The organism is uncultured Streptomyces sp., from assembly GCF_947488945.1.
In the GTDB taxonomy this organism is placed as follows: Bacteria; Actinomycetota; Actinomycetes; order Streptomycetales; family Streptomycetaceae; genus Streptomyces.
The window spans coordinates 173,015-286,878 of the sequence record NZ_CANLBS010000008.1 but is presented as its reverse complement, the minus strand read 5'-3'; the positions used below and the strand labels follow the sequence as shown (position 1 = coordinate 286,878).

Here is a 113,864-nt window from a genome sequence, read left to right as displayed (position 1 = left end):
CGGCGGAACGGCCCAGCTGATCGCCACCGTCGAGGTGGTGGTCACCCCCCGCACCGGCGCGGCGGGCACCGAACGCAAACGGTTCGACGCCACCCTGCAACGCACAGGCGACGGCTGGAAGGTCAAGGCGCTCACCGCCGTGCCGGTCGGAGCCGCGACATGAGCGACGGCGGCGCGGCGGACGAGGGACGTACGGAACGGGGAGGGGGAGCGACCACGGTGAGCATCAGCAGCCCGGCCGGCACCGAGCCCGGCGCACAGGCCGCCCCGCAGGAAACGCCGGAAACGCCGGAGGCACCGGAGGCACCGGAGGCACCGGAGGCCGAGACCGCCGAGGACGCCCCGGACGGCGGTGGCCGCCGCAGGGCCCGTCGGTCGCGGGTCGGGGCGGTCGTCCTGGTCCTCGCGCTGCTGGCCGGCGGCGCCGCCCTGTACGCGCAGGGCCGCGCGCTGCGCGACACCCCCGCCACCGCCAACCTCGCCCTCACCGACGTCGCCGGCACCGCCAAGGTCACCGGTGACGTCAGCAGCGCCCTCGGCCAGGTCTTCTCCTACGACCCGGAGACCACCGCCGACACCAAGGGCGCCGCCCGCCGCCTCCTCGCGGGCGACGCGCTGAAGCAGTACGCGGCCCTCTTCGGCCAGGTGGAGAAGCAGGCCGCCGACCAGCGGCTGACCCTCACCACCCGCGTCGTACGCGCCGGAGTCACCCGGCTCACCGACGACAGCGCCCACCTCCTGGTCTTCCTCGACCAGGTCTACGAACGCGCGGGCAAGGCGGCCACCACGGCGGCCGCCCAGCTCTCCGTCACCGCCGAGAAGCGGGACGGGATCTGGGTGATCGTCGACATCACGTCCCGTTAGCACCGGCAGCACGGCAGCACGGCAGCACGGCAGCACGGCCGCACCGCACCCCGTACGACGGCAGGGAGAGAGACCGATGGCACGCAGGACGAAGAACCCGCTGGTGATGGCCGCCGTCGCCCTGACGCTGCTGGCGGCCCTCGCCGCGGGCTGGGGCGGCTGGTCCTGGTACGGGGCGTCCCACGACGAGTCCGCCTCCTACGCCCTGGCCCGCGACGAGGCGCTGGCCGCCGGCGAACAGGCCGTGCAGAACATGAACACCCTCGACCACCGGAAGCTGGACGAGGGGCTGGACTCGTGGGAGGACTCCACCACCGGCGACCTCCATCAGCAACTGGTCGACGGCCGGGACGAGTTCGAGAAGCAGATCGGCACCGCGAAGACCAGCACCACCGCCACCGTCCTCTCCGGAGCGGTGACCGAGCTCGACGAACGCGCCGGACAGGCAGGCGTGATGGTGGCGTTGCGGATCACCGTGACGGCCCCCGAAGGCGAACCGGCAGTGAAGGAGAGCAGGTTGCTCGGCCGGCTCACCCGCACCGACGCGGGGTGGAAGCTCAGCGCCCTCGGTCAGGCACCGGTCGGCCGAGCCGCCGGCTGACCCGGACCCACCCGCCCCGCAACGCCCCGCCGCAGAGAGGAACCGTCCATGTCGACCACCCGCCACCTGGTCAACCGCAGGCGCCGGCTGGCCACCGCCGCCACCGAGCGCCCCGCCGCCCCACCGCGCGGCACCGGCACGGCCACCGTGGACCCCGATCGCGTACCGGCCCCCGAAGCCGACGCGCCGGCCGACGCGAAGACCCGGACCGGAGCCGGAAAGCCCGGTGCCGGAGAGGCCGGAACCGGTGCCGCGACGCAGGAGGACGCGCGGGAGCAGGCCGGGCAGGAGGAGGCCGAAGGGGAGACGCCCGTACCCCGCGCGCGCCGGCTGCCGCGCCCGCGGGTCACCCTGCCCGTCGTGCTCTGCGCGCTGACCGTCCTGCTCGGCGCTTTCGCCGCCTGGTCGGCCGCCTCCGCCGCCTCCCTGCGCGACGAACCCTCCCGGCAGAACACCGCGCTCACCGACATCGCCCGCACCAGCGAGGTGAAGGGCCAGATCACCCAGGCCGTCGGAGCCGTCTTCTCCTACGACTACGCCTCCACCGCCAAGGCGGACCGCGCCGCCTCGACGTATCTCACCGGCAAGGCGGTCCAGCAGCACCAGGACATGCTCGCCGAGGTACGCGCCCAGGCGCCGAAGCAGAAGCTCGTCCTTACCACCACGGTCACCGAGAGCGCGGTGGAGGTGCTCGACGGGGACCGGGCCAGACTGCTGATCTTCGCCGACCAGAGCAACACCCGTACCGGCGCGAAGGAGGAGACCACGTACGCGGCCGCGATGTTCGCCGTCGACGCGGTGCGCCGGGGAGACACCTGGAAGATCGCCGCCATCGACACCTTCACCCGGTGACACGGGACGGGAGGAACACATGAGGTTCAACGGCACGTTCCGGCGCGGACTCATCGGCTCGGCGACGGCGATGGCCGCCATGGCGGCGCTCACCGCGTCCCAGGCGCCCGACTTCGTCGCCGTCGCCCACGAGGACACCGGCAGCGCGAAGAAGTCCGTCCCCGACGACGTGGTGTGGACCGAGGTCCCCAACGACGACGTCTACCACACCGAACTCCCGCCCCTGGAGTCCCCGGAGCCCCCGGCGTCCCCGAAATCCGGGCCGGCGGCGGGCGAGCGGCGGAGCCCGGCGGTGCGCCAGGTGTGGGCCGAGGCGGGCATCCCGGCCACCGTGCTCGCCGCCTACCGCAAGGCGGAGGCGTCCCTCGCCGCGAGCGACCCCGGCTGCCGGCTGCCCTGGCACCTGCTCGCCGCGATAGGCAAGGTGGAGTCCGGGCACGCGTCCGGAGGCCGGGTCGACGCGGCCGGCACCGCGCTCACCCCGATCCTCGGACCGGCCCTGAACGGCGCGGGCTTCGCCCACATCTCCGACACCGACGGCGGCGCCTGGGACGGCGACCGCACCTACGACCGGGCCGTCGGGCCGATGCAGTTCATCCCGTCGACCTGGGCGCACTGGGGCCGCGACGGGAACGGCGACGGCCGCGCCGACCCGAACAACGTCTTCGACGCGACCCTCGCCGCCGGCCACTACCTCTGCGCGGGCTCCCGGAACCTCTCGGTCTCCGCGGACCTGGACCGGGCGATCCTCAGCTACAACCACTCGGACGTCTACCTGGCGACCGTACGGTCCTGGCTGGAGTTCTACCGCAAGGGCGTGCACCCGGTCACCGACGGCAAGGGCGTCGTGCCCCGGAGCCCCGGCGCCGGCGGTCCCGCCGAGCCGAAGGCCCCGGTCGGCGGACCCGGCAGCCCGTCCGGCGGCGGCGGTGGCATCGTCATCGGCCCGCAGCCCACCCGCCCGCCGTCCGCCTCCCCGTCGCCCTCCGCCCCCGGCACCCCGGAGCCGAGCACGGACCCGGGCACGGACCCGGGCACGGACCCGGGCACCACCCCCGACCCCTCGGAGAGCCCGAGCACCACCCCGACCCCCGACCCCACCGACACGGGCACGCCCACCCCCGGCCCCACCGACACCCCGACCCCCGACCCGACCGACACCGCCACGCCCGACCCCACCGCGACCCCCGACCCCACCTGCCCGGCGAGCCCCGAACCCACCGGCGCCACCGCCCCCGGCGAGGAGCCCGCCCCCGGCACGCCCGACTGCGCCGGCCCGACCGGGGCGCCCACCGCCGCACCGTCGCAGACCACCGACGGTCCGGCCCCCGCCGACACCGCCGCCCCGTCGGCGGGCTGAGGCGGCCGGGTCCGTCAGCCGCCGGACAGCACCTCGGACAGGTCGTATCCGACCACCTCCTCGAGCTGCGCGTAGGTGCAGGTCGAGGGGGTGCGGTCGGGGCGCCACCGGCGGAACTGGGTGGTGTGCCGGAACCGGTCGCCCTCCATGTGGTCGTACGCCACCTCGCAGACCCGCTCCGTCCGCAGCGGCACCCACGACAGGTCCTTCTTGCCGGACCACCGGCTGGGAGCGCCGGGCAGCCGGGCCCCCTCGTGTGCGGTGGCGTCCGCCCACGCCGCCCACGGGTGGTCCTCGGGGGCGGTCCGCAGCGGCGCCAGCTCCTCGACCAGTTCCGCGCGCCTCTTCATCGGGAACGCCGCGCACACCCCGACGTGCTGGAGCACGCCCGCGTCGTCGTACAGCCCCAGCAGCAGCGAGCCGACCACCGGTCCGCTCTTGTGCGGCCGGTACCCGGCGACCACGCAGTCCGCGGTCCGCTCGTGCTTGATCTTGTACATGGCGCGGGCGTCCGGCCGGTACGGCAGGTCCAGCGGCTTGGCCACGATCCCGTCGAGACCCGCCCCCTCGTACCGCTCGAACCACTGCCCGGCCAGCGCCCGGTCCGTGGTGGCGGGAGCCAGGTGCACCGGCGGCTCCACCCCCGCCAGCGCCTCCTCCAGCCGGGCCCGCCGCTCGGCCTGGCGCACCGCCAGCAGCGACTCGTCGCCGAGGGCCAGCAGGTCGAAGGCCACCAGTGACGCCGGCGTCCGCTCCGCCAGGGTCCGCACCCGGGACGCGGCGGGGTGGATGCGCTCGCTCAGCCGGTCGAAGTCGAGCCGTCCGCCGTGCGCCACCACGATCTCCCCGTCCACCACGCAGCGCTCCGGCAGCCGCTCCCGGAACGCCTCGACCAGCTCGGGGAAGTACCGGGTCAGCGGCTTGCCGGTCCGGCTGCCGATGACCACCTCGTCGCCGTCCCGGTGCACGATCGCCCGGAAGCCGTCCCACTTCGCCTCGTAGCTCATCCCCGGCGGGATGGCGGAGACCGACGTGGCGAGCATCGGCTTCACGGGGGGCATCACGGGCAGATCCATGCGGCCGATTCTGCGGCCCCGCCCCGTCCGCGTCATCCGATATGCGGCATTGGTGCACCCCGCCTACGGTGGCCGACATGGGTGCTGCGGTGGAACTGGACGTGGAGGGGCGGGCGGTCCGGCTGTCCAACCCCGACAAGGTGTACTTCCCCGAGAAGGGTTACACCAAGAGGGACGTGGCCGAGTACTTCCGGGCCGTCGGCGACGGCATCACGCGGGCGCTGCGCGACCGCCCCACCACCCTCCAGCGGTTCGTGGACGGCGTGGACGGCGAGTTCTTCTACCAGAAGCGCGCCCCGAAGAACCTCCCCGACTGGATTCCCACCGCCACGATCGCCTTCCCCAGCGGCCGGTCCGCCGACGAGATCTGCCCCCAGGGCCCCGCCGCGGTGCTGTGGGCCGCCAACCTCGGCACCCTCACCTTCCACCCCTGGCCGGTCCGCCGTCCCGACACCGAGCACCCCGACGAACTGCGCATCGACCTCGACCCGCAGCCCGGAACCGACTACGCGGACGCGGTGGCCGCCGCCCACCAACTGCGCACCGTCCTCGACGAACACGGGCTGCGCGGCTGGCCGAAGACCTCCGGCGGGCGCGGCATCCACGTCTTCGTCCCGCTGGTGCCCGAGTGGACCTTCACCGAGGTCCGCCGCTCCGTCATCGCGGCCGGCCGGGAGCTGGAGCGGCGCATGCCGGACCGGGTGACCACCGCCTGGTGGAAGGAGGAGCGCGGCAGCCGCATCTTCGTCGACTACAACCAGACGGCCCGCGACCGCACCATCGCCTCCGCCTACTCGGTCCGCCCCTTCCCGCACGCCCCGGTCTCCGCCCCGCTGCGCTGGGAGGAGATCGACGACGCGGTGCCGCGCGACTTCGACATCCGCACGATGCCGGCGCGGTACGCGGAACGGGGCGACGTGCACGCCGACATGGACGAGCACGCCTTCCGCCTCGACTCGCTGCTCGAACTCGCCGACCGCGACGAGCGGGACCGCGCGCTCCAGGACATGCCCTATCCGCCGGAGTACCCGAAGATGCCCGGCGAACCGAAGCGGGTCCAGCCCAGCAGGGCCCGGCACGACGAGAAGCGGGACGGCGACGGATCATGAGCGACGACGGCGGCGCACGCGAGGACCCCCGGCCCGACGGCACGGCACCCGACGGCGCGGCATCCGACGGCGCGGCCCGTACCGGCGCCGCCCACGGCTCGCACGCCAGGCCCCGGACGGGACGCGACCGGTGGGAGGAGTTCAAGAAGTCGCCGTTCCTGCCCGCCACCGTCCTCGTCTTCATCCTCGCCGCGGCGGCCGGGATGTTCGCCGGTTCGTACACCTACACCATGGCCAACCCGACCCCGCGCCACGTGCCGGCCGCGCTGATCGGCGAGGCCCAGTCGCCGCGCGGCGCCGCGTTCGTGGCCGGCATGGAGAAGGCGCTCGACGCCTCCCTGGTGCTGCACACGTACGACACCGAGGCCGGCGCCCGCGGCGCCATGGCGGACCAGCGGGTCTTCACCGCGATCCGGGCCGGGAACGACCGCACCACCGTCCTCGTGGCCGGCGCCGCCGGGGCGTCCGTCGCCCAGCTCATCGAGGAGTCCGCCGCGGCCGTGGGCAAGCAGCTCGGGATGGCGGTCACGGTGACCGACATCAATCCGCTGCAGGAGGGCGACCCCCGGGGGCTCGCGCTCTTCTACATCTCGCTCGCCGCCGTCATCATCGGCTTCGTCGGCGCGATCCAGCTCAGCGTGCACGCCCGCGCCCTGAACCCGCTGGAGCGGATCGCGTACACCGCCGCCTACGCGCTGCTCGGCGGATTCGTCATCGCGGCGGTGGTGGACTGGCTGCTCGGCGCGCTCCACCTGCCCTCGTTCACCCAGTCCTGGATGATCCTCGCCTTCACCATGTTCACCTCCGGCATGGTCTTCACCATGTTCAACACCCTGATGGGCCGCTGGGCGATGCTCCCCACCTGGGGCGTGATGGTCCTGCTCGGCAACCCGTCCTCCGGCGGTGCGGTCTCCTGGCCGCTGCTGCCGTCGGTGCTCGGCCACATCGGGCGGTGGCTGCCGCCGGGCGCGTCGGTCAACGCGCAGCACACCGCCGTCTACTACCAGGGCCACCAGTTCGTCTTCCCGTACCTGGTGATGGCGGGCTGGGCGCTGGTGTCCTGCGCGGTCTTCTGGATCTGGCGCCACCGGCACCCGGGAGGCCGCGCCCGCGTGCCGGAGCACGCGGCCGCGGCCGGTTAGGACGGATCCCGGCGGCGCCCGCCGGTCACAGCTCCTGGATCCGGATGTCGCGGTACGAGATCACGTCCGTGGTGCTGTGGACCTGAAGGCCGATGTACCCGGCGGCGTACCGCCGGCCGTCGGTCCCCGGGTCGCCCGCGCGCGGCGGCTCGAAGAGCTGACCGCCGTTGTTCTCGAACTCGTTGATCAGCACCCCGTTGCGGAAGACCGAGTAGTGCTGGCCGACCACCCGGATCTCGTAGTCGTTCCAGGTGCCCTTGGGCGTGACGCCCGCGCCGCCGAGGCCGACGCGGTCGAAGCCGTAGAGCGAACCGGTCTTGTACATGTCGCCGTCCGGCCGGTCGTTGATCTGGATCTCGTGGCCGTAGTCGATGGCGACCCACTCAGGACGCGGCTCCTCCGGGTTGTCGTGGACGCCCGGGAAGCGGACGAAGACCCCGCCGTTGGCGTTCCCGGCGCCGGGGGCGTCGTCGCGCCACTGGAGCTTGAGCGAGAAGTCGCCGTACTGGCGGGCCGGGAACCACAGCATCCCCATGCCGTCGACCGTCGTGGAGCTGGTGATCGCCCCGTCCTCGGCGAGTGCGAACCGGCCGCCGCCCACCTGCTCCCACCGGGCGAACGACTCCTCGGTGCCGTCGAACAGCTTGGTGTAGCCGTCCACCTGGCCCGGAGTGCCGATGCCGGACTGCCTGGCGGCCCGGTAGATCTTCTTCCGCTCGCGGGTGTCGATCACACCGTCCGTGAGCAGCGTGTCGAGGACCGCGTCCACGTGCTTGAGGAAGAGCGCGTGCGAGGCCCAGTCCTTCTCGTCCTCGATCAGCTCGTTGACCGTGCACCGGTTGCCGGTGATCCGGTTGGGCACACCGGTGTCGACGGTCCCGACGAAGACGGTCAGCCGGACGTCGTACTCCGCGCAGTTCGGGGCCGGGACGCCGCCGCTGCGGGCCACGGTGAACGACACCAGGACCGCCTCGGAGGTGTTGCCGGCCCGGTCCGTCGCCCGGTGCGCCAGCGTGTGACGGCCGACCCGGTCGACGATCACGGTGCCTTCGTAGGCGAGGTACGGACCGCCGTCGAGCGAGTACTCCACCTTCGCCACGCCCGAGTCGTCGTCGGTCGCGGTGAGCGTGACCCTGGCGCTGGTGAGGTAGGCGCCGTCGGAGTTCTTGTCGCCCGCCACCTTCGCCGTGGTCACCGGGGCCGTGGTGTCCTCCTCGACGGGCTCGACGACGGTGAAGTCGACGGACTTCCCGGCCGCCGCGTTGCCGGCCTTGTCGGTGGCCCGGTAGCGGACGGTGTGCCCGCCCGGTTCGTGGACCATGACCGGCGCGGTGTACGGCTGCCAGGGGCCGTCGGCGCCCAGCGCGTACTCGATGGTGTTGACGCCCGAACCGGTGTCGGACGCGGTCACGGTGACCGTCGCCGTCCCGAGGTACCCGCCCGAGGCGTCCTGCTCGCCCGAGACCGTGGCGGAGGTCTCCGGCGCGGTGGTGTCGTCGGTCGGCGGCGCGGCGACGGTGAAGTCGACGGATTTCTCGGCCGCCGTGTTGCCGGCCTTGTCGGTGGCCCGGTAGCGGACGGTGTGCCCGCCGACCTCACTCACCACGACCGGGGCGCCGTACGGCTGCCAGGCGCCGTCCGCGCCGAGCGCGTACTCGACGGTGCCGACGCCGGAGCCGGCGTCCGTCGCCGTCACGGTCACCGTCGCCTGGCCGACGTACGCGCCGTCGGCGTTCTTGTCGCCGTCCACCGCCGCCGAGGTCTCCGGCGCGGCGGTGTCCTCGCCGCCGCCGTCCTCGGTGACGGTGAGGACGCCCGTCATCTGCCCGTGGCCGGGGATCGTGCAGTGGTAGGCGTACGTGCCCGGGGACAGCACCACCTCGACACTGTGCCTGCCGCCCTCGCTGTCCGAGGGGTTGGCCAGGATGTTCACCGCGACGTCGCTGTTGTGCCCGGGGTCGGAGACGCTGAACGTCAGGGTGTGCGGCATCCCCGTGGTGTTGCCGGTCGCCGCGCTGTTCTCGAAGACGAGGGTGGCCGGTCCGGCCACCGCCGTGGTGGGGGCCGACAGGTAGTGGTCGATGGGATCGCCGGCCGTCCAGGTCAGCACCTGGTCGGCCGCCGCCCGCGCCCGGTCGCCGGCGCGCCCCCAGGCCGAGCCGGCGGTCGCCGTCAGCCCGACGACCATCAGGAGCGAACCGAGCAGGGCGAGCCACAGGTGCGGCGGCGACTGCCTTCGTACGAGGACGGGTTGTCTCACTGGGACGCCGCCTTCCTGGCGAGGTCGGCGGCGGCCGGGGTCGGACCGCCGCCCTTGTACGTCACGCGCCACAGCGCGGACGCGGAGTCGGAGGTGAAGAAGCCGCGCCCGTAGTCGAGGACGTACAGCGAACCGTCCGGCGCGAACTTCCAGTCCATGAGGTTGCGGATGCCGCCGGCGCCGACCGGGATGATCTCCTTCAACGACTCGGCGTGGGTGGGCAGTCCGCCCGTGCCGACGGTCTTCGGGTCGGTCAGCACCGCGTGCCGCGGCTGGTCGCCGTCGTAGAAGTCGCCGACGAACCACTTGCCGTCCCAGTACTCCGGCCACTTCTGCGCGCTCGGGTTCGCCGCGTCGTAGCGGTAGACCGGGCCGTTCATGGTGGCCTGGCCGCCGCCCTTGAGCCACGGCAGGCGCAGGGTCTGTTCGGCCTGGACGTAGCTCGGCACGCCGTTGGCGTCGCGCGGGTAGTCGACGCCGCCGCCCTGCGGGGAGTACCAGATGGTGTTGGAGGTGACCGGCGGCAGGTTGACCAGGCCGTCGTTGTTGGGCGACTCGTTCTTCGGGTGGTCGCAGTCGTACCAGCCGAGCGGCTTGGCCGGATCGGGCAGATTGCGGTCCCGGTAGGGCTGCTTGTTGCCCATGCAGTACGGCCAGCCGTGGTTGCCGGCCCGGGTGATCGCGGCGAACGTGTCGTACTTGGCGGGCCCCCAGGTGGTGCTGGGCTCACCGGCGTCCGGTCCGACCCAGCCCGCGTAGAGGGTGTCGGTGGCCGGATCGACCGCGATCCGGGCCGGGTTGCGCACGCCCATCACGTAGATCTCGCCGCGCGTCTTGCCGCCGCCCTCGTCCGGCTCGTCGCCGGTGAAGAGGTTGCCCGCCGGCAGGGTGTACGTGCCGTCGTCCTCCGGGTGGATGCGCAGGATCTTGCCGTTGAGGTTGTTGGTGTTGCCCGCGGTGCGGCGGGCGTCCGCGAAGGACAGCCCCTTGTAGGCGGGCTGCGGGTTGTTGCCGGAGTAACCGTCGCTGAAACCGGAGGAGTTGTTGTCCCCGGTGGCGATGTACAGGTTGCCCCGGGAGTCCCAGGCCATCCCGCCGCCGGCGTGGCAGCAGCTGTGGATCTGGACCGGCCAGCTCAGCAGCACCTTCTCCGACGCGGTGTCCAGCCTGTTGGTGGCGAGGTCCAGGGTGAAGCGGGAGACCTGGCGGATCGCGGTCCGCCGGTCCCGGTCGATCTTCGCGTGCGGGGTGTAGTGCAGGTACACCCAGCCGTTCCGCTCGAACTCCGGGTCCAGCTCGATGCCGAGCAGCCCCTCCTCGACCTTGACCAGTTCCTCGCCGCCGCCCTTGTTGCCGAAGACGGAGAGCGCGCCGGCGAGGGTGACCTCCTTGGTCGCGGGGTCGTAGACGTGGATCTGGCCCACGCCCTTGCCGACGTCCGGATCGGCCCAGTCGGTGACCACGGGGGCGCTGCCGTCGGCGCCGCCCCGGCCGATGTAGAGCACCCGCCCGTCCGGGGCGGCGACCAGGCCGTGCGGCTCACCGATCTGGTCGTTCCGGCCCGGCTGGTTGGGCCGGGTCACCCGTTCCGCCGTGTAGTTCGAGGTGATGGTCGCCGAGCAGTCGGCCCGGGAGAGCCGGGTCGTCCAGGCGAGGGCGCCCCGCAGGTGGTCGCGGAAGTCGGTCTCCGCGTACGAGTCGGCGGTGCCGCCCATGGCGGTGTAGAACGAACGGCCGCCGTCGTAGTCCCGGCACCAGGAGACCGGGTGGTCCCAGCCGTTGGCGTTCGCCCCCGGCCGGTAGGTGAGTTCGCGCACCCGCGCCACGGTGTGCACGTCGCCGGACGGATTGGTCTTCCAGTTCAGCCACTTGTCGGGCCGCTTCCACTCCAGCGGCAGGTTCCTGGTGGCCGGATGCACGCGGTCGCCGACCTCGACGGTAGCCCGCTGGACGGCGGTCGGGCCGTTCGCTGCGGGCCGGGCGCCGACGAGCCCGGTGAACCAGTCGGAGTACGGCTCGGTGCGCGCCGCGTCGTGGATGCCGAGGAATCCGCCGCCCGCCTCCATGTACGCCTCCAGCCCGGCCTCCTGCTCCGGGTCGAGCACGTCGCCGCCTCCGGTCAGGAAGACCACGGCGTTGAAGGTGCCGAGCCGTTTCTGGGTGAAGACCGCCGGGTCGTCGGTGGCGACGGTCCTGAACCGGCCGGCCTCCGGGCCGCTGAGTCCGATCTTCTCGATCGCGGCGATACCGGCGTTCACCGTGGGGGGTTCCTCGCCGGCCGATCCGTGGAAGACCAGCACCTTCACCTCGGCGCCGCCCGGCGGTGAGGGTAGGGACAACGTTGTCGGAGCGCCGGAGGGGCCGGGGGAGGACTGGGCGCTCGCGGTGTTCCCCGCGAGCAGCGAGGCGGCGAGCGCGCCGCTCGCCACGATCGCCGCGAGACCGCGCCGGGATCTGGACCGTTCATGTGGTGTGTGCTGCATGGGGGTCACCCACCTCTGTGTGGTCACTGCAACAGCGCCCGAAGCTAGACCTCTTTCGACGGCACGCCAAGGTCTATGACAGGAACAGAACAAACTTTGTCCTGAGTGTGGATAAACGGGTCGCCCTTGGTTACCGTGTGGGCCGTCCGGGTGGCCACGCGCGCCCCGTCCGCCCCGGCGGAACCGGCGGCGACGCCACCAGTCATCCTCTTGTCCGCGACCTCGGGAGCCCGACATGGATCGAAGGACGTTCAACCGGCGCATGCTCATCGGCGGAGCCACGGCGGCCACCGCCGGGGTCACCTCGCTGTCGCTCGGCGCCGTGGAAGCCGGCTCGGCGGAGAACCCGCTGCCCACGGCCCCCGCCGGCGGCACGGTCCGCCACCTCACCCTTTACGCCGAGAAGCTGGCGAACGATCAGATCGGCTACGGCTTCGAGAAGGGCAAGGCCACGGTCCCCGGCCCGCTCATCGAACTCACCGAGGGCGACACGCTCCACATCGAGTTCGAGAACACGACGGACGTCGACGTCAGCCTCCACGTCCACGGCGTCGACTACGACGTGGCCAACGACGGCACCCGCCTCAACAGGAGTCACGTCGAGCCCGGCGGCACCCGCACCTACACCTGGCGCACCCACGCGCCCGGCCGCCGCAAGGACGGCAGTTGGCGGCCGGGCAGCGCGGGCTACTGGCACTACCACGACCACGTCGTCGGCACCGACCACGGCACCGGCGGCATCCGCAAGGGCCTCTACGGCCCGCTGGTGGTCCGTCGCGAGGGCGACATCCTCCCGGACAAGACGATCACGATCGTCTTCAACGACATGACCATCAACAACAAGGCCGCCAAGGACAGCCCGAACTTCGAGGCCACGGTGGGCGACCGGGTCGAGGTCGTCATGATCACGCACGGCGAGTACTACCACACGTTCCACATCCACGGTCACCGCTGGGCGGACAACCGCACCGGCCTGCTCACCGGCCCCGACGATCCCAGCCGCGTCATCGACACCAAGATCTGCGGCCCCGCCGACTCCTTCGGCTTCCAGGTGGTCGCCGGCGAACACGTGGGCGCGGGGGCGTGGATGTACCACTGCCACGTCCAGAGCCACTCGGACATGGGCATGGCCGGTCTCTTCCTGGTGGCCAAACCGGACGGCACCGTACCGGGCTACGAACCCCACCACCCGGCGGCGGACACGATGGGCACCGCGAAGGGCGGCGCGGACGCGAAGGCCGGGGCGGGGGCGGGACACGCGCACTGAGCGCGGGGGCGATCACGTGGGGCTTTCCCCGCAGCGGCTTCGGCTTCCGCCCGGCTCGTGGACGCGCCGCGGCGCCGCGCTCTCACTCCAGCGGTGCGGGTGCTCCGCCCGTCAGGCGGAGCTGCTCCTCCTCCACGATGCGGCGGGCCAGGGCGGCGTCGGAGACGTCGAGCGCCTCCGGGGACGCCTCGGCGACCTCGCTGCGGCGGGCGTAGGCGTCGAAGAGGCGTTCCTTGCGGGCGAGGAGGGCCAGCATCCGTTCGTCGACGCTGTCGGCGGTCAGCAGCCGGTGGACCTGGACCGTCCGTATCTGCCCCATCCGGTGCGCGCGGGCCACCGCCTGGTGTTCCAGGGTGGGCTTGATCTGCGGCTCGCACAGGACGACCACGGAGGCGGCCTGCATGTTGAGGCCGGTGCCGCCCGCCTGGATCTGGCTCAGCAGCACCGCGTGGCCCCGGGCGGCGGCGAACTCGTCGACCATCAGCTGGCGGCGCGCGGCCGACACGTCCCCGGCCAGCGGTCCCGCCACGTCCTCGCCGAGCGCCTTGCGGACGGTGGCCAGCACGTCGCGGAAGTACGAGAACACCACGACCTTGTGGCCGTTGGCGGCGGCCTCGGCGACGAGTTCGCGCAGCCGGGCCAGATTGGCGGACACCTCGGGCCTCGCGTACGCGGCGCGGCGCATCCGCATGAAGTGGCCGCCGGCGACCGCCTCGCCGTATGCCTCCCGGTCGCCCTCGCTGAACTCCACCCACTCGTCCACCCGTACCAGCGGCGGGAGTTCGCTCAGTACGTCCTCCTGGTTGCGCCGCAGGTAGACGGGCGACACCGCGCGGCGGAAGGCCGCGGAACCGGCCGCCGCGCGCGTGACGTCGAGCGACGGCGCCAGGTCCGGGCGCAGCAGGGCGACCAGGCTGCGGAACTCCGCCACCCGGTTCTCCATCGGCGTCCCGGTCAGCAGCAGGACGTGGTCCGCCCGCTCCGCCCAGCCGGCCACCGCCCGGGACCTGCGGGCCGCCGGGTTCTTCACGAAGTGCGCCTCGTCCACGACCAGCATCCCGGGCCGCTCCGGTACCTCCGCCGCCTCCGGAAGACCGGTCAGCGCGTCGAACGTGGTCAGCGCGACCCCGCCCGACCCGCGCCACTCGGCGAACGCCTCCCGGCGGTCCGGTCCGTGCACCGGGACGACGCTCAGCGTGGAACGGGAGCGGATCTCACGCGTCCAGTTGATCAGTACGCTCGCCGGGCAGACCACCAGGAAGTGGGTCCCGCCGCGCGCCGCGAGGTGGGCGAGCGCGGCGACGGCCTGCACGGTCTTGCCGAGCCCCATCTCGTCCCCGAGCACCACCCGCCGCTGGGCGAGGGCGAACCGGGCCCCGAAGGACTGGTAGCCGCGCAGCGACACCCGCAGCAGGGAGTCGTCCAGCCGGAGCCCCCGCACCCGGTCGGCGACGGAGGCGGGCAGGAACCCCTCGGCGGCGTCCCGGTCCGGGCCGGTGCCGGAGAGGTCCGCCAGCAGCACGTAGTACTCGGTGGAGCGCAGCTCGAAGTCGACCCAGGCCGCGGCCGGTGTCCCGGGCGCCCGGAGCAGGTCGACGGACGCCTGCGCGAACGCCCCGGCCAACCCGCGCTCCTCGGCCGCCGTCAGGGCGGTCCGTACGGCGGCCACCGCCCCGTTCGCCCGTGCGCGGGCCTCCCGGCCCAGGAACAGGGCGGGCAGTCGCCGCCGCAGCGGGGCCGCGTCCGCGAGCGGACCCTCCAGCGCGGTGACCAGGCCCAGCGCCGCGTCCCGTGCGCGGACCGCCTCCGGCCCCGCCGCGACCAACCGGTGCAGGGCCACGACGAGCGCCGTGAACGCGGCGTCGGGGGGCTCCGGCCCGTCGACGGTGAGCCGCACCGAGACGGTGTCGCGCACCGCGTGGGCGATCCGCCCGGCCGCCGCCAGCGCCTGGTCGGCGGTCTGCGCGCCGACACCGGGCAGCGCGCGCAGCGCGTACCGGCCGGTGGCGTGCACCTGGCCGACGGTGGTCAGCCCGCCCTGTTCGACGGCCGTCACCCGGAGCCTGCCCTCGGTGACGTCCTTGAGGCGGCCGACCGGGATCGTCGCCAGTTCCTCGGCGACCAGTGCGTCGAGCATCGGATCGAGGACGGCGCGCACGGCGTCCACGGCCCGCCGGTGGTCGGCCCGGACCGCCCGTGCCGCCGCCAGCAGTTGGTCCGCCCGGTCGAGCGCCGACCGCGCGGCACGCGTTCCGCCGTCACCGGCCGCGGCCCGCCCCATGGGATCTCCTCCTCGCTGTCCCGCCGTCCTGTGCCGCACGCCTGCACGGCCGCGCGCCCGGAGGTGCCCGGCGCGCGGTACCTCCGCGCGCCGTCCGGGTGCGGTCCGCGGCCGGCCCCCGGGGGCGCGTTCCGTGCGGCGTCCATGCTCCCACGCGGGGCGCGGCAGGACGCCCGGTCTCCGCGGAGGCGCCGGTGCCCGGCGGCCCGCCGGCACGTTCCGGCCCGGCGGGGGCGCCGGCTTCCGGGACGACCGGCTCGCGGTCCGTGCGGCGGACGCGGAGGAGACGGCCTCCTTCGCCGGAGCCACCCGGCCGCCCCACGGATGTGGGGACGCATCGGCGGCGGCGCGCACGCCCGGCGGTGGTCGCACGGCCGTGCCGGGGCCGCGCGGCCTGCGGCCGTCGGCGGGCGGTGCGAGACTCGACGGGAGGCACTTTTCCGCCAGTACGACGAGTCTCGCGGGGCGCCGTGGGCCTGCCCCGCCGAAGGAGCGCGCCATGCTCGACCCGACTTTCGTTCCGGGCGCACCGAACTGGATCGACCTCGGCACCCCCGACCTCGACGGGGCCACCGCCTTCTACCGGGAGGTCTTCGGCTGGGACCTGGTGCCCGGCGGACCGGAGACCGGCGGCTACGGGATGTACACGCTGGACGGCAGAACGGTGGCCGGGGTCATGACCGTCACCGAGGAACAGGCCGGGCCGTCCTGGTCGGTCTACTTCCAGACACCCGACGTGGACGCCACGGCCAAGGCGGTCTCCTCGGCGGGCGGCAACGTGCCCTTCCCGCCGATGGACGTGCTGGACTACGGCCGCATGGGCGGCTTCACCGACCCGGCCGGCACCTACTTCGGCACCTGGCAGCCCGGCACCAACACCGGTCTCGGCGTGACCCAGCTCCCCGGCTCGTTCATCTGGTGCGAGCTGTACGTCCCCGACACGGGCGCGGCGAAGACGTTCTACCAGGCGGTCTTCGGCTGGGAGACCGAGGACTCGGCCTTCCCCGGCGGCAGTTACACGATGGTCCGTCCGGCGGGGACCGCGGCCGACGGCGACGACGCCTACTTCGGCGGGCTGGTCGGCCTCGACGAGGTCAAGAGCGAGGCGGCCGCCGGGCCGCACTGGCTGCCGTACTTCCACGCGGACGACGTCGACAGGGTCCTCGGCGACGCGGTCCGGCTCGGCGGGACCGTGACGCTCGGCCCGATGGAGGTCGACGAGGTCGGCACCATGGCCAACGTCACCGACCCGTACGGGGCGTCCTTCGCCGTGATCAAGCCGGCGCCCATGGGAGAGGGCTGATCCGGTCCGGTTCCGCGGCGGCGGCGCGCGGACGCGGACGGTCCGCGCCGTCCGGCGGGTCGCGTTGACGGCGCGTTGAGTGGACGTTTATCACCGGGCGGCAGGCTGCTCGCATGCTGATGAACACCCCGGCGCCCGAAGGCGCCCTCGCCTGGCAGGAGTCGGCGCTGTGCGCGCAGGCCGGCCCCGAGTTCTTCTTTCCCGCCCCCGGCAGTTCGACCCGCGAGGCCAAGCAGCTCTGCTTCGCCTGCGACGAGCGGCTCGCCTGCCTGGACTACGCCCTCGCCAACGACGAACGCTTCGGCGTGTGGGGCGGGTTGTCGGAGAAGGAGCGGGAACGCCTGCGCAGAGTCGGTGGCCGGGACGCCTGAGCGCCGCCCCGATCCGCGCCCCCTGTCCGGGGCACGGGATCCTCGGCCCCGTCGCGTGTCCCGCGCGTCGGCTCAGGACGCGATGCTGAACGTCTCCCCGTAGACCCGCCACGTCAACGGCGGCTCCAGGTCCAGGTTTCCGTCCTCCAGGAAGACCCGCTGCGCGGTGTCGATCCGGGAGGTGTCGCGCTCGACCTTGCGGGCGAGGATGGCGGCCCGGTCCGCGTCGAGGAAGGCGTCCAGGAACGCCGTCTCGTCGCCGCCCTCGGCCGGGGTGTCCGCCTCGGCGAGCGCGGCGTCCCGGATGCCGTAGAAACTCCGGGCGCCGGTCCCCGCGCCGTGCAGCACCATCGCGTCGTAGTAGACGTACTGGCCGAGGGTGCCGAGTCCGTCGAGCTTGGCGAGGCGCACCGCGGGCTCGAAGTAGAGGCGGTCGCGGGTCTCGTCCTGCGCGGTGCGGAAGGTCGCGTCCTCGGCGGCCCGCCGCCAGGCCGAGGTGAATCCGGGATCGAGCCCCTCGTGGGAGCCGCTGCCGTCCACGGCGCGCAGCGCCGGCAGGTAGGGGGCGAGCGGATTGTCCGGGTGGTCGGCGGTGTACGCCTCGACGAGTTGCAGCATGTCGTTGGTGCCCGAGCAGAAGCCGACGATCCCGGCGGTGTAGCCGTTGCCGTCGCCGGTGTCCTCGATGGCGCCGTACCGGCTGCGCCAGTCCAGCGTGGAGCTGTCCGCGCTCGACACCAGCCGGGCCGCGCGCTCCTTCGCCGCCGGATCGGCCAGCCCGGCGGGCAGCGAGGCGATCTGCTCGTCCTCCGCCTGCCGGTCGGCCCCGTCCGCGCCGTCGTCCTCCGCGGCCGTCTCCGTCTCCGTACCCGCCTCCGAGGCCGAACCCGGGACCAGGGCCGGCTTTTCGGACTCCTCGCCGATGCCGAACAGCACGGAGACGGCGATGGCCACCGGGGCGCCGAAGAGGACGAGACGTGTCACAGGCTTCACCCGGCACAGCCTACGATCCGTAAATCTCTGGGGTGCGCCCGGCCCGCACGGCACAATCGCTGCCATGACCGACGACCGGCCCCTCGTCCTCACCTGCGCCCTGCTCGACGACCTCGACCCGCTGCCGTATCCGGAGCGGACACGCCTTCTGGCCTCCCGGGCCCGGCGGTTCGCCGAGGACGGGGTGCTGCAGGGCGTGCTGGAGGAGCTGGAGGACGGCGAGCCGTACGAACGGGGGCTCGCGGTCGTCGCGGCGGCGGTGGCGCGCGACCGGGACTGGATCGCCGCCCGCCTCGCCGACCCCGACCCCTACGTCCGCGGGCAGGCACTGCGGCACGCCGACAGCCTCGGAGTGCCGGACTCCGCTTACGAACAGGCGCTGGTGGACGCCCCCGCCGCCGTCCGCGCCCACGTGCTGCGCGCCGTCGTCGGCGGCCGCCGGACCGGCCTCGCCGACCGGCTGATCGAGCCGCTGCGCGCGACCTGGGGAGACGTGGAGGCGGCCCGGCTGCTGCCCGGCTGCTCCCCGGAGACCGTACGCCGCCTGCTGCCCGGCCTGTTCGCCTCCGCCGCGTGCTGGTCCTCGCTCGGCCGGCGCCACCCCGGTCCCTATCTCGACGAGGCCGAACGCCAGTTGGCCGCCCTGCCCGGCAGCCGCCACGACCAGTGGTGGCAGGGACACGGCCACGACCGCGGGGTCGCGGCCGCCGCCCCGTACCTCCCGCACCGGGTGCTCGACCTGTTGGAACGCCACCGTCCGAGCCGGCTGCCCGGCGCGCTGCTCTCCCGGCTCGGCCCGCTCGTCACCGCCGATCCCGGCCGCTTCCTCGGGCTGTTCCTCGGCCCGGACCGCCTGCCGTTCCCCCGGCACGGCATCCTCGGCGCCGGCCTGTCGCGCCGCCTCGCCCGGACGGCTCCGGCCGACCGCCTCACCGCGCTCGGCCACGCCGTACGGGACGACTCTGCCACCCTCGCGGGCCTGCTCCGGGCCCTGCCGCCCGCGCGCCGCGCCGCGTTCCACGCCGAGGTGACCGGCGACGCCGGGCGGACCCGTCCCGAGCACGTCGACACCGCGCTCCTCGACGCCCTGCCCCGGTCCGCCGTCGCCGCCGTGGCCCGGACCGCGGCCGACCGCGCCCGGTCCGCCGGCGCGCCGGAGAACACCGTGCTGCTCGCCGAGTCCTACCTGCCGCCCGACGAGGTGGCCGAACGGCTGCGCGCCGCCACCCGCAGGCCCGCTGCCGACGACCGCGCGCTGGGCTGGCAGGCGCTCGTCGGCAACGCCGCCCGCTCCGGACGCGCCGACGCGGTCGCCTCGGTGCTGGACGCCCTGCTCGCCCTGCGCAACGAGCAGGACCCGGTCCGCTCCGCCGCCCTGCGTGCCCTGCGCGCCACCCCGCCCGGCCTCTTCACGGACGCCTGCGCACCGTTGCTGGACCGGATCGCCACCGACGCCGTGGAGGCCCGCGACTCCTCCGCCGCGACCCGCTCCGCGCTGGAGGCGCTGGCCGTCGCGGTCCTGCGCGCCCACGCCGTCACGGGCCGGCGCGAGCTGGTGAGCTGGTCGCTGAGGGTGCTGGTGCGGATCTCCGGCTCCGTCGGGCGGGTGGGGCTCGGCCGACTCGACCGCACCCTGCGCCGGGGACAGGAACACCAGGTGTTCGAGGCGCTGCGGACCTGGATGGAGGCGGGGGCCGAGAAATCCGACTACGGACTCGCCCTGTCCCTCGCCCGTTCCGTGGGCCGCCGCGCGTCGGCCATGCCCGAACTCCAGGAACTCCTCCACCAGGCGGTGCACTACGGCGACGCGGCGCACGCCCGGCCCGCGGTCGAACTCTGGCTGGAGCCGCGCGCGCACCGTGACGAGCGGGTCGCTCTGGTGCTGGACCGGGACCGGTCGGCCGCCGCGCTGCCCGCCGTGTGGCACGTCCTCGCCACCCGCCGCACCGACCTGCTGGACGGCTTCCTCGGCAGGCCGCTGCCGCTGGGCCGGTTCGTGACCCGCCCCGGCGAACGCACTCCGGCCCCGGGCCACGACGCCGTGCGCTGGCTGCCCCGCCAGCACCGGGCGGCGCTCGACGGGCTGGCGGACGCGGCGGCCGACGAACGGCTGCCGACGCACGCCCGCGTCGCGGCGGTCGCCGGTCTCGCGGCGCTGCCGGGCATCGGGGCGGGGGCCCTGCGGCGCTGGAGCCGGGCGACCGGCACCGAGCTCGCGGAGGCTGCGCTCGCCGCGCTGGCCCGGACGGACCGCCCGGCCGACGTCCTGCCGGATCTGCTGGCGCACACCGGCGACGACCGCGCCCGGGTGGCGGTGTACGCGTTCTCCCGCGCCTCCCGCCACGTACCGCCGTCGAAGCTGGCGACCGTGCTGGCGGAACGGCTGGCACCCGGCACCGGCAAGGTGACCAGCCGCAAGGAGATGGTGCGGCTCGCGGCCGTCCGGCTGCCCGCCGCGCGGGCCGCCGCCCTGCTCGCCGGGGCCTACACCGCCGAGGGCCAGCACCGGGACGTGCGCGCCGCCTGCGTGGCGTTCGCCGTGGAACTGCCGGGAGAGGAACGCGCCTGGGAGATCCTCGCCGACGCCGCCGCCGGTGAACCCGTGCTGCGGGCGGCCGTCCTGCGCGCCCACCCGGTGCAGCTCGCGGAGGTCCACCGGCCCCGGTTCGCCCGGCTGGTGCGGGAGGTCGGAGCCACCGACGACCCGGAGACCGCCCGCGAGGCGTTCCCCGCGCTCGCCCAGTGGGCGCCGTGGGACCCGGAGGGCGTCGAGGTGCTGGTGGCCGCCGTCACCGACCTGGACCGGCGCGGTACGTGGCGGCAGGCGGCCGGCGCCCTCGCCTCCGCCGCGTTCACCGGACCGGCCGCCGCCGGGGCGCTGCACCGTACGCTCCGCACCCTCGCCGCCACCGACACCGCGGACGACGCCGGAGCGGAGCGGGACCGGCCCGCCCGGCAGCGGTTCGCGGCCCTGGCCGCGCTGCTGCACCGTCACTTCGCGGTGCGCGGCGGCCGGGGCGGGGCGCCGGACCGGCAGGTGGTGACCGGGGCGGCGGAAGTGGCCGCCGGGTACCGGGACCTCGTCCCGCACGCCGTCGCGCTGCTGCTGGCCGCGGTGGACCTGGACGGCGACCCCGACGACACGCACGCGGAGCTGGTCCGGCTGGCGGCGCTGCACGAGCGCCGGCCGGCGCTCGCCGGGGCCACCGCGGGCGGGCTGGGCCGGCGGGTCGACGCGGCGCACCGGGCCGGCGGGGCCGCGCCCGGACCGCTGCTCACGGTCGCGGCCCGGCTCACCGCCGACGGTTCGGTGGTTCAGGGCCTGTTCGGCGCCGCGCTGACCGTGGCCTGCGGCCGGCGGGCGGGCTGGCCGGGGGAGTGGCGCACCCAGCTCAGGATGGTGCGTCACCACGCCGAACCGGACGTGCGGGACGCGGGTCACGCGGTGGCCACGGCAACGGAGTGACACCGGACCCGGTCGCGTGCGAGGCCACGGCGACGGAGTGACACCGACCCCGGTCGCGTGCGAGGCGACGGCGACGGGGTGACACCGGCCCCGGTCGCGTGCGAGGGCGACGGCGACGGCGACGGAGTGACACCGAACCCGGTCGCGTGCGAGGGCGACGGGCCGATACCGGCCCCGGTCGCGTGCGAGAACCGTCGCTTCGGAGTGACACCGGCCCGGAGCGCGTGCACGAGAACCGGCGCGGCGTGGGCGAGGGCCGGCCTCGCCGTGTCCGCGGGACCACCGCGGCGAGGACCGGGGGCCGGACACGCCGCCGCCCGCCGGTGGACCGGCGGGCGGCGGCGTTCGTCCGGGGGCGGTGCGGGGGTCAGCGGCCCCGGGCGGCCATGCGGACGCGCCGCGCGGCCAGCTTCTCGTCGAACTTCGACGCCTCGCCGTCCAGACCGCCCATGAACAGGCCCAGTTCCTCCTGCGCCTTCAGCCCCTCCGGGCCCAGCCCGTCGATGTCGAGGACCTTGAGGTAGCGCAGCACCGGCTGGATCACGTCGTCGTGGTGGATGCGCAGGTTGTAGATCTCGCCGATCGCCATCTGCGCGGCGGCCCGCTCGAAGCCGGGCATGCCGTGGCCGGGCATCCGGAAGTTGACCACCACGTCCCGCACCGCCTGCATCGTGAGGTCGGGGGCGAGCTCGAAGGCAGCGCCCAGCAGGTTGCGGTAGAAGACCATGTGCAGGTTCTCGTCGGTCGCGATCCGCGCCAGCATCCGGTCGCAGACCGGGTCGCCCGACTGGTGGCCGGTGTTGCGGTGCGACACCCGGGTGGCCAGCTCCTGGAACGCGACGTACGCCACGGAGTGCAGCATCGAGTGGCGGTTGTCGGACTCGAACCCCTCCGCCATGTGCGCCATCCGGAACTGCTCCAGCTTGTCCGGGTCGACGGCGCGCGAGGTGAGCAGGTAGTCGCGCATCACGATGCCGTGGCGGCCCTCCTCGGCGGTCCAGCGGTGCACCCAGGTGCCCCACGCGCCGTCGCGGCCGAACAGGCTGGCGATCTCGTGGTGGTAACTGGGCAGGTTGTCCTCGGTGAGGAGGTTGACGACCAGCGCGATCTTGCCGATGTCGGTCACCTTGGACTGGTCGGGCGCCCACGCCTCGCCGTCCTCGAAGATCCCGGTGAAGTTCCGGCCGTCGGAGAAGGGCACGTACTCGTGCGGCATCCAGTCCTTGGCGACCTTGAGATGCCGGTTGAGTTCCTTCTCCACCACCTCTTCCAGCGCATAGAGCAACTGGGCGTCGGTCCATGCTTGCGAACGGCCGAGGCTGGGGGAGGTGATCGTCACGGGTGCTCCTGGGGACGGGAGAATTACCTACGGATACGTAGGTTACGTGTCCGTAGGTTAAGCGAGGGTAAGCCCTCCGCCAACCCGCCTTCCCCTCTCCGGCGGCCTCACCCGTCTCGGCGGACGGTCACGGCCCGGCGGGACGGCCCCGGCGCGCGCGGGAGCGCGCCGCGGGGCGGTGGGCGGGGGCACGGGGCGCACATCGTACGGGAGCGGGCACGGCGTGCGCCGCCGGGAGCGGGGCGGGCGGGCCCCGCGGGTCAGCAGGCTCCGCCCAGCAGTTCGGTGAGGCTGCGGTCCAGGTCGAGGAACCGGTGCTCCTCGCCCTCCGGCACCAGGTTCTGGGCGCGCCCGAGGAAGTGCCGCAGTTCCGAGGTGCGGACGTGGACCATGGCCACGCCCTCGTGCGCGTGGAACTCCAGCACGGTCCGGTCGAAGCCGAACGGCCGCACCCGTACGTCCCCGAGACCGGCCGGCCCGTCCAGGCCCCGGGCGAGCAGTTCCCGGGAGAACTCCCAGGCCACCTCGGTGCCTTCGAGCGTGGCACGGGCCGGGAACGCGATCCGGACGGCGAAGGGATCGCCGCGGTCGTAACTCAGGGTGGCGGGAAGGGTTTCCATCCGCGGAGCGGATGCGACCATGCGGGCCTGCACGGACTGCTCGATGACACTGGACAAGACCTGGCTCCCTCTCACGGCTGGATGAACGGCTCCCGGCACTGGAGTAGACGCCGGAACCCCGCGATCCGTGCACTGACCGAAGGCGTGAGCTGCGTCACCGGACGGAGCCCCCCTCTCCGCCTCGTCTGCCCAGGAACCGGCGGCGCACCCCGGTCGGCGTGCGCGACGACCGGCGGGAGGCAGGGCCGCACCCCGGTTCACCTGCGCGGTCCTCCGCCGGGGCGGTGATCCGCCGCCGCCGGCCCGCGTGCCGGGGGCCCGGCGGGCGGCGCGGGCCCGCGGCGGGAGTCCGCCACCCGCCACCGCCGCCCCGGCGTGTCGCGGCCGACGGACGGCGGCCGTCCGGTCCCGGCCGTCGCCTAGACTGACCCGCCGTGCCGACCTTCCCGCTGCCCGCCGACGCCGAGGAGGCGCGGGCCGTCCAGGACCGGTTGCGCTCCCGGGTGGTCGTGGCGGATTCCGGCCCGCAGCCCGGTACCGGCCGGGCGACCGGCGTGGACGTGGCCTACGACGACGCGCGCGACCTCGTGGTGGCGGCGGCCGTCGTGCTCGACGCCGCCACCCTCGACGTGGTGGAGGAGGCCACGGCGACCGGCCGGGTCACCTTCCCGTACGTCCCCGGTCTGCTGGCCTTCCGCGAACTGCCCACCGTGCTCGCCGCGCTGGAGTCGCTCACCGTCGACCCGGGGCTGGTGGTGTGCGACGGCTACGGCCTGGCCCACCCGCGCCGCTTCGGTCTCGCGAGCCATCTCGGGGTGCTCACCGGTCTGCCCGCCATCGGCGTGGCGAAGAACCCGTTCACCTTCTCCTACGAGCAGCCGGGGCCCCGGCGCGGCGACGGCGCCCCGCTGCTCGACGGGGCGGAGGAGGTCGGGCGCGCGCTGCGCACCAGGGACGGCACCAAGCCCGTCTTCGTCTCCGTCGGCCACCGGGTCACGCTCGACACCGCCTGCGCGCACACGCTGGGCCTGGCCCGCGGGTTCCGGCAGCCGGAGACCACCCGCAGGGCCGACGCGCTGTGCCGACGGGCCCTGCGGGAAGCGAGGGGCTGACGGCGCCCGGTCCGCACCCCGCCGCCCCGCACCGCCCCGTCCGTGCCGGTCCGCCGGGCTACCGCTCGGCCGCGACCCGGAACCGCATGCCGGAAGCGCGCAGCCGCTCCAGCAGGGCGTCGCCCATCGCCACCGCCGTGGTGACCTGGCCCGCGGTGTCCGGCAGATCGTCCAGCGCGAGGCAGAGCGCCGACTCCCCGAGCATCCGGGCCGTCTCGTCGTACCCCGGATCGCCGCCCGAGACCTCGGTGTACACCCGCCGTCCGCCGCCCTCGCCGACGAACCTGACGGTGAACCAGCTCCGTTCCCTGCGCCGCTCGTCCGGACCCCGGCCGGGCTGGTAGCGCCCCGTCAGCCAGTCGCGCACCGGCGGCAGCTGGGCCGCGCCGACCAGTGCCCCGGCCGCGAGGGTCCCGCCGACCGCCACCGGCAGGTGCTTCACCGAGGCGAAGTGCCGGTAGCGGAAGTCGGGGCCGTAACGCTCCAGCGCCCGCGCCGACCGCTCCACCACGCGGGGGTCCACGGTCGGCAGCGGCAGCGCCCAGGTGCCCGTCGCCGCGCTGAAGTGCGGTGCGCCCGGCGCGGACCGAGCCCGCCGCCCGGCGGGCTCCGACTCGTGGCGGCGCCGCTGCCGCGCCGCCGCCCACTGCTGCGGACCGCGCCCCATGACCGCCAGCGCCGAGGCGAGCGTGCCGCCGGAGAAGACGGCATTGGTGCGGACGAACCCGTCCACCGACAGCGGCACCCCCTCGGGGAGCCGGCCCACGGTGAAGTACACACCGAGGTCGTGCGGCACCGAGTCGAAACCGCAGGCGTGCACGATCCTCGCCCCGGAGCGGCGGGCCGTGGCGTGGTGGGCGACGTAGGTCCGGTCGACGAACTCGCCCTCGCCGGTCAGGTCCGCGTAGTCCGTGCCCGCCTCGGCGCAGGCCGCGACGAGTTCCCCGCCGTACCAGAGGTACGGACCCACAGTCGTCGCCACCACCCGTGTGGAGGCGGCCAGTTCGCGCAGCGCCGCCGGATCGTCCGCGTCGGCGACCGCCAACGCGACGTCCTTTAGGTGCGGGTGTCCGGTCAGCAGTCGTGCGCGCAGCCGCTCCAGCTTCGACCGGTCACGGCCGCCGAGGGCCCAGCGCAAGCCCTCGGGCGCGTGGCGGGCGAGATAGTCGGCGGTGAGCGCGCCCGCGAAGCCGGTGGCTCCGTAAAGGACGAGGTCGAAGGGACGTTGGGGCCCGTGCTGCCTGTTCATGCGTGCCTCCGGGAGGGCTCGGCGAGGTGGCGGCGCCCGGTGCTGACGGAGTGTCGCCGGGCGGTCGATCGGGCGGACGAGGCAAGGTTACTGAGCGTTCGCTATGTCGAAAGGGTTGTGCGGTGGTGCCGACGTTCTTAGCATCATCGCTGTTACATCAGTTGTGTCAAACCACTGGGGGCTCGATGACCGCGACAGGGAACGGCCCGCTCGCCGGAGTGCGCGTGGTGGAGCTGGCGGGCATCGGCCCCGGCCCCTTCGCCGCGATGCTGCTGGCCGATCTGGGCGCCGACGTGGTCCGGGTCGACCGGCCGGGAGGGGCGGGTCTCGGCATCGACCCGGCCACCGATCTGACCAACCGCAACAAGCGGTCCGTGCTCGTCGACCTCAAGGCCGAGGGCGGCGCGGAGACCGTACTCGACCTCGCCGAGCGCGCCGACGTGCTCATCGAGGGCTACCGTCCCGGCGTCGCCGAACGCCTCGGCGTGGGCCCCGAGCACTGCTTCACGCGCAACCCGCGCCTGGTCTACGGGCGGATGACCGGCTGGGGGCAGGAAGGCCCGCTCGCCGAGCGCGCCGGGCACGACATCGCCTACATCGCGCTCACCGGCGCCCTCTCCATGATCGGCCGCCCCGGCGAGGCGCCCACGGTCCCCGCCAACCTGGTCGGCGACTACGCGGGCGGATCGCTCTACCTCGTCATCGGCGTCCTCGCCGCCCTCCAGCACGCCCGCACGGACGGCGGACGCGGACAGGTCGTGGACGCGGCGATCGTCGACGGGACCGCCCACCTGACGACCATGATCCACGGCATGATGTCGGCCGGCTCCTGGCAGGACCGGCGCGGCGCCAACCTGCTCGACGGAGGCTGTCCCTTCTACGGCGCCTACCGCACCGCCGACGGCGAGTACATGGCCGTCGGCCCGCTGGAGGAGGCGTTCTACCGGGAGTTCGTCGCCACGCTCGGCATCGAAGGGGACATCCCCCCGCGCGAGGACCCCTCCCGGTGGGAGGAGTTGCGCGCCGCCATCGCCGAGCGCTTCCTGACCCGCGACCGCGCCGCGTGGACCGCCGCCTTCGAGCACACGGACGCCTGCGTGGCCCCCGTGCTCTCGCTCCGCGAGGCCCCGCACCACCCGCACCTCGCGGCCCGCGGCACCTTCGTGGAGCGCGACGGCGTGCACCAGCCCGCCCCCGCGCCCCGCTTCTCCGGCACGCCCGCATCCGTACGCACCGGACCCGCGCTGCCCGGAGCCGACACCGGGTCCGTCGCGGCGGACTGGGACGTGCCGTCCCTGCGCACCACCACCGCGGGCGCGCCCGGCGCTCCCGCATGACCGACGTCCCGCAGCCGCCCCGCACGGGCGGCGCCCCGGCCCGGCCGGACACCACCGTCGAGAACCCACCCCAGGGGGAATGAGTGCAGCGGCAGATCTACACCGAAGAGCACGAGGCGTTCCGCGCCACCGTCCGCACCTTCCTCGACAAGGAGGTGCTGCCGCACTACGCGCAGTGGGAGAAGGACGGCATCGTCTCCCGCGAGGCCTGGCTCGCCGCCGGGCGGCAGGGGCTGCTCGGTCTCGCCGTCCCGGAGGAGTACGGCGGCGGCGGAACCGAGGACTTCCGCTACAGCGCCGTGATGGCGGAGGAGTTCACCCGCGCCGGCGTCAGCGGACTCGCCCTCGGCCTGCACAACGACATCATCGGCCCCTACCTCACCGGGCTGGCCACCGAGGAGCAGAAGCGCCGCTGGCTGCCCGGCTACTGCTCCGGGGAGATCATCACCGCCATCGCCATGACGGAACCCGGCGCCGGCTCCGACCTCCAGGGCATCCGCACCACCGCCGAGGACCGGGGCGGCCACTGGGTGCTCAACGGCTCCAAGACGTTCATCTCCAACGGCATCCTCGCCGACCTGGTGATCGTCGTCGCCAGGACCACGCCGGAGGGCGGCGCCAAGGGGCTGTCCCTCCTCGTCGTCGAGCGCGGGACCGAGGGCTTCGAGCGCGGCCGCAACCTCGACAAGATCGGCCAGAAGTCCCAGGACACCGCCGAACTCTTCTTCAACGACGTGCGCGTGCCCAAGGAGAACCTCCTCGGCGAGCTCGACGGCGGCTTCCTGCACCTGATGACCAACCTCGCGCAGGAGCGCATGGGCATCGCGGTCGCGGCCATCTCCGGCGCCGAGCACCTGCTGGAGATCACCACCCGGTACGTCAAGGAGCGTGAGGCGTTCGGCAGGCCGCTCGCCAAGCTCCAGCACGTCCGGTTCGAGATCGCCGAGATGGCCACCGAATGCGCCGTGACCCGTGCCTTCCTCGACCGGTGCATCACCGAGCACACCGCCGGTACGCTCAGCGCCGTCGACGCCTCCATGGCCAAGTGGTGGGCCACCGAACTGCAGAAGCGGGTCGCCGACCGCTGCCTGCAACTGCACGGCGGATACGGCTACATGAACGAGTTCCCGGTCGCCAAGGCCTTCACCGACGGCCGCATCCAGACCATCTACGGCGGAACGACCGAGATCATGAAGGAGATCATCGGCCGCTCCCTGCTGGCCTGACCCCTCCTCCCGGACACCCCTCGAAAGGCTGCTGACTTGAGTACCGAAGCGTTCGTCTACGACGCGATCCGCACCCCGCGCGGTCGCGGCAAGGCCAACGGGGCCCTGCACGGCACCAAGCCGATCGACCTGGTCGTCGGCCTCATCCACGAGATCCGCGACCGCTTCCCCGGCCTCGACCCGGCCGCCATCGACGACATCGTGCTCGGCGTGGTCAGCCCGCTCGGCGACCAGGGCTCCGACATCGCGCGGATCGCCGCCATCGCCGCCGGACTGCCCGACTCCGTCGCGGGCGTCCAGGAGAACCGCTTCTGCGCCTCGGGCCTGGAAGCGGTCAACCTGGCCGCCGCCAAGGTACGTTCGGGCTGGGAGGACCTCGTCCTCGCGGGCGGCGTCGAGTCCATGTCCCGCGTCCCGATGGGCTCCGACGGCGGCGCCTGGGCCATGGACCCGATGACCAACTACGAGACCGGCTTCGCCCCCCAAGGCATCGGCGCCGACCTCATCGCCACCATCGAGGGCTTCTCCCGCCGCGACGTCGACGAGTACGCCGCCCTCTCCCAGGAGCGCGCCGCGACCGCCTGGAAGGAGGAGCGCTTCGCCCGCTCCGTCGTCCCGGTGAAGGACCGCAGCGGCCTGCTGGTGCTGGACCACGACGAGCACATGCGCCCCGGCACCACCGCCGACTCGCTCGCCGCGCTCAAGCCCTCGTTCGCCGCCATCGGCGAGATGGGCGGCTTCGACGCCGTCGCCCTGCAGAAGTACCACTGGATCGAGAAGATCGACCACGTCCACCACGCCGGCAACTCCTCCGGCATCGTGGACGGCGCGGCCCTCGTCGCCATCGGCTCGCAGGCGGTCGGCGAGCGCTACGGCCTCACCCCGCGCGCCCGCATCGTCTCCGCGGCGGTCTCCGGGTCCGAGCCCACCATCATGCTCACCGGTCCCGCCCCCGCCACCCGCAAGGCGCTCGCCAAGGCGGGGCTCACCATCGACGACATCGACCTCGTCGAGATCAACGAAGCGTTCGCCGGCGTGGTGCTGCGCTTCGTCAAGGACATGGGGATCTCCCTGGACAAGGTCAACGTCAACGGCGGCGCCATCGCCCTCGGCCACCCGCTCGGTGCGACCGGCGCGATGATCCTCGGCACCATCGTCGACGAACTGGAACGGCGCGACCTCCGCTACGGCCTGGTCACCCTCTGCGTGGGCGGCGGCATGGGCATCGCCACCGTCGTCGAACGCGTCTGACCGGCCCCCGGCCCTCCCCGCCCACCGCCTGCCTACGGAGAAGACAGCAATGACCGAGAGCACGACCATCCGCTGGGAACAGGACGGGACCGGAGTCGTCACGCTCGTCCTCGACGACCCCGACCAGTCCGCCAACACCATGAACCAGGGGTTCATCCGGTCCATCGAGGCGGTCGCCGACCGCGCCGAGGCCGAGAAGGACACCATCCGCGGCATCATCTACGCCTCCGCCAAGAAGACCTTCTTCGCCGGCGGCGACCTCAAGGACATGATCCGGATGGGGCCGCAGGACGCGCAGCAGGCCTACACCGGCGGGGTCGCGGTCAAGAAGGCGCTGCGGCGCATCGAGACCCTCGGCAAGCCCGTCGTCGCCGCCGTCAACGGCACCGCGCTCGGCGGCGGCTACGAGATCGCGCTCGCCGCCCACCACCGCGTCGCCCTCGACGCCCCCGGCTCCCGCATCGGCCTCCCCGAGGTCACCCTCGGGCTGCTCCCGGCGGGCGGCGGCGTCACCCGTACCGTACGGCTGCTCGGCATCGCCGACGCGCTGCTCAAGGTCCTGCTCCAGGGCACCCGGTACACCCCCGCCCGCGCGCTGGAGAACGGCCTCGTGCACGAACTGGCCGCCACGCCCGAGGAGATGATGGAGAAGGCGCACGCCTTCATCGACGCCCACCCCGAGTCGCAGCAGCCCTGGGACGTCAAGGGATACAAGATCCCCGGCGGCACCCCCGCCAGCCCCCGGTTCGCCGCCAACCTCCCGGCTTTCCCCGCCAACCTGCGCAAGCAGCTCGCGGGCGTCCCGATGCCGGCCCCGCGCAACATCCTCGCGGCGGCCGTCGAGGGCGCGCAGGTCGACTTCGAGACCGCGCAGACCATCGAGGCCCGCTACTTCACCGAACTGGTCACCGGCCAGGTCTCGAAGAACATGATCCAGGCGTTCTTCTTCGACCTGCAGACCGTCAACTCCGGTGCCAGCCGCCCCAAGGACGTCGAGGAACGCCAGGTCACCAAGGTCGCCGTCCTCGGTGCCGGGATGATGGGCGCGGGCATCGCCTACTCCTGCGCCGCCGCCGGGATCGAGGTCGTCCTCAAGGACGTCACGGCAGAGGCCGCGGCCAAGGGCAAGGCGTACAGCGAGAAACTGCTCGACAAGGCCCTCTCGCGCGGACGCACCACCGAGGCGCGGCGCGACGAGCTGCTGGCGCGGATCACCCCGACCGCCGACCCGGCCGACCTGGCCGGCTGCGACGCCGTGATCGAGGCGGTCTTCGAGGACACCGCCCTCAAGCACAAGGTGTTCCAGGAGATTCAGCACGTCGTCGAGCCCGACGCGCTGCTGTGCTCCAACACCTCGACGCTGCCCATCACGGTGCTCGCCGAGGGCGTCGAGCGCCCGGACGACTTCATCGGCCTGCACTTCTTCTCACCGGTCGACAAGATGCCGCTGGTCGAGATCATCAAGGGTGAGCGCACCGGCGACGAGGCGCTGGCCCGCGCCTTCGACCTGGTCCGCCGCATCAAGAAGACCCCGATCGTCGTCAACGACTCGCGCGGCTTCTTCACCTCGCGCGTCATCGGCCACTTCATCAACGAGGGCGTCGCCCTGGTCGCCGAAGGCGTCGAGCCCGCGTCGGTCGAGCAGGCCGCGGCCCAGGCGGGCTACCCGGCGAAGGTCCTGTCGCTGATGGACGAGCTGACGCTCACCCTGCCCCGCAAGATCCGCGTCGAGACCCGGCGCGCGGTCGAGGAGGCGGGCGGCACCTGGACCCCGCACCCGGCCGACGATCTGGTCGACCGCATGGTGGACGAGTTCGGCCGCCCCGGCCGCAGCGGCGGCGCGGGCTTCTACGAGTACGACGAGAGCGGCAAGCGGACCGGTCTCTGGCCGGGGCTGCGCGAGCACTACACCCGTTCCGACCACGCGATCCCGTTCGAGGACATGAAGGAGCGGATGCTCTTCTCCGAGGCGCTGGACAGCGTCCGCTGCCTCGACGAGAACGTCCTGCTCACCGTCGCCGACGCCAACATCGGCTCCCTGCTGGGCATCGGCTTCCCGCCGTGGACCGGCGGCGTCCTCCAGTACATCAACGGGTACGAGGGCGGCCTCGCCGGCTTCGTGGCGCGCGCCGAGGAGCTCGCGGCGCGCTACGGCGACCGCTTCCTGCCGCCGGCCCGCCTGGTGGAGATGGCGGAGAAGGGCGAGACCTTCCACGACTGATCCCCGCGGGCGGGCCCGCCCGCCGCGCGGGACCGGGCGACCCGCCGCACGGACGCCCCGCCGCAGGAACGCCCCCTCGGGGGCGGTCCCGTGCGGGGCGGCGAGGGCGCCCGGCACGCAGGGGACCGGCCGCCCGCCGCACGGACGCCCCGCCGCACGGTCGCCCTGGCGCCCCGGCGGCGGGGCTTCCGCGCGTCTGCGCCGGGCGCGCCGGGCCGTCGAACGGGCCCGGCGGAAACGGGGCGTGCCTTTCGGGCGGGTGGGTCGTTGGACCCGTCATGAAGAAGCGAAGCGTACTGGCCGTCGTCTCCCTCGCCGCCGGGGCCGTGATCGCCGCGATCTCCCCGCCCCCGGGCGGCGATGCCGCGGCCGCCGCCGAACCGGCCCACAGCCTGGGCGTCCTGGACGGCGTCGGCGACCTCGGTCAGCTCGTCGACGACGCCTCCGGGACCGCCACGTCCACCGCCGGCTCGGTGACCTCCACCGTGGACGGCGCCCGCACCCTCTGACGCCCACGTACGGGTCCGCACGGGCGGACGCCGACGCACCACTCCGCACCGCGGACGCACACCCGGCGGCCGGTCCGGCGGTCCTCCACCGCCCGGCCGGCCCCCGAGCCGCCCCCTCAGCCCGGGGCGGCCGGCCCCCTGAAGGCCCGCAACTCCTCCCGCAGCGACCGCTGGAAGGCCGTGACCAGCGCCTGCACCACGATCGGCTGCATGTGCGCCGACAGCGACTTCATCGCCTCCACGTGCTCCGGGTCCGACTCCCGCGCGCGGTAGGGCCCCCACACCTCGGTGCGGAACAGCCGCGACAACTCGTAGGCCGCCGAGCGGGTGTGCTCCATCAGGACCGTGCGCGCGGCGAGGATCGTCTCGTGCGCGATCGGCACGTCCAGCAGTTCCACCCCGAGCCGCAGCAGCCCCGGATCGACCCGGTGCACCTCGTCGTCCGGCGTGCGCGAGCGCTCCAGCACCCCCATGGCCGCCAGCCGGTCGACGTCCTGCTCGGACAGGGTCCGGCCCGCCCGCTTCTCCAGCTCGGCCCGGCTCATGTCCTCGGCCTGGTCCGGCGCCCAGGACGCCACGAGCGCCCGGTGGATGGCGAGATCGCGTGCGCTGAGATCCGGCGGCAACTGCTCCAGATAGCGCTCGATCGCCGCCAGCGTCATGCCCTGGTGCTGGAGTTCCTCGATCAGCGCCAGCCGCGACACGTGTGCCGAGCCGTAACGCCCCACCCGGCGGGGCCCGATCACCGGCGGCGGGAGCAGCCCCCGCGTGCTGTAGAAGCGAACCGTCCGCACGGTCACCCCCGCGCGGGCCGCCAGTTCGTCGACGGTGAGCGTCGGCTCCTCGGACGCGGTCGCCATGTCTGCTCCTCGTTGCTGGGGTGATGCGGGCCAGGGGATCGGCCGGGTGCAACAGTATTGCTGTCTCACCACAGTGGTGAAAGAGCCGCGGCCGTCTCCGCGAGGACTGTCGGAGGCGGGTCGTACGCTCTTTTCCATGACTGACATCGCGTACGTCACGGGTGACGCGACGGCTCCCGGGGGCGAGGGCGTCAAGCTGATCGTGCACGTCTGCAACGACCTGGGCGGCTGGGGCAAGGGGTTCGTGCTCGCCGTGTCCCGGCGCCGGCCCGAGCCGGAGGCCGCGTACCGCCGCTGGCACCGGGAGCGGGTGGGGAACGACTTCGGGCTGGGCGCGGTCCAGTTCGTGCCGGTCGGACCGTTCCTGTGGGTGGCCAACCTGATCGGCCAGCGCGGCCTGCGCCGGGGCAGCAAGGGCGTGCCGGTGCGGTACGAGGCGATCGACGCGGGCCTCGCGGCCGTCGCGGTGAAGGCCGCCGAACTGGGGGCGTCCGTGCACATGCCCCGCATCGGCTGCGGCCTGGCCGGCGGCACCTGGTCGCGGATCGAGCCGCTGATAGCCGAGCGCCTGACGGCCCGCGGCGTCCCGGTCACGGTGTACGACGTGGGCTGACCGGTCCGCAGGGCCGCATCGCGGCGTCGTGGCGGCCCTCGGCCCCGCCGCATACTGGAACCGACCGGCCCCGCCCCGTCCCTCCACCCCGGGAGCTGCCCATGAGCCGCGCGGACACCAGGCGCGCCGACCCGCCGCCGCCCCCGCGCGGCGGTGTGCTCTGGAGCCTGGCCGGGGACGTACGGGGGCTCCTGATGCTGCCCGCCGCCCTCACCCTGCAGGTCGCCCACCCCGCCGTCGGGGCCGGCGTGGACGAGCACTCCGTCTTCCGCACCGACCCGTGGGGCCGCGGCGAACGCTCGCTGCGCTCCCTCCAACTCTGGGTGTACGGCGGGCCGGCCGCCGCCGAGGAGGGGCGCAGGCTCCGCGTCCTGCACCGCACCATCGCCGGCACCGACACCCGGGGCCGCCGCTACCACGCGCTCACCCCGGCGAACTACGCCTGGGTGCACGCCACCGGTTTCCCCGTCTACCAGCACGCCGCCCGCTATCTGGTCCGCCCGCTCACCGCGGCACAGGAGCGGGCGCTGTACGCCGAGTGGCTCCGGGTCGGGCGGGTCCTGGGCATCCGCGACCGGGACATGCCGCAGACCGTCGAGGAGTTCTGGCCGTACTACCGCAGGATGCTCGCCGAGGAGATCGAGCGGACCGCCGTCGTCGACGACCTGGTCGCCACCGACCGGCCCGTGCCGCCGCCGGACCGCGGGCCGCTGCCCCTGCGGATCGCGGCCCGCGCCCTGTGGCCGGTGGTGCTGCCGCCGCTGGCCCGGTTCCGCCGGTTCCTGACCGTGGGCCTGATGCCGCCGGACGCCCGCGAAGCGATCGGCCTGCCCTGGTCGGCGGAGCAGGAGAGGGCGTTGCGCCGCTTCTGCACGGTGGTCCGCCTCGTGGTGCCCGCCCTGCCCGAGCGGCTCCGGTATCTGCCGATGGCCAGGGAGGCCCGGCGGGCCGCCCGGAGGCGAGAGGGCGGAGAGGGCCGAGAGGTCCGAGAGGGCCGGGGGGTCAGGCGGAGCCCCGGAGGACCAGTTCGGTCGGGGTGATCACCGGGGACGCGTCCGCTCCGGGCCCCTCGTCCAGCCTGCGCATGAGCCGGCGCACCATCAGGCGGCCCATGCCCTCCACGTCCTGGCGCACGGTGGTGAGCGGCGGGGCGGTGGTCTCCGCCACCGGGGCCATGTCGTCGAAGCCGACCACCGCCACGTCCTCGGGCACCCTGCGGCCGTGCTCCGCCAGGGCCCGCAGCGCGCCCGAGGCCATCAGGTCGTTGGCGACGAAGACGGCGTCCACCGCCGGTTCCCGCTCCAGCAGCCGGGACATGGCGGCGGCGCCGCCCTCCGCGGTGAAGTCGCCCTCCTCGATCAGCGCGGGGAGGCCGTCCGGCAGCGTGGCGCGGTAGCCCTCGGCCCGGTCGAGCGCCGAGGTCTGGTGGACCGGGCCCGCGATGTGGGCGATCCGCCGGCGGCCGAGGGAGACGAGGTGGGCCACCGCCTGGCGGGCACCGCCCCGGTTGTCGCAGTCGACGTACCCGACGTCCGGCGCGGGGTCCCCGGGCCCCGGCCGGCCGCCGTAGACCACCGGGACGCGGAACCGCCCGATGACGGCGGGGAGTTCGTCGTCCGTGTGCAGCGAGAAGGCGAGGACGCCGTCCACGTGCCCGCCCGCCAGATAGCGCGACACCCGGTCGAAGTCGCCACTGCCCTCCACCAGCAGCAATACCAACTGGACGTCGTGCAGCACGAGTTCGCGACTGATCCCACGGATCTGCCGGGAGAAGAACGGGTCCGAGAAGACGCGGAACTCCGGTTCGTCGATGATGACGGCGACCGCGCCGTTGCGCCGGGTCACCAGGGTGCGGGCCGCGTGGTTCGGTACGTAGCCGAGCTCCTCCACCGCCACGTTCACCCGTTCCACCAGGTGCGGCCGGACCCCCGCGCCGCCGTTGACGACCCGTGAGGCCGTCGCCCGGGAGACCCCGGCCCGTGCGGCCACCGCCTCCAGCGTCGGCCGGACGTCCGGCGGCGGGCTGTCGGCGGTCTGATCGGACAACGGGGTGCTCCTCGTGCGTCGCGTGCGCCCGGCCGGCGGGCGGACGGCAGCGGTCCGGTTCCGTCGACGGTCCGGTTCCGCCGGCGGCCGGGAGGGAACGGCTCCACCCAGCCCCCCGGCCCGGTGGAAACGGCTGGAAAACGTCACTGTAGACGCCTCGATCGCCCCCGGCGGGCCGTGCCCCCGTCCAGGGGCGGCGTCCCGCAGAGGGCGCGGGCGGGCAGCTCGGTGACGGCGCGTGTCCGGGCGTCCGTCCGGTCCGCGGTCCGGTCCCGGCTTTCCGGGGGCATAGCGGTGGATGCGGTGGCGAAAGGTCTCGTGCTGCTCGCTCGTTGCTCCCCGAGCTCGCACGTTCGGTGTGGTACTGCCTACACAGAGCTATTTTTTCGATGTGAAAGGTGCCGCCTGTGTCGCACGACGATCAGAGTTCGACCGGCCGGGGTGATTCGCCGGTCGTCGCGGACCTTCCCGAGCAGGACGCCCACCACGCCAGACGCCCGGTGACCGACTGGGTGGTGTTCGGCGTCACGGCGGTGCTCACCCTCGCCTTCGTGCTCTGGGGCTCGATCGGCACGGACTCGCTGGAGAGCGTCTCCACCAAAGCCCTCGGCGGCCTCATGCACAACGCCGGCTGGGCCTTCATCGTCGCCGCCTCCGCTTTCGTGATCTTCGCCCTGTGGCTGGCCATCAGCCGCTACGGCACGATCTCGCTCGGCCGGGAGGGCGAGGAGCCCGAATTCCGGACCATCTCCTGGGTCGCGATGATGTTCAGCGCCGGCATGGGCATCGGCCTGATGTTCTACGGGGTCAGCGAGCCGCTGGCCCACTTCACCGACCCGCCGCCCGGCACCCGCCCCGCCGACCAGGCCGAGGCGATGCAGACGGCCATGGCGACCACGCTCTTCCACTGGACGCTGCACCCCTGGGCCATCTACGCCGTCGTCGGCCTCGCCATCGCGTACAGCTCCTACCGGCGCGGCAGGCGGCAGACGATCAGCGCCGTCTTCGAGCCGCTGATCGGCGAGCGGCACGCGCACGGCGCGTTCGGCCGGGTCATCGACATCCTGGCCATCTTCGCCACCCTCTTCGGGTCGGCCGCCTCGCTGGGCCTCGGCGCCCTCCAGATCGGCAGCGGGTTCCAGGAACTCGACTGGATGGAGAAGACCGGCACCGGACTGCTGGTGGCCATCATCGCCGTGCTGACCGTGGCGTTCGTCTTCTCGGCCGTTTCCGGCGTGGAGCGGGGCATCCAGTGGCTGTCCAACACCAACATGGTGCTCGCCCTGGTCCTGGCGGTCTTCGTCTTCGTCGCCGGCCCGACGATCATCGTCCTCGACCTGCTGCCCACCTCGGTCGCCACGTACTTCGGCGAACTCCCACAGCTCGCCGGGCGCACCGAGGCGTCCGGAGAGGGCGCGGTGGCCGACTGGCTCAGCAGCTGGACCGTCTTCTACTGGGCCTGGTGGATCTCCTGGACGCCCTTCGTCGGCATGTTCATCGCCCGGATCAGCCGCGGCCGGACGATCCGTCAGTTCGTCGGCGGCGTGATCCTGGTCCCGAGCACCGTCAGCCTCATCTGGTTCGCGATCTTCGGCGGTTCCGCGATCCGGCTCCAGCAGGCCGGGAAGCTCGCCGGGGCGGACACCCAGGAGGCGCAGCTCTTCGGCGTCCTCCAGCAGTTCCCCATCCCGACCGTGATGAGCATCCTGGTGATGATCCTGGTCGGCATCTTCTTCGTCTCGGGCGCGGACGCCGCCTCCATCGTCATGGGCACGCTGTCCCAGAAGGGCGTGCTCGAACCCGCCAAGTACGTCGTGGTGTTCTGGGGCGTCGTCACCGGAGCCGTGGCGGCGGTCATGCTGCTGATCGGCAACGGCAAGGGCGACGCGCTCGCCGGGCTGCAGAACCTCACCATCCTCGCGGCGGCGCCGTTCGTCGTGGTGATGGTGGGCATGTGCGTGGCGATGCTCCGCGACCTGCGGGCGGACCCGCTGATCGTGCGCCGGGAGTTCGGCGTGGAGGCGGTCGAGTCCGCGGTCATCGAGGGGCACGCCAAGTACGACGGCGACTTCGAGATCCGGATCGGCCCCGGCACCACCACCTCGGTCACCACGGACGAACGCCACCCGGAGCAGCCCGGCGGCTCGACGCGCTCCGGGGACTGACGGTCCGCGTCACCGGCGGACCGCGCCCCGGAGTGCCGTTCGGCACCCGGCCGGCGGGGCATTCCGCCTCCGGGCGCATTCCGCCTCCGGGCGCATCCCGCCTCCCGGCGCATCCCGTCCTCCCGGCGCATTCCGCGGCGGGAGGGCACGGGAGGCGGCCCCGGCCACTCCCGCCGCTCGCCCGCCGGGTCTCACGCCCGACCGCCACGGCCCCGGCCCGCCCGGTCACCGCGGCCCGCTCGCCGCGGACCGGCCCGCCCGGCCCCGGGTGCGCTCAGCCGACCAGCGCCGCCGCCGCCCGCGCACAGCCCCAGGCGACGGTCACCCCCGCGCCGCCGTGCCCGTAGTGGTGCACGAGCAGGCCGCCGTCCGCACGCCGCTCCGCCTCGATCCGCACCCCGCCCGCGCGGGCGGGCCGCAGACCGACGCGGTGGCCGAGGACCCGGGCCCCGGCGATCTCGGGCCGCACCCGGGCGCACCGCTCCACGATGCGTGCGGCGGTCGCCGGGTCGGGCGTGGTCCGCGGATCGTCCGTCTCCGCGGTGCCCCCGAGGATCAGGCCGCCCGGCTGCGGAAAGAAGTACGTGGTGGCGTCTGCCGCGGGATCGGCCCGTGTGTACCACTCGGTGATGCCCGGGTTCTCCACCACGACGAGCTGGCCCCGCACCGCGCGCACCGACGGGTCGCCGGCCAGCACCGCCGCCCCGAGCCCCGCGCAGTTCACCACCACGGGCGCCTCGGCCGCCGGAGCGGCGAAGTCCGTCACCGTACGCCGCTCGAACGACCCGCCCGCCGCGCGCAGCCGCCGTTCCAGCCACTCCAGGTGGACCGGCATGTCCAGCAGCGGCAGCGTGACCCGCAGTCCCTCGGGCGTCTCCCGTACGTCCCGCAGCCGCGCGGCCCACGGCCCCGGCCCGTCGAGCCGTTCACCGCCGTGCAGTCCCGGTACCAGGCGCACCCCGGTCTCCCCGGGGGCGTCCGCCAGCTCCTCGTGCACCCGCAGGGTCTCCAGCGCCCACTCCACGACCCGCTCGGCCGGCTCGATCCGGTACGGCCACCACAGGGCCCCCGCCACCGCCGAGGTGGTGGACCCCGAGGGCTGGGCCGACCACACCCGCACCGCGTGCCCGCGCTCCGCCAGGACCACCGCGGTGGTGAGCCCGACGACCCCTCCGCCCACCACGATCACGTCGTTCATGTGCGTCCCCTCTCGCCGTTCGCCCGTCGTCGCGTCCGCCACGGCGGCACCCCGCGGCGGGAGCGCCGCCGTGGCCGGCGTCCCGCCCCGTGGGAGCCGCGCGTCCGGGGACAGTCTCACCCGCCGCGGCCGTCGTGCGACCGCCCCGTACCGCCACCGCTTCCCGTCCCCGGCGGACCACCGTCCCCCGGGCATTAGGATCGGGACCCTGATGACTGCCACTCTCGTCGCCAAGGACCTCGCCGCCGGACACGGCGACCGCACCCTCTTCGCCGGACTCGACCTCGTCGTCGCGCCCGGCGACGTGATCGGTCTCGTCGGAGTCAACGGCGCCGGTAAATCGTCCCTGCTCCGGCTGCTCGCGGGCCTCGACAAGCCGGAGGAGGGGGAGCTGCGGCTCTCGCCGCCCACCGCCACCGTCGGCCACCTGCCGCAGGAGCCCGAGCGGCGGCCCGACGAGACCGTGCGCGACTTCCTGGCCCGCCGGACCGGCGTCGCCGCGGCCCAGGCGGCGATGGACACCGCGACGCAGGGCCTGGTGGACGGCGTCCCCGGCGCGGACGACGCGTACGCGGAGACGCTGGAGCGCTGGCTCGACCTCGGCGGCGCCGACCTCGACGAACGCGCCGAGGAGGTCGCCGCCGACCTCGGGCTGACCGTCGGGCTCGACCTGCCGATGACCGCGCTCTCCGGCGGCCAGGCGGCACGCGCCGGCCTCGCCTCGCTGCTGCTGTCCCGCTACGACGTCTTCCTGCTCGACGAGCCCACCAACGACCTCGACCTGGTCGGCCTGGAACGCCTGGAGCGTTTCGTCTCCGGCCTGCGCGCCGGGACCGTCGTCGTCAGCCACGACCGCGAGTTCCTGATGCGCACCGTCACCAAGGTGCTGGAACTCGATCTCGCCCAGCAGCAGATCAACCTCTACGGCGGCGGGTACGCGGCCTATCTGGAGGAGCGCGAGCGGGCCCGTACCCACGCCCGCGAGGAGTTCGACGAGTACGCCGACAAGCGGTCCGCCCTCGAAGGCCGGGCCCAGATGCAGCGCGGCTGGATGGACAAGGGCGTCAAGAACGCCCGCCGCAAGGCCACCGACTCCGACAAGCTCGGCCGCAAGTTCCGCAGCGAGGCCAGCGAGAAGCAGGCCGCCAAGGCGCGCCAGACGCAGCGGATGATCGAGCGGCTGGACGTCGTCGAGGAGCCCCGCAAGGAGTGGGAGCTGCGGATGGAGATCGCCGCCGCCCCGCGCTCCGGCTCGGTGGTCGCCACCCTGCGCGAAGCACGTGTGGTCCGGGGCGACTTCGCCTTCGGCCCCGCCTCCCTCCAGGTCGACTGGGCCGACCGGATCGCCATCACCGGGGCCAACGGCGCGGGCAAGTCCACCCTGCTCGCGGCCCTGCTGGGCAGGCTGCCGCTGGACTCGGGCCAGGCCACGCTCGGTTCGGGCGTGGTCGTCGGCGAGGTGGACCAGGCCCGCAAGCTGTTCCTCGGCGAGCAGAGCCTGCTGGAGGCGTTCTGCGCCGCGGTGCCCGACACGGAACCCGCCGAAGTGCGCACCCTGCTGGCCAAGTTCGGGCTGCGCGCCGCCCACGTGGTGCGTCCGGCGACGACCCTCTCGCCGGGCGAGCGCACCCGCGCGGCCCTCGCCCTGCTCCAGGGACGCGGGGTCAATCTGCTGGTCCTCGACGAGCCGACCAACCACCTGGACCTGCCCGCCATCGAGCAGTTGGAGTCCGCGCTCGACTCCTACCAGGGCACCCTGCTCCTGGTCACCCACGACCGCCGCATGCTTCAGGCGGTGCGCACCACCCGGCGCGTCGAGGTCGCGGACGGCACGGTCACCGAACTCTGAGCGCCCCGAACGCGGACGGGCGGGCCCACCGTGGAGGTGGGCCCGCCCGTCCGCGTTCGCGCGGTCAGCGCCTGCGGTCGCCGCGCTGCGGGTCGGTCAGACCCGCACGGCGCAGCGCGTCCGCCATCGCGCTGTTGACCGGCGCCGGCGCCGAAGCCGACCGCCCGCCGCCCTGGCCCCCGCCACGCCGGTCCCGGCCGCCCTGACCGTCGCCGCGCCCGCCGCCCTGCTGCTGCCGGCCCGGCGCCTGGTCCTGCCCCTGCCGCTGGCGCGGCGGACGGCCGCCCTGGGGGCCGGCCCCCTCGCGGTCGCGGCGCTGCCCGCTCCGCTCGCCCGGGGTCACGTCGTCGTCCAGGCGCAGCGTCAGCGAGATGCGCTTGCGCGGGACGTCGACCTCCTGCACCTTCACCTTCACGATGTCGCCCGGCTTCACGACGTCGCGCGGGTCCTTCACGAAGGTCCGCGACATCGCGGACACGTGGACCAGACCGTCCTGGTGCACCCCGACGTCGACGAACGCGCCGAAGGCCGCCACGTTGGTGACGACGCCCTCCAGCACCATGCCCGGTTCCAGGTCGCCGATCTTCTCGACGCCGTCCTTGAAGGTGGCGGTGCGGAACGCCGGCCGGGGGTCGCGCCCCGGCTTCTCCAGCTCCTTCAGGATGTCGGTCACCGTCGGCAGACCGAACTTCTCGTCCACGAAGTCGTCGGCGCGCAGCGTCCGCAGCACGTCCGAGTTGCCGATCAGGGAGGCGACCTCGCTGCCCGTCGTCTTCACCATTCGGCGGACCACCGGATACGCCTCCGGGTGCACGCTCGACCCGTCCAGCGGGTCGTCGCCGCCCCGGATGCGGAGGAAGCCCGCACACTGCTCGTACGCCTTCGGGCCCAGCCGGGCCACGCCCTTGAGCTCCTTGCGCGACCGGAACGGGCCGTTGGAGTCGCGGTGCGCGACGATGTTCTCGGCGAGCCCGGAGCTGATCCCGGAGACCCGCGAAAGCAGCGGCGCGGAGGCGGTGTTGACGTCCACGCCGACGCCGTTCACGCAGTCCTCCACCACCGCGTCCAGCGAGCGGGAGAGCTTCACCTCGGACAGGTCGTGCTGGTACTGGCCGACCCCGATGGACTTCGGGTCGATCTTCACCAGTTCGGCCAGCGGGTCCTGGAGGCGGCGGGCGATCGACACGGCCCCGCGCAACGACACGTCCATGTCGGGCAGTTCCTGCGAGGCGAAGGCGGAAGCCGAGTAGACGGAGGCGCCCGCCTCCGAGACCATCACCTTGGTCAGCTTCAACTCGGGGTGCTTGTCGCAGAGTTCCGCGGCGAGCTTGTCGGTCTCGCGGGACGCGGTGCCGTTGCCGATGGCGATCAGGTCCACCGCGTGCTCACGGCAGAGCCGCGCCAGCTTGGCGAGCGACTCGTCCCAGCGGTTGGCCGGGACGTGCGGGTGGATGACGTCGGTGGCCACCACCTTGCCGGTGGCGTCCACGACGGCCACCTTGACTCCGGTGCGGAAGCCGGGGTCGAGCCCCAGCGTCGCGCGGGTGCCCGCCGGAGCGGCGAGCAGCAGGTCGCGCAGGTTGGACGCGAAGACGCGGACCGCCTCGTCCTCGGCGGCCGTGCGCAGCCGCAGCCGCAGGTCGATGCCGAGGTGGACGAGGACGCGGGTGCGCCAGGCCCAGCGCACGGTGTCGGCGAGCCACTTGTCGCCGGGCCGGCCGCGGTCGGCGATGGAGAACCGCCGGGCGATCATGTTCTCGTAGCCCGTGGGGCCCGGCTCGTCCGAGGGTTCCTCGGGCTCCAGCACCAGGTCGAGCACGTCCTCCTTCTCGCCGCGCAGCAGGGCGAGCACGCGGTGCGAGGGGAGCGCGGTGAACGGCTCGGTGAAGTCGAAGTAGTCGGCGAACTTCGCGCCGTCGGTCTCCTTGCCGTCGCGGACCCTCGCCCGCAGCCGCCCTCGGGTCCACATCCGCTCGCGGAGCTCCCCGGTCAGGTCGGCGTCCTCGGAGAACCGCTCGGTCAGGATGGCGCGGGCGCCCTCCAGCGCCGCCACCGTGTCCGCGACGCCCTTGTCCTCGTCGACGTACGCGGCGGCCGCCGCGTACGGGTCCACCGACGGGTCGGCCAGCAGTCCGTCCGCCAGCGGTTCCAGACCGGCCTCACGGGCGATCTGGGCCTTGGTGCGACGCTTGGGCTTGAACGGGAGGTAGATGTCCTCCAGGCGCGACTTGGTGTCGGCGGCCCGGATCCGGGCTTCCAGGGCCTCGTCGAGCTTGCCCTGCTCGCGTACGGATTCGAGGACGGCGGCGCGCCGGTCCTCCAGCTCCCGCAGATAGCGCAGCCGCTCCTCCAACGTGCGCAGCTGCGCGTCGTCGAGCATCTCGGTCGCTTCCTTGCGGTAGCGCGCGATGAACGGCACGGTCGAACCGCCGTCGAGCAGCTCGACGGCCGCCGTCACCTGCCGCTCCCGTACGCCGAGTTCCTCGGCGATCCTGCCTTCGATGGACGTCGTCACGTTTTTCCCGACTCGCCTTCTCGTACTGGCTGTGCTGGCTCTGCTGGCTTCCCACGGGGCCCTGCCCCGTCTGCCTGCATTGTGCCGGGTGGTGCGGCGCCGTGTCGCGCGACGTCACGGGACGGCGGGGCCGGCGACGCCGGTCAGGCGCGCCGGGTGGCGTTGCCGGCACCGCCGAACAGCTTGGCCACGACACGGAAGGGAAGGGTGACGACGGTGGCGACGGCCGAGCCGACGGTGCGGAGCGCGTCTGCGAGGGCGTGGAACACGGGGTCCTCCTCGGTAGGTTGCCGGTACGTGTTCCGCCTGGCCGCTCAGGCGCTCCGTAAACCCGGGCGGAAGTCCCGGGCCGCCCGAGCCGCAGATCAGCCCTTGCCGGTGGCGCTCTCCGGGAAGGCGCCCGCGGCCGCCGCGGTGAAGAGGAACCCGCGGGCCAGTTCGGTCAGGCGCTCCACGCCCGCCGCGCCCAGGTGTTCGTAGGGGGCGGCGTCCATCCGGTCGGTCGCCTCCTCGACACCGGCCCGCAGCGCGGAGCCGGCCTCGGTCAGCTCGCCCTCGCCGGTCAGCAGGCCGCGCTCACGGAGCCGGTGGGAGGCGGCGTCCCAGTCCGTGCGGCGCCAGCCGCGGGTCGCCAGGATCCAGCGCGGGGCCATGCCCTTGCCGGTGGCGGTGTGGCTGACCAGGGCCTCCACCGGGTCGAGACCGGCCGCGAGCAGGGCGGCGAGGTGGGCGTCGCCCCGGTGCTCGCGGAGCAGGGTGGCCGCGTGCCAGTACGCCAGGTGCGGCTCCTCGGGGACCGGGAGGTCGGCGTGCGCGGCGTACAGCGGCCGGGCGTGCCGGGTGCACGCCTCGGCGGCCCGCAGCGCCAGCTCGGCCGCCTCGGCCATCTCGGGGGAGGCGACGATCTCCTCGCCGAGCAGCCGTCCGAGCGTCGCGTCGGCGACGCGCAGCCGGGCGCCGAGCACCGCCTCGGGGGTGGCGGCGTCCCAGACGGCGGGGACGTGCGTGGCCACCAGCTCGTGGTTGAAGTTGTAGAAGGTGGAGGTGACCGTGCCCGGTCCGACGGCGCCGAGCGCGGCGGCCCGGAAGGCGAAGTAGGCGGCGCTGGGGTCGTCGATGCCTATCCCGGCGAACTCGGTGCCGAGGTCGGGGGAGAAGAAGACGCACGAGTGCAGCGGGTTGACGGCGTTGTGGCAGCGGCGGCCGGCGCGGGGCGCGAGAGTGCTCATGGCCGTACGTTACCGACTGGTCAGTACGTGACGGAACCCGCGGCGCCCATGCCGTTCCCGGACCACGGAACCCGCAGCGCCGGAACGGACCGTTCCGGCACCCGCGGCGCCGACCGGACGGCACCAGAACCCGCGGTACCGAACCGGACGCTTCCGGCACCCGCGGCGCCGGACCGGACCGTTCCGGCACCGCCCCGGTCAGTCCTTCGCGTCCGGCGTCCACGGGAAGCGCGGCGGCCGGCGCTCCAGGAAGGCGGCGACCCCCTCCGCGGTCTCGCCGCTGCTCTCCGCACACCCCCTCCAGTGCGCCTGCCGCTCGCCCCGCCCGTCCGCGAACTCCTTGACCGCCGTCTGCGTCAGCAGCGAGCGCGAGGTGAGGACGGCGGTGAACTCCCGGACCCGGCCCGCCAGCTCCCCGGCGGGCAGCAACTCGTCGATCAGACCGGTGCGCAGCGCCCGCTCGGCGCCGATCAGCTCGCCGGAGAAGAGCAGGTACTTCGCGGCGGACGGTCCCATCAGGTCGATCAGGCGGCGGGTCGAGGAGGCCGGGTAGACGATCCCGAGCTTGGCCGGAGTCACCCCGAACGACGCGCCCTCCTCCGCGAACCGCAGGTCGCAGGCGGCGGCGAGCTGGCTGCCGCCGCCGACGCAGTACCCGCGCACCGCCGCCAGCGTGGGGCGCGGGAAGGCGGCGAGCGCGTTCTCGGCGACGACGGCGTACCCCTGGGCCCTGCTGTCCGGATCCTTCAGCGAGCCGATGTCCGCGCCCGCGCAGAAGGTGTCGCCGGCCCCGGTCAGCACCAGGGCCCGTACCTGCGGATCGGCGGCCAGTCCGTCCAGCAGCGCGGGCAGTGCCTGCCACATCGCGGCCGTCATCGCGTTGCGCTTGGCGGGATTGCTGATGACGACGGTGGCCACCCCGTCGGCGACGGAGTGGGCGAGCTGTGCCCGGGTGCGGTCCATGGGCCGGATGCTATCCACCCGGTCCGAACCTATGATCGGGAAGGGGTCGTGAACCGCGCACGCACCGCAGAGGAGCTGTCCGATGGCCGATCCCGCCGCCGTCTCCGGCAAGAAACTCCGCCGCGGCTACGGCCTGCTGGCCCTGCTCGGCATCGTCCTGGTCGCCGCCGGCGTCGTGGGCCTCATCTACACCGGTGTCGCCACCCTCACCTCCATGCTGCTGTTCGGCTGGCTGCTGCTGATCGGCGGCCTGGTGGGGCTGGTGCACGCGGTGCAGTCCCGCGGCACCAGCTTCTTCTGGCTCGGGGTGGTGGTCGCCGCGCTGAACATCGCGGCGGGCGTCGTGGTCATCCACGACCCCCACGGCACGGCCGAGGCCCTGACGATGTTCGCCGCCCTGCTCTTCCTGACCGGCGGCCTCTTCCGCACGGTCGGGAGCGTGGTGGTGCGCGGCCCGCAGTTCGGCTGGACCCTGTTCCAGGGCGTCATCGGCCTGCTGCTCGGCGTGCTGGTCCTCTTCGACTGGCCGCACAGCAGCCTCTACGTCCTCGGCACCTTCTTCTCGCTCGCCCTGCTCTTCGACGGGCTCGGCCTGATCGCGCTCGGTGTCGGCGGCCGGGAGATCGTCGGCATGGTGGACCGCACGGCGGTCCCGGGCGGCGGCGCGGGGCCGGGCGGGCACGGCGGGTCCGGCGAGCGTGACCGGTCCGGCAAGCGGAACCGTTTCGGCAAGCGTGACCGGGACCTCGGCGCCTGACATTCCGAAGTGGATCAAAAACAGTCGCTCAACCGACGGCGTCCTGCTCGCGCGGTCAATAGGCGTCGATAGCGAGCCACTTTCTGTCAGTCGCCGAGGTGGCGGCTCGCCTTTCCCAAGACTCGTGACTCGACGGTCAGTGAAGTCCTGTGCGCAGTGCCGAGTCGAGAGCGGGTACCGGATCATGGAGAGCCGCGGAAGTGTTCCGGCCAGACCCGTGTCGTACGAGGGAGTGTGGCGCTTCACCGCTCCCGCCGTCGACGTCTCGGTGCCGCAGGCCCGGCACGCGGTGCGGGACCTGCTGAACCGGCAGGGCGTCCCGCTCGACGACGACATCCTCCAGGGACTGCTGCTGATCGTCTCCGAGCTGGCGACCAACGCGGTCAAACACGCGGCGCTGCTCTCGCCGGAGCTGTCGGTGGAGGTGGCGATCGGGCCGGACTGGGTCAAGGTGTCCGTCGAGGACAACCACCCCTACCGCCCGACCGCGCTGGAGACCGACTACGCGCAGACCGGCGGCCGGGGGCTGCTGCTGGTGAAGGAGATCACCGCGGAGGCCGGCGGCACCTGCGACGTCGAGCACACCGCGGGCGGCGGCAAGATCATCTGGGCCGCCCTGCCGCTCACCGCCCGCCTCTGACCCGGCGCGTTCACCAGCCGGCGGACGTCCCCGTCAGCTCCCTGACGGCCGGACGCGCCGCGTTCAGCACGGTCATGAACCACGCCGAGAACCCGCCCGCGGCGTGCCGCTCGGCCAGCTCCGCCGCGGTCACGAACGCTGTCTCGCCGACCTCCTCGGGGTCCGGCCGCAGCTGCTCCTGGGCCAGCCCGACGTAGAGGTGGTTGAACTCCTGCTCCACCAGGCCGGACGCCGGGTCGGGGTGGTTGTAGCGGACCGTGCCGGCCGCCGCGAGCAGCGAGGGGGAGAGCCCGAGCTCCTCGTAGGTGCGCCGGGCGGCGGCGGCGAAGGGGGCCTCGCCGGGGTACGGGTGGCCGCAGCAGGTGTTGGACCAGACGCCGGGGGAGTGGTACTTGCCGAGGGCGCGGCGCTGCAGCAGCAGGCGGCCCTGCTCGTCGAAGAGGAAGACCGAAAAGGCGCGGTGCAGCCGGCCGGGCGCCTGGTGGGCGGCGAGCTTCTCCGCCGTGCCGATGGTGGTGCCGTTCTCGTCGACCAGTTCGAGCATGATCGCTTCTTCGGCGCCCTTCGACGAGTCCTGCGTCGCGGTGGCTGGTGTGGTCGGCATACCCATCCTTCGCTTCGGCCCCGGCCTGGTGCGCCGGGACCCGTGAGTCCGGTCAAGTCTGCCGCACGAAAGCAAGCGGAACGCACTCCGGGCCCTGGCATGTCCCCCGTGCCGGAGTCGCGGACTCAGACTCCGAAGGCCGCCGGACAGCGGATCGTGCCGCACGGCACGGCGGCGAGCGCGTCCGACGGCAGCGCCGTCATCGCCTCGTCGGATACGTCGAAACCGGGCACGATGCCGTAGCGGGGAGCGGGCCGGAAACCGAATCGGGGGTAGTACTCGGGGTGGCCGAGGACCAGCACCAGGCTCTCGCCCCGGCCCGCCGCTGCCGCCGGTGCCGCACGGACGGCGGCCGTGCCCGCCCCCGGCGCTGGTGTCCGGGCGCCGCGGCCACCGGGGCGAGCGCGAGCGCGTCCGCGCCGTCCACCCGGCAGCGGGTCAGCAGGGCGTGCGCGGCCACCGCGCCGTCCGGGCCGGTGGCGACCCAGGACAGGCCGGGGAGCCAGGCGTCGGGGTCCTCGCGGAGCGCGCCGACCAGATTCGCCTCGTGCGGGGGAGGGAAGGCCGCCATGTTGACGGCACGCACCGCCGCCCGGTCGGCGGGGGTCTCCGGGCGGGTGGCCCGGCCCCCCTCGGCCTGCGCGTTCGCGTTCATGAGCAGACCCCCGACTCGTGCGCGGCGTGACCGCTGGGTTCGAGCTGGAAGGTGCAGTGCTCGACGTCGAAGTGGTCCCCCAGACACTCCTGGAGCTCGTGCAGCAGCTTCTCGTGGCCGATCGAGTCCAGCACCTCCTGGTGCACCACCACGTGGGCGGAGAGCACCGGCATGCCCGAGGTGATCGTCCAGGCGTGCAGGTCGTGGACGTCCAGCACGCCGGGCAGCCCGGTGAGGTGGGCGCGTACCTCCGCCATGTCCACGCCCTTCGGCGCCGCCTCCAACAGGACGTTCAGCGTCTCGCGGAGCAGCTTCACCGTGCGCGGGACGATCATCAGCCCGATCAGCAGCGAGGCGACGGGGTCGGCGCCCTGCCAGCCGGTGAGCAGGATGACGCCGGCGGAGACCAGCACCGCGACCGAGCCGAGCGCGTCCGAGAGGACCTCCAGATAGGCGCCCCGCACGTTCAGGCTGTCCTTCTGGCCGGCGAGCAGCAGGGAGAGGGAGACCAGGTTGGCCACCAGGCCCACGGCGCCGAAGACGACCATCAGTCCGCCCTCGGTGGCGGCGGGCGTGAGGAAGCGCTGCACCGCCTCGAAGACGAGATAGCCGCCCACCCCGAGGAGCAGCAGGCAGTTGGCGAGCGCCGCGAGGATCTCGGCGCGGGCGAAGCCGAAGGTCCGGTTGGGCCCGGCCGGCCGGCCCGCCATGTGGATCGCCACCAGCGCCATGCCGAGGCCGAGCGCGTCCGTCGCCATGTGCGCGGCGTCCGCGATCAGCGCGAGCGAGTCGGCCAGCAGGCCGCCGACGATCTCCAGCACCATCACGCCGAGGGTGATCCCCAGCGCGATCCTCAGCCGCCCCCGGTGGGCGGCGGTCGCGGTGCCCGTGGGGGACGCGCCGTGCGCGTGCCCGTGGTCGTGGCCGGCCCCCATGCGTCAGCCTCCCGTTCGTGGTGCGGCGCGGGCGGCGTCGCCCGCCCGTCGCTGCCAGTGAACTACGGGTGGGGGGTACCGGGCAACACGGTGCTGAACACCGTTGTCATCCCCGCTGACCTGCGTAAACGCCGTGCAGGTCAGCGGCGGTGCGAGGCGTTCGCCGGACGCGTCGGGGTGTCCGTCTCAGGGCCGGTGCGGGGCCGGCAGGTCGTGTGCGGCCGGGTGGCGCAGCAGCCAGCCGGCCCAGGCGGACTCCACCATCTCCCGCATCCCTCGGCTCGCCCTCCACCCCAGCTCGCCGGTGATCCGGCCCGCCGCGGCCACGGCGGCCGGTGCGTCGCCGGGGCGGCGGGGCGCGACCACCGGTGCGGCGCCGGAGCCGGTCACCTCGCCCACCAGCTCCGCCAGCTCGCGCACCGAGACGCCCTCGCCGCGGCCGATGTTCACGGTGAGGTCGTGGGCGTCCCGCCGTCCGCCGAGCGCGCGGGCGACCGCGAGGTGGGCGTCGGCCAGGTCGGCGACGTGGATGTAGTCGCGCACGCAGGTGCCGTCCGGCGTCGGGTAGTCGTCGCCGAAGACCAGCGGCGCCTCGCCGCGGGTGATCCGGTCGAAGAACATCGGGACGACGTTGGAGACCCCGGTGTCCGACAGGGCGGGCGAGGCCGCGCCCGCCACGTTGAAGTAGCGCAGGCAGGCCGTCGACAGGCCGTGCGCGCGCCCGGCCGCCCGGACCAGCCACTCCCCGGCGAGTTTCGTCTCGCCGTAGGGGCTGATGGGCAGGCAGGGGGTGTCCTCCGTGATGATCTCCACGTCGGGGACGCCGTAGACGGCCGCCGACGAGGAGAAGAGGAAGGACCGGACCCCGGACGCCACCACGGCCTCCAGGAGGGTGGTGAGGCCGGCGACGTTCTCCCGGTAGTAGAGCAGCGGGAGCTCGACGGACTCGTCCACCCGCTTCTTCGCCGCGAGGTGCACCACACCGGTCACCGCGTGCTCGGCGAGCACCCGGTCCAGCAGCGGGCGGTCCGCGAAGGAGCCCCGCACCAGCGGCACGTCGCCCGCCAGCCGTTCCGCCAGGCCCGTCGACAGGTCGTCGAGCACCACGACCCGCTCGCCGGACGCCGCCATGGCCTTCGCCACGTGCGCCCCGATGTAGCCCGCTCCGCCGGTGATCAACCACGTCATGACGGCCACCCTAAGGCGTGCGGACCGCGGGCCCCGCCGACCGCCCGGCGTACGGCTGCCGTCCGCAGGCGCCGATGATGATCACAAAGGGTCGCACATGATGCCGCTACGCCCCGAACGGAGCATAAACGGGCGGTGAACTCAACCTTCTGTTCATCGGATAGCCTCAGCCGACGTGCCGGAGACCCCGTCCGGGGTCGCACCCCCGAGCCGTTCCCTGCCCGGATCCAAGGAGTGAGTTCGTCTGTCGACCGCCATTCTCACCGGCGTGCCGGTACCCGGGTCGTCGATCGAAGCCGATCTTCGTTCCCTGGGGTTCGACGTCCGCACGGCCGCCGACGCCGGTGAAGCCGCCGCGCTCATCGCCGCCGCCCCGGCCGGCCACCGGGTCGCCCTGGTGGACCCCCGCTTCGTCGGCCACGTCCACGCGCTCAGGCTCGGCCTGACCGACCCGCGCTTCGACGCCGCCACCGTGCCCGGCGCCCTCGCCGTCAAGCCCGGCAGCCGCACCGCGCTGCTGCGCGCCATGGCGCACACCGCCGACGCGGTCGGCGCGGGCCGGCCGCTGACCCCCGAGGGCGACGTCCGCACCGCGGGTGACCGCACGGTCCCCGGCCGCATCGCCGTCGTCCTGGAGACCGTCGGCACCGCCGTGCACCGCCCCGAGCTGGGCTCGCTCACCGCCACCGTGCCCACCGACGCCGAACGGCGCGCGGCGGCCCTGGCCGCCGTCGCCGAGGTCGACGACGAGGCGGTCCGGCTGCGGAGCGCCGTGAAGGCCCACGACGGTTTCTTCACGACCTTCTGCATCAGCCCCTACTCCCGCTACCTCGCACGCTGGTGCGCCCGCCGCGGCCTCACGCCCAACCAGGTCACCACCGCCTCGCTGCTCACCGCGCTCGTCGCGGCCGGCGCCGCGGCCACCGGCACCCGCGGCGGCTACGTCGCCGCCGGCGTCCTGCTGCTGCTCTCCTTCGTCCTGGACTGCACCGACGGCCAGCTCGCCCGCTACTCGCTGCAGTACTCCACGATGGGCGCCTGGCTCGACGCCACCTTCGACCGCGCCAAGGAGTACGCGTACTACGCGGGCCTGGCGATCGGGGCGGTGCGCGGCGGGGACGACGTCTGGGTCCTCGCGCTCGGCGCGATGGTCCTCCAGGCCTGCCGGCACATGATCGACTTCTCGTTCAACGAGTCCAACCACGACGCGGTCTCCAACACCAGCCCCACCGCAGCCCTCTCCGACCGGCTCGACAGCGTCGGCTGGACGGTCTGGGTGCGCCGCATGATCGTGCTGCCCATCGGCGAGCGCTGGGCCATGATCGCGGTGCTGACCGCCCTCACCACGCCGCGCGTCGTTTTTTACGCCCTGCTCGTGGGCTGCTCGCTGGCCGCCTGCTACACCACGGCCGGCCGCCTGCTGCGCTCGCTGACCCGCACGGCGCGCCGCACCGACCGGGCCGCCCGCGCGCTCGGCGACCTGGCGGACTCCGGCCCGCTCGCACAGGCCGTGGCCGCCGTGGTCCGCCGCCCCGGTGGCGCGTTCACCGCGCCCCTGCTGGCCCTGGTCGCCGCCGCCGCGGTGGTCGCCGCCGCGTCGTCCGCCCCCTTCGGGAGCCTGCTGACCGTCGGCGCCGCCGTGCTCTACGCGGTGCTCGCCGGGCTCGCCGTCTCCCGCCCCCTCAAGGGCGCCCTCGACTGGCTGGTCCCCCCGTTCTTCCGCGTCGCGGAGTACTGCACCGTGCTGGCCCTGGCCGCCCGCAGTGACGTACCGCACGCGGTCCCGGCGGCATTCGGCCTGGTCGCAGCGGTCGCCTACCATCACTACGACACGGTGTACCGCATCAAGGGCGGCACCGGAGCGCCCCCGCAGTGGCTGGTCCGCGTGATCGGCGGACACGAGGGCCGCACCCTCGTGGTGGCCGTGCTCGCCGCCGTCATCGCCGGACATTCCGCATTCACCACGGCCCTCACCGTCCTCGCGGTGGCCGTGGCGGTGGTCGTGGTCGCGGAGTCCATCCGTTTCTGGGTGTCCTCCGCCGCCCCCGCCGTACACGACGAAGGAGAACTCGCATGATCGGCCTCGTACTGGCAGCCGGTGCAGGACGCCGCCTGCGCCCCTACACGGACACCCTGCCGAAGGCCCTGGTGCCCGTGGGTCCCGAGCAGGACGGTGCGGCGAAGTCGGTCCTCGACTACACCCTCGCCAACTTCGCCGAGGTCGGCATCACCGAGGTCGCCGTCGTCGTCGGCTACCGCAAGGAAGCCGTGTACGCCCGGCGGGCCGAGCTGGAGGCCGCCTACGGCGTGACGCTCACCCTCATCGACAACGACAAGGCCGAGGAGTGGAACAACGCCTACTCCCTCTGGTGCGCCCGCGACGTGCTGAAGCGCGGGGTCATCCTCGCCAACGGCGACACCGTGCACCCCGTCTCCGTCGAGAAGACGCTGCTTGCGGCCCGCGGCAGCGACAAGAAGATCATCCTCGCGCTCGACACGGCGAAGAGCCTCGCCGACGAGGAGATGAAGGTCGTCGCGGAGGACGGACAGGGCGTCCGCCGGATCACCAAGCTCATGGACCCCGCCACCGCCACCGGCGAGTACATCGGCGTCACCCTGATCGAGGCCGACGCCGCCGAGGCCCTCGCGGACGCCCTGAAGACCACCTTCGAGCGCGATCCCGACCTGTACTACGAGGACGGTTACCAGGAACTGGTCAACCGCGGCTTCACGGTCGACGTGGCCCCCATCGGCGACGTCACGTGGGTCGAGATCGACAACCACGAAGACCTCGCGAAGGGCCGTGAGATCGCGTGCCAGTACTGACCCGGCTCATCCCGTCGCCGCTGGTCGTCGACATCCGCCGTGGCGCGATGGACGACCTCGCGGAGGTCCTGGCCGACCAGCGCATCTCCACCTCGGGCAAGCTCGCGGTGGCGATCAGCGACGGTTCGGGGCGCGTCCTGCAGGAGCGGCTCGCCCCGCTGCTGCCCGGCGCCGACTGGTACCCGGTGGACGACGGCACGCTGGACTCCGCGGTCGCGCTCGCCGACGGCATCAAGGGCAACCGCTACGACGCGGTCGTCGGTCTCGGCGGCGGCAAGATCATCGACGTCGCGAAGTACGCCGCGGCCCGCGTCGGCCTGCCCATGGTCTCCGTCGCCACCAACCTCTCGCACGACGGGCTCTGCTCGCCGGTCGCCACCCTGGACAACGACAACGGCCGGGGCTCCTACGGGGTCCCCACCCCGATCGCCGTCGTCATCGACCTGGCCGTGGTCCGGCAGGCGCCCGCCCGGTACGTGCGCTCCGGCATCGGCGACGCCGTCTCCAACATCTCCTGCGTCGCCGACTGGGAGCTGTCCCACGAGGTGAACGGCGAGGAGATCGACGGGCTCGCGGCCGCCATGGCCCGCCAGGCCGGTGAGGCCGTGCTGCGCCACCCCGGCGGCATCACGGACGACGCCTTCCTCAAGGTGCTGGCCGAGGGGCTCGTGATGACCGGCATCTCGATGTCGGTCGCCGGGGACTCCCGACCCGCCTCCGGGGCCTGCCACGAGATCAACCACGCTTTCGACCTGCTGCACCCGCAGCGTGCCGCCAGCCACGGCGAGCAGGTGGGCCTCGGCGCCTGCTTCGCCATGCACCTGCGCGGCGCCGGCCAGGAGGCCCTGCTGATGGCCGACGCCCTGCGACGCCACGGCCTGCCCGTCCTCCCCGAGGAGATGGGCTTCACCGCCGACGAGTTCGTGGAGGCGGTCGCCTTCGCCCCGCGGACCCGGCCGGGCCGTTTCACGATCCTGGAACACCTCAACCTGTCCACCGAACAGATCAGGGACGCGTACGCCGACTATGCAAAAGCCATCCGTAGCTGAACTCCGTCCGGTCGTGCACCCGCCGGGCGTCAAGGACCGGCGCAGCGGCGAGCACTGGGCGGGCCGTCTCTACATGCGCGAGATCTCGCTGCGCATCGACCGGCACCTGGTGAACACCCGGATCACCCCGAACCAGCTCACCTACGTCATGACGCTCGCGGGCGTGCTCGCCGCTCCCGCGCTGCTCGTGCCCGGCCTCACCGGCGCGCTGCTCGGCGTCCTCGCGGTGCAGCTGTACCTGCTGCTCGACTGCGTCGACGGCGAAGTGGCCCGCTGGAAGCAGCAGTTCTCGCTCGGCGGGGTCTACCTCGACCGGGTCGGCGCGTACCTCTGCGACGCGGCCGTGCTCGTCGGGCTCGGCCTGCGCGCCGCCGACCTGTTCGGCACCGGGCGGATCGACTGGCTGTGGGCTTTCCTGGGCACCCTCGCCGCGCTCGGAGCCATCCTGATCAAGGCGGAGACCGACCTCGTCGGCGTCGCCCGCCACCAGGGCGGTCTCCCCCCCGTCAAGGAGGCGGCGTCCGAGCCGCGCTCGTCCGGCATGGCCTTCGCGCGCCGGGCCGCCGGCGCGCTCAAGTTCCACCGGCTCATCCTGGGCGTCGAGGCTTCGCTGGTCGTGCTGGCGGCTGCCGTCGCCGACATGATCAGGGACGACCTCTTCTTCACCCGGCTCGCGGTCGCCGTCCTGGCCGGCATCGCCCTGCTGCAGACGGTCCTCCACCTGGTGTCGATCCTGGCGTCGAGCAGGCTGAAGTGACGTCCCCGCTGAAGCTCGGTGCGGTGATCATCACCATGGGCAACCGCCCCGAGGAACTGCACGCCCTCCTCGACTCGGTCGCTGCCCAGGAGGGCGACCGGATCGAGGTGGTGGTCGTCGGCAACGGCGCCCCCGTACCCGACCTCCCGGCGGGCGTCCGGACCGTGGAACTGCCCGAGAACCTCGGCATCCCCGGCGGCCGCAACGTCGGCATCGAGGCGTTCGGCCCCTCCGGCGCCGACGTCGACGTGCTGCTCTTCCTCGACGACGACGGCCACCTGCCGAGGACCGACACCGCCGAGCTCTGCCGGCAGGCGTTCGAGGAGGACCCCGAACTCGGGATCATCACGTTCCGCATCGCCGACCCGGTGACCGGCGTCACCCAGCGCCGGCACGTGCCCCGGCTGCGCGCCTCGGACCCGATGCGCTCGTCGCGGGTGACGACCTTCCTCGGCGGCGCCAACGCGGTGCGCACCCGGGTGCTCGCCGAGGTCGGCGGGCTGCCCGACGCCTTCTTCTACGCCCACGAGGAGACCGACCTCGCCTGGCGGGCGCTGGACGCCGGCTGGCTGATCGACTACCGCGCGGACATGGTGCTCAACCACCCGACCACCGCCCCCTCCCGGCACGCGGTCTACCACCGCATGGTGGCCCGCAACCGGGTGTGGCTGGCCCGGCGCAACCTGCCCGCGCCGCTGGTCCCGGTGTACGTGGGGGTCTGGCTGCTGCTCACTCTGGTCCGCCGCCCGTCGATGCCCGCCCTCAAGGCGTGGTTCGGGGGGTTCCGGGAGGGGTGGACGACGTCCTGCGGCCCGCGCCGGCCGATGCGCTGGCGCACCGTGTGGCGGCTGACGCGACTGGGACGCCCGCCGGTCATCTGAGACGCCCGTCTCTGAGACCATGGGGCATATTTTCTCTTTCCGGGACCTGTACGCGGCGCCGCGTCCCTGGCGGCCGCCGCGGACCGAAGACGAGAGTTTCGATCTGTGAGTGACACAACCCACGACGGCCGGGTCGCCCTGGGCACCCCGCCGTCCCCCGACGAGGGGCTGAGCGCGGCCAGGCTGGCGGAGAAGTACGGGCTGTCCGTCAGCGGCGCCCGGCCGGGTCTCTTCGCCTACATCGGGCAGCTCTGGGGACGACGCCACTTCATCGTGGCGTTCTCCCGGGCCAAGCTGACCGCGCAGTACAGCCAGGCCAAGCTCGGCCAGCTCTGGCAGGTGGCGACCCCCCTGCTGAACGCGCTCGTCTACTTCCTGATCTTCGGGCTGATCCTCGGCACCAGCAAGGGCATGAGCCGCGAGGTCTTCATCCCGTTCCTGGTGACGGGCATCTTCGTCTTCACCTTCACCCAGAGCTCGGTGATGGCCGGGGTCCGGGCGATCTCCGGCAACCTCGGACTGGTGCGGGCGCTGCACTTCCCGAGGGCGTCGCTGCCCATCTCCTTCTCGCTCCAGCAGCTCCAGCAGCTCCTGTATTCGATGATCGTGCTGGTCGCGGTCGCCGTGGGCTTCGGCAGCTACCCGACGCTCTCCTGGCTGCTGGTCGTGCCCGCGCTGGTGCTCCAGTTCTTCTTCAACACCGGCCTGGCCCTCGTGATGGCGAGGCTCGGCAGCAAGACCCCCGACCTCGCCCAGCTCATGCCGTTCATCATGCGCACCTGGATGTACGGCTCGGGGGTCATGTTCTCCATCCCGGTGATGCTGGCGGACAAGCCGCAGTGGATCGCGGACGTCCTGCAGTACAACCCGGCGGCGATCTACATGGACCTGGTCCGGTTCGCGCTGATCGACGGATACGGCTCGGAGAACCTCCCGGCCCACGTCTGGGCCGTCGCGCTGGCCTGGGCGGTCGGCGTGGGCGTCCTGGGCTTCGTGTACTTCTGGAAGGCGGAGGAGCGGTACGGCCGTGGCTGAGCACAACACGCAGGGGCGTATCCCCACGGTCATCGCCGACGGCGTGCACATCGTGTACCGGGTGAACGGCACCGGCGGCGGCAGGGGCAGTGCGACCGCCGCCCTCAGCCGGATACTCCGCCGGGGCAAGGGCGAGCCCCGCGGCGTCCGCAAGGTCCACGCGGTGCGCGGGGTCTCGTTCACCGCCTACCGGGGCGAGGCCATCGGCCTCATCGGCACCAACGGCTCCGGCAAGTCCACCCTGCTGCGGGCCATCGCCGGGCTGCTCCCCACCGAGGAGGGCAAGGTCTACACCGACGGCCAGCCCTCGCTGCTCGGCGTGAACGCCGCCCTGATGAACGACCTGACCGGCGAGCGCAACGTCGTCCTCGGCGGACTCGCCATGGGCATGAGCCGGCAGGAGGTCCGCGACCGCTACGAGGACATCGTCGAGTTCTCCGGCATCAACGAGAAGGGCGACTTCATCACCCTTCCCATGCGGACCTACTCCTCCGGCATGGCCGCGCGCCTGCGCTTCTCCATCGCGGCCGCCAAGAACCACGACGTCCTCATGATCGACGAGGCGCTGGCCACCGGTGACCGCAAGTTCCGGGTGCGGTCCGAGGAGCGCATCCGCGAACTCCGCAAGGAGGCCGGCACCGTCTTCCTCGTCAGCCACAACAACAAGACGATCAGGGACACCTGTGACCGGGTGCTGTGGCTGGAGAAGGGCGAACTCCTGATGGACGGCCCCACCGACGAAGTGATCCAGGCGTACGAGCGGGAGACCGGAAAGTAGCTCCCGCTCCCGTGGGGACGGGCGGCGCCGGCCCCCGCACCCCACCGTGGCCCCCGGCGGAACCCCCGCCGAGGGCCACTGCGGTGTCCGCGGCCGTGCGCCCCGCGCCGTAGGGCGCGCCCCCGTTCTCCACCTGGCGGACGATGCCAAACACGGTGCGCCGGGGGAGGGTTGGACCGCGTGGTGCGACGTCCGTCCCGTGCGCCGCACCCGGACGCGGTTCTGTGAGCTGTACAACGTAAGCTGTAGCGGTGCTGATTCGCGGCAAGTGTGGCGATACGCCCGCGGTGCACCGGCCGTGCGCGCGGGCCGCACTGGGGGCAGTCGGCGGCGTGTCCGAAAAGGGTTGTTTTGGATCAGCAGTGTAGAACGGGAGATGTGACGGCAATGGCGGAAGATCTCCAGCTCCGACGTGGTTCCGCCGTCCCCGCGCCGGGCGGTGAGCGGTGAGCCGTACCCCTCCGGCGGGACGGACCGGCACCCTCGACAAGGCCGCGGACGAGAACTTCCCCGTGGCCCCCTTCTTCCTGCCGCGCGGCTGGCGCGACGACCTGATGGCCGTCTACGGCTTCGCCCGGCTCGTCGACGACATCGGCGACGGCGACCTCGCCCCCGGCGGCGCCGACGCGGCCCACCTCGGCGTGGACCCCGCGCAGGCCGACGACCCGACCGCGATGCTCGACGCCTTCGAGACGGACCTGCACCGCGTCTTCGACGCCGCGGGCGACGGCCCCCGCCACCCGCTGCTGCGCGCCCTGGTCCCCACCGTGCGCCGGCACGCGCTGACCCCCGACCCGTTCCTCGGACTCGTCGCCGCCAACCGCCAGGACCAGAAGGTCCGCCGGTACGCGACGTACGAGGAACTGGCCGCCTACTGCGAGCTGTCCGCCAACCCGGTCGGACGGCTCGTCCTGTCGATCACCGGCACCTCCAGCCCCGAACGCGTCCGCCGCTCCGACGCCGTGTGCACCGCCCTGCAGATCGCCGAGCACCTCCAGGACGTCACCGAGGACCTCGGCCGCGACCGGATCTACCTACCGGCCGACGACATGGCCCGCTTCCGGGTCACCGAGGCCGACCTCGCCGCCCCGACGGCCAACGCCTCGGTCCGCGCCCTGATCGCCTACGAGGCCGGGCGCGCCCGTGAGCTGCTGGCGGAGGGCACCCCCCTGGTGGGCAGCGTCCACGGCAGGCTCAGGCTGCTGCTCGCCGGATTCGTCGCCGGGGGGCGGGCCGCCCTCGACGCGATCGCCGCCGCCGGGTTCGACGTACTGCCCGGACCGCCCAGACCCGCGAAGCCCCGCCTGCTGCGCGAAGTGGCAGCCGTCCTGCGAAGCGCGCACAGAGAGGGATGACCCGGACCGTGGAGGGACAGACCACCTACATGTCGGCACCGGTACAGGCGGCCTACAGCTACTGCGAGGCCGTGACCGGTCAGCAGGCGCGGAACTTCGCGTACGGCATCCGGCTGCTGCCCCACGAGAAGCGGCAGGCCATGTCGGCGCTGTACGCCTTCTCGCGCCGCGTCGACGACATCGGCGACGGCGAACTGGACCCGGAGACCAAGCGCGACCGGCTGGAGAGCACCCGCGAACTGCTCGGCCGGGTCCGCGACGGAGCCGTCGACGAGGACGACACCGACCCGGTCGCCGTCGCGCTCGCCGACACCGCCCGGCGCTTCCCGCTGCCGCTCGGCGGCCTCGACGAGCTGATCGACGGCGTGCTGATGGACGTGCGCGGCGCGACCTACGAGACCTGGGACGACCTGCGGACCTACTGCCGCTGCGTGGCCGGCGCCATCGGCCGCCTCAGCCTCGGCGTCTTCGGCACCGAGCCGGGCGCGCCCGGCGTCGAGCGCGCCTCCGAATACGCCGACACCCTCGGCCTCGCACTCCAGCTCACCAACATCCTGCGCGACGTCCGAGAGGACGCCGCCAACGGCCGCACCTACCTCCCCGCGGACGACCTGGCGAAGTTCGGCTGCTCCGCCGGATTCCACCGGGCCACCCCGCCGCCCGGCTCCGACTTCGCCGGACTCGTCCACTTCGAGGTGCGCCGCGCCCGCGCCCTGTTCGCCGAGGGCTACCGCCTGCTGCCGATGCTGGACCGCCGCAGCGGTGCCTGCGTCGCCGCCATGGCCGGGATCTACCGCCGCCTGCTGGACCGCATCGAGCGCGACCCCGAGGCGGTGCTGCGCGGCCGCGTCTCGCTCCCCGGCCACGAGAAGGCCTACGTCGCCGTCCGCGGCCTCTCCGGCTTCGACGCCCGGCACATCCAGCGCCGCACCGCCCGGACCGGTCGCCCGTGACCCGCGCCACCGGGACGCCGGGTCACGCAACCCCCCACTGGCCCAGTGCGTCCCCGACTGCGACGATCTGGAGGGCGACGACCCTGCGAGAGGAGTGGCCATGACCGACGCACACCCGCACGCCGCGCGCGCGGTCGTCGTCGGCGGCGGCCTCGCGGGCGTCACCGCCGCGCTCCGCCTCGCCGACGCCGGAGTCGACGTGACCCTGCTGGAGGGCCGGCCCCGCCTCGGCGGCCTCGCCTTCTCGTTCCGCCGCGGCGACCTGACCGTCGACAACGGACAGCACGTCTACCTGCGCTGCTGCACCGCCTACCGCGGATTCCTCGACCGCGTCGGCGCCACCGCCCTCGCCCCCCTCCAGGACCGCCTCGACGTGCCCGTCCTCGACGTGGGCCGGGCCCGGCCGCGCCTGGGCAGGCTCCGCCGCACCGCCCTGCCCGTCCCGCTGCACCTGGCCGGCGGCCTCGCCGCCTACCCGCACCTCTCACCCGCGGAGAAGGCGTCGGTGGGGCGCGCCGCGCTCGCGCTCGGCCGCCTGGACCCGACCGACCCCGCGCTCGACGACATCGACTTCGCCACCTGGCTGCGCCGCCACGGGCAGTCGCCCCGGACCGTCGAGGCGCTCTGGGACCTGGTCGGCGTCGCCACCCTCAACGCGCGGGCGCCGGAGGTCTCCATGGCGCTCGCCGCCAAGGTCTTCAAGACCGGCCTGCTCTCCGAGCCCGGTGCCGCCGACATCGGCTGGGCCGCCGTGCCGCTCGGCTCCCTGCACGACACCCTCGCCCGCGAGGCGCTGGACGCGGCGGGCGTCCGTACCCTGCTGCGTACGAAGGCCACCGCCCTGGAGCGGGGAGCCGACGGCGGCTGGTCGGTGACCACGGAGTCCGAGCGGTTCGAGGCCGGGGCCGTGGTGCTGGCCGTGCCGCAGCGCGAGACCCACGCCCTGCTGCCGGCCGGCGCCCTGGCCGACCAGGACCGGCTGCTGGACATCGAGGACGCCCCGATCCTCAACGTGCACGTGATCTACGACCGCAAGGTCCTCAAGCGACCCTTCTTCGCCGCGCTCGGCTCGCCGGTGCAGTGGGTCTTCGACCGCACCGAGCCCTCCGGACTCACCGGCGGCGGCCAGTACCTGGCGCTCTCGCAGTCCGCCGCGCAGGACGAGATCGACCTGCCGGTCGCCGAACTCCGCGCCCGCTACCTGCCGGAGCTGGAACGTCTCTTCCCTGCCGCCCGCGGGGCCGGCGTGCGCGACTTCTTCGTCACCCGTGAACGCACCGCCACCTTCGCGCCCACGCCCGGCGTCGGCCGGCTGCGTCCCGGCGCCGCGACCCGGCTGCCCGGCCTGGCGCTCGCGGGAGCCTGGACCGCCACCGGCTGGCCCGCGACGATGGAGGGCGCGGTCCGCAGCGGCACCGAGGCCGCCCGCACCGCCCTCCCGGCGCTCGGACGCCCCCAAAGACATCCGCTGCAGGAGGCGGCATGAGCATGATCACCGGAACAAGAGGAGAGTCAGTGACCCCGGCGAATCCGGCTTTCGACACCGTGGCGGACACCGCGGACGTCACCGCGCTTCTGGAGCGCGGACGAGCCCTGTCAGCGCCGGTGCTGCGGGCCGCCGTGGAGCGGCTCGCGCCGCCCATGGACGCCGTCGCGGCCTACCACTTCGGCTGGATCGACGCCCAGGGCCGTCCCGCCGACGGCGACGGCGGCAAGGCCGTCCGCCCCGCCCTCGCCCTGCTGTCCGCCGAGGCGGCCGGAGCCCCGGCCGAGACCGGCGTGCCCGGCGCGGTCGCCGTGGAGCTCGTGCACAACTTCTCGCTGCTGCACGACGACCTGATGGACGGCGACGAGCAGCGCCGCCACCGCGACACGGTGTGGAAGGTGCACGGCCCCGCGCAGGCGATCCTGGTCGGCGACGCGCTGTTCGCGCTGGCCAACGAGGTGCTGCTGGAGCTCGGCACCGTCGAGGCGGGCCGGGCGGCCCGCCGCCTGACCACCGCCACCCGCAAGCTCATCGACGGCCAGGCCCAGGACATCTCCTACGAGCACCGCGAGCGGGTCACCGTCGAGGAGTGCCTGGAGATGGAGGGCAACAAGACCGGCGCCCTGCTCGCCTGCGCGGTCTCCATCGGCGCGGTGCTCGGCGGCGCCGACGACCGCACCGCCGACACCCTGGAGGCGTACGGCTACCACCTCGGCCTCGCCTTCCAGGCCGTCGACGACCTGCTCGGCATCTGGGGCGACCCGGAGTCCACCGGCAAGCAGACCTGGAGCGACCTGCGGCAGCGCAAGAAGTCCCTGCCGGTCGTCGCCGCCCTCGCCGCCGGGGGACCGGCCTCCGAGCGCCTCGGGCAGCTGCTCTCCGCCGACGCCGGGAGCAAGGATTTCGACAGCTTCTCCGAAGAGGAGTTCGCCGCCCGCGCGGCGCTCATCGAGGAGGCGGGCGGCCGCGAGTGGACCGCCCAGGAGGCACGCCGTCAGCACGCGGTCGCCATCGAGGCGCTGCACGGTGTCGACATGCCGCACCACGTCCGGGCGCAGCTGACCGCGCTCGCCGACTTCGTCGTCGTCCGAAAGAGATGATCACCATTCGCATATGACTCGCAGTCGCCGGCCGGCGCCCCGCGGGCGCCGGCTGACGTCAGACCCCAGCACAGCAGAGGACCGAACTGCACGAAGGGGAAACCATGACAGCGACGACCGACGGATCCACCGAGGCCGCGTATCCCCGCGCGGTGACGGAGGGCCGTGTGACCCCGACGATCAGCGCCGCGCCGAAGGAGGTACGCACCGCCGCGGCGCCCGACGCACGACCTCCCGGCGACGACGTCCTCACCGCCGCCCGCACGGCCGCCGAACGCTCGGTGGAGCACCTGCTGGGCAGGCAGGACCCCCAGGGCTGGTGGAAGGGGGACCTCGCCACCAACGTCACGATGGACGCGGAAGACCTGCTGCTGCGTCAGTTCCTCTCCATCCTGGACGACGACACCCTCCGCGCGGCCGCCCTCTTCATCCGCGGCGAACAGCGCGCCGACGGCACCTGGGCCACCTTCCACGGCGGACCCGGCGACCTCTCCGCCACCATCGAGGCGTACGTGGCCCTCCGGCTGGCCGGAGACCTGCCCGACGCCCCCCACATGGCACGCGCCGCCGCCTGGGTCAGGGAGCGCGGCGGCATCGCCGCGTCCCGCGTCTTCACCCGCATCTGGCTCGCCCTGTTCGGCTGGTGGAAGTGGGACGACCTCCCCGAACTCCCGCCCGAGCTCATGTTCTTCCCGAAATGGGTGCCGCTCAACATCTACGACTTCGGCTGCTGGGCCCGTCAGACGATCGTGCCGCTGACCGTCGTCTCCGCCGAACGCCCGGTCCGCCCCGCCCCCTTCCCGCTGGACGAGCTGCACACCGACCCGGCCCGGCCCGTGCCGCCCGCCCGGCCCGCCCCGCTGGTCAGCTGGGACGGTGTCTTCCAAAGACTCGACCGGGGCCTGCACCTCTACCACAAGGTCGCCCCCCGCAGGCTCCGCCGGCTCGCGATGGACTCCGCGGCCCGCTGGATCATCGAGCGCCAGGAGAACGACGGCTGCTGGGGCGGCATCCAGCCCCCGGCCGTCTACTCGGTCATCGCCCTGCACCTGCTCGGCTACGACCTCGACCACCCCGTGATGCGCGCGGGCCTCGCGTCGCTGGACCGGTTCGCGGTCTGGCGGGAGGACGGCGCCCGCATGATCGAGGCCTGCCAGTCGCCGGTCTGGGACACCTGCCTCGCCACCGTCGCGCTGGCCGACGCCGGAGTGAGCCCCGACCACCCGGCGCTCGTCGCGGCGGCCGGATGGATGCTGGACGAGGAGGTCCGCAGACCGGGGGACTGGGCGGTGCGCAAGCCCGAACTCCCGCCGGGAGGCTGGGCTTTCGAGTTCCAGAACGACAACTACCCGGACATCGACGACACCGCCGAGGTGGTGCTCGCACTGCGCCGCGTCCGCCACCCGGACCCGGAGCGGGTCGAGGCCGCCGTCCGCCGCGGCGTGCGGTGGAACCTCGGCATGCAGTCCCGCGGCGGCGGCTGGGGAGCCTTCGACGCCGACAACACCAGCCCCTTCCCCAACCGGCTGCCGTTCTGCGACTTCGGCGAGGTCATCGACCCGCCGTCCGCCGACGTCACCGCCCACGTGGTGGAGATGCTCGCCGTCGAAGGCCGCGCCGACGACCCCCGGACCAGGCGCGGCGTCCAATGGCTGCTCGCCGAACAGGAGCCGTTCGGCGCCTGGTTCGGCCGCTGGGGCGTCAACTACGTCTACGGCACCGGGTCGGTGGTGCCCGCGCTGATCGCCGCCGGCATCCCGGCCGGCCACCCCGCGGTGCGCCGGGCGGTCGACTGGCTGCGGTCGGTGCAGAACGCCGACGGCGGCTGGGGCGAGGACCTGCGCTCCTACCACGAGCCCAAATGGATCGGGCGCGGCGAGTCCACCGCCTCCCAGACCGCCTGGGCCCTGCTCGCCCTGCTCGCCGCGGGGGAGCGCGACACCGAGGCCGTCACCCGCGGCGTCCGCTGGCTGACCGCCACCCAGCGGGCCGACGGCTCGTGGGACGAGCCCTGGTTCACCGGCACCGGGTTCCCCTGGGACTTCTCCATCAACTACCACCTCTACCGGCAGGTCTTCCCCCTGACCGCGCTCGGCCGGTACGTGCACGGCGACCCGTTCGCCGCCCTTGCGGACGGCCGGCCCGGACACCCGGGGAAGGTTTGATGGGCGACGCCCGGAGGTCCGGCAGACCCCCGGCGCCGCTGCTCGTCGCCTGCGCGCTCACCATCGAACAGCTCGCCCTGCGCAGCGGCCGGCGCGGCGACGCCGCCGCACCGGTCCGCGTGGTGCGCACCGGCATGGGCCCCAAGGCCGCCGAGACCGCCCTGGAACGGGTGCTCGGCGGCCCCCAGGCCGGCGCTGGGGGAACCTTCGTGCCCGGGGCGGTCGTCGCGGCCGGGTTCTGCGCGGGGCTGCTCCCCGGCATGCACCCCGGAGACGTGGTGGTCGCCGAGGAGACCCGCGAAGGGGACGCCGTCACCCCCTGCGCGGGCGTCCCGCTGCTCGTCGAGGCGCTGACCAGGGCACTGCCCGGCCGGACCGTGCACACCGGCCCCCTGACCGGCTCCGACCACGTGGTGCGCGGCCCCGAACGGGCCGCGCTCGGCGCCGGCGGGGCCATCGCGGTGGACATGGAGTCCGCCGCCACGCTCCGTACCGCCCTGCGCCACGGACCGCGCCCGGTTGCGGCCGTACGGGTGGTCGTGGACGCTCCGGAGCATGAGCTCGTCCGCATTGCCACGGTTCGCGGTGGAATATCGGCATTCCGCGTTCTTCGTGCTGTCCTTCCTGCATTTCATGAATGGCACCGATCTTTGCTGCTCCCCAGGAGGTGAGCCCAGATGGCCATGCCGCTCCGTCAAACCATCAAGGTCGCGACGTACCTTGCCGAACAGAAGCTCCGCAAGCGTGAGAAGTTCCCGCTGATCGTCGAACTGGAGCCGCTGTTCGCCTGCAACCTCGCCTGCGAGGGCTGCGGGAAGATCCAGCACCCCGCCGGCGTCCTCAAGCAGCGCATGCCCGTCGCCCAGGCCGTCGGCGCCGTCCTCGAATCCGGCGCGCCGATGGTCTCCATCGCCGGCGGCGAACCGCTGATGCACCCTCAGATCGACGAGATCGTCCGCCAGTTGGTGGCGAAGAAGAAGTACGTCTTCCTCTGCACCAACGCGATGCTGCTGCGCAAGAAGCTCGACAAGTTCACCCCCTCGCCCTACTTCGCGTTCGCCGTGCACATCGACGGTCTGCGCGAGCGCCACGACGAATCGGTGGCCAAGGAAGGCGTCTTCGACGAGGCCGTGGCGGCCATGCGGGAGGCCAAGCGGCGCGGCTTCCGGGTCACCACCAACTCCACCTTCTTCAACACCGACACCCCGCAGACGGTCATCGAGGTGCTCAACTTCCTCAACGACGAGATCAAAGTCGACGAGATGATGATCTCGCCCGCCTACGCCTACGAGAAGGCGCCCGACCAGGAACACTTCCTGGGCGTCGAGCAGACCCGCGAACTCTTCAAGAAGTCCTTCGCCGGCGGCAATCGGGCGCGCTGGCGCCTCAACCACTCACCGCTGTTCCTCGACTTCCTGGAGGGCAAGGCGGACTTCGCGTGCACCGCCTGGGCCATTCCCAACTACTCCCTCTTCGGGTGGCAGCGCCCCTGCTACCTGATGAGCGACGGGTACGTCCCCACGTACCGCCAGCTCGTCGAGGAGACCGACTGGGACAAGTACGGCCGCGGCAAGGACCCGCGCTGCGCCAACTGCATGGCGCACTGCGGCTACGAGCCGACCGCGGTGCTCGCCACCATGGGGTCGCTGAAGGAGTCGCTGCGCGCCGCGCGGGAGACCATCGGCGCCAACCGCTGACCCCGGTGCCGCCCGCGCCCCACCACGGGCGTGGGCGGCACGATGGCGGCGGACGACGAGGAGGAAGAGCGGGAGATGACGGACGACGGACCGAAGGGCTTCGACCTGACCCGGCTGCTCGCCGAACGCGGCGCCGAACGGTATGAGCTGCACGCGCGCCACCTGAACCACCAGCTTCCGCGGATGCTGCACACCATCGGCTTCGACAAGGTCTACGAGCGCGCCGAGGGCGCCCACTTCTGGGACGCGGACGGCAACGACTACCTCGACATGCTCGCGGGCTTCGGCGTGATGGGCCTCGGCCGCCACCACCCCGTCGTCCGCAAGGCGCTGCACGACGTGCTGGACGCCTCGCTCGCCGACCTCACCCGCTTCGACTGCCAGCCGCTGCCCGGCCTGCTCGCCGAGAAGCTGCTCACCCACAGCCCGCACCTGGACCGGGTGTTCTTCGGCAACAGCGGCACCGAGGCCGTCGAGACGGCATTGAAGTTCGCGCGCTTCGCGACCGGCAGGCCCCGGATCCTCTACTGCGACCACGCTTTCCACGGGCTGACCACCGGAGCGCTCTCCGTCAACGGTGAGGGCGGCTTCCGGGACGGCTTCGCCCCGCTGCTGCCCGACACCGCGGTCCCGCTCGGCGACCTCGACGCCCTGCGCCGCGAGCTGAAGCGCGGCGACGTCGCCGCGCTGATCGTGGAGCCCGTCCAGGGCAAGGGGGTGTACGCGGCGCCGCCGGGCTACCTCCGCCAGGCGCAGGAAATGCTCCACCACCACAAGGCGCTGCTGATCGCCGACGAGGTGCAGACCGGCCTCGGCAGGACCGGCGACTTCTACGCCTACCAGCACGAGGACGGCGTCGAGCCCGACCTGATCTGTGTGGCCAAGGCGCTCTCCGGGGGGTACGTCCCGGTGGGCGCGACGGTCGGCAAGGACTGGATCTTCAAGAAGGTCTACTCCTCGATGGACCGGGTCCTGGTGCACTCGGCGAGCTTCGGGTCCAACGCCCAGGCGATGGCCGCCGGCCTCGCGGTGCTCAGCGTCATGGAGGACGAGGAGACCGTCGCCCACGCCCGCCGCACCGGTGACCTGCTGCGCGACCGGCTGACCGCCCTGGTCGACCGGTACGAGCTGCTGCACGAGGTGCGGGGGCGGGGGCTGATGATCGGCATCGAGTTCGGCCGGCCCTCGTCGCTGAAGCTGCGCGGCCGGTGGACCATGCTCCAGGCGGCCCGCCAAGGGCTGTTCGCGCAGATGGTGGTGGTGCCGTTGCTGCAGAAGCACCGCATCCTCACCCAGGTGTCCGGCGACCATCTCGAAGTGATCAAACTGATTCCGCCGCTCGTCGTCGACGAGGCCGACGTGGAGCGGTTCACGGCGGCGTTCACCTCGGTGATGGATGACGCGCACGACGGCGGTGGGCTGATGTGGGACTTCGGCCGGACGCTGGTCAAGCAGGCGGTCGCCCAGCGTTGAGCGCCCGGGGCGGCGCCAGGACGCCTTTTGCCTCACGGGTAAGAAATTTGCCCCGGAGGAAAGATTCGGGCCCAATGGGAGCATGAATCCTTCCGACGGAGGGGCGGCCGACGACCTTCCCGGCGTCGCTCCGCGCCTGCGTGACCTGCGGCGCGGCCGCGGCCTGACCCTGGAGGCCGCGGCCGGGCGGGCCGGGCTCTCGCCCGCGCACCTCTCCCGGCTCGAAACCGGCAACCGCCAGCCCTCACTGCCGATGCTGCTGGGCCTCGCCCGTGTCTACGGTACGACCGTCTCCGAACTGCTGGGCGAGATCCCCCCGGAACGTGACGCGATCGTGCGCGGCGGTCGGTTCGAGGGGGCCGAGGCCGACGGCTGGATGTACCGGCAGGCGGGCGGGCCGGGGCGGGCCATGCAGGCGCTGCGGGTCCGGGTGCCGTTCGGCGTGCAGGGCGACCTGGTCAGGGTCCATCCCGGCGAGGAATGGCTGTACGTGCTGGAGGGCCGGCTGCGGATCGTGCTCGGCGAGTCCGCCCACGACCTCGGCCCCGGCGACAGCGCCCACTTCGACTCGCTCACCCCGCACCGCATCGCCGCCGCCGAACCGCGGGGCTGCGAACTGCTGTTCGTCCACACCCTGCTGCAGAGCCCGGCCGCCGAGCTCTGCCTCGGCGCCGCGACCCACCGGCGCTGAAGCCGGAGGCCCGGCCCGTACCGGCCCCAGAGAGGACTGTCATGTCCGATTCAGAGCACTACGACCCGCTCACCCCCAGGCGCCCCGCCGCCAAGGACACCCACGAGAGCAAGATGCCGCGCGGCCTGGTGATCAGGCTCTTCGCCTACCTCGTGGCCGGACACGTCGTCGCGGCGTTCCTCTACATCCTCTTCGCGGTGGCCGGCGGCAACCGGTAGGAGGAGCGGGCGGCCGCACGCGCGGCCGCCCGGTCGCGCTACGCCTCGTCCAGCAGCCGTTCGCGCAGCCGCTCCCGCGTCGCGGGCGCGAGCCCGAGCCCTTCGGAGAGGTAGCGCTCGGTGCCGCCCCAGGTGTCGTCGATGGCGCTGAACGCCTCGTCGAGGTATTCGACGTGCGCGCCGAAGAGCGGGCTCAGCAGCTCCATCACCTCGGGCGAGGTCGCGGCGGCCGAGGGGTCGCTGCGGCGCACCCGGTAGCGGCGGTGCGGGTCGTTGGACTTGAGGTAGTCCTCCTCGATGGCCTCGCGGCCCACTCCGACGGCGAGCAGGCAGATCGCTATGGTCAGGCCCGCCCGGTCCTTGCCCGCGGCGCAGTGCATCAGGGCCGGGACGCTGTCCTCCGCCAGGGCGTGCAGCACCCTGCTGTGCTCGGCCGTGCGGTCGGTGATCATCGCGCGGTACGAGTTCACCATCCGTGCCGTGCCCTTGCCGTCGGCCAGGATCGACCGGAGCTGGTCGAGGTCGCCGTCGCGCACCATCCGCCAGAAGCCCGCGCCGTCCGCCGGGTCGGAGAGCGGGATGTTCACGTTCCGCACGCCGGGCAGTTCCACGTCCCGGCCGTCGAGCTTGAGGTCGGCGGAATTGCGGAAGTCGAAGACGGTGTGCAGCCCGAGGCGGCCGAGAAGAAGAGCGTCTTCGGCGGTGGCGTGCGCCAGGTGACCGCTGCGGTAGAGGCGTCCGCGCCGTACCCGTCGTCCGTCCGTGGTCGGCAGGCCGCCCACGTCGCGGAAGTTGCGCACCCCGGTCAGCTCGGACTCGGTCGGCGGGACCTGCGGCACCTGCGTCACATCGGCTCCTGGAGGGTCGGGCCCGTCGGCTCTGCTCGCCGACGGCGGCTCGCTCGTGACGATACGACATGGCTCCCCGCCCTCTCCGGACAGGTTCGACACCATGAGCGGTGGTCGATTCATGTGCGTTTAATGCCATCTGAGCTGCAGCAACTGAGCATCCGTCACGAACAATGGCCTGCCATGTCCGAATTGAGAGCATTTTGCACAACATCGTCTACTTAGGCGTCAGATGGTGGATGAATCGTGAGCGGGCTCATATCAGTCACGGTGTGTGCCGGTGCGGCCGGGGCTCCGGCCGGAGCTGGTACGGAAAGCCAAGATCCGTAATCCACGGACAGTGACGGCGGATCTGCGGCGTGGGGGACCAATGGATTCCGTGGCGGGACCAATGGCTTGTTCCGCTCGACATGGCTCGATTACGTTCACCCTCAATCCGGACGGACCGCCTAATCCTGCCGCCGCCCGGAATCCGAAAACCCAACCCACGCGTGGCAGGAGCGGGGGACCCAGGTAAGCCGCCGCCCGGCACTCGTCCGGACGGCTAGGGGTGAAGTCGCGTCCAGCGCGGCCGGGCATCTCCAGCCCGAACCCGACAGCTCACCTCGTAGGCGAAGGAGAGGAATCACTCCATGCCCATCTCGGGTAAGCACCGTCGTAAGAACACCGGCCCGATCGCCCGCGGCGTCATCGCCGCAGGAGCCGGCGGCGCCGTCCTGGCTCTCCCGCTCTTCGCCGCCACCGGCGCGAACGCCGCGGAGAAGCCCGCGACCTCGGCCGCGCAGTCGGTCCAGGCCACCACGGTCGCCAAGGGCCAGTCCGCCGCGAAGACCTACACGGTCGTCCACGGCGACTACCTGGCGAAGATCGCCGCCGAGAAGAAGATCAAGGGTGGCTGGCAGAAGCTGTACCAGGACAACCGTGAGGTCGTCGGCGGAAACCCGAGCCTGATCTTCCCGGGCATGAAGCTGACGCTCGGCTCCGCCGGCGCCGCCGCTTCCCCGTCCTCCTCGGCGCCCTCCTCCCCGGCGGACACCTCCTCCGCCGACGCGGCCGCGTCCGCCGGGGCCGAGACCTCCTCGGACGACGCCGCGAAGTCCGCCCCGGCCTCCTCCGCGGCCACCGCCGAGACCGCGGCGTCCACCTCGTCCTCCGCCGAGAGCGACAGCTCCGGCTGGACGACCCCGGTCGCCAACGCCACGGTCACCACCCAGTACCACGCCTCCGGTTCGAGCTGGTCCAGCGGCTACCACACCGGCTCGGACTTCCAGGCCGCCTCCGGCACCGTCGTCCGCGCCATCGGTCCGGGCACCGTCGTCTCGGCCGGCTGGAGCGGCTCGTACGGCAACGAGGTCGTCATCAAGCACGCCGACGGCATGTACTCGCAGTACGCCCACCAGTCCTCGCTGAACGTCTCGGCCGGCGACACCGTCACCGGCGGCCAGCAGATAGGACTCTCCGGCTCGACCGGAAACTCCACCGGCCCGCACCTCCACTTCGAGATCCGGACCACCCCGAGCTACGGCTCGGACGTCGACCCGATCGCCTACCTCCGGTCGCACGGCGTCTCCATCTGAGACGGCCCACGACCCGGTCCGGCCCGGACGGTGAATGACCGCGCGGGGCGGTGAACGGCAGAAGGGGCGGCGCGAAAGCGCCGCCCCTTCTCCTTATTCCGGCTTTACCAAAAACTGACCGGGTGGTCTATCTCACCACCAGTCAACCCCCTATTACGGTCGCGTAGGTCACAATCCACGGTGCAAGATATCTTGCTGTGGCAGACGATTCGAGCATCAGAAAAGCAAATCCCATCGGGTCGTACGCGGCGATCGGCGACAGTTTCACCGAAGGAGTCGGCGACCCCGGTCCCGACGGGAGTTACGTAGGGTGGGCGGACCGTTTCGCGGTCCTGCTGGCGGACCAGCTCCCCGCCCCCGCCCCGGCCCTCGGGGATTCCCCCCACGGTGATTTCCGGTACGCCAATCTCGCGATACGCGGCAGGCTCCTCGACCAGATCGTCGAGGAGCAGGTTCCCCGTGCCAAGGAGCTCGCACCGGACCTGGTGAGCTTCTGCGCCGGCGGGAACGACATCATCCGTCCCGGCACCGACCCCGACGATCTCGCCGAACGCTTCGAGCGCGCGGTGGCCGACCTCACCCAGGCCGTCGGCACGGTGATGGTGACCACCGGCTTCGACACCCGCGGGGTGCCGGTCCTGCGCCACATGCGCGGCAAGATCGCCACCTACAACGTGCACCTGCGGGCCATCGCCGACCGCTACCACTGCCCGGTGCTCGACCTCTGGTCGCTGCGCTCCGTGCAGGACCGCCGGGCCTGGGACGCCGACCGGCTCCACCTGTCGGCCGAGGGCCACACCCGGGTCGCGCTCCGCGCGGCGCAGGTGCTCGGCATCGCGGTCCCCGCGGACCCGGACCAGGCATGGCCGCCGCAGGCCCAGCGCGGCAGCTTCGAGGTGCGGCGCGACAACATCCAGTGGGCCCGCGAGCACCTGGTGCCGTGGATCGGCAGGCGGCTGCGCGGCGAGTCCTCCGGCGACCACGCCGCCGCGAAGCGCCCGGACCTGCTGCCGCTCTGAGCCGCCCCCTCCGCACCGCCGGGCCGCCCCGGCTCACCCCGCCCGGCACCCCTCCGGTGCCGCGCATCCCCGCGCTCCCCGGTCCGGTCCGGACCCCGACGGGAGCAGCGGAAGCAGTGCACGCCGCGACGGGCCCCGTTCCACGGGCCCGCCCGGCGGCGTGGACCCCGGCGGCACGGCCTCCGCCGCCCCGCCCCCCGGCCCGCCGGCCCCCGTGCTCCGGCCCGGTATCCGCTCCAGCACCCCGCCCGCGAACACGTCGTACAGCGGCAGCGACTCCAGGTGCACATAGCCGATGTGGCAGTCGCAGACGTCACGGGGACAGCCCCGCGGACCGAGCGCCGCGCGATAGCTCCCGTCGTACAGATTGCCCAGCTCCTCGGCGACGAAGTGACACCGCCGGACGGTGCCGTCGCCGTCGACGGAGACCACCGACTCACCGGTCCGGCAGGGCAGCCCCGCCGAGCGGTGCGGATGACGGCTGTACGGGAACAGCGGGTCCAGTGACGTCCAGCGGTCCGCCTCCGCGTCCGTGTAGCTCCGGCCCTCGGCGGCGTTCACCCAGAGATAGACCTCCCGCGGCAGCGCCGCCCGCAGCCGGCCGGCCTCCGCGAAGTGCTCCTCGAACCCCACCACGCCCACGCTGTACCGCACCCCGAGCCCCGTCAGCTCCCGGCACTTGCCGAGGAACCGTTCGTACGGCGTCTGGCCGGGGTGGTACGTGCACCACAGGGCGACCCGGTCCCGGTCGGCCTCCGCCAGCCACCCGGTGCGGCCGCTCAGATTGGTCTGGACGGCCACCCGTGCCACGTGCGGCATCCGGGACAGCTCCACCAGCGCCCGGCGGTACCAGGACCGCACCAGCGCCTCGCCCCACGGGGTGAACAGCACCGAGATCCGGTCACCGGTCCGTCCCGCCACCCAGCCGACGAACCGCTCCAGCGCCGCCCGGTCGGCGGCGAGCCGCGGCCCGCTGTCGCGCCGCTTGGCGAACGGGCAGTAAGGGCAGTCGTAGTCGCAGGAGGCCAGCGGCCCCCGGTAGAGGAGGGTCAGCTCCACGCCGCCGCTCACTTCGCCTCGTACGCGGCCATCGCCGCCCGCACGGCCGGGGAGAACAGCTCGGGGCCGAGCCCGTCGGAGTACGCGAGGCCCTCCGGCGACAGCCGCAGCACCTCCGGCCCGGCCGCCGTGTCCAGCCAGCCGCGCGCCGCGAACCGCTCCAGCTCCGGTCCGAAGTCCGCGCCCGGATCCGTGCCGAACCTGGTCCGGTACTCCGCCGTCTCCATCCCCCCGGCCTGGAGCAGCGACTGCAGCAGATGCCGGCGGCGGGCCTCGCCGGCGTCGACGTACCGGCCCACCTCGGCCCGCGAGAAGTCCCGGGTCCGCGTGAACCGGTCGATGATGCCGCGTACCTCCCGCATCTCCACGGCGTAGTCGAAGGAGTAGTGCAGGGACGCGGTGTACGAGCGGGCGCCGCAACCCAGGCCGATCATCCCGTCGGTCTGGCACGCGTAGTCGTCCGGACCCTCCTGCGGGGCGTCGGCCCGCCGGAACATCCGCATCGACACCTGGGTGTAGCCGTTGGCCAGCAGATGGTCCCGCCCGGAGCGGTACAGCCGCAGCCGCTGCTCGTCCCACGCGGCCCCGGCGGGATCTCCGGCGACCGTACCGGCGACGGGGGCCGCCGCGCCGGTGAGCCGGCCGAGGCCGGTCAGCGGGCGCACGTACAGCGGGTACAGGTACAGCTCCTCCGGGCGCCAGGCCAGCGCCGCGTCCAGCGAGGCCCGCCAGCTCTCCCCGGTCTGCCCGTCGATGCCGTAGATCAGATCGATGTTGAGGACCGGCGCCCCCGCGTCCCGGATCCGGCCCAGCGCGGCCTCGACCTCCGCCCGCCGCTGGGGACGCACCGCCGCCCTGGCCTCCGCGTCCACGAAGCTCTGCACCCCGATGCTGATCCGGGTCGCGCCCCGGTCGGCCAGCACCGCGAGCCGGTCCGCCGTCGCCGTCGACGGGGACGTCTCCACGGACAGCGGGACCGCCCGCAGGTCGGCGCCCATCCGCTTCTCCGCGATGTCGCAGAGCCGCTCCAGCTCGCCCGCCGTCAGGAAGGTGGGCGTACCCCCGCCGAACGCCGCCGCGGCGAACCGCACCGGCCCGTCGTCGCCGAGCGCCTCACGCACCGCCAGCGCCTGGCGCTCCAGCGCGTCGAGGTAACGGCCGGTCAGCTCGTCGGGAGCACCGATCCGGGTGAAGAGGTTGCAGAATCCGCAGCGGACCTCGCAGAACGGTATGTGCGCGTACAGCGAGAGCGCTTCCTTGGGCTCGGCAGCCCACAGCTCCCGCAGGGCCGGCCGGTCGTCGAGCGGACGGTAGGCCGTCTTGTGCGGGTAGGCGTAGACGTAGCTCCGGTACGGGCGGACGGGGGGAGCGGCGAGGGTGTCGGTCATGGTCGGTTCAGGCCCCCGGTTCGAGGAAGAAGTGGGCGTACGGCACGGTCCACACGGCCTCGTGGCCGAGGCGGTGGCCGGTGTAGCCGCCGTCGCCGTAGGCGGTGCCGTGGTCGGAGCAGACGATGGCGAAGCACCGGCGCCGGCTGCTCGCGGCGGCGAACAGCCGCCCGATGTGCCGGTCGACGTACTCCAGGGCCGCCGCGTGGGTGGCCCGCGAGTCCCCGGCGTCCGGGGTGGCGCCCGGCAGATGGAACCAGTTCGGCTGGTGGAGCGCGGAGACGTTGACGAAGAGGAACAGCCGCTCGTCGGCGGGGAGCGCGGCGACGACCTCCTCCGCCCGGGTCACCTGCGCCTCGAACGACGTGGGCGACGCCACGCCGAAGCCGGGCTCCCAGTGGCTCTCCCGGAACATCCCGGGCAGCACCGACCCCAGCGGCGCCTGCTTGTTGAAGAAGCCGACCCCGCCGATGCACACGGTGCGGTAACCGGCGTCCGCCAGGGCCGACACCAGATCCGGCGCGTCGTGGACGAAGGTGCGGCCCACCGTCGTCTCGCTGCCGCCGAACCGGGCGGCGAACAGCCGCGGATGCGGTCCCGGGGACGCCGGCGTCGGCAGGAAGCCCGCGAAGATCGCCTGGTGGGAGGCGTAGGTGAAGCTCCCCGGCGCGTGCCGCTTCTCCCACACCCCACCGGGCAGATGACGGGCCAGGTGCGGGATGCGGCCGGCCGCGGCCAGCTCGGCCGCCACGTCGTACCGCAGGGTGTCCAGCGTGACGAGCAGCAGATCGTCCCGGCCCACCACCTCGTTCATGTCGGGCGCGGGGGGCGCAGTGCCTTCCGGCGGTACGCCGGCCGGGCCGGCCGGGGTCTCAGGGGGTCGGGACAGCACGGTCGTTCCTCGTCGTCGTCGTTCGTTCCCGTACGGCGGCCACCTGCGCCTCGTACGTGTTCCACCGCTCGGCACCGCTTCCGGGCAGGCCGGTGAGCCCCGGCAGCAGGTCGCCGAAGGCGTTGACCTCGCCGACGGCGAACCGCCGCCACCCGGTGCCCGGAAGCAGGTCGACGCCCACGCACAGGGTGGCGGGGAAGCAGGCCGCGGCCCGCTCGCAGACCGCCAGCGCATCCCGCCAGCACCCGCCCACCGCCGCGACAGCGGCCCGCACCTCGTCCAGATCGCCGCGGGCCCCGCCCAGGTGCAGATTGGTCATCGGGGTCCGGCTCGTGCGGACCACGGCGTGCGTCGCCCGGCCGGCCACCACCACGACCCTCAGGTCCGCCACCCGCCCCCGCTGGGCCGCCTTCGGCAGCCAGCGTTCGACGTGCAGCCCGTCCGGCGCGAGCGCGTCGACGATCGCCGCCACCTCGTGCTCGGTGGTGTACCTGCGCACCCGCAGGGAGTTGTAGAGCCGCCCCTGCGCGTCCCGCTCCACCGACGTGGTCGCCCGCACCCGCCCCGGTCCCGCGGTCTCCAGCGCCAGCACCCCCGAGGCGGAGGAGCCGTGGGCCGGCTTGACGAACGCCCGTGGCATCCGGTGCTCCCGGAGCAACTCCCGTACGTGCGACCAGTCCCGGACCACCGCCGCCTCCGGACCGGAGGTCGGCGACGCCGGCACCGGCACCCCGGCGGTGTCCAGCACCCCGTGGCACAGCCGCTTGTCGAACAGCACCGCCAGGTCGTCCGGGCCGTCGAGCATCCGGGCGCCGGCCGCCGCCGCAGCTCGGGCCACCACGCTCACCCCGTCGAGGAAGGAGGCGTACCAGCGGCCCGACCCCTCCACCCGGGCGGGATCGTCCACGCCGCGCAGCAGCCGGTCCACCTCGGCGTCCTCGCCCGGCGAGTCCAGCCGCACCAGCTCGCCCGGCAGGAACCCGGCTCCGCCCGTCAGCACCTCCCGCCACGGCACCACCCGGGCGTCGGGGAGCCCCGCCGCGCGCACCGCCTCCCGGAAGAAGCCGACGCGGCGGTTGCCGGGGTTCCCGACGACCGCGAAGCGCGGCCCGTCCTCATTCACCGACGGCGACATAGCGCATGTCGTCCTCGTCCTCAGGGTCCCAGTCGTCCGTGTCGCCGGGATCCGCCTCGACGACCGCGGGCGCGCTGGCATCCCTCAGGCGGCCCAGCACCGCCTCCCCGACGTAGTGGTGGTAGAGGTCCAGCCGGGCGAGATGGCTCAGCGGCTGCCCCCCGATCAGCACCTCCGCGCCCGCGTCCGTCAGCGTGCCCATCGCCAGCGACAGCGACTCCAGCTGCGCCACCACCGGCGCCGACGCCAGGGCCGCCGCGATCTCGTCCTGGATCTCACTGTTCTGCAGGCCCAGGTGGCGCAGGCGGGGGAAGAGCCCGCCCGCGAGCAGCGGCCGCAGGTCGTCGACGGTCGTGTCACCGCCGTACCAGTCCACTCCCAGCCACAGCTCCAGCCGTTCCAGGGAGGGGAGTTCGCAGGAGCCGAGCGCCCGCACCACATGGCCCGGCAGGCCGCCGGACTCGAACCGCAGCGTCCTCAGCGCCCCGTGCCGGAACGGCCGCAGCCGCAGCTTCTCGTCCGACGGGCCGGGGCCCCCGCACCCGCGGACCGTGACCTCCTCCAGCAGCGGGTACGCCTCGAACACCGGCGTGACGTCGCACATCTGGAGCCACGACAGCTCGCACTCCTCGCTGACCACGTCGGCGAGGAAGAGTGCCCGCAGCGCCGGGAACCGGTCCGCGTCCGCCACCAGCAGGTCGACCACGGGACGGAAGCCGCTGTACTCCCCGTCCCACCACGGGCCGATCAGCAGCGCCCAGACCCGCGAGCGGTCCACCGAGTCGGCGAAGTGCTTCCAGAGGGTGCCGAAGTCCTGGGCGGAGTCGTATCCGGCGCACTCCAGCCGCCAGGCCACGCTCCCAGGCTCCGGCAGCCCGCCGGGCGGCACCGGCTCCCCGGGGGCGGGCAGCGTGAAGACGGGCAGCCCGTGGAAGGACTCCGGGTGGTCGATGTCGTACGTCGCGCTCATTCCGCCACCGCCGTGTACCGGTTGGCGCGGCCGCCGTCGCCCCAGGGCTTGTTCCGCTCCGAGAGGTCGAGGCGCACCCCGTGCGGGGCGAGCGACGCGGTCAGCCTCGCCTCCATCTCCTCGCTCAGGAAGTGGTGGTGCAGATCCAGCACGTCGAGGTGGGTGAGCGGCTGGCCCTCCAGCAGCGCGGCCGCGCCCTCGTCGCCGAGGACGCCGTTGGACAGGTCGAGGGTGCGCAGCCGGGCGACCACGGGCGCCGAGGCCACCGCCGCCGCGATCTCGTTCTGTATCTCGCTGTTGCGCAGCCCCAGGTGTTCCAGGCGCGGGAATCGGGTCCCGGACAGCAGCGGAGCCAGGTCCGGCAGCCCGGTGGTGCCGCCGTACCCGGAGACGCCGAGCCACAGCTCCAGCCTCTCCAGCGCGGGCAGGTCGCTGTCCAGCACGCCCCGCACCGCCTCGGCCGGCAGCCCGCCGGACTCCAGGGTGAGCGACCGCAGGCCCGCGTGCGCGACGGGCGGGAAGCGCAACTCCCCCTCCTCGCCCTCACAACTGCCGCGCACGCCCAGCTCGACCAGGTGCGGGAAGGCCGTGAGCAGCACGGTGACGTCCGACTGCTGGATCCAAGAGATCTCGGATTCCTCGTACGTCATGTCCCCGATGAAGACCGCCTCCAGCGAGGTCAACCGGTCCGCCGCAGCGACGATCAGCCCGATGGGGTACGACGAGTCCTCCTCGTACGACTCGCCCCACTGGCCGACGACCAGCGCCCGCACTCCGGCCGGATCGACCGATTCCAGGAACCGCTCGAAGACCTTCTCCCAGGTCGGGTCGTCGTCGTCGTACGGATTCACCCGCACCCGCCAGGCGACCGCGTCCGCGGCGGGGAGCGTGGAACCGTCGGCTCCGTGCTCGAAGTCGACGACGGGGAGGCCGTGCAGCTCTCTGAGGTTGTCCACACCGGACATGGCCCTGAACTCCTGATGCTGAGGACGAGTGGTGCCGCAAGGTTTATCAAGCGTCACTGACAACGGGGCGCGCGGGGAGGGTCGGTGGGGCGCGGAGGCCGGGCCGGCCCGCCCGCACGCCCGTGCCGACGCGCAGGACCACGCGCGCCCGGGGCCGCCCCGCAACGGCCCTGCGGGGGCTGCGCGACGGCTCGGCCGGTCGTTGTCAGACCCCCCGCCTAGCGTTGTTCCCGGCGCGAGCGCACCGGGTGCCGCGCCGGAGGGGAGACGTCCGTGTACCGGCAGGGCGATGTACTGATCGTGGCGGTGGAGGAGTCCGAGGTGCCCGCGCACTTCCTGGAGGCCGCGGGCGAACAGCGGGACGCGCGGGGCCGCCTGGTGCTCGCGCTCGGCGAGGTCACCGGCCACGCGCACGCCGTGCAGGGCCGCGGCCGGCTGATGCGGGAGGCCGGCCCCTTCGGACCGATGCTGCTCCATCTCCCGGACGGCGGGCGGGTGGTGCACGAGGAGCACGCGGCGATACCCCTGCCGAAGGGCTGGTTCCGGGTCGTGCGCCAGCGGGAGTACACCCCGGGCGCCTTCCGCGTGGTCGCGGACTGACCGGCCGCGGGCCCGGCGGCGGACGCCGCAGCCGCAAGAGGCACAGCAGCGCGCGTCGGGGACGCGCGGACGACGATCGAGTACGACGAGGGGACGGGGTACGACGATGCAGGACGTGACCGAGTGGCGGTCCGTGGCGGCGGCCACGGGAGCGGCGGACCGGGCGGCGGCTGAGGAGGGGGTGCGCCGGGCCTACCGGGACGCCGGACTGGCCGAGCCAGGCCGGATCGTGTGGGCGGACTCGCCCAGGAGCGCCGTGCGGGCGGTGCGCGCGCTCACGGACCCGGGCCGTTCCGTGCGGGAGGAGGTCCGCACCCGGCCGTGGGCCGAGGAACGGCGGCGCGCCTACGACGCGTTGGGGCCGGCCGGCTGGTCCGCCCGCTGGTCCGCCACCGGGGCGCAGCTCTGGGAGACCACCTCGGCCCTGGCCGAACGCATACGCGCGGGCGTGGTCGCCGATCTCGCACCGGACGAGGCCGACGAGCCGGCCGTCCGGATGGTGCTGCTCGACGCGGTGCTCGGCCAGCACGACGCGGCCTGGCTCGCGGCCTTCGAGGGCGGGACCGGCCGCCTCGACGGCCTCGCGCGGGTGGCGCGGAACGCCGGCTGGTGGTGGCCCTTCGAGCGGACCGTCGTGATCAGCGAGCGCCCCGAGGTGCTGCACCGCGACGAGGCCGGGCGGCTCGACCACGGAGAGGGCCCCGCCCTCGCCTACCGCGACGGATTCGCGCTGTACGCCTGGCGGGGGATGCCGGTCCCGGCCGCCTTCCTCGGCGAACTCGCCACGCTGACGCCCGAGCGGATCCGCGAGGAGGAGAACGCGGAGCTGCGCCGCGTGATGCTGGAGTACTACGGCTACGAGCGCTATCTCGCCGAGTCCGGCGCGCAACCGGTCCAGCAGGACGAGGCGGGCATCCTATGGCGCATCGCGATGGCCGAGGACGAGGACGTCGTGATGGTCGAGGTGGTCAACTCCACCCCCGAACCGGACGGCACCCACCGCACCTACTGGCTGCGGGTCCCCCCGGCGACCCGGACCGCGCGGGAGGGGGTGGCCTGGACCTTCGGTCTCACCGGCGACGCGTACGTACCGGTGCGCCAGACCTGAGGTGCGGGGGGAGCGGGCCGGGCGGCTCCGGCGGGGGCGGGGCGGGCGGAGACAGGCCGCGTGGCGTGGCGGGCGGCCGGGCACGCGGCCACGTGCCGTCAGGCGGTCAGCCTGTCAGGCGTTCAGCGCGGCGCGTTCGAGGCCCAGTTCGCGGGCGAGCGCGTCCTCGGTCCACTCCAGCAGCGTGGCCTGCGACAGCGGACCCGCGTACGAGGTCATCTGGACCGCCAAGCCGTCCAGCAGTGCGGTGAGCCGCCAGGCGACGGACATCGGGTCGTCGCAGTGGAACTCGCCGGCGGCGGCGCCCTCTTCGATGACCTCGGCCAGTTCGGCCTTCCACTGCTGGTCGAGGTCGCCGGCCACCTCCCGCAGCGCCGGTTCGCGCAGCGAGGCCGCCCACCCCTCGATCCACAGCCGCCAGCCCTTGGCCTGCCCCGTGGGGGCGTACCAGCGGACCGCGTCGCGCAGCCGCCGGACCGCGCTGGTCCGGCGGCCCAACAGGGTGCGTAGATGGGCGAGGTCGGCTTCGGCCGCGTAGGCGAAAGCCGCCGCGACCAGCTTCTCCTTGCTGGAGAAGTGGTACAGCACCAGGGCGTTGCTCACCCCGAGCACGGCCGCCACGTCGGCGATGCGCACGGCGGAGACACCGCGTACCTCGATCTGCTCGACGGCGGCGCGCAACAGGTCCTCGCGTCGCTCCGTCACGTTCAGCCGCACTCTTCCCACCCCGTCACCCTAGCCAATGAACGGGGCCGGGGGAGCCGGGACCCGTTTCCCGCGTCTCCGGAGAGCCGCGGGTGGTGCGCCGGGCCGGCGCGCGCCTGGGGCCGCGCGCCCCCGTACGTCCCGGAGCGCCCCCGTTCGGCCCGTCGCGCACGGGTGTTGGCGGAAACCCGACCCCGATCGGTCCGGAGCGCGTGGTCGCCGGCAACCCCGTCCGTCAGCGGTACCAGCCGAATCGTTCGGCCATCACCGGCAGCCGCTCCTCGACGAGGGCGTGGGCCGCGGCGCGCGGCGTGCATCCCGAGGCGGCCGCGCGGACCAGCATCGTGGTCACGAGCGAACGCATCGACGCCCGGACGTGGGCGAACGCCTCCTCCGTGTCCGCACCGATCTCCCCGAACAGGGTCCACCACCACCAGGCGTTGGTACCGGAGTTGACCACCACGTCGGGCAGCACCGTGACGCCGCGCTCCGCGAGCAGCGCCTCGGCCTCCGGCAGCACCGGCATGTTGGCCGCCTCCACGATCCAACGGGCCCGTACCAGCTTCTGGTTGTCGGCGTCGATCGCGTACGAGACGGCGGCGGGCACGAGGATCTCCGCGTCGGCGGAGAGCCACGCGTCGGCCGGCAACTCCTGGTCCTCGTCCCGCAGTGCGCCCCGGTCCACGGTGCCGAACGCGTCCCGCGCGGCGAGCAGCGCCTCCACGTCCAGCCCGGACGGGTTGGCGACGGTTCCCTTGACGTCGGCGACCGCGACGACCGTGAGCCCGGCCCGCGCCAGGAAGCGGGCGGTGGCGCCGCCCATCGTGCCGAGACCCTGGACCGCGACCCTGGCGCCCCGGTGGGGGATGCCAGCCCGGTCCAGCGCCACGAGGGCGGACTCCGCGACGCCGCATCCGCCGACCAGTTCGTCGAGCCCGATCCCGTCGTCCGCCAGCCCGAACGCGTCGGCGAGCCGGGTCCGGGCGGTCACCTCGTCGTCGAGGAGCGGGTAGACCGCCTGGATCGAGGAGACGAGACCGGCCTCCGCCGCGGCCCGGTCCACCAGGTCCTGGGTGAGCCCGAGGTCCTCACCGGTCGTCCACACGCTCTCTATGTAGGGGCGCACCGCTCTCAGGTAGCGCACCAGCACCCCGTACGCCTCGGGGGAGCGGGGGTCGCAGTCGATGCCGCCCTTGGCCCCGCCGAGCGGGAGGTACCGGGCGCCGGCGCGGTCGGCGTCGAAGTGCAGGGCCTCCTTCATCGTCATGCCCCGCGCGAGGCCCGCCACCTCGTCCAGGGTGCAGCCTTCCCGCATGCGCAGCCCGCCGCTGGACACTCCGCGCACGAGGCGGTCCACGACGAGGTGGCCCCGGTGGCCGGTCACATGATCCGTCCAGGTCAGGGAGATGAGAGGGGCGGGTGCTGCGGTCACGGTGGTCGTCATGGGGCGGGGCTCCCGGGTCGCTGGATTCACGTCGGTGGTCGGCGTTCCCGGTGGCGGCCGGGGCGCGCTGTGCAGGAGGTGCGGACGGTGCGCGGGCATGCGGTGGCGGACCGTGCCGGGTCGCGTCCCGGTGCGGTCAGCGGATCGTACTACTGAATCGTTGGTCAGTAGGGGAGATTCCGTGAAGTCGCGTCGATCCGGGCCATTTCCGACGCACGCGGGCGTGCACCGGCGCTTGGACGCCGAGCCCACACGCCCCCGTGGGGTGGGCCGGAATCCTGTGGCGGGTAAGGACGTTGCCGTTGCATGACGTCATTCGAATCCGGGTCGTCCGGGCAGGAAGAGGCGCTGCTGCGCCTGGTGGGCGCGCACCACGACGGGGTCCTCGTGACCCTGAAGAAGGACGGCCGGCCCCAGCTGTCCAACGTGAACCACGCCTACGACCCCGTCGCGCGCACCGTCCGGGTCTCCGTCACCGAGGACCGGGCCAAGACCCGCAACCTGCGGCGCGACCCGCGGGCGAGCTACCACGTGACCAGCGCCGACCGCTGGGCGTACACGGTCGTCGAGGGCACCGCCGAACTGACCGCCCCCGCCGCGGACCCGCACGACGCGACGGTCGAGGCGCTCGTCGCGCTGTACCGCGACGTCCGGGGCGAGCACCCCGACTGGGACGACTACCGCCGGGCGATGGTCCGCGACCGCCGGGTCGTCCTCGCCCTGCACATCGAGCACGTGTACGGGCAGGCGCAGCGTGCCTGACACGGCCCGGCCGCACCGGTCCGCCGCCGGCCGGGGCGGCCCGCACCGCTGCCGCCCGGCGGCAGTGGGGAAGCGGCGGCCCGTCGCCGTGGGCTCCGGTCGATCCGCGGACAGCGGGTACACGGCACCGGCCGCCGCCGTCCCTATGACGGTCCGGTCCACGCATGTGCGTGCTATCAGCACATAATCGGTACGACACCGACCCCCCAGGAGATGCAGTGACCGGCCCAACCCCGCTCATCCCCCTCCGCACGAGGCTGCGCTCGCTGCGGACCGACGCCTTCGGCGCCGACCCCGACGGGGCGCGCATGGAGCGCATCAGGCGCTCGCCGAACTTCGCCGACGGCGTGTTCCAGAACCCCGTGGCCGCTTCGGCCCGCCCGTCCGGCGGTTCCGCGCTCGACCTGGCCAAGGTCTACTTCGACAAGGAGCGCCGCGCCCGCCGGGCGCCCTCCGGCACCATTCCCGTGTACCCCACCACCTTCGCCGACCTGGCCGAGCCGCCCGCCTCCGGGATGCGGCTGACCTGGATGGGGCATTCCACCGTCCTCGCGGAGATCGACGGCCGACGCGTCCTCTTCGACCCCGTCTGGGGCGAGCGCTGCTCCCCGTTCGCTTTCGCCGGGCCCAAGAGGCTGCACCCGGCCCCGCTGCCGCTGGCGGCGCTCGGCGCCGTCGACGTGGTGGTGATCTCGCACGACCACTACGACCACCTTGACCTTCCGACGATCCGCGCGCTGGCGGCCACCGAGACCGTCTTCGCCGTGCCGCTCGGCGTGGGCGCGCACCTGGAGCACTGGGGCGTCCCGGTCGCCCGGATCCGAGAGCTGGACTGGAACGAGGCGACCGAGGTCTCCGGCCTCACCCTCACCGCCACCCCGGCCCGCCACTTCTGCGGACGCGGGCTGCGCAACCAGCAGCACACCCTGTGGGCCTCCTGGGCCGTCGCGGGCCCCGACCACCGCGTCTACCACAGCGGTGACACCGGCTACTTCCCCGGCTTCAAGGACATCGGCGAGGCGCACGGTCCGTTCGACGCCACGATGATCCAGCTCGGCGCCTACTCCGAGCACTGGCCGGACATCCACATGACCCCCGCCGAGGGCGTCCGGGCCCACCTGGACCTCCAGGGCGGCCGCCCCGGCGGCGTCCTGCTCCCGATCCACTGGGGCACCTTCAACCTGGCCCCCCACGCGTGGGCGGAGCCGGGGGAGTGGGTGAAGGACGCCGCCGAGGAGGTGGCCCAAGCGGTGGCGTTCCCGCATCCGGGCGAGCCCTTCGAGCCCGCCGGCACCCTGCCCACCGACCCGTGGTGGCGCGCGGTGTCCCGCCCGATCGCCCGCCCGTGGCGTGACGCGCCGAAGACGGAGGACGTGGCGGGAACGAGCAGGGGGGACATGAACCTGGCGGCCGAGCGGTGACGGCCGGGCGGTGACGCCGGTGGGGGCGAGCGCGGGGAGAGTGTGTCCGCATGCTGCCTGCGCCCCCACGTTCCCCCACCTGCTCGGACGCCGCCGACTGGCGCACCGCCGCCGGGCGCCCGTCAGATGGAGGGTGTGCTCACGGGTGAGCATTCCGCGCCCACCGGGTAGGCGGGAGAACACGACCGTAGCCCCGACCGACTGACGGGCGGTTCCCGCTCCACGGCGACGGTCCCGTACGAACGAGGAGACACATGAACGACAACCGTGAACCCGCGGCCGAGCCCTCCGACAGCGCGGCCGACGAAGTCCTGCGCGAGATCGAGGACGCCGAGACGGACGATGTGACCAGCGGCGAGCGGGCCGACGAAGACGGAGAGGCGGCGGACGCGCTGACGCCGAACGAGCAGGCGCAGGAAGAAGTGCGCAAGAACGCCTGACGTGCCGGTATTGCACCGTCGGCACGTGGCTGCGGCCGGTCCGGTCCATGAGGCCGTGCCCCCCACGGCACCGACCGCGTGGGCACGCGGGGCGGTCCGCGTGCCCACGCGGACCGCCCCGCCGATGCCGTGCCGGATTCCGGGCGGCTGCGTGCGTCGATTTCGCTACGAAGCGGGGTAGGGGTCTGCGGCGAGCCGGCGGGCGAGGTGCAGGGCGTTGACCGCGAGGGTGCGCGTGGTGGAGGCCACGGACTCGGGGGTCTCGTCGAGGTCCTGGTAGTCGGTCCCCTCCATCGCCGTTCCGACCCAGTAGGTGACGGCTCCGGGCGCCAGTGAGAACCCGACGTCGTTGAGCGCCTGGAACAGGTCGGCGCTGACCTTGTGCGCTCCGTCCTCGTTGCCGACGACCGCGACACCGGCGACCTTGCCGTAGGTGAGGAGCCGGCCTTCGTCGTCGCTCTCGCTCAGCTCCGCGTCCAGGCGTTCCAGCACGCGCTGGCAGATGCTGGACGGGTGGCCGAGCCAGATGGGGGTGGCGAGGATCAGGATGTCCGCGGCGAGGACCTTCTCCCGCAAGGCGGGCCAGGCGTCGCCGTCGCCCATGTCGGTCTCCACCCCCGGCCGTACGTCGTGGTCGGCGACACGGACCACGTCGCCCGGCACCCCGAGCCGGTCGAACTCCTTCGTCACCTGGTCGGCGAGAAGGTGGCTGCTGGACCGTGCGGGCGACGGGGAGAGCGAGCAGACGAGAGAGAGAACACGCATGGGAGGGACACTCCTGGGCTGAAAGAGACGGATTCCCACGCGACGGGATGTTTGTCCCCGTCGCACCCTCCCACTGGTGCCCGACCTCCCGCACGTGCATGCGGGTCACCGGAGGTTTGCCCCCTTTGGCAGGGCGTCAGGGGCCTTCCGCGGGCCGTGCCCGGTGGTGGTGCCCGGCAGTCACGGCCTTCCCGGGCAGCCCCCGCGCGATGGCCGTTCTCCCGACGGCCAGGAGCCGACGGCCAGGAGTCGGCGGACCGGACCGGTGGCGCCGGTCGGGCGTCCACCGAGTCCGTCCAGTAAGGCGCGCCTCGGTGGCGGAATCTCGCCACGCGACCTCACCCCCGCCCATCCGGGAGCCTGCGGGCGCTGTGGCGCCCGCCCGTGTCAGGGCCCCGGAGCGGCGGCGCGTACGGCCCGGTGCACGGCGCGGGCGGCCCGCGCGCCCCATATGGAGCGGGGGCCGGCGAAGGCGTGGACCTCGTCGCCCGGACGCGGGACACGGGCGGCGACGCACACCGCGTCGGTGGGGGTGCCGGAGCAGTCGTACCCGGCGTCGAGCAGCGCCTGCACCTTCGCCTCGGTGGCGGTGGCCACCGCGTTGACCAGCGCTGCGTCGGTGAGCGCCGCCGGAACCGCGACGACGATGTTGACCGTCCCCGGTGCGGGCGTCGTGGCGCTGCCCCCGGCCGCCGAGGCGGCCCACCCCCGTACGCCGAGTCCCGCCGTGACCACCGCGTCCACGCCGTCGTCGTGGGCCCGGCCGAACGTGCGGACGTCGGCGGCCGTCATCAGGCCCACCCCCGGCCCTCGCACACCGGCGTCCCGGGCCAGGTCGGCGAGGTGGGCCTCCGGGTCGGTACGCCGGTAGCCGTGCGAGACCTGGGCGTTGAGGACCCAGGAACGCTCCCCGATGCCGCCGCCGAGCACGGCGGAGCTGATCATTCTCCAGCCGGGGCCCGCGTGCCACAGCAGTCCGTGCAGCGTCTCACCGTCCTCGGCGCGGGTGAGGCGCCGGACGGCGAACGGGCCCCCGGCGGTGCGGGCCGGGGGGACGGCGGTGGTCATCGGGCGGACACCCTCCTCGGGCGTGGACCTGCGATCTTACGCGGGGGTGGCGGCGAGGACGGGTGCGGGTGCGGTCCGGCCGGACCGTAGACGCGGGCGGCCGTTCGAGCCGGTCCGTCCCGGGCGCGGACGCGTGACGGCGGCCGTAGCCGCCGGCCCGTACGCGCGCGGGAGGGGTCCGTCGCCGCGTCACGCCTGGTCAGTAAGCCATCTACAGATGGTGAATCGTGAGCGCACCATGCGCGTTGTGTGTCGACATTCGTCCGTCCCGGATTGAATTGGTCACAGGATGGTCACTAGGGTCAGGCTTCGAACCTTCGCACGACAGGTCGCCCGTTCGGGGTGACGGCGAAGGTGCCGTCACGTTCGTGGCGCCCCCGGGAGACCGGGGAACTCAGCCCTCCACGCTGCCGGTTGGCGGCGTCAGCAAGAAGGAGTTCGCCTCCGTGGCCTCCCACCGCCGCCCCAGACAGCCGGGCCGCACCCGCGTGACCGTGCTCACCGCGACCGCCGCCGCAGCCGTGGCCCTGTCCTCCCAGGCCGCGCACGCCGACCCGAAGCCGACGAAGAGCGAGGTCAAGGCGAAGGTCGACAAGCTCTACCACGAGGCGGAAGAGGCCACCGAGAAGTACAACGGGGCCAAGGAGCAGCAGGACAAGCTGAAGAAGCAGGTCGACGCGCTCCAGGACAAGGTCGCCCGCGAGCAGGCCGACCTCAACACCCTCCGGGACGAGCTGGGTTCGATCGCCACCGCCCAGTACCGCAGCGGCGGCATGGACCCGTCCCTGCAACTGTTCCTCGCGTCCGACCCGGACAGCTTCCTCGAACAGGCGTCCGCACTCGACCAGTTGACCGCCAAGCAGGCCGAGTCGCTGCAGAAGATCCAGGCCAAGCAGCGCACCCTGACACAGGAGCGCAAGGAGGCGCAGGGCAAGCTCGCGCAACTCGCCGAGGTCCGTGAGGCGCTCGGCAAGAACAAGAAGAAGTTCCAGAGCAAGCTCGCCGACGCGCAGTCGCTCCTGAACACCCTCACCGCCGCCGAGCGGACCCGGATGGCCCAGGAGGAGCAGCGCGCCAGCCGCGCCGCCGGGGACCGGGTCGAACTCGGCAACGAGGTCCCGGCCTCCTCCCTCGGCGCCTCCGCCCTGGCCGCAGCCGACACGCGGGTGGGCAAGCCCTACGTGCGGGCGGCGACCGGCCCCAACTCGTTCGACTGCTCCGGACTGACCCAGTGGGCCTACGCCCAGGCCGGAGTCGACATCACCCGCACCACGTACACCCAGATCAACCAGGGCGCGAGCATCGCGCGCGGTGCCCTGAAGCCCGGAGACCTGGTCTTCTTCAGCAACACCTCGCACGTCGGCCTGTACGCGGGCAACAACACCGTGCTGCACGCCCCCTATCCCGGCGCGTACGTGCGCTACGAGTCCATGAACACCGTCGGCAGCTACCAGGCCGCGGTACGCATCTGACCGCGCCGGTCGCGCGGCCGCCCCGGAGCCACGGCCCCGGGGCGGCACGCGGACCGGCTCCGGACGCACGACGGTCCGGTGCGCGCGCCCCGCACGGGCGGGGCGCGGGCACCGGACCGGTCGGCGGTCGGGTGGGGTCAGTCCTCCGTCGGTCGCGGAGGCGTGACGGCGGTCTCCAGGAAGAAGCTGTCGATGCTCTGCACCGTCTGCACGAAGTCGTCCAGGTTCACCGGCTTGGTGACGTAGGCGTTGGCGTGCTGGGTGTAGGCGTCCTGGATGTCGTCGGGCGCCGCCGAGGTCGTCAGGACGACGATCGGGATGCTGGCCAGCGCGGCGTCGTTCTTCAGGACCGTCAGCAGCTCGCGGCCGTTCATGCGCGGCATGTTGAGGTCGAGCACGATCAGATCGGGGCGTTCCGTGGCCGGGTCGCGCAGGTACTCCAGGGCGGACACCCCGTCGTCGACGCGGTTGATCCCCCGGGCCATGCCGCGTTCGATCAGGGCCTCTTCGATGAGCATGGCGTCGGCGACATCGTCCTCGACGAGCAGGACGGTGTAGGTGCGCCGGGGGGCAAGCCCGTTCATGTGCGAACTCCGTGAGTCGTTGGGTAGGGGGCGGGTGGGCTGGTGGGCCGCGAAGACCAGTCCGGGCCAGCGTTTGCGGGCGCCCTGACGGCTGACGCCCCAGGCGCTGCCCAGCTGGGGGTAGCCGGCGCCTTCTCCGGCGGCCGCGCGAGCGGCCTCGGCGGCGCACTCTTCCACCGCGCGGCTGAGATAGGACAGCGCGCGCAGGGAGGCCAGCGGATCGGTCCATCCCTCGGTGTCGGCCAGGCTCTCGCCGGCCGGCGCGGCGGGCATCCGCGCCAGTTGCCGCGCCAGATCGGCCACGGCCCGGCGTGCGTGTTCGGCCAGCTCGTCGGGGTGGGTGCGCGCTCCTGTCTCCGCTGCCATGTGCGCACCGTAGACCGAAGCGGGGACCGCCGACAACCTGGGTTGTCGGGAGGGATAGTCTGACGGCGCTCCGGAACGCGCCGGAGGCAGTACACGCAGCAGAGAGGCACCGCCGTGCAGAGCACCGCAGACGAGGTCCGACCGGTACGGCCGCGCACGTCGTCCCCCCGGAACGGCTGGTCCACCAGCCGTTGGCTCGGTGTCGGCACGGCCCTCGCCCTGGTCGTGCTCGTGGTGCTCGGCGGCTGCGGGACCTGGGCGCTGGTGCGTGCCACGGCGGTCAACCAGCGGCTCGTCGAACGCTGGTCGCCCGCGCTGATCGCTTCCGTACGCATGGAGGCGGCGCTGGTCAACCAGGAGACGGGCGTGCGCGGGTACGGGCTGACCGGGCGCATCGAATTCCTGGACCCCTACCGCGACGGTCTGGACCAGCAGCGCAAGGCCGTCGGGGAACTGAAGCCGCTGATCTCCGGAGACGCGCACGCCCAGGCCGACCTGGCCGTGGTGAACGAGCGGGTCGAGACCTGGCACGCGTACGTCGCCCGGCCGGTCTCCGCTTCCGTCGACCCGATGCCGCTGGCCCGGCAGCGGGCCGAGGAGGGCCGCAAGCAGTTCGACTCGGTACGCCAGGCGCTGCGCGTCCAGCAGGCCGGCATCGTGGCCGAACGCGACCGGGCACGGGCCGACCTCGGTGCGGCGCGCACGATGCGCAACACCGTGTTCATGGTGATCGGCGGGGTGGTGCTGGCGTTGATGGCCCTGGCCTTCGCCGGCCTGCGGCTCGGCGTGCAGCGCCCGCTGGACCGGCTGCGCGCCGACGTCCGGAAGGTGGCCTCGGGGAACTTCGCCCACGCCATCGACCCCACCGGCCCGGCCGACGTGCAGGACCTGGCGGGCGACGTCGACGCGATGCGCCGCCGCCTCTCGGAGGAGCTCCACTTCAAGGACGTCGCCCGCGCGCGGCTCGACGAGCAGGCCACCGAACTGCGCCGGTCCAACGACGAACTGGAGCAGTTCGCCTACGTCGCCTCGCACGACCTCCAGGAACCGCTGCGGAAGATCGCCAGCTTCTGCCAGTTGCTGGAGCGGCGCTACGCGGAGCAGCTCGACGACCGGGGCAAGCAGTACATCGCCTTCGCGGTCGACGGCGCCAACCGGATGCAGAACCTCATCAACGACCTGCTCACCTTCTCGCGGGTCGGCCGGCTGCACACCGACGACCGCCCGGTGGACCTCGGCGACCTGGTGCGGCGAACGCTGGACGACCTCGATCTGGCGGTCCAGGAGACCGGCGCCACGGTCGCGTACGACGGCCTTCCGACGGTCGAGGGGCAGCCCACCCAGCTCGGTCTCGTACTGCAGAACCTGCTGTCCAACGCGATCAAGTTCCGCGCCGCCGACACCCCGCCCCGCATCAGGGTCGAAGCCCGGCGGATGGCGAGCGCGGTGCGGCACGACGGCCGGGACGGCAGCGAGACCGAGGACCCTCGCCCGCAGTGGGAGATCTCGGTCAGCGACAACGGCATAGGCATCGCACCCGAGTACGCGGACCGGGTCTTCGTCATCTTCCAGCGGCTGCACACCCGTGAGAGCTACGCGGGCAACGGCATCGGGCTCGCCCTGTGCAAGAAGATCGTCGAGCACCACGGCGGTTCGATCGCCCTGGACACCGACTACACGGACGGCACCCGGTTCGTCTTCACGCTCCCCGGCGTCCTGCCCGCGGACGACGCGTCCGGCGCGGACCGGGAGAGCGACGCCGCCGCTCCCGCGGCCACGGCCGGCTGACCGCTCGTCCGGCGTACCGCCCCGCCCGCGGAAGGCGGTGCGCCGGGCTCCGCAGGATCAGCTTCCGCCGAGGTCCGAACTGAGCCAGTGGGCCGGGCGCATCGTGATGACCACCTGCTCGCCGTGCGCCTCCCACGCGAAGTCGACGTAGGCGTCGACCTTCTCGGCGGGGAGGTAGCGCGCGGAGATCTCCACCAGCTTCTCGCGGGTGGCGGGGACCGTCGAGGTGACCGGGCCTTCGACCGAGACGTACCGGATCGTCGGCGTCAACCGGTCGGCCATCAGGGAGAACCGGCCTGCCGCCGCGATCAGGACGGCCTTGCGCGACGCGCGCCCGGTCAGGATCCACAGGTCGCCGCCGGGCGTGTACTGGTACCAGATCGGCACCGTGAGCGGCGCCCGCCCGGGTCCCGCGTCCACGGCCAGCGCACCGACGTGCGGCTCGGCCAGGAACTGCTCACGCTCTTCGCGGGACAAGGCCATGAAGGGCTCCTTCAGGAATGCTCGGGGAGGACGATGCGGACTCCGATGGGAAGTATGTCCGGCGCTGAGCGTTTCGACGGGGAGCGAGGGCGGGATGTCGCGGGCCGGGATGCGTCGGGGCCGGGTCGTCTGGGCCGGGGCGGAGGACGGAGCCAGGACCGGGACGGGGCAGGTCTCGGGTTCGGGCCGGTACGGGTGCGTCTGCCTCGCCAGGGTGCCGCGCCATGCGGCAATAGCTCACGTGTTCTATTTCTGCGTTACGGTGGAACCATGTCCACTACGCACCTCCAAAGCTCGCTCTTCGACCAGGCGGACACCCCCGCCCTGGCGCCGCTCGACGGTCTGCGCCGGACGGAGCTGGGCAGCGGTGCGTGGGTGGACCTGCTCCCGGGCTGGCTCAGCGGGGCCGACGAGGTGTTCGAACGGCTGGTCGGGGACGTCCCGTGGCGTGCCGAGCGGCGGCAGATGTACGACCGGACCGTCGAGGTGCCGAGGCTGCTCTCCTTCTACCGTTCCGGCGACGCGTTGCCCCACCCGGTACTGTCCGGGGCCAGGGCCGCGCTGTCCGCCCACTACGCCGGCGAGCTGGGAGAGCCCTTCACCACCGCGGGCCTGTGCTACTACCGCGACGGCCGCGACAGCGTCGCCTGGCACGGCGACCGGATCGGCCGGGGATCGTACGAGGACACCATGGTCGCCATCGTCTCCGTCGGCGCCCCGCGCGACCTGCTGCTGCGCCCCCTGCACGGCGCGGGCGACACGGTCCGCCACCCGCTCGGGCACGGCGACCTGATCGTCATGGGCGGTTCCTGCCAGCGCACGTGGGAGCACGCGGTTCCCAAGACCGCCCGGCCCTGCGGGCCGAGGATCAGCATCCAGTTCCGTCCCAGCGGCGTGCGCTGAACGACGCGTCGCGGGAGCGTCCTGCGCCGCCCGACCACGCGTCGCGGGGCGTCCTGCGCCGCCGGATGCCTGAACCCCGTACGACCGGGTACCCGGAGCGCACCAGGAAAGAGCGCGCCGGACCGAGACCTTCCGGCACGCCGTGGGCGCGACTCAGGAAGGGCACACCGATGAGCAACGGTTTCTCCCAGGACAGCGGCAAGGGCGGCCATACGCCGACCGCCGGCGAACTGCGCGCACGGGCCGAGGGCGCCCGTCAGGAAGCGGGGAAGACCGTGGAGGCCCTCGCGGCGAAGGGCCAGGTGCCCGCCGCGCGCGCCAAGGAACTCGCCACCGAGGCCAAGGCCCAGGCCGCGAAGAGCGCGGCACAGGCGAAGACGCAGGCGGTGGAGATCGCCGGGCAGGCCAGGGAACACCTCGCGTCCGCCGGCGCCACCGCGGCCGGCACGTGGCGGGAGAAGTCGCCGCAGGCCGTGCAGGACACCGCCCACGAGGTCGCGGACACCGCACGCGGCAACCGCGTTCCGCTGCTGGTCGGCGCCGCGGCGGCGCTGGTGCTGGTCCTCGTCGTCCGCCGCAGGGGGACGCGCTGATGCGGAAGGTGCCGAAGAACGTCTACGGTCCGGTCGGCTTCGCGGTCGGCGCGGCGGGCGGTCTGGTCGCCGGGGCCGTGTTCGACCAGCTGTGGAAGCGGCTGGGCCACCAGGACGACGCGCCGAGCGCCACCGACGAGGACCGCGGCTGGGGAGAGATATTGCTCGCCATGTCCCTGCGGGGCGCGGTGTTCGCCGCGGTGAAGGCGGCCGTCGACCGCGGCGGCGCCATCGCCGTCCGCCGCGCGACGGGCAGTTGGCCCGCCTGAGCGGCCGACGACAGCCGGACGCCGGGTGAGCGGGACCCGCCAGGTACGGACCCGGTCCCGCAAGGCCCGGCGGCAGCAGGACGCGCCGAGCGCGTGGCCCACGGACCCCCGAGGCCCAGGGCCACGCGCTCGGCGCTCCTCGTCGGCCCGGTACTCCGCACGAACCCCGGCCCCGGCCCCCGAATCCCCGGCCCCCGAACCCCCGGACGCCGGCCGCGGGGCTCAGGACCGACACCCGTACCCCGTACGTGCCCGGACGGGCGCCCTCCCCCAGAGAGGCATGAACGAAGAGATGAAGCTTTTCCGGAAGCAGGAAGCGGGGACCGCCCCCCGCACGGACGCCACGGGCCCGCTCAGTACCTCGTCCGACCCGCGTACCGGCCCCGGACCGGACGGCTGGACCGACGGTGCCGCCCCCTACGGTCCCCGGACCGACGACGCCCTGACCAAGGCCCCGGCGGGCGGGCGGGCGGAGTCCCGCGGCGACGACGACGGACCCGCCGCCGGCACGGCGGACGACGACCGGCCCGGTCCGGGCGACGACGTCGAGCGCAACGCCCCCGACCACCCCACGGACCTCTCCTTCGGTTCCTTCCTCCGGGTCCTGGGCCGGACGGCGAGGGAGTTCAAGGACGACGAACTCACCGACCGCGCCGCCGGACTCACCTACTACAGCGTGCTGGCCCTCTTCCCGGCCCTGCTGGTGCTGGTGTCCCTGCTCGGCATCGCGGGCCGCGACACCACGCAGAAGGTGCTGGACAACCTGCGGGACCTGGCGCCGGGCTCCGTGCGCGACATCCTCACGGACGCCGTGAACCAGCTCCAGGGGAGCGCCGGCACGGGCTCGCTGCTCGCCGTCGTCGGCCTGCTCGCCGCCCTCTGGTCCGCCTCCGGCTACGTCGCCGCCTTCATCCGCTCGGCCAACGCGGTCTACGACCTGCCGGAAGGGCGCCCGGTCTGGAAGGTGCTGCCGATCCGGGTCGGCATGACCGTGGCCCTGATGGTCATGGCGTGCGCCAGCGCCCTCATCGTCGTGCTCTCCGGCGGCATCGCCCACCGTCTCGGCACCACCCTCGGCGTCGGCGACACCGCGATGACCGTCTGGTCCTTCGCCAAGTGGCCGGTGCTGGTGGTGCTCGTCACCCTCATGATCGCCCTGCTCTACTGGGCGGCTCCCAACGCCAAGGGCCGCGGCTTCACCTGGGTCAGCCCCGGCAGCTTCCTGGCCGTGGTGATCTGGCTGGCCGCGTCGGCCGGCTTCGCGTTCTACGTCGCGAACTTCAGCTCGTACAACAAGACGTACGGGGCGCTCGCCGGGGTGATCATCTTCCTGGTGTGGCTGTGGATCACCAATCTCGCCATTCTGCTCGGCCTGGAATTCGACGCCGAACTGGCCCGGGGCCGCGCCATCGCGGGCGGGCTCCCCGCCGACTCGGAGCCGTACGTCACCCCGCGTGACGTGCGCAAATGGAGCGACGCGGACCGTCGGCGCCTCAGCCGGTAGCGCCGGTCCGGGGGCCGTGCCGCGCACGCGGTGCGGGAACGGTCCCCGGCCACCGCGCATCGGGGGACGGTGACGGGGCAAGCGAGAGAAATGCTTGGAATCCTCCCGCGGTCGCACGCACCCGTCATCGCCTCCGGTGCCTCCGGTGTTCCGGGGACCGGGGCCGCCCGCCCCGAGCACCGCAAGGCGGGCCGCCACCGCCGACCCGGTCATCGCCGGGGCGAATGGCACCGGAGGATCGTGGTCTACCGGGACATCGAGCTCGTCCAGCCCACCGCGCCCGGTGAGACGGCCGTCCAGTGCCTGCTGATGGTCCACTTCCGCAAGGTCGTCGGCCAGGTGACCTTCGAGGTCTGCCGCTCCTGCGGGCAGGGGCTGATCACCGGCCTCGACGTCGCGCACCAGTTCCACCGCAGCGGCCTGGGCTCGCGCGCCCTGTCCCACCTGCGCACCCGCTACCCGGGTTACGCCTGGCGCACCACGCTCGAACGCCGCCTGACCCGCGACCTCATGCACCGCATGCGGGTGTTCGCGGCCACCGGCAAGCGCCGCTGCGCCCACCTCGCCCCGCCGGCCCCGACCGACGGCTGAACCCCGCCGTCGAGCTCTCGGCCGTCGAGCCCTCGGCCGTCGAACCCTCCGTCACCGGGACTTCGGTCCTCCGGCCGACAAGCCCTCGGCCCGGTCCCGTACGCGGTGCGGGGCCGCGCGTGGCGTCCGGGTACGGGGCGGGACCGCCCCGCCGGCTTTGCCATTCCTTTACAACCCGCTCCCTCGCTCCCTCGTCTCTTGGTGCGTCCCGTGAACGAGCCCGCCGGTTCCCCCGGCGTGCCGACGACGAAAGAGAGCGACCTGTGCGCCGAACCGCCCTGAGTGCCCTGGTACTTGCCGCCACCACCGCCGTACTGGCCGGCGGCGCGCCCGCGTTCGCCGACGGCTCGGCCCCGTCGCCTGTCCCCGGCGCGCCGACCGAGGCGCCGACCCCGGCCGCCTCCGCACCCGCCACCGCCGAAGCCGCCACCCCCGAGCCCGCAGCCACCGAGCAGCCCGGCAGCGCCGCGCCCGTGCCGGCGGACGCGCCGAGCCAGGTCGCCGTGGTGCCGTCGGGAGCCCCGGACACCGGTGAGGTCGCCGGGTCCGACCCGGCGACCTCCGGCGGCGACGGCGCCCTGATCGGCGGCGGCGCGGCCGCCCTCGCCGCACTGGGCGGGGCCGGATTCCTCGTGGTCCGCCGCCGGGCGAACGAGGCGTGACCGCTCTCTCCAGGCGGGCGTTCGGGGCCGCCGCGCTGACCTCGCTCCTGGCGGGGTGCGGCGGCCCGGACGCCGATCCGGCACCGCGGGCCCGGCCGGACGGCCCGGACGCCGGCCCGGCGCACGGCGCCCCGTCGGCCCCGGACGCAGCCCGTGCGCCGGCGTCCGGCGGGCCGACCGGCTCCGCGCGCACGGGCGCGGCCCCGGCGCCCGTCCGGCTGCTCGTTCCGGCCATCGGCGTGGACACCGCCGTCATGCGTCTGGGCCTCGCCCCGGACGGCACCGTCGAGGTGCCGCCGATGGAGGCGCACGACGTCGCCGGCTGGTACCGGCACTCGCCCGCTCCGGGCCGCACCGGCCCGTCGGTGCTGCTGGGCCACGCCACCGTCGGCTCCTACGGCGACGGGGTGTTCCGGCACCTCGCCCGGCTGCATCGGGGCGACCATGTCGACGTACGCCTGGAGGGCGGCGCCTCCGTGGTGTTCGCGGTGACCTCCGTACGGACCGTCGCCAAGACCGGTTTCCCGACGGACGACGTCTACGGGAACGTGGACCGGCCGGAGCTGCGCCTCATCACCTGCGGCGGCCCGCGCACCGGACAGGGCTACCGCGACAACGTGATCGTGTTCGCCGGACTCGGCCCCGGCGCGCGGTGACGGCGAACCGGACCGGGGACCCCGCGCCCCGGCTCCCGGCGCTCCTCTCCCGCACCCGGCGCCCCACCCGTGGAACCCGTCCACCCGTCCACCCGTACGGCTGTCCTCCCTGACGGGCCGGGCGGCACGGGTGGCGGGGACCCGCACCGCCGGATCCGGTGCCACCACGTTCCGTATCTCCCGTGCGGCGCACACCCCCACCGGCACGGCCCGTCAGAAACCTGGAGAGCGTTGAACCGGTCCCGCGACAGAGCAGCGTCCGAGCTGTTCGCCGCCCTCTATCCGCGTCTCGCCGGATGGTGCCGCCGCCTGGTCGACGACGACGGGACGGCCCACGAAATAGCCTCCGAGGCGTTCACCCGGCTCTGGTCCCGCTGGTCCCACGTGGAGGAGCCACGCGGCTTCCTCTACGTCACGGCCGCCAACCTGGTGCGCGACCACTGGCGCAGACTGGAACGCGAGCGCACGACCATCCGGCGCGTCACGACCGAGGCCGCCGTCGGCCCGCACGCCGAGCAGGAGGATCCGTCGGTCCGGATGCTGGTCCAGTCGCTGCCCGAACGGCTGCGGGTGCCGATCCTGCTGCACTATTACGCCGACATGCCGGTGCGGGAGGTGTCCGAACTGACCGGACGCAAAGAAGGAACGATCAAGGCCGATCTCCACGCGGCCCGCGAACTGCTCCGCGCCCACCTGAGGAGAAGCCTTGATCACACGCGCTGACGAGGACCCGGAGTTCGAGCAGGACGACTTCCTCGCCGTCATCCTGCGGCCCGCCCCCGACCGGCTCGTCGCGCCCCCGGGCCGGTTCGAGGCGGTCCGCAGGCGCGCGGTCTCCCGGCGCCGCCGCCGCGCCGCGCTCGGCGTCGGAACCGGACTGCTGTGTGCCGGCGCGGTGCTTCTGGTGCTGCCCGTCCGCACGGCCCCGCCGCCCGTCCTCCCCGCCTCCCCGCCCGCCCCGACGTCCCCGCCCGTGCCGCGCCCCGCGGGCACCCCGACGGCCGCCCCCGTGCCCGCGGAACCGGGCCCGAGCGACGCGCCCCCGGACGCGCCGTCCCCGCAGCCCGCAGACTCCGGACCCACGGCCGCCCCCGTCCCCTCGGCCTCCGCCCCCGAAGCGGCCACCGCCACGCCGTCGCCGGGAAGCGCGTCGTCGCTGCCCCTGCCCACGGGCCCGGCGACGCCGGGGCAGTAGGGGGGCGGGGTGGTGAAGGGCGGTGCGACGCGGGGCAGTACGCCCGGTGCCGCATCAGGCGACGTACGTCCGCTCCTCGTCCCGTGACGCAGGTGGGGCTGCGGTCAGTCGGTTGGTGATCTCTTCGGCGGTCAGAACGAGCGCGAAGCCTTTGCGCAGGACGGCGAGTTCGGGTTCCTGCCGGGACTCGTCGTCGGTGGCCGTGACGTCGGCCCCGAAGACGACCTTGTAGCCGCGTTCGTATGCCTGCCGGGCCGTGGTGCCACAGCAGTAGTTGGTGAGCGTTCCGGTGACGATGACCGTGTCGCGGCCGAGATTGCGCAGCACCGTGTCGAGCGGGGTGTCGTAGAACGCCCCGTAGGAGGGCTTGCGGATCACGGCCTCGTCGAGGCGGCGGCCCATCGGAGCCCACACCTCGGCCGGGCCCGGCCGGCGCCACTCGGTGTCGGCGTGCGGGAGGAACCGCAGGGCGTGCGGCCGGTCCAGACCGAGATGGGTGTCATCGAAAATGGTCCAGATCACCGGAACCGAGGCGCCCCGGCACTCTTCGACGAGTTGCCGCAGCCGTGGCGCCATCCGAGTGGCCGCGGGCACCCAGTAGGGACTCCAGCCGGGCCGGACGAACTCGTCCTGCATGTCGATGACCAGCAGTGCTGTCCGTTCGGGCCGTACGCCGAACGATGCCCGGCCGTACTCGTAGGCGTTACGCGCTCGCGTGGTCACCCATTCCTCGGTGTACGTCATGCCCGCCTCCTGCATCGATTCGAGGTACCTCGTTTCGATGTGCGAGAGTAGCAGCATGCTCGAACTCGCGATCCTGGGATTCCTGGCTGAGGAGCCACTGCACGGGTATCAACTGCGTCAGCGCATAGCTCAGTTGTCCGGTCATGCCCGGCCGGTCAGCGACGGCAGTCTCTACCCGGCGATCAACCGGCTGGTCAGCGCCGGACTGCTCGCTCGGCAGACCGAACCAGGCGCTTCGGCCGCTCGGCGGTACACCCTGACCCTGACCGATGCCGGCCGCCGCGAGCTGCTGCGCCGACTGCGGGATGCCGACGGCTTTGCCATCAGCGACAGCACCCGTTACTTCACCGTCCTGGCCTTCCTCTCCCACCTGCCCGACACCGCCGACCAGCACGCGGTACTGCGCCGCCGACTGGAGTTCCTCGAACAGCCGGCGAGCTTCTTCCACGACGGTGACCGCCCACTGGGTGCCGACGACACCGACGACCCCTACCGGCGCGGCATGCTCACCATCGCCCGTGCCACCAGCCGCGCGGAAAGGTCCTGGCTTCGGGAAGTGCTGGCCTGACACGGGCACCACCAGCAGGCACCTCAGGCAGCTCAGGCACCTCTTCTCGTTCTCAACCGGGGGCCTCCACTTCCCGAGAGGCTGTGCGGGTGGCGGAGCCAGTACGGGTCCGCGTGATTCGAACCAAGTCGGTTGCGCGGGAGGCGTGTTCGCCCCAAGTGTCGTCAAGCCGGTACGTCGGAACCGCTTTCCGTCACCTGCGGGACGCGCCCGGCGGGAGAAAAGGCATGGCGCCAGGTGGCGCGGGGCCGTATGCTCCCGGCGATGACTACCCACTCCGTTCGCAGAATGGGGGACCCGTCCGCGCAAGGTGAGTGCTGATGCTCACCGAAACCGCGTACGGAGACCCCCGAACCGACTTCTGGCCGCGCGTGCGACAGTTCGCCGTGCCGCCCTCCGTGATCGAGACCGCCACGGCCCGCCGCCGCTCCGGCGACTGGGCAGGCGCCTGCGCGGCAGCGGGCGTCGACGTCGACCTCGATCTGCGCCGGCTGACCCGCACCCACGGACGCGAACTCGCCTCCCTCGTACGGGCCGACCTCCGCCACCTCGCCCCCGACCTGTTGCGGTGGCACATGCCGCGGATAGCCCCGGACGGGCTGCTGCGCCCGGGGCTGACGCTCACCCTCGCCCGGTACCGCACGCAGCGGCACGACCGGAACCAAGCCGTCCATCTCGCTGTCCGCACCCCGCCCGCCTGGGCGGACGCCGAGCAGCGGATGAGCCTGCTGGTGTGGAGCGGCGACGGGGACCCCGTCCCCGGGGCGCTCCACCATCCGCACACCCGGCCCGACCGGCGGTTCCGGCTCGACCTGCACCGCCACCTGTGGGACGCCCGCAGGACCGGCGAACTGCGGGAACGCTCCGGCGCCGACCGGCCGCCCGACGGCGCGCCGAACACCCTGGCCGAGGACGGGCACGGGACCGCCGACGACGCGGTCGGGCGCCCTGCCGTCGACCGCTGGGCGCGGGAGGCCGAACTGCTGCTGCGGGCCGACGGGTTGGCCCCCGGGCCCGTACTCGTGCGGCTGGGGTCCCGGCGGCGGCTGGTCCTGGAACCGGCCCTCGGTACGGATCCTGCGCGGATCACCGCCGCACCGCCGGGCGGTGCGGCCTCCGCCCTGCCGGTACTGCCCCACGCGGCGACCTGGACCCCGCCGGATGTGGAACTGCTCCGCACCGGGGCCCTCACCGCCGACCGGCTGCACCCTCTGGTCGCCGACTCCCTGGCACCGGGACGGCGGACCGTGGGCCCCGCCCCTGCGGCACGGTTGCCGGGCGATCCGCACCTGGTCGACTGCCGGGGGGCCCGGCACCGGATCGCGCTGGTCGACGGGGTGCTGACGGCGCTGGACCACGAACCCGCCGAGGTCCGCAGGGAGGAGCTGCTGGCCGAACTGACCGGCGCCCCGCTGCCCTGCGTGCGGGCGATCGACGAGGCCCACCGCCGCCCGGACTGCCTGGAAGGCATGCACGAACGGCTCAGGCACGGCGATGTCACCGGGGCGCTGGACGTGCTCGAAGGACTGCTCGGCCCCCGGGCCGTGCTCCGGGACGGCCCACTCCGGGACGCGCTGGAGGCGACGGCCCGACAGCGGCTCACCTACGGGCTGTTCCGTGCCGGGCTGATCGGACCGGGCCCCGGCCCGCGCGGCGTACGACCCGACCGGGCAGGCCCCGGCAGCATCCCACCGGACCACCGCCGCTCCCGCGACAGCCGCCCGCACCCGCGCCACGCCACCGCCCGCTGACGGAAGACCGCCCCCTCGCCCTCTTGCCCCGGCGCGTCCTCCCGCGCCGTGCCGGGGACCGCCCGACGTCGCCGGCCTTCCGTCCGGCGTCCCTCCGCCCCGTTCCGGACCTCGTTCCGGACCTCGTTCCGATCCTGACCGGCCCCGGATCCGGGCCCTGACCTGATCCGGACTCCGCCCCGATCCGTGCCGTGCCCGATCCGGACCCGTTCCTGACCGACCCCACTGCCGCGTTCGCCCACGAGCCACCAAGGTGATCACCCATGCCCTCACGCACTCCGCTCGCCCCCGTCGGCCTCGTCGCCGACCCGTTCGCCCCGACCGCGCTCGACATCGCCGACGCGCTGACCGCCCTGCTGCTCACCACCACCACCGAACCGCGCCCCGACGCCCAACTGGAGGCGCTGACCCTGGCCGTCGCCGCCGACCTGCCCGTCCTCCTCTGCGGCGAACCCGGCATCGGCAAGACCGCGGGGCTGACCCAGCTGGCCGACTCCCTCGACCTGCCGCTGACCACCGTCATCGCGAGCGTGCACGAGCCCTCGGACTTCTCCGGTCTGCCGGTCGTCGGGGACGATCCGGCCGTCCAGGGCATCGCGATGGCCCCGCCGGACTGGGCGGTCCGCCTGGTACGCGAGGGCCGGGGGCTGCTGTTCCTGGACGAACTGTCCACCGCACCCCCCGCCGTGCAGGCCGCACTGCTCCGCCTCGTACTGGAACGCCGGGTCGGTTCGCTCCAACTTCCGCCCGGCATACGGATCGTGGCCGCCGCCAACCCGCGCGCCTCGGCCGCCGACGGCTGGGAGCTGAGTCCGCCGCTGGCCAACCGGTTCGTCCACCTCCAGTGGGTGCACGACCACGAGGTGGTACTCCGCGGTCTCGGCGGCACCTGGCCACGGGCCACCCTGCCGGTGCTCGATCCCGAACGTTTCGCGGACGCCGTCGGGTTCGCCCGCCGGGCCGTGCGCGGTCTGCTGTCCGTCCGCCCCGAACTCGTCCACCGGCTGCCCGCCGACGAGAGCCGCCGGGGCGGCGCCTGGCCCTCCCCCCGCAGCTGGGAGTCGACCCTGCGCCTGATCGCCTTCGCCACCGCCGCCGGGTCCGGCCGGGAGGTGCTGTCGATGCTGGTCCGGGGGGCCGTCGGCGACGGCCCGGGGCTGGAGCTGCTGGCGAGCCTGGACCGGCTGGACCTCCCCGACCCCGAGACGCTGCTCGCCGATCCGGCGGCCGCCGAACTGCCCGAGCGCGGCGATCTGCGGCAGGCGGTACTCGACGGAGTGGTCGCGGCGGTACGCAACCGACCCACGCACGACCGCTGGGACGCGGCGTGGGCGCTGCTGGTGCGGGCGATGGAGACCGGAGCCCCGGACCTGGTGGTCGTCCCCGCCACCACCCTCGCCTCACTGCGCCGGGAGGACTGGGACGTGCCGCAGTCCGTCGACCGGCTCGCCGGAGCGGTCGCGCTCCTCCGCCGTGCGGACCGCGCCGCGGCCCGCACCGTCACCGGGGGCAGCCGGTGAACGGGCCGAGCCCCGCCGACGGCACCGGTCCGAAGCCCGTGGGCCGGAAACCCGCGAGCCGGAAGCCAGTGCCGCGACGGCCCGAGCCCCGGCAACCGGTGAACCGGGAGCCCGCGCCACGGCCGCACACGGTTCCGGAGTCCGCGCACCGGCCGCACACGGTTCCGGAGTCCGCGCCATCGACCGGGACCGCGGCTTCCGTCCCGCACCGGCCGCTCGACCGCGAGAAGCTCTTCGCCGCCCGGTTGCAGGCCGCGCGGGCCCGGCCGTACCTGGCGACCGCCCTGTTCGCCCTGCACCCGGTGGAGTCGGGACGGGTCCCCACCATGAGTGTCGACCGGCACTGGCGGTGTTACGTCTCGCCCGCTTTCGTGGACCGGACCCCGGTCGAGGAACTGGCCGGGGTGTGGGTGCACGAGGTGTCGCACCTGCTGCGCGACCACCACGGGCGCAGCGACCGGTACTCCCGCGCCCACGAAACGGCCGGTCCCGGCGAGTGGCTGCGCATGAACATCGCCGCGGACTGCGAGATCAACGACGACGCCTTCGGCGACGGCCTGGCGGAACCCGAGGGCGCCGTGCGCCCGTCCGACCTCGAACTGCCCGAGGGGCAGCTCATGGAGGACTATCTGCGCCGCTTCCGCCTCGGCGCCCTCACCGAGGCGCACGCATGGCTGGACTGCGGCAGCGGAGCCGACGGGCACGACCGGGAGTGGGACCTCGGGCCGGAGGGGGCGAACGGCCTCGGTCCGGAGGCACGGGACGCCGTGCGGTTCCGGGTCGCCCAAGGTATTGAGGGACGGCCGGGGGACGTTCCGGCCGGCTGGAAGAGGTGGGCGCAGGAGGCGTTCCAGCCGCCCCAGCCGTGGCGGCAGTTGCTGGGCGCGGCGCTCCGGTCGGCCTGCTCCGGCGGCGGTACGGGCGAGGACTACACGTACGGGCGGCCCTCCCGGCGCTCCGCCGGCGTCCCCGGTGCCCTCCTGCCGAGCCTGCGACGCCGACCGCCCAGGGTGGCTGTGATCATCGACACCTCCGGCTCCGTCAGCGACGCCGAACTCGGCGCCGCACTGCGCGAGGTGACGGCCCTCACGCACGCGATCGGCGGACGGAGGGACATGGTCTCGCTGGTGGCGTGCGACGCCGCCGCACACCTGGTGCCGTCGCTGCGCGAGGCGGAGGGACTCACGCTGATCGGAGGGGGCGGTACCGACCTGCGGACCGGATTCGCGCGGGCACTGCGCACGCGGCCCGCGCCCGACGTGGTGGTGGCCCTGACCGACGGGCAGACTCCGTGGCCGAGCGCCCGGCCGTCCTGCCGGACGGTGGTGGGCCTGTTCGCCCGGCCGGGCGGGCGGCGAAGGTACGACGAGTCCAATCCGGCGTACGTCTCCGACGCGCCGCCCGGCTGGGCGCGGGTGGTGCGGATCGGGTGACGGGCGCGGCGGGGGTGCCACCGTGATCCGTGGTGGGCGCCCCCTGCGCCCCTGTTCCGCGTGGAGCGGGGGCGGGCATGCGTGTGGCCCGGCACGGAGGCCGGGCCACACGGGCACCGGGCGTCGGGGGAGGCGCTCGGTGCACTTCGGGGCTGCGCGGGAGGAGGTCAGTGCTTGAAGGTGTCCTTCGTCTTCTCCTTGGCCTCACGCGCGTCGCCCTTGGCCTGCTCGGCCCGGCCCGCGGCGGTAAGACGCTCGTTGCCGACCGTGCGACCGGCGGCCTCCTTGACCTTGCCCGTGGCCTGCTCGGTCTTGGCCTGGGTCTTCTCATCGGCTGCCATGTCACTCACACCTTGCTGTACTCGACATCAGGTACGTCGGTCCGTCTGACCGGTCACGGCGGATTCAAACGCCGCCGGAGCAATGTCTTTACGGGTGCCGTCGGGCTGAGGCCGGGGCCGCGTGAGGGCTGCGGCACGGACCGGAGTGCACCGGCGTGCGCCGCCCCGCGTGCGGGGTGGTGGCCGGTGACCTCCGTCACCGGCCACCACCCCGTACCCCTTCCGTCAAGCCCCCGGGGCCCACTTCGGGTCCGCACGCCCCGGTCCGCCCGGCGCGGGCCGACTGTAGGCTCGCCCGAGTTCGCTCCGCTCCCGGCCGCCGGTCGGCCACCACCGTGCAGAAAGCAGAGACCCACCGTGTTCCAGGAAACCCCGACCTACTCCCGGCTCGTGTCCGAACGCGGCGACGTGCCCGCCGAGGTGCGTGACGAGGCCGAGCGGATTCAACGGGACCTGTCGCGGTTCTTCCCCGCGAGCCCCGCCCCCCAGGGCGGCGCGGAGCTGCAACGCCGGGCGCCCCAGCAGCAGCGGATGGCTCCGCCGCAAGGCGGGCCCCAGCAACAGCGCATGGCCCCGCACCAAGGCGGACCCCAGCAGGGAATGCCGGGCCGGGGTGGGACCCCCCAGGGCATGGCCCCCCAGCAGCGGATGCCGCAGCAGCGCTCGGCGTAAAACGGCGCGGCGGCTCCGGCGTTCGGCGCGCCGGCCCCCGGTACGCACGGCCTGCTACGCGCCGGTGCGTGCCGCGCCGGTACGCGCCGCGCCGGTGCGTGCCGCGCGTGTGCGAGCCGGTGCGTGCCGCGCTGTGAGCGCCCCCGGAGCGGCGGCACCAGCCCCCGTACCCGCATCCCAGGTATCCGTTCGGACAGCCGGACGGGACGGTCCGACGGGGCGGTCCGACGGGCCGGTCCCACGGGCCCGTCGGCATCGCGTGATTGGGAAGGGCGGCGCGGGGCACACGGCGAAGACACCACGAAGCAGCAACACGATGCAGGGAGTCTTTTCATGGTTGTCGTCGGAATAGTCGCCGTCTGTGTCGTTCTCGCCGTGCTCGCGTTCTTCGTTCCCCGCCTTTCGCGGCACCCCCAGAACGGAACCCAGCGGACCCTGGGAGTCGGCTCGCGGGCCGGCAACAAGGCGCCGGGCGTGCTGGGCCGGGCGCTGAGCAAGCCGTTCCGCAGCAGCTCCAAGGCCGTCGGCCGCAGTGGCTCCGCCGGGCGTCGTGCCCGTGGCCACATGCCGTTCTGACCCTCCGCGGCCCGCAGCGCCCACGCGCGACGCGGCCAGGCCGGAGAGCCTGAGCGCAATCTTCGAGGAGCCCGTCCGCCGTACCCCTTCGGGGAGTGACGGCGGGCGGGCTCCTTCGCGTGCGCGGACGGGGCGTGTGCGCACGGCCGTCCTCGCGTGGGAGCGGAGGCCGTTGCCGGTGGCGCGCGGCCCGGCCGCCGTAATCGGCTGTCCGTGCGAGGCGTCATACCAGAGCGGGACGGATGCCGGGCAAGTTCGACAACTGGCTCTCACGCCCGCACACGGGGCGACTACCGTGTGTGCCCGGTGATCAACGCAGGGCTTCCTTTCTTCCGGGCCCTGGCGTCCGATGACCGGAGTCTGACCGACCGCCGTAGGTGCCACCGCGTGAACACCGATTCCTGGGGCCCCACGTACCAAGGACACTGATGTCTCAACTTCGCGCTCCCGACGCGCGACCGGAACGCCGTGAGGGCGGGCGGCACGGCCGTCCCGGCGGCCGTTCCCACTCTGCCGCGAACCGGCAGCGCATCCCGTTGCCCCCGCCCGAGGTCCGCATACGCCCCCAGCTGGTCCGGACAGCGCTGCTGCCGTGCGTGGCCGCCGTGCTCAGCGGAGCCGCCGCCGTCCTCTTCACCGTGCGGGCCTCCGGGATCCGCCCCTCGGCCAGCCTCTGGGCCGCCCTCGGCGGTTCCGGAGCCCTCGCCGTCGCCGCCGTCGCCGCGGCCTACCTCGGCGCGCACCGGGTCGCCGGCGGGGTACTCGACCGTGCGCTCGCCCTCCGCCGGGTCAGCGCCCAGGGGCAGGCGGACCTGCAACGCGTGCTGGAACAACTCCGCGAGGGCGGGACCGTCGCCCCCCGCACCCCGCCCCCCGCCTCCACCTACGGCGGGGACGCCTTCGACCTGCTCGCCCGGGAGATGGGGCAGGCGCAGGACACGGCCGTCAACGCGGTCGTCGAGGCGGCCGAACTCCTCCGCGCCCCCGAGGCCGCCCCGGGAGCCGGCGAGGAACAGCGCGTCGAGGTCTTCGTCAACCTGGCGCGACGCCTTCAGTCCCTCGTCCACCGCGAGATCCAGATCCTGGACGAGCTCGAACAGGAGGTCGAGGACCCGGACCTCCTCAAGGGGCTCTTCCAGGTCGACCACCTGGCGACCCGGATCCGTCGGCACGCCGAGAACCTCGCGGTGCTCGGCGGCGCCGTGTCCCGGCGTCAGTGGTCCAGCCCGGTGGGACTGACCGAGGTGCTGCGCTCGGCCATCGCCGAGGTCGAGCAGTACCCGCGCGTCAAGCTGGTGCCGCCCATCGACGGGACCCTGCGCGGGCACTCCGTCGCCGACGTCATCCATCTGCTGGCCGAGCTCGTGGAGAACGCCACGGTGTTCTCCGCCCCCCACACCCAGGTCATGCTCCGTGCCCAGCACGTCACCGCCGGACTCGCCCTGGAGGTGGAGGACCGGGGGCTCGGCATGGCCGGGCACGAACAGGAGCGGATGAACGCCCTGCTCGCCGACCCGGACCGGGTCAACGTGGCCCATCTGCTCCAGGACGGCCGGATCGGTCTCTTCGTCGTCGCCGCACTCGCCCGCAGGCACGGCATCGCGGTCCGTCTCCAGAGCAACATCTACGGCGGTACGCAGGCCGTGCTGGTACTCCCGCAGACGCTGCTGGGCGCCGAGGACGAGACCCCGGCGGACGGCTTCCCGGCCCCGCCGCCCACTGCCCTGACCGGCTCCCCGCAGCCGGACCAGGACCACGCACACCCCGGCCCCGGCACCGGTTCCATGCCCCTGCCGGGGCAGCCCGCACCGCCGTTGCCGCAGGCCCAGCAGGCCCAGCAGGGACAGCAGGGACAGCAGGGACAGCAGGTACAGCCCGGCCGTCAGCACCAGGACCGGCCCGCGCACGAACAGTCGGCGCACGAACGGTCCGCGCCCGACGGGCCCGCGCAGGACCGGCCGGGACGGTCCGCGTCCGCGCCGGAAGCGGCCGGTACGGCGTACGGCACCGGGCCCGGCGCCCCGCAGTTCGCGCCCGTGCCCCCGCGTCAACTGCGGCGCGAGGGCGACTCGTTCGGCGACGGAAGCGAGGACCGGCCAGGTGCCGGGGGACGCGAGGGACAGGGGCCCCCGCTGCCGCAGCGGTCGGCGGGCCCCGCGTCCGCGGACCGTGCCGACCAGGACGTGCGGCCCCGACTCCCGCGCCGTGCGCACCAGGAGAACCTCGTCCCGCAGTTGCGCGAGGCCCCCGCCCCGCGCACCGGTACCAACGACGTCCTGCACGACCCGGGCCTGCTCGCGGCCTTCCGCCGGGGCATCGACCTGGCCGAGGCCCGGTCCGAGCAGGACCACCCCGCTCCCGCCGGGCCGGGTGAGGCGCAGGACCCGTACGACACGCAGGGCGGCCACGAACCGTCGGGCGACCCCGAGGCCCCGGCCATCGCCTCCGCCCGTGCGCCGGAGAGCGCAGGCCGCTACGGGGAGGCCGCCGCGGCCTCCGACCCGGCCGGGCGCGAAGGCGACCCCCGCCACCCGTACCCCGCCTGGGAGGAGTCGCGCGCGGCGGCCGGGCCCGCCGTCCGCCGGGAACCGCTCGCACCGCTCCCGGTGCGCGGCGCCACCCCGGCGGAACCGGTCGCGCCCGCCGCCCCGGACGCCCTCAGCGAGATCCCGTACAAGGAGTAGACGATCATGACGAGCGACATGACGACCGGTCAGGCATCCGACCTGGACTGGCTTTTGGGCGGACTGGTCCAGCGAGTCCCGCACACCAGGAGCGCCGTGCTGCTCTCGGCGGACGGCCTGGTGAAGTCGGTGCACGGCATGGACCCGGACAGCGCCGACCACATGGCGGCGCTGGCGGCGGGGCTGTACTCCCTCGGCCGCAGCGCGGGCGCCCGGTTCGGCGACAACGGGGACGTACGGCAGGTGGTCGTCGAACTCGACTCCACCCTGCTCTTCGTCTCCACGGCCGGTTCCGGCACCTGTCTCGCCGTACTGGCCGGCCGGGAGGCGGACGCGGCGGTCCTCGGCTACGAGATGACCATGCTCGTGAAGAGCGTCCGCCCCTACCTCGTCACCCCGGTGCGGCAGCCGCCGCACTCGCCCTTCACCCCGGGGATGTGAGCGTGGTGGCTCCCCGGGACGTGCCGCTGCTCGACGACGCGGCAGGCCGGCTCATCCGCCCGTACACCGTCAGCAACGGCCGCACCCGGCCCACGACCGCCCTCGACCTGCTTTCCCTGATCATGGCCACGGGGATCTCCCCGGCGGACCAGCTCGGACCCGAGCACGGGGTGGCGCTCGGGCTCTGCGAGGGACCTGTTTCCGTCGCGGAGATCGCCGCGCACCTCCGGCTGCCGGCGACCGTCACCAAGATCCTGGTGTCCGACCTGGTCGCCTGCGGGGCCGTCACCGCCCACGCCCCCGCCTTCCACGATGTGCCCACCGACCGATCCCTGCTGGAGGCAGTGCTCGATGGTCTACGACGACAGCTCTGACAGCGCCGGACCGCCCGCCGCGTTCTTCCCCACAGCCCTGAAGGTGCTGGTGGCCGGCGGCTTCGGGGTCGGCAAGACGACGTTCGTGGGCGCCGTCAGCGAGATCGCCCCGCTGAGCACGGAGGAACTGCTCACCCAGGTCAGCGCGGCGACCGACAGCCTGGAGGGCGTCGAGTCCAAGCGCTCCACCACCGTCGCCATGGACTTCGGCAGGATCACCCTCTCCGAGCAGCACGTCCTCTACCTGTTCGGCACCCCCGGCCAGGAGCGCTTCTGGTTCATGTGGGACGAGCTCTCCCAGGGCGCGCTCGGCGCGGTCGTGCTGGCCGACACCCGGCGGCTCGCGGACTGCTTCGCCGCCGTCGACTTCTTCGAACGGCGCGGCATCGGCTTCATCGTCGCCGTCAACGAGTTCGACGGGGCGTTCCGCTACGAACCCGACGAGGTGCGGGCCGCGCTGGACCTCGGGCCGACCGTGCCGGTGGTGCTCTGCGACGCCCGGATCGCGAGCTCGGGCACGGGCGCGCTGGTGACGCTCCTCCAGCACCTGATCAGCGCCACGTCGGCGCCGCCGGCCCGGCTCCAGCACTTCGGCGCGCACCCCTGAGCCGGGCGGCGGCCCGGTCCCGGCCCGGTCCCGGCAGCTCCCGCCAGGACCGGGCCGCCGTGCGGGCCGGCGCCCGGTGCGCCGTACTCGCAGAGCCGTCGTGCCGTCGTGCCGTCGTGGTGTTGTCGTGCTGTCGGCCGGGCTCGTACGCGTCGTCGTCGCGTCGTCGGCGTCAGAGGCTCAGGAAGCCGCTGATGCTCCGGCGGAGCCCGGCCGGGTCCAGGCCGTGTGCGACGAGGTGCTCGCCGAGTTCCCCGTACTTGCGCAGCTCGGCGCGGCCCACTCCGAGGCCGAGCACGCGGTGGGGGACCGCCGCCAGCGCGTCGTTGGCCGCGCCCGTCGACGTACCGGCGAGGTACGGTTCCACGACCACGACGTCCGCCGGACCCGGGCCGACGGCCCGTACCAGGCCGGGCGCGTCGAAGGGGCGGACCGTCGTGGCGTACAGCACGGTCAGGTCGAGCCCCTCGGTCGCGGCGAGGACGTTGTCCAGCATCGGTCCGACGGCGACCACCGTGCCGGCCGTTCCCCGCCGCACCGGGACGAATCCGGGGCCCGTCGGCAGCGGCCGGGCGTTCGCCTGCACGGAGAGGCGCACATAGACCCGGTCGTCGCCGCGTGCCGCCTCCCGCAGCAGGGCCTCGGCCTCGTCCGGATGCCCGGGGACCTGGACGGTCCAGCCGTCCAGGGTGTCCATCAGCGCCACGTCGCCGGGCGCCATGTGGGTGAACCCGCCGGCAGGCCAGTCGTACGAACCCGAGGCGCTGACCAGCACCCCGCCCACGCCCTGGTGCCCGAAGTCCAGCTTCACCTGCTCGAACGGCCGCTCCACCAGGAAGCTCGCGAAGGTGTGGACGAAGGGCCGCAGGCCGGTGAGGGCCAGGCCCGCGCCCACCCCCACCAGCAGTTGTTCGCGGATGCCGACGTTGATCACCCGGTCCGGATGGTTCCGTGCCGCGGGCCCGAAGGCGTCGGAGCTGATCTCCGCGAGCACCAGGGCGAGCCTCGGGTCCTCGTCGAGCAGCCGGGTCGTGAGGGAGATGAATCGGTCACGCATGGTGTCCATGGGGCGTCTGTCCTTCGCGTGTGCGGGGGGTGTGAGGCTGGGCGGGAGGCGGGCCGCTCCGGCGGAGCGCGGGGAGGGCTCAGCCCTAGGGCGCCGTGCGGGCGATCACGGCATGCGGCCGGCCGGGGTGCCGGGCGGTGAAAGCGGCGTGCAGCGCCTCGTGGTCGGTGCCGTCCACGGTCAGTACCGACCAGCCGGCGGCCTCGAACCTGGCCGCGAGTCCGCCGGGGCGGGCGTAGGAGGCGGACGCGTTGTCGATGACCACGGTGTGCAACTGCTGCAGCCCGGCCGGCCCCGCATAGGCCAGCGCCTCGTGGTTGCTGCCCTCGTCCATCTCGGCGTCCCCGGTCATCACCCAGACCCGGGGCCCGGTGAGCCCCTGCGCCCGGAGACCGAGGACCGTGCCGACCGCGAGCGGCAGCCCGTGGCCCAGCGAGCCGCTGCCGATCTCGGCGCCCGGGACCAGCATCCGGTCGGGGTGGTGGCCGAGCGGCGAGTCGTAGCCGCCGAATCCGGCCAGCACGTCCTCGCCGAAGAAGCCGCGCGCCGCCAGCACCGCGTAGTAGGCCATCGGGCCGTGCCCCTTGGACAGCAGGAACCTGTCCCGCTCGGGGTCCTCGGTGCGCCCCGGCCCGCCCCCGCGCAGCACCCGGTCGTACAGGACCCAGAGCGCGTCCAGAGTGGAGGTGGAGGCGGGCCCGTGCTTCTCGTCGCCGGTCATCAGGCTCATCAGCCGGTGCAGATCGGCGTAGCCGTAGGCTTTCGTCGCGGTGGAGTTCGTCATGCGGCCACCCTCGAACATCAACCAAACTTGAGGTCAAGCGGGAAACGGTTCGTGACCACCTGCCGGAGTGCGGTATTGTTCTCATGCGCGTTCGGCCAGGGCGAAAGACCAGGTCAGACCCGCATCGGGACGTGGCGCAGCTTGGTAGCGCACTTGACTGGGGGTCAAGGGGTCGCAGGTTCAAATCCTGTCGTCCCGACCATGTGGAAACGCAGGTCGGAGGCCGTTCTCTCATCCATGGGAGGGCGGCTTTTCGTGCGTCCCGGGGCGTGGTGGTCGCAGTGTGGTCGCACGCCCGGGCCGGGTCTGGTTCACCTGGGTGCTGGTGGCGGGTGGTGCGGGGGAGCGGAGTTCGTGGAGGACTGCGCGGAGGCGGTCGATGCGGTCGCGAGGTGGGCGCAGCCACCCCGGTCTGGTCAGGTGGGCGCAGCCGCCCCGGTCTGGTCAGGTGGTCAGCGGCTCGTGCGGCCGTGGTGAGGTTTGGCCGACGGTGTCGACGGCCTGGTGTGCGGCCTCTCGGGTGAGGTGGCTGTAGAGGTTCGCGGTGATCGACAGGGTGGGGTGCCGCAGCCTGGCATCCGCCCGCGTGCAGCGAGCGGCGCGTGCGGCCGCCCGTGTCGGCCCCACGGAGCAGCATGCACGGTGGTCCGGGCGTGGACCACCGGGCCTGAAGGAACGTCCTCAGGGGCATTCCGCCAGGGGGCCGTACCCCCGGCAAGCGCGGTGCCGGGTGGGCGGCTTGAACCGCGCCGGGAGATCCGCAGCGAGCGCTGAAAGGATCGAGGGGGAGTCGTCACCCGGATTTCGTCTGGAGAGGCTTCGGACATCGTTACGCTGCACCGAAGTTACCGAAATCACGGAGGCTGCGGTGGGGGAGCCGACATTCGGAGTCCTGGGGCCGCTCCAGGTGAGGGCGCACGGTGTCCCGGTACGGATCGGCGGGGCCAAGCCCCGGGCCGTACTGGCGACTCTGCTGCTCCAGCCGAACGGCTTCGTCTCACTGGACCTGCTGACGGAGGTCCTGTGGCCAGGTGGCGCACCTCGGTCCGCGGTCGCCAACGTGCGCACGTACGTACGGACGCTGCGGCTGCGGCTGCCCCCGACGGCGGTCGGCGGACTGCGTACCGAGCCCTCCGGCTACTCACTGGGCGTCGAGCCCGGGGAGGTGGACATGCTGCTCTTTGAGCAGCATCTCGCCTCGGCCCGCGCCGCCCGCGACCGCGGTGAGGACGCGGCGGCACTGCGTGCCTACGAAATGGCCCTGGGGCTGTGGCGCGGCGGGGTGCTCCAGGACGTGCCCTCCAGCGTGGTGTGGGACCCGGCCATCACGCGCATGGAGGGGTTGCGGTCCATCGCTGTCGACGAATGCCTCGAGTTACGGCTCCGGCTCGGGGACTACGCCCACCTGGTCTCCGGCCTGCGGTCCCGGCTGACCGAGAGCCCTCTGCGGGAGGACCTGTGGCGGATGCTCGTGCACGCGCTGAACGGCGCGGGGCGCAGCGCCGAGGCGCGGTCCGCGTACGCCGAGGCCGAGCGGGTGATCGCCGCCGAGCTGGGGATAGAGCCGAGCGAGCCGCTGCGTACCATCGGCGCCGAGGTCAACGGATACCCCGGCCGCCGTCGCGCGGCAACGCCCGTGTCCGTCTGCCAACTCCCGATGGACATCATGGACTTCACCGGACGCGCCGTCGAGGTCGCCGACCTGGAGGAGTTACTGTCCACCGCCGGCCGACAGCCCGTGGTCGCTGCGGTGTCGGGCCCGCCGGGTGTCGGGAAGTCCACGCTGGCTGTGCATGTCGCCCACCGGGTGCGTGACGCGTTCCCCGACGGGCAGCTCTTCGTCGACCTGGCCGGAACGAGCGAGTGCCCCCGTGAGCCGGCGGACGTCCTGGCCGAGATGCTGCGTGGCCTGGGCGTCATCGACAGTTCGATACCCGGTGATCCGGGCGAACGCGCCGCGATGTTCCGTTCCCGCCTGGCCCAGCGGCGCTTCCTCATCGTGCTAGACGACGCCCTGGACAGCGCACAGGTGAGCCCACTGCTTCCAGGTACCGGTGGTTCGGCGGTGCTGGTCAGCTCGCGGCGCCGGATGCCCGGC

At 73.5% G+C, this 113,864-nt stretch carries 104 protein-coding genes, 1 tRNA gene, 1 pseudogene and 1 riboswitch (2 of these 107 running past the window's edge); of the genes and pseudogenes, 70 read left to right on the top strand and 36 right to left on the bottom strand.

Annotated elements, in window-relative coordinates:
- The 5 genes from Q0994_RS15765 to Q0994_RS15745 form a co-directional block, all read left to right on the top strand.
- Positions 1-163, top strand: the final stretch of a protein-coding gene (locus Q0994_RS15765) for a hypothetical protein (protein ID WP_299534697.1). 359 nt of this gene lie to the left of the window's left edge; the window shows 163 of its 522 coding nt (coding positions 360-522); its start codon lies beyond the left edge, outside the window; its stop codon occupies positions 161-163.
- Positions 164-219: 56 nt separating this feature from the next.
- Entirely contained in the window at positions 220-864 is a 645-nt protein-coding gene (locus tag Q0994_RS15760) for a hypothetical protein (protein ID WP_299534695.1), read from the top strand.
- Between the two features lie 76 nt (positions 865-940).
- Entirely contained in the window at positions 941-1,465 is a 525-nt protein-coding gene (locus Q0994_RS15755) for a hypothetical protein (RefSeq protein WP_299534692.1), read from the top strand.
- A 48-nt stretch (positions 1,466-1,513) separates the two neighbouring features.
- The gene (locus Q0994_RS15750) at positions 1,514-2,317 is read left to right on the top strand and encodes a hypothetical protein (RefSeq protein ID WP_299534690.1); all 804 of its coding nucleotides are present in this window, start codon (positions 1,514-1,516) and stop codon (positions 2,315-2,317) included.
- A 19-nt stretch (positions 2,318-2,336) separates the two neighbouring features.
- Entirely contained in the window at positions 2,337-3,677 is a 1,341-nt protein-coding gene (locus Q0994_RS15745) for a lytic transglycosylase domain-containing protein (protein WP_299534689.1), read from the top strand.
- Positions 3,678-3,691: 14 nt separating this feature from the next.
- Here Q0994_RS15745 and Q0994_RS15740 read toward each other — a convergent pair whose 3' ends face one another.
- Complete coding sequence (locus Q0994_RS15740) at positions 3,692-4,753, bottom strand: ATP-dependent DNA ligase (protein WP_299534687.1); 1,062 nt, start codon at positions 4,751-4,753, stop codon at positions 3,692-3,694.
- Positions 4,754-4,842: 89 nt separating this feature from the next.
- Here Q0994_RS15740 and ligD point away from each other — a divergent pair, with 89 nt between their 5' ends.
- Together ligD and Q0994_RS15730 are read left to right on the top strand one after the other, a co-directional pair.
- The gene (ligD, locus tag Q0994_RS15735) at positions 4,843-5,862 is read left to right on the top strand and encodes a non-homologous end-joining DNA ligase (RefSeq protein WP_299534873.1); all 1,020 of its coding nucleotides are present in this window, start codon (positions 4,843-4,845) and stop codon (positions 5,860-5,862) included.
- The gene (locus tag Q0994_RS15730) at positions 5,859-7,004 is read left to right on the top strand and encodes an ABC transporter permease (protein ID WP_299534684.1); all 1,146 of its coding nucleotides are present in this window, start codon (positions 5,859-5,861) and stop codon (positions 7,002-7,004) included. The genes ligD and Q0994_RS15730 overlap by 4 nt, the downstream gene beginning before the upstream one ends.
- Positions 7,005-7,029: 25 nt before the next feature.
- Here the strand turns inward: Q0994_RS15730 and Q0994_RS15725 are convergent, their stop codons facing one another.
- Positions 7,030-9,192 carry an OmpL47-type beta-barrel domain-containing protein gene (locus Q0994_RS15725; protein ID WP_299534871.1) on the bottom strand — a complete coding sequence of 721 codons (2,163 nt, stop codon included), beginning with the start codon at positions 9,190-9,192 and terminating at the stop codon, positions 7,030-7,032.
- 68 nt (positions 9,193-9,260) lie between these two features.
- A complete protein-coding gene (locus tag Q0994_RS15720; protein WP_299534682.1) occupies positions 9,261-11,747 on the bottom strand; it encodes a ThuA domain-containing protein in 2,487 nt (828 codons plus the stop codon).
- 235 nt (positions 11,748-11,982) lie between these two features.
- On the opposite strand from Q0994_RS15720, the gene Q0994_RS15715 reads away from it, so the two are divergent.
- On the top strand, positions 11,983-13,014 hold the full coding sequence (locus tag Q0994_RS15715; RefSeq protein ID WP_299534680.1) for a multicopper oxidase domain-containing protein: 1,032 nt from the start codon (positions 11,983-11,985) through the stop codon (positions 13,012-13,014).
- A gap of 82 nt (positions 13,015-13,096) precedes the next feature.
- Here the strand turns inward: Q0994_RS15715 and Q0994_RS15710 are convergent, their stop codons facing one another.
- Entirely contained in the window at positions 13,097-15,295 is a 2,199-nt protein-coding gene (locus Q0994_RS15710) for a DEAD/DEAH box helicase (protein ID WP_299534677.1), read from the bottom strand.
- A 499-nt stretch (positions 15,296-15,794) separates the two neighbouring features.
- Here Q0994_RS15710 and Q0994_RS15705 point away from each other — a divergent pair, with 499 nt between their 5' ends.
- Positions 15,795-16,598 carry a VOC family protein gene (locus Q0994_RS15705; protein WP_299534675.1) on the top strand — a complete coding sequence of 268 codons (804 nt, stop codon included), beginning with the start codon at positions 15,795-15,797 and terminating at the stop codon, positions 16,596-16,598.
- Between the two features lie 113 nt (positions 16,599-16,711).
- Positions 16,712-16,969, top strand: a complete 258-nt coding sequence (locus Q0994_RS15700) for a WhiB family transcriptional regulator (protein WP_299534669.1) — start codon at positions 16,712-16,714, stop codon at positions 16,967-16,969.
- Between the two features lie 72 nt (positions 16,970-17,041).
- Here Q0994_RS15700 and Q0994_RS15695 read toward each other — a convergent pair whose 3' ends face one another.
- Positions 17,042-17,953, bottom strand: a complete 912-nt coding sequence (locus tag Q0994_RS15695; protein WP_299534869.1) for a chitosanase — start codon at positions 17,951-17,953, stop codon at positions 17,042-17,044.
- Between the two features lie 73 nt (positions 17,954-18,026).
- Between Q0994_RS15695 and Q0994_RS15690 the strand changes: the two genes are divergently transcribed.
- Positions 18,027-21,428, top strand: coding sequence for a hypothetical protein (locus Q0994_RS15690; protein ID WP_299534667.1), 3,402 nt, complete (start codon positions 18,027-18,029; stop codon positions 21,426-21,428).
- A 367-nt stretch (positions 21,429-21,795) separates the two neighbouring features.
- Here the strand turns inward: Q0994_RS15690 and Q0994_RS15685 are convergent, their stop codons facing one another.
- Positions 21,796-22,767: an acyl-ACP desaturase gene (locus tag Q0994_RS15685; RefSeq protein WP_299534665.1), complete on the bottom strand. Its 972-nt coding sequence runs from the start codon at positions 22,765-22,767 to the stop codon at positions 21,796-21,798.
- A gap of 260 nt (positions 22,768-23,027) precedes the next feature.
- A complete protein-coding gene (locus Q0994_RS15680; RefSeq protein WP_299534662.1) occupies positions 23,028-23,444 on the bottom strand; it encodes an SsgA family sporulation/cell division regulator in 417 nt (138 codons plus the stop codon).
- 392 nt (positions 23,445-23,836) lie between these two features.
- Between Q0994_RS15680 and Q0994_RS15675 the strand changes: the two genes are divergently transcribed.
- A complete protein-coding gene (locus tag Q0994_RS15675; RefSeq protein WP_299534866.1) occupies positions 23,837-24,499 on the top strand; it encodes an endonuclease V in 663 nt (220 codons plus the stop codon).
- A gap of 58 nt (positions 24,500-24,557) precedes the next feature.
- On the opposite strand, the gene Q0994_RS15670 is transcribed toward Q0994_RS15675, so the two are convergent.
- Positions 24,558-25,748: a trans-acting enoyl reductase family protein gene (locus Q0994_RS15670; protein ID WP_299534660.1), complete on the bottom strand. Its 1,191-nt coding sequence runs from the start codon at positions 25,746-25,748 to the stop codon at positions 24,558-24,560.
- 185 nt (positions 25,749-25,933) lie between these two features.
- On the opposite strand from Q0994_RS15670, the gene Q0994_RS15665 reads away from it, so the two are divergent.
- The 5 genes from Q0994_RS15665 (at position 25,934) to Q0994_RS15645 (ending at position 32,292) form a co-directional block, all read left to right on the top strand.
- Entirely contained in the window at positions 25,934-27,085 is a 1,152-nt protein-coding gene (locus Q0994_RS15665; protein ID WP_299534656.1) for a CaiB/BaiF CoA-transferase family protein, read from the top strand.
- 83 nt (positions 27,086-27,168) lie between these two features.
- On the top strand, positions 27,169-28,311 hold the full coding sequence (locus tag Q0994_RS15660; protein WP_299534654.1) for an acyl-CoA dehydrogenase family protein: 1,143 nt from the start codon (positions 27,169-27,171) through the stop codon (positions 28,309-28,311).
- A gap of 36 nt (positions 28,312-28,347) precedes the next feature.
- Positions 28,348-29,562, top strand: coding sequence for an acetyl-CoA C-acetyltransferase (locus tag Q0994_RS15655; protein WP_299534652.1), 1,215 nt, complete (start codon positions 28,348-28,350; stop codon positions 29,560-29,562).
- A 49-nt stretch (positions 29,563-29,611) separates the two neighbouring features.
- Positions 29,612-31,783, top strand: a complete 2,172-nt coding sequence (locus Q0994_RS15650; RefSeq protein WP_299534650.1) for a 3-hydroxyacyl-CoA dehydrogenase NAD-binding domain-containing protein — start codon at positions 29,612-29,614, stop codon at positions 31,781-31,783.
- Positions 31,784-32,061: 278 nt separating this feature from the next.
- Complete coding sequence (locus tag Q0994_RS15645) at positions 32,062-32,292, top strand: hypothetical protein (RefSeq protein WP_299534648.1); 231 nt, start codon at positions 32,062-32,064, stop codon at positions 32,290-32,292.
- A 116-nt stretch (positions 32,293-32,408) separates the two neighbouring features.
- Here Q0994_RS15645 and Q0994_RS15640 read toward each other — a convergent pair whose 3' ends face one another.
- The gene (locus tag Q0994_RS15640; protein WP_299534645.1) at positions 32,409-33,152 is read right to left on the bottom strand and encodes a MerR family transcriptional regulator; all 744 of its coding nucleotides are present in this window, start codon (positions 33,150-33,152) and stop codon (positions 32,409-32,411) included.
- Between the two features lie 136 nt (positions 33,153-33,288).
- Between Q0994_RS15640 and Q0994_RS15635 the strand changes: the two genes are divergently transcribed.
- On the top strand, positions 33,289-33,765 hold the full coding sequence (locus Q0994_RS15635; protein WP_299534643.1) for a macro domain-containing protein: 477 nt from the start codon (positions 33,289-33,291) through the stop codon (positions 33,763-33,765).
- 101 nt (positions 33,766-33,866) lie between these two features.
- Entirely contained in the window at positions 33,867-34,805 is a 939-nt protein-coding gene (locus Q0994_RS15630) for an oxygenase MpaB family protein (RefSeq protein WP_299534641.1), read from the top strand.
- Here the strand turns inward: Q0994_RS15630 and Q0994_RS15625 are convergent.
- Positions 34,768-35,811 carry a LacI family DNA-binding transcriptional regulator gene (locus Q0994_RS15625; RefSeq protein WP_299534639.1) on the bottom strand — a complete coding sequence of 348 codons (1,044 nt, stop codon included), beginning with the start codon at positions 35,809-35,811 and terminating at the stop codon, positions 34,768-34,770. The genes Q0994_RS15630 and Q0994_RS15625 overlap by 38 nt on opposite strands.
- 407 nt (positions 35,812-36,218) lie before the next feature.
- Between Q0994_RS15625 and Q0994_RS15620 the strand changes: the two genes are divergently transcribed.
- Positions 36,219-37,976 (top strand): BCCT family transporter, encoded by a 1,758-nt coding sequence (locus Q0994_RS15620; protein ID WP_299534636.1) that lies wholly within the window; start codon positions 36,219-36,221, stop codon positions 37,974-37,976.
- Between the two features lie 274 nt (positions 37,977-38,250).
- Here the strand turns inward: Q0994_RS15620 and Q0994_RS15615 are convergent, their stop codons facing one another.
- On the bottom strand, positions 38,251-39,174 hold the full coding sequence (locus Q0994_RS15615) for an FAD-dependent oxidoreductase (protein ID WP_299534634.1): 924 nt from the start codon (positions 39,172-39,174) through the stop codon (positions 38,251-38,253).
- Positions 39,175-39,385: 211 nt separating this feature from the next.
- Between Q0994_RS15615 and Q0994_RS15610 the strand changes: the two genes are divergently transcribed.
- A complete protein-coding gene (locus Q0994_RS15610) occupies positions 39,386-41,023 on the top strand; it encodes an ABC-F family ATP-binding cassette domain-containing protein (RefSeq protein WP_299534631.1) in 1,638 nt (545 codons plus the stop codon).
- A gap of 64 nt (positions 41,024-41,087) precedes the next feature.
- Here Q0994_RS15610 and Q0994_RS15605 read toward each other — a convergent pair whose 3' ends face one another.
- The 4 genes from Q0994_RS15605 to Q0994_RS15590 all read right to left on the bottom strand — a co-directional run bounded on the left by Q0994_RS15605 (position 41,088) and on the right by Q0994_RS15590 (position 45,730).
- A complete protein-coding gene (locus Q0994_RS15605) occupies positions 41,088-43,538 on the bottom strand; it encodes a Tex family protein (protein ID WP_299534629.1) in 2,451 nt (816 codons plus the stop codon).
- A gap of 143 nt (positions 43,539-43,681) precedes the next feature.
- Positions 43,682-43,807, bottom strand: coding sequence for an LPFR motif small protein (locus Q0994_RS15600; protein WP_299534625.1), 126 nt, complete (start codon positions 43,805-43,807; stop codon positions 43,682-43,684).
- Between the two features lie 96 nt (positions 43,808-43,903).
- A complete protein-coding gene (locus Q0994_RS15595; protein WP_299534623.1) occupies positions 43,904-44,767 on the bottom strand; it encodes an SCO6745 family protein in 864 nt (287 codons plus the stop codon).
- Between the two features lie 198 nt (positions 44,768-44,965).
- On the bottom strand, positions 44,966-45,730 hold the full coding sequence (locus tag Q0994_RS15590; RefSeq protein WP_299534621.1) for an enoyl-CoA hydratase/isomerase family protein: 765 nt from the start codon (positions 45,728-45,730) through the stop codon (positions 44,966-44,968).
- A gap of 82 nt (positions 45,731-45,812) precedes the next feature.
- On the opposite strand from Q0994_RS15590, the gene Q0994_RS15585 reads away from it, so the two are divergent.
- Both Q0994_RS15585 and Q0994_RS15580 read left to right on the top strand, forming a co-directional pair.
- Entirely contained in the window at positions 45,813-46,487 is a 675-nt protein-coding gene (locus tag Q0994_RS15585; RefSeq protein ID WP_299534619.1) for an HdeD family acid-resistance protein, read from the top strand.
- 184 nt (positions 46,488-46,671) lie between these two features.
- On the top strand, positions 46,672-47,127 hold the full coding sequence (locus Q0994_RS15580) for an ATP-binding protein (protein ID WP_299534617.1): 456 nt from the start codon (positions 46,672-46,674) through the stop codon (positions 47,125-47,127).
- 10 nt (positions 47,128-47,137) lie between these two features.
- On the opposite strand, the gene idi is transcribed toward Q0994_RS15580, so the two are convergent.
- The 4 genes and pseudogenes from idi to galE form a co-directional block, all read right to left on the bottom strand.
- Positions 47,138-47,731: an isopentenyl-diphosphate Delta-isomerase gene (gene idi / locus Q0994_RS15575; RefSeq protein WP_299534615.1), complete on the bottom strand. Its 594-nt coding sequence runs from the start codon at positions 47,729-47,731 to the stop codon at positions 47,138-47,140.
- 125 nt (positions 47,732-47,856) lie between these two features.
- Positions 47,857-48,350: pseudogene (locus Q0994_RS15570) on the bottom strand (N-acetyltransferase); the annotation flags it as partial.
- Between the two features lie 32 nt (positions 48,351-48,382).
- Positions 48,383-49,321 (bottom strand): cation diffusion facilitator family transporter, encoded by a 939-nt coding sequence (locus tag Q0994_RS15565; protein ID WP_299534613.1) that lies wholly within the window; start codon positions 49,319-49,321, stop codon positions 48,383-48,385.
- 186 nt (positions 49,322-49,507) lie between these two features.
- Positions 49,508-50,509: a UDP-glucose 4-epimerase GalE gene (galE, locus tag Q0994_RS15560; RefSeq protein WP_299534611.1), complete on the bottom strand. Its 1,002-nt coding sequence runs from the start codon at positions 50,507-50,509 to the stop codon at positions 49,508-49,510.
- A 268-nt stretch (positions 50,510-50,777) separates the two neighbouring features.
- Here galE and Q0994_RS15555 point away from each other — a divergent pair, with 268 nt between their 5' ends.
- The 17 genes from Q0994_RS15555 to Q0994_RS15475 all read left to right on the top strand — a co-directional run bounded on the left by Q0994_RS15555 (position 50,778) and on the right by Q0994_RS15475 (position 68,973).
- Positions 50,778-52,586, top strand: coding sequence for a DUF5941 domain-containing protein (locus tag Q0994_RS15555; RefSeq protein WP_299534609.1), 1,809 nt, complete (start codon positions 50,778-50,780; stop codon positions 52,584-52,586).
- Entirely contained in the window at positions 52,583-53,335 is a 753-nt protein-coding gene (locus Q0994_RS15550; protein WP_299534607.1) for a phosphocholine cytidylyltransferase family protein, read from the top strand. Before Q0994_RS15555 ends, Q0994_RS15550 begins: the two co-directional genes overlap by 4 nt.
- Positions 53,323-54,384: an iron-containing alcohol dehydrogenase family protein gene (locus Q0994_RS15545; protein ID WP_299534604.1), complete on the top strand. Its 1,062-nt coding sequence runs from the start codon at positions 53,323-53,325 to the stop codon at positions 54,382-54,384. The genes Q0994_RS15550 and Q0994_RS15545 overlap by 13 nt, the downstream gene beginning before the upstream one ends.
- Positions 54,362-55,141 (top strand): CDP-alcohol phosphatidyltransferase family protein, encoded by a 780-nt coding sequence (locus Q0994_RS15540; protein ID WP_299534602.1) that lies wholly within the window; start codon positions 54,362-54,364, stop codon positions 55,139-55,141. The genes Q0994_RS15545 and Q0994_RS15540 overlap by 23 nt, the downstream gene beginning before the upstream one ends.
- Positions 55,138-56,022 (top strand): glycosyltransferase family 2 protein, encoded by an 885-nt coding sequence (locus tag Q0994_RS15535; protein WP_299534599.1) that lies wholly within the window; start codon positions 55,138-55,140, stop codon positions 56,020-56,022. The genes Q0994_RS15540 and Q0994_RS15535 overlap by 4 nt, the downstream gene beginning before the upstream one ends.
- A gap of 105 nt (positions 56,023-56,127) precedes the next feature.
- Positions 56,128-57,057 (top strand): ABC transporter permease, encoded by a 930-nt coding sequence (locus Q0994_RS15530; protein ID WP_299534596.1) that lies wholly within the window; start codon positions 56,128-56,130, stop codon positions 57,055-57,057.
- The gene (locus Q0994_RS15525; protein WP_299534593.1) at positions 57,050-57,835 is read left to right on the top strand and encodes an ABC transporter ATP-binding protein; all 786 of its coding nucleotides are present in this window, start codon (positions 57,050-57,052) and stop codon (positions 57,833-57,835) included. Before Q0994_RS15530 ends, Q0994_RS15525 begins: the two co-directional genes overlap by 8 nt.
- Before the next feature lie 446 nt (positions 57,836-58,281).
- Positions 58,282-59,190: a squalene synthase HpnC gene (gene hpnC / locus Q0994_RS15520; protein ID WP_299534590.1), complete on the top strand. Its 909-nt coding sequence runs from the start codon at positions 58,282-58,284 to the stop codon at positions 59,188-59,190.
- Positions 59,187-60,143, top strand: coding sequence for a presqualene diphosphate synthase HpnD (gene hpnD / locus Q0994_RS15515; protein ID WP_299534587.1), 957 nt, complete (start codon positions 59,187-59,189; stop codon positions 60,141-60,143). Before hpnC ends, hpnD begins: the two co-directional genes overlap by 4 nt.
- A gap of 100 nt (positions 60,144-60,243) precedes the next feature.
- Positions 60,244-61,629, top strand: coding sequence for a hydroxysqualene dehydroxylase HpnE (gene hpnE / locus Q0994_RS15510; protein ID WP_299534584.1), 1,386 nt, complete (start codon positions 60,244-60,246; stop codon positions 61,627-61,629).
- Positions 61,626-62,729 (top strand): polyprenyl synthetase family protein, encoded by a 1,104-nt coding sequence (locus Q0994_RS15505; RefSeq protein ID WP_299534582.1) that lies wholly within the window; start codon positions 61,626-61,628, stop codon positions 62,727-62,729. Before hpnE ends, Q0994_RS15505 begins: the two co-directional genes overlap by 4 nt.
- A gap of 104 nt (positions 62,730-62,833) precedes the next feature.
- Positions 62,834-64,894: a squalene--hopene cyclase gene (gene shc / locus Q0994_RS15500; protein WP_299534580.1), complete on the top strand. Its 2,061-nt coding sequence runs from the start codon at positions 62,834-62,836 to the stop codon at positions 64,892-64,894.
- A complete protein-coding gene (locus Q0994_RS15495) occupies positions 64,894-65,565 on the top strand; it encodes a 1-hydroxy-2-methyl-2-butenyl 4-diphosphate reductase (RefSeq protein ID WP_299534578.1) in 672 nt (223 codons plus the stop codon). The genes shc and Q0994_RS15495 overlap by 1 nt, the downstream gene beginning before the upstream one ends.
- 6 nt (positions 65,566-65,571) lie before the next feature.
- Positions 65,572-66,591: an adenosyl-hopene transferase HpnH gene (gene hpnH / locus Q0994_RS15490; protein ID WP_299534575.1), complete on the top strand. Its 1,020-nt coding sequence runs from the start codon at positions 65,572-65,574 to the stop codon at positions 66,589-66,591.
- Positions 66,592-66,666: 75 nt separating this feature from the next.
- A complete protein-coding gene (locus tag Q0994_RS15485; RefSeq protein ID WP_299534863.1) occupies positions 66,667-68,064 on the top strand; it encodes an aspartate aminotransferase family protein in 1,398 nt (465 codons plus the stop codon).
- A gap of 82 nt (positions 68,065-68,146) precedes the next feature.
- Positions 68,147-68,755, top strand: coding sequence for a helix-turn-helix domain-containing protein (locus Q0994_RS15480; RefSeq protein WP_299534573.1), 609 nt, complete (start codon positions 68,147-68,149; stop codon positions 68,753-68,755).
- Between the two features lie 41 nt (positions 68,756-68,796).
- On the top strand, positions 68,797-68,973 hold the full coding sequence (locus Q0994_RS15475) for a DUF6126 family protein (RefSeq protein ID WP_299534571.1): 177 nt from the start codon (positions 68,797-68,799) through the stop codon (positions 68,971-68,973).
- A gap of 38 nt (positions 68,974-69,011) precedes the next feature.
- On the opposite strand, the gene Q0994_RS15470 is transcribed toward Q0994_RS15475, so the two are convergent.
- On the bottom strand, positions 69,012-69,821 hold the full coding sequence (locus tag Q0994_RS15470; protein ID WP_299534569.1) for a tyrosine-protein phosphatase: 810 nt from the start codon (positions 69,819-69,821) through the stop codon (positions 69,012-69,014).
- 469 nt (positions 69,822-70,290) lie between these two features.
- Positions 70,291-70,448, top strand: a riboswitch (cyclic di-AMP (ydaO/yuaA leader).
- A gap of 5 nt (positions 70,449-70,453) precedes the next feature.
- Between Q0994_RS15470 and Q0994_RS15465 the strand changes: the two genes are divergently transcribed.
- Positions 70,454-71,398 carry a LysM peptidoglycan-binding domain-containing M23 family metallopeptidase gene (locus tag Q0994_RS15465; protein ID WP_299534567.1) on the top strand — a complete coding sequence of 315 codons (945 nt, stop codon included), beginning with the start codon at positions 70,454-70,456 and terminating at the stop codon, positions 71,396-71,398.
- A 197-nt stretch (positions 71,399-71,595) separates the two neighbouring features.
- Positions 71,596-72,417, top strand: coding sequence for an SGNH/GDSL hydrolase family protein (locus Q0994_RS15460; RefSeq protein ID WP_299534564.1), 822 nt, complete (start codon positions 71,596-71,598; stop codon positions 72,415-72,417).
- Positions 72,418-72,450: 33 nt separating this feature from the next.
- Here the strand turns inward: Q0994_RS15460 and Q0994_RS15455 are convergent, their stop codons facing one another.
- Genes Q0994_RS15455 through Q0994_RS15430 form a run of 6 tightly spaced genes read right to left on the bottom strand, consistent with a single transcriptional unit; the run spans position 72,451 to position 78,826 of the window.
- Positions 72,451-73,476 (bottom strand): STM4011 family radical SAM protein, encoded by a 1,026-nt coding sequence (locus Q0994_RS15455; protein ID WP_299534562.1) that lies wholly within the window; start codon positions 73,474-73,476, stop codon positions 72,451-72,453.
- 8 nt (positions 73,477-73,484) lie between these two features.
- Positions 73,485-74,864: an STM4012 family radical SAM protein gene (locus Q0994_RS15450; RefSeq protein ID WP_299534560.1), complete on the bottom strand. Its 1,380-nt coding sequence runs from the start codon at positions 74,862-74,864 to the stop codon at positions 73,485-73,487.
- Positions 74,865-74,871: 7 nt separating this feature from the next.
- Complete coding sequence (locus Q0994_RS15445; RefSeq protein ID WP_299534558.1) at positions 74,872-75,678, bottom strand: STM4013/SEN3800 family hydrolase; 807 nt, start codon at positions 75,676-75,678, stop codon at positions 74,872-74,874.
- A gap of 58 nt (positions 75,679-75,736) precedes the next feature.
- On the bottom strand, positions 75,737-76,891 hold the full coding sequence (locus tag Q0994_RS15440; protein ID WP_299534557.1) for an STM4014 family protein: 1,155 nt from the start codon (positions 76,889-76,891) through the stop codon (positions 75,737-75,739).
- Positions 76,872-77,861 (bottom strand): STM4015 family protein, encoded by a 990-nt coding sequence (locus tag Q0994_RS15435; RefSeq protein ID WP_299534556.1) that lies wholly within the window; start codon positions 77,859-77,861, stop codon positions 76,872-76,874. The genes Q0994_RS15440 and Q0994_RS15435 overlap by 20 nt, the downstream gene beginning before the upstream one ends.
- Positions 77,858-78,826, bottom strand: a complete 969-nt coding sequence (locus Q0994_RS15430; RefSeq protein WP_299534554.1) for an STM4015 family protein — start codon at positions 78,824-78,826, stop codon at positions 77,858-77,860. Before Q0994_RS15430 ends, Q0994_RS15435 begins: the two co-directional genes overlap by 4 nt.
- A gap of 273 nt (positions 78,827-79,099) precedes the next feature.
- On the opposite strand from Q0994_RS15430, the gene Q0994_RS15425 reads away from it, so the two are divergent.
- Together Q0994_RS15425 and Q0994_RS15420 are read left to right on the top strand one after the other, a co-directional pair.
- On the top strand, positions 79,100-79,426 hold the full coding sequence (locus Q0994_RS15425; protein ID WP_299534552.1) for a hypothetical protein: 327 nt from the start codon (positions 79,100-79,102) through the stop codon (positions 79,424-79,426).
- Between the two features lie 106 nt (positions 79,427-79,532).
- Positions 79,533-80,534, top strand: a complete 1,002-nt coding sequence (locus Q0994_RS15420) for a DUF6745 domain-containing protein (RefSeq protein WP_299534550.1) — start codon at positions 79,533-79,535, stop codon at positions 80,532-80,534.
- A 114-nt stretch (positions 80,535-80,648) separates the two neighbouring features.
- On the opposite strand, the gene Q0994_RS15415 is transcribed toward Q0994_RS15420, so the two are convergent.
- Positions 80,649-81,239, bottom strand: a complete 591-nt coding sequence (locus Q0994_RS15415; protein WP_299534547.1) for a TetR/AcrR family transcriptional regulator — start codon at positions 81,237-81,239, stop codon at positions 80,649-80,651.
- Positions 81,240-81,474: 235 nt separating this feature from the next.
- Positions 81,475-82,683 carry a glutamate dehydrogenase gene (locus Q0994_RS15410; protein WP_299534545.1) on the bottom strand — a complete coding sequence of 403 codons (1,209 nt, stop codon included), beginning with the start codon at positions 82,681-82,683 and terminating at the stop codon, positions 81,475-81,477.
- A 306-nt stretch (positions 82,684-82,989) separates the two neighbouring features.
- On the opposite strand from Q0994_RS15410, the gene Q0994_RS15405 reads away from it, so the two are divergent.
- From Q0994_RS15405 to Q0994_RS15395, 3 genes are all read left to right on the top strand, one after another.
- Positions 82,990-83,445, top strand: coding sequence for a PPOX class F420-dependent oxidoreductase (locus tag Q0994_RS15405; protein ID WP_299534543.1), 456 nt, complete (start codon positions 82,990-82,992; stop codon positions 83,443-83,445).
- 218 nt (positions 83,446-83,663) lie between these two features.
- Positions 83,664-84,866, top strand: coding sequence for an MBL fold metallo-hydrolase (locus Q0994_RS15400; protein ID WP_299534541.1), 1,203 nt, complete (start codon positions 83,664-83,666; stop codon positions 84,864-84,866).
- Between the two features lie 254 nt (positions 84,867-85,120).
- Positions 85,121-85,306: a hypothetical protein gene (locus Q0994_RS15395; RefSeq protein WP_299534539.1), complete on the top strand. Its 186-nt coding sequence runs from the start codon at positions 85,121-85,123 to the stop codon at positions 85,304-85,306.
- A 165-nt stretch (positions 85,307-85,471) separates the two neighbouring features.
- On the opposite strand, the gene Q0994_RS15390 is transcribed toward Q0994_RS15395, so the two are convergent.
- Positions 85,472-86,071, bottom strand: a complete 600-nt coding sequence (locus tag Q0994_RS15390; protein ID WP_299534537.1) for a flavodoxin family protein — start codon at positions 86,069-86,071, stop codon at positions 85,472-85,474.
- Between the two features lie 387 nt (positions 86,072-86,458).
- Entirely contained in the window at positions 86,459-87,139 is a 681-nt protein-coding gene (locus Q0994_RS15385; RefSeq protein WP_299534535.1) for an adenosylcobinamide amidohydrolase, read from the bottom strand.
- 446 nt (positions 87,140-87,585) lie between these two features.
- Between Q0994_RS15385 and Q0994_RS15380 the strand changes: the two genes are divergently transcribed.
- Complete coding sequence (locus Q0994_RS15380; RefSeq protein WP_299534861.1) at positions 87,586-88,611, top strand: NlpC/P60 family protein; 1,026 nt, start codon at positions 87,586-87,588, stop codon at positions 88,609-88,611.
- Positions 88,612-88,748: 137 nt separating this feature from the next.
- Here the strand turns inward: Q0994_RS15380 and Q0994_RS15375 are convergent, their stop codons facing one another.
- Positions 88,749-89,561 carry a response regulator gene (locus tag Q0994_RS15375; RefSeq protein ID WP_299534533.1) on the bottom strand — a complete coding sequence of 271 codons (813 nt, stop codon included), beginning with the start codon at positions 89,559-89,561 and terminating at the stop codon, positions 88,749-88,751.
- A gap of 114 nt (positions 89,562-89,675) precedes the next feature.
- Between Q0994_RS15375 and Q0994_RS15370 the strand changes: the two genes are divergently transcribed.
- Complete coding sequence (locus tag Q0994_RS15370; RefSeq protein ID WP_299534530.1) at positions 89,676-91,349, top strand: ATP-binding protein; 1,674 nt, start codon at positions 89,676-89,678, stop codon at positions 91,347-91,349.
- Positions 91,350-91,406: 57 nt separating this feature from the next.
- On the opposite strand, the gene Q0994_RS15365 is transcribed toward Q0994_RS15370, so the two are convergent.
- Positions 91,407-91,832 carry a pyridoxamine 5'-phosphate oxidase family protein gene (locus Q0994_RS15365; protein WP_299534528.1) on the bottom strand — a complete coding sequence of 142 codons (426 nt, stop codon included), beginning with the start codon at positions 91,830-91,832 and terminating at the stop codon, positions 91,407-91,409.
- Between the two features lie 270 nt (positions 91,833-92,102).
- Between Q0994_RS15365 and Q0994_RS15360 the strand changes: the two genes are divergently transcribed.
- The 9 genes from Q0994_RS15360 to Q0994_RS15320 all read left to right on the top strand — a co-directional run bounded on the left by Q0994_RS15360 (position 92,103) and on the right by Q0994_RS15320 (position 98,205).
- Positions 92,103-92,735, top strand: coding sequence for an alpha-ketoglutarate-dependent dioxygenase AlkB (locus Q0994_RS15360; RefSeq protein WP_299534525.1), 633 nt, complete (start codon positions 92,103-92,105; stop codon positions 92,733-92,735).
- A 170-nt stretch (positions 92,736-92,905) separates the two neighbouring features.
- Positions 92,906-93,328 carry a hypothetical protein gene (locus tag Q0994_RS15355; protein WP_299534523.1) on the top strand — a complete coding sequence of 141 codons (423 nt, stop codon included), beginning with the start codon at positions 92,906-92,908 and terminating at the stop codon, positions 93,326-93,328.
- Entirely contained in the window at positions 93,328-93,597 is a 270-nt protein-coding gene (locus Q0994_RS15350) for a DUF4235 domain-containing protein (RefSeq protein ID WP_299534520.1), read from the top strand. The genes Q0994_RS15355 and Q0994_RS15350 overlap by 1 nt, the downstream gene beginning before the upstream one ends.
- Positions 93,598-94,039: 442 nt before the next feature.
- Complete coding sequence (locus Q0994_RS15345; protein WP_299534859.1) at positions 94,040-95,101, top strand: YihY/virulence factor BrkB family protein; 1,062 nt, start codon at positions 94,040-94,042, stop codon at positions 95,099-95,101.
- Between the two features lie 90 nt (positions 95,102-95,191).
- The gene (locus Q0994_RS15340) at positions 95,192-95,692 is read left to right on the top strand and encodes a hypothetical protein (protein ID WP_299534518.1); all 501 of its coding nucleotides are present in this window, start codon (positions 95,192-95,194) and stop codon (positions 95,690-95,692) included.
- 263 nt (positions 95,693-95,955) lie between these two features.
- Positions 95,956-96,354 carry a sortase-dependent protein gene (locus tag Q0994_RS15335; RefSeq protein ID WP_299534514.1) on the top strand — a complete coding sequence of 133 codons (399 nt, stop codon included), beginning with the start codon at positions 95,956-95,958 and terminating at the stop codon, positions 96,352-96,354.
- Positions 96,351-97,010 (top strand): class F sortase, encoded by a 660-nt coding sequence (locus Q0994_RS15330; protein WP_299534511.1) that lies wholly within the window; start codon positions 96,351-96,353, stop codon positions 97,008-97,010. Before Q0994_RS15335 ends, Q0994_RS15330 begins: the two co-directional genes overlap by 4 nt.
- A 231-nt stretch (positions 97,011-97,241) precedes the next feature.
- On the top strand, positions 97,242-97,733 hold the full coding sequence (locus tag Q0994_RS15325; RefSeq protein ID WP_299534509.1) for an RNA polymerase sigma factor: 492 nt from the start codon (positions 97,242-97,244) through the stop codon (positions 97,731-97,733).
- Entirely contained in the window at positions 97,717-98,205 is a 489-nt protein-coding gene (locus tag Q0994_RS15320) for a hypothetical protein (RefSeq protein WP_299534507.1), read from the top strand. Before Q0994_RS15325 ends, Q0994_RS15320 begins: the two co-directional genes overlap by 17 nt.
- Before the next feature lie 54 nt (positions 98,206-98,259).
- Here the strand turns inward: Q0994_RS15320 and Q0994_RS15315 are convergent, their stop codons facing one another.
- Entirely contained in the window at positions 98,260-99,006 is a 747-nt protein-coding gene (locus Q0994_RS15315; RefSeq protein WP_299534505.1) for a cysteine hydrolase family protein, read from the bottom strand.
- Here Q0994_RS15315 and Q0994_RS15310 point away from each other — a divergent pair.
- From Q0994_RS15310 to Q0994_RS15295, 4 genes are all read left to right on the top strand, one after another.
- Positions 99,005-99,517, top strand: a complete 513-nt coding sequence (locus Q0994_RS15310; protein WP_299534502.1) for a PadR family transcriptional regulator — start codon at positions 99,005-99,007, stop codon at positions 99,515-99,517. The two genes, Q0994_RS15315 and Q0994_RS15310, sit on opposite strands and share 2 nt — an antisense overlap.
- Before the next feature lie 320 nt (positions 99,518-99,837).
- The gene (locus tag Q0994_RS15305) at positions 99,838-101,268 is read left to right on the top strand and encodes a hypothetical protein (RefSeq protein WP_299534499.1); all 1,431 of its coding nucleotides are present in this window, start codon (positions 99,838-99,840) and stop codon (positions 101,266-101,268) included.
- Positions 101,269-101,531: 263 nt separating this feature from the next.
- On the top strand, positions 101,532-102,788 hold the full coding sequence (locus Q0994_RS15300) for an AAA family ATPase (protein ID WP_299534496.1): 1,257 nt from the start codon (positions 101,532-101,534) through the stop codon (positions 102,786-102,788).
- Between the two features lie 98 nt (positions 102,789-102,886).
- Positions 102,887-104,221 (top strand): DUF2201 family putative metallopeptidase, encoded by a 1,335-nt coding sequence (locus Q0994_RS15295; RefSeq protein WP_299534493.1) that lies wholly within the window; start codon positions 102,887-102,889, stop codon positions 104,219-104,221.
- Between the two features lie 167 nt (positions 104,222-104,388).
- On the opposite strand, the gene Q0994_RS15290 is transcribed toward Q0994_RS15295, so the two are convergent.
- Positions 104,389-104,562, bottom strand: coding sequence for a CsbD family protein (locus Q0994_RS15290; protein WP_299534490.1), 174 nt, complete (start codon positions 104,560-104,562; stop codon positions 104,389-104,391).
- Positions 104,563-104,919: 357 nt separating this feature from the next.
- Here Q0994_RS15290 and Q0994_RS15285 point away from each other — a divergent pair, with 357 nt between their 5' ends.
- The 6 genes from Q0994_RS15285 to Q0994_RS15260 all read left to right on the top strand — a co-directional run bounded on the left by Q0994_RS15285 (position 104,920) and on the right by Q0994_RS15260 (position 109,916).
- Positions 104,920-105,234 carry a hypothetical protein gene (locus tag Q0994_RS15285; protein ID WP_299534877.1) on the top strand — a complete coding sequence of 105 codons (315 nt, stop codon included), beginning with the start codon at positions 104,920-104,922 and terminating at the stop codon, positions 105,232-105,234.
- 333 nt (positions 105,235-105,567) lie between these two features.
- Positions 105,568-105,810: a DUF6411 family protein gene (locus Q0994_RS15280; RefSeq protein ID WP_299534487.1), complete on the top strand. Its 243-nt coding sequence runs from the start codon at positions 105,568-105,570 to the stop codon at positions 105,808-105,810.
- Between the two features lie 428 nt (positions 105,811-106,238).
- The gene (locus tag Q0994_RS15275) at positions 106,239-108,494 is read left to right on the top strand and encodes an ATP-binding protein (protein WP_299534484.1); all 2,256 of its coding nucleotides are present in this window, start codon (positions 106,239-106,241) and stop codon (positions 108,492-108,494) included.
- A 6-nt stretch (positions 108,495-108,500) separates the two neighbouring features.
- The gene (locus Q0994_RS15270; RefSeq protein ID WP_299534482.1) at positions 108,501-108,935 is read left to right on the top strand and encodes a roadblock/LC7 domain-containing protein; all 435 of its coding nucleotides are present in this window, start codon (positions 108,501-108,503) and stop codon (positions 108,933-108,935) included.
- A 2-nt stretch (positions 108,936-108,937) separates the two neighbouring features.
- On the top strand, positions 108,938-109,309 hold the full coding sequence (locus Q0994_RS15265) for a DUF742 domain-containing protein (protein WP_299534480.1): 372 nt from the start codon (positions 108,938-108,940) through the stop codon (positions 109,307-109,309).
- Positions 109,287-109,916, top strand: coding sequence for an ATP/GTP-binding protein (locus Q0994_RS15260; RefSeq protein ID WP_299534478.1), 630 nt, complete (start codon positions 109,287-109,289; stop codon positions 109,914-109,916). Before Q0994_RS15265 ends, Q0994_RS15260 begins: the two co-directional genes overlap by 23 nt.
- Before the next feature lie 172 nt (positions 109,917-110,088).
- On the opposite strand, the gene Q0994_RS15255 is transcribed toward Q0994_RS15260, so the two are convergent.
- Both Q0994_RS15255 and Q0994_RS15250 read right to left on the bottom strand, forming a co-directional pair.
- Complete coding sequence (locus Q0994_RS15255; RefSeq protein ID WP_299534475.1) at positions 110,089-110,982, bottom strand: transketolase family protein; 894 nt, start codon at positions 110,980-110,982, stop codon at positions 110,089-110,091.
- A gap of 85 nt (positions 110,983-111,067) precedes the next feature.
- Positions 111,068-111,766: a transketolase gene (locus Q0994_RS15250; protein ID WP_299534472.1), complete on the bottom strand. Its 699-nt coding sequence runs from the start codon at positions 111,764-111,766 to the stop codon at positions 111,068-111,070.
- A gap of 125 nt (positions 111,767-111,891) precedes the next feature.
- Between Q0994_RS15250 and Q0994_RS15245 the strand changes: the two genes are divergently transcribed.
- Positions 111,892-111,968 (top strand) — tRNA-Pro (locus Q0994_RS15245).
- Between the two features lie 666 nt (positions 111,969-112,634).
- Positions 112,635-113,864 carry the beginning of a BTAD domain-containing putative transcriptional regulator gene (locus Q0994_RS15240; RefSeq protein ID WP_299534469.1) on the top strand. It continues 1,662 nt past the right edge of the window, so 1,230 of the gene's 2,892 nt are visible here — the first part of the coding sequence; it begins with the start codon at positions 112,635-112,637; the stop codon falls past the right edge of the window.

What these genes read in the sequence shown, in the direction of transcription:
- Q0994_RS15755 (WP_299534692.1), top strand. Translation starts at nt 941, where the DNA reads ATGGCACGCAGGACGAAGAACCCGCTGGTGATGGCCGCCGTCGCCCTG.
- Q0994_RS15750 (WP_299534690.1), top strand. Translation starts at nt 1,514, where the DNA reads ATGTCGACCACCCGCCACCTGGTCAACCGCAGGCGCCGGCTGGCCACC.
- Q0994_RS15745 (WP_299534689.1), top strand. Translation starts at nt 2,337, where the DNA reads ATGAGGTTCAACGGCACGTTCCGGCGCGGACTCATCGGCTCGGCGACG.
- Q0994_RS15740 (WP_299534687.1), bottom strand. Translation starts at nt 4,753, where the DNA reads ATGGATCTGCCCGTGATGCCCCCCGTGAAGCCGATGCTCGCCACGTCG.
- Q0994_RS15730 (WP_299534684.1), top strand. Translation starts at nt 5,859, where the DNA reads ATGAGCGACGACGGCGGCGCACGCGAGGACCCCCGGCCCGACGGCACG.
- Q0994_RS15725 (WP_299534871.1), bottom strand. Translation starts at nt 9,192, where the DNA reads ATGGTCGTCGGGCTGACGGCGACCGCCGGCTCGGCCTGGGGGCGCGCC.
- Q0994_RS15720 (WP_299534682.1), bottom strand. Translation starts at nt 11,747, where the DNA reads ATGCAGCACACACCACATGAACGGTCCAGATCCCGGCGCGGTCTCGCG.
- Q0994_RS15715 (WP_299534680.1), top strand. Translation starts at nt 11,983, where the DNA reads ATGGATCGAAGGACGTTCAACCGGCGCATGCTCATCGGCGGAGCCACG.
- Q0994_RS15710 (WP_299534677.1), bottom strand. Translation starts at nt 15,295, where the DNA reads ATGGGGCGGGCCGCGGCCGGTGACGGCGGAACGCGTGCCGCGCGGTCG.
- Q0994_RS15705 (WP_299534675.1), top strand. Translation starts at nt 15,795, where the DNA reads ATGCTCGACCCGACTTTCGTTCCGGGCGCACCGAACTGGATCGACCTC.
- Q0994_RS15700 (WP_299534669.1), top strand. Translation starts at nt 16,712, where the DNA reads ATGCTGATGAACACCCCGGCGCCCGAAGGCGCCCTCGCCTGGCAGGAG.
- Q0994_RS15690 (WP_299534667.1), top strand. Translation starts at nt 18,027, where the DNA reads ATGACCGACGACCGGCCCCTCGTCCTCACCTGCGCCCTGCTCGACGAC.
- Q0994_RS15670 (WP_299534660.1), bottom strand. Translation starts at nt 25,748, where the DNA reads ATGAACAGGCAGCACGGGCCCCAACGTCCCTTCGACCTCGTCCTTTAC.
- Q0994_RS15665 (WP_299534656.1), top strand. Translation starts at nt 25,934, where the DNA reads ATGACCGCGACAGGGAACGGCCCGCTCGCCGGAGTGCGCGTGGTGGAG.
- Q0994_RS15650 (WP_299534650.1), top strand. Translation starts at nt 29,612, where the DNA reads ATGACCGAGAGCACGACCATCCGCTGGGAACAGGACGGGACCGGAGTC.
- Q0994_RS15645 (WP_299534648.1), top strand. Translation starts at nt 32,062, where the DNA reads ATGAAGAAGCGAAGCGTACTGGCCGTCGTCTCCCTCGCCGCCGGGGCC.
- Q0994_RS15640 (WP_299534645.1), bottom strand. Translation starts at nt 33,152, where the DNA reads ATGGCGACCGCGTCCGAGGAGCCGACGCTCACCGTCGACGAACTGGCG.
- Q0994_RS15635 (WP_299534643.1), top strand. Translation starts at nt 33,289, where the DNA reads ATGACTGACATCGCGTACGTCACGGGTGACGCGACGGCTCCCGGGGGC.
- Q0994_RS15630 (WP_299534641.1), top strand. Translation starts at nt 33,867, where the DNA reads ATGAGCCGCGCGGACACCAGGCGCGCCGACCCGCCGCCGCCCCCGCGC.
- Q0994_RS15615 (WP_299534634.1), bottom strand. Translation starts at nt 39,174, where the DNA reads ATGAACGACGTGATCGTGGTGGGCGGAGGGGTCGTCGGGCTCACCACC.
- Q0994_RS15610 (WP_299534631.1), top strand. Translation starts at nt 39,386, where the DNA reads ATGACTGCCACTCTCGTCGCCAAGGACCTCGCCGCCGGACACGGCGAC.
- Q0994_RS15595 (WP_299534623.1), bottom strand. Translation starts at nt 44,767, where the DNA reads ATGAGCACTCTCGCGCCCCGCGCCGGCCGCCGCTGCCACAACGCCGTC.
- Q0994_RS15590 (WP_299534621.1), bottom strand. Translation starts at nt 45,730, where the DNA reads ATGGACCGCACCCGGGCACAGCTCGCCCACTCCGTCGCCGACGGGGTG.
- Q0994_RS15585 (WP_299534619.1), top strand. Translation starts at nt 45,813, where the DNA reads ATGGCCGATCCCGCCGCCGTCTCCGGCAAGAAACTCCGCCGCGGCTAC.
- Q0994_RS15580 (WP_299534617.1), top strand. Translation starts at nt 46,672, where the DNA reads ATGGAGAGCCGCGGAAGTGTTCCGGCCAGACCCGTGTCGTACGAGGGA.
- idi (WP_299534615.1), bottom strand. Translation starts at nt 47,731, where the DNA reads ATGCCGACCACACCAGCCACCGCGACGCAGGACTCGTCGAAGGGCGCC.
- Q0994_RS15565 (WP_299534613.1), bottom strand. Translation starts at nt 49,321, where the DNA reads ATGGGGGCCGGCCACGACCACGGGCACGCGCACGGCGCGTCCCCCACG.
- galE (WP_299534611.1), bottom strand. Translation starts at nt 50,509, where the DNA reads ATGACGTGGTTGATCACCGGCGGAGCGGGCTACATCGGGGCGCACGTG.
- Q0994_RS15550 (WP_299534607.1), top strand. Translation starts at nt 52,583, where the DNA reads ATGATCGGCCTCGTACTGGCAGCCGGTGCAGGACGCCGCCTGCGCCCC.
- Q0994_RS15540 (WP_299534602.1), top strand. Translation starts at nt 54,362, where the DNA reads ATGCAAAAGCCATCCGTAGCTGAACTCCGTCCGGTCGTGCACCCGCCG.
- hpnD (WP_299534587.1), top strand. Translation starts at nt 59,187, where the DNA reads ATGACCCGGACCGTGGAGGGACAGACCACCTACATGTCGGCACCGGTA.
- hpnE (WP_299534584.1), top strand. Translation starts at nt 60,244, where the DNA reads ATGACCGACGCACACCCGCACGCCGCGCGCGCGGTCGTCGTCGGCGGC.
- Q0994_RS15505 (WP_299534582.1), top strand. Translation starts at nt 61,626, where the DNA reads ATGAGCATGATCACCGGAACAAGAGGAGAGTCAGTGACCCCGGCGAAT.
- shc (WP_299534580.1), top strand. Translation starts at nt 62,834, where the DNA reads ATGACAGCGACGACCGACGGATCCACCGAGGCCGCGTATCCCCGCGCG.
- Q0994_RS15495 (WP_299534578.1), top strand. Translation starts at nt 64,894, where the DNA reads ATGGGCGACGCCCGGAGGTCCGGCAGACCCCCGGCGCCGCTGCTCGTC.
- hpnH (WP_299534575.1), top strand. Translation starts at nt 65,572, where the DNA reads ATGGCCATGCCGCTCCGTCAAACCATCAAGGTCGCGACGTACCTTGCC.
- Q0994_RS15485 (WP_299534863.1), top strand. Translation starts at nt 66,667, where the DNA reads ATGACGGACGACGGACCGAAGGGCTTCGACCTGACCCGGCTGCTCGCC.
- Q0994_RS15480 (WP_299534573.1), top strand. Translation starts at nt 68,147, where the DNA reads ATGAATCCTTCCGACGGAGGGGCGGCCGACGACCTTCCCGGCGTCGCT.
- Q0994_RS15475 (WP_299534571.1), top strand. Translation starts at nt 68,797, where the DNA reads ATGTCCGATTCAGAGCACTACGACCCGCTCACCCCCAGGCGCCCCGCC.
- Q0994_RS15465 (WP_299534567.1), top strand. Translation starts at nt 70,454, where the DNA reads ATGCCCATCTCGGGTAAGCACCGTCGTAAGAACACCGGCCCGATCGCC.
- Q0994_RS15450 (WP_299534560.1), bottom strand. Translation starts at nt 74,864, where the DNA reads ATGACCGACACCCTCGCCGCTCCCCCCGTCCGCCCGTACCGGAGCTAC.
- Q0994_RS15445 (WP_299534558.1), bottom strand. Translation starts at nt 75,678, where the DNA reads ATGAACGAGGTGGTGGGCCGGGACGATCTGCTGCTCGTCACGCTGGAC.
- Q0994_RS15440 (WP_299534557.1), bottom strand. Translation starts at nt 76,891, where the DNA reads ATGTCGCCGTCGGTGAATGAGGACGGGCCGCGCTTCGCGGTCGTCGGG.
- Q0994_RS15435 (WP_299534556.1), bottom strand. Translation starts at nt 77,861, where the DNA reads ATGAGCGCGACGTACGACATCGACCACCCGGAGTCCTTCCACGGGCTG.
- Q0994_RS15430 (WP_299534554.1), bottom strand. Translation starts at nt 78,826, where the DNA reads ATGTCCGGTGTGGACAACCTCAGAGAGCTGCACGGCCTCCCCGTCGTC.
- Q0994_RS15420 (WP_299534550.1), top strand. Translation starts at nt 79,533, where the DNA reads ATGCAGGACGTGACCGAGTGGCGGTCCGTGGCGGCGGCCACGGGAGCG.
- Q0994_RS15410 (WP_299534545.1), bottom strand. Translation starts at nt 82,683, where the DNA reads ATGACGACCACCGTGACCGCAGCACCCGCCCCTCTCATCTCCCTGACC.
- Q0994_RS15405 (WP_299534543.1), top strand. Translation starts at nt 82,990, where the DNA reads ATGACGTCATTCGAATCCGGGTCGTCCGGGCAGGAAGAGGCGCTGCTG.
- Q0994_RS15395 (WP_299534539.1), top strand. Translation starts at nt 85,121, where the DNA reads ATGAACGACAACCGTGAACCCGCGGCCGAGCCCTCCGACAGCGCGGCC.
- Q0994_RS15390 (WP_299534537.1), bottom strand. Translation starts at nt 86,071, where the DNA reads ATGCGTGTTCTCTCTCTCGTCTGCTCGCTCTCCCCGTCGCCCGCACGG.
- Q0994_RS15385 (WP_299534535.1), bottom strand. Translation starts at nt 87,139, where the DNA reads ATGACCACCGCCGTCCCCCCGGCCCGCACCGCCGGGGGCCCGTTCGCC.
- Q0994_RS15375 (WP_299534533.1), bottom strand. Translation starts at nt 89,561, where the DNA reads ATGGCAGCGGAGACAGGAGCGCGCACCCACCCCGACGAGCTGGCCGAA.
- Q0994_RS15365 (WP_299534528.1), bottom strand. Translation starts at nt 91,832, where the DNA reads ATGGCCTTGTCCCGCGAAGAGCGTGAGCAGTTCCTGGCCGAGCCGCAC.
- Q0994_RS15360 (WP_299534525.1), top strand. Translation starts at nt 92,103, where the DNA reads ATGTCCACTACGCACCTCCAAAGCTCGCTCTTCGACCAGGCGGACACC.
- Q0994_RS15355 (WP_299534523.1), top strand. Translation starts at nt 92,906, where the DNA reads ATGAGCAACGGTTTCTCCCAGGACAGCGGCAAGGGCGGCCATACGCCG.
- Q0994_RS15350 (WP_299534520.1), top strand. Translation starts at nt 93,328, where the DNA reads ATGCGGAAGGTGCCGAAGAACGTCTACGGTCCGGTCGGCTTCGCGGTC.
- Q0994_RS15340 (WP_299534518.1), top strand. Translation starts at nt 95,192, where the DNA reads ATGCTTGGAATCCTCCCGCGGTCGCACGCACCCGTCATCGCCTCCGGT.
- Q0994_RS15310 (WP_299534502.1), top strand. Translation starts at nt 99,005, where the DNA reads ATGCTCGAACTCGCGATCCTGGGATTCCTGGCTGAGGAGCCACTGCAC.
- Q0994_RS15315 (WP_299534505.1), bottom strand. Translation starts at nt 99,006, where the DNA reads ATGCTGCTACTCTCGCACATCGAAACGAGGTACCTCGAATCGATGCAG.
- Q0994_RS15305 (WP_299534499.1), top strand. Translation starts at nt 99,838, where the DNA reads ATGCTCACCGAAACCGCGTACGGAGACCCCCGAACCGACTTCTGGCCG.
- Q0994_RS15300 (WP_299534496.1), top strand. Translation starts at nt 101,532, where the DNA reads ATGCCCTCACGCACTCCGCTCGCCCCCGTCGGCCTCGTCGCCGACCCG.
- Q0994_RS15290 (WP_299534490.1), bottom strand. Translation starts at nt 104,562, where the DNA reads ATGGCAGCCGATGAGAAGACCCAGGCCAAGACCGAGCAGGCCACGGGC.
- Q0994_RS15280 (WP_299534487.1), top strand. Translation starts at nt 105,568, where the DNA reads ATGGTTGTCGTCGGAATAGTCGCCGTCTGTGTCGTTCTCGCCGTGCTC.
- Q0994_RS15275 (WP_299534484.1), top strand. Translation starts at nt 106,239, where the DNA reads ATGTCTCAACTTCGCGCTCCCGACGCGCGACCGGAACGCCGTGAGGGC.
- Q0994_RS15270 (WP_299534482.1), top strand. Translation starts at nt 108,501, where the DNA reads ATGACGAGCGACATGACGACCGGTCAGGCATCCGACCTGGACTGGCTT.
- Q0994_RS15260 (WP_299534478.1), top strand. Translation starts at nt 109,287, where the DNA reads ATGGTCTACGACGACAGCTCTGACAGCGCCGGACCGCCCGCCGCGTTC.
- Q0994_RS15255 (WP_299534475.1), bottom strand. Translation starts at nt 110,982, where the DNA reads ATGGACACCATGCGTGACCGATTCATCTCCCTCACGACCCGGCTGCTC.
- Q0994_RS15250 (WP_299534472.1), bottom strand. Translation starts at nt 111,766, where the DNA reads ATGACGAACTCCACCGCGACGAAAGCCTACGGCTACGCCGATCTGCAC.